This is a genomic window from Aliinostoc maniaoense, assembly GCF_058172895.1.
In genome coordinates, this window is the sequence record NZ_CP187952.1 from 6,226,491 (window position 1) to 6,341,833 (window position 115,343).

At 40.1% G+C, this 115,343-nt stretch carries 116 protein-coding genes (1 of these 116 only partly in view); 53 read left to right on the forward strand and 63 right to left on the reverse strand.

Annotated features, from left to right (window positions below; all coding sequences use genetic code 11):
* Positions 1-221: 221 nt before the first annotated feature.
* Positions 222-425: a ChaB family protein gene (locus tag ACPZ3T_RS27335; protein ID WP_490272567.1), complete on the forward strand. Its 204-nt coding sequence runs from the start codon at positions 222-224 to the stop codon at positions 423-425.
* A gap of 615 nt (positions 426-1,040) precedes the next feature.
* On the forward strand, positions 1,041-1,547 hold the full coding sequence (locus ACPZ3T_RS27340; RefSeq protein ID WP_490272568.1) for a hypothetical protein: 507 nt from the start codon (positions 1,041-1,043) through the stop codon (positions 1,545-1,547).
* A 214-nt stretch (positions 1,548-1,761) separates the two neighbouring features.
* On the opposite strand, the gene ACPZ3T_RS27345 is transcribed toward ACPZ3T_RS27340, so the two are convergent.
* The 3 genes from ACPZ3T_RS27345 to ACPZ3T_RS27355 form a co-directional block, all read right to left on the reverse strand.
* Entirely contained in the window at positions 1,762-1,971 is a 210-nt protein-coding gene (locus ACPZ3T_RS27345; RefSeq protein WP_490272569.1) for a hypothetical protein, read from the reverse strand.
* 40 nt (positions 1,972-2,011) lie between these two features.
* A complete protein-coding gene (locus ACPZ3T_RS27350; RefSeq protein WP_490272570.1) occupies positions 2,012-2,641 on the reverse strand; it encodes an HPF/RaiA family ribosome-associated protein in 630 nt (209 codons plus the stop codon).
* A gap of 136 nt (positions 2,642-2,777) precedes the next feature.
* The gene (locus tag ACPZ3T_RS27355) at positions 2,778-3,431 is read right to left on the reverse strand and encodes a phosphoribosyltransferase (protein WP_490272571.1); all 654 of its coding nucleotides are present in this window, start codon (positions 3,429-3,431) and stop codon (positions 2,778-2,780) included.
* A gap of 314 nt (positions 3,432-3,745) precedes the next feature.
* Here ACPZ3T_RS27355 and ACPZ3T_RS27360 point away from each other — a divergent pair, with 314 nt between their 5' ends.
* The 8 genes from ACPZ3T_RS27360 (at position 3,746) to ACPZ3T_RS27395 (ending at position 16,350) form a co-directional block, all read left to right on the forward strand.
* Entirely contained in the window at positions 3,746-4,621 is an 876-nt protein-coding gene (locus tag ACPZ3T_RS27360; protein WP_490272572.1) for an RnfABCDGE type electron transport complex subunit D, read from the forward strand.
* A 153-nt stretch (positions 4,622-4,774) separates the two neighbouring features.
* A complete protein-coding gene (locus ACPZ3T_RS27365) occupies positions 4,775-6,151 on the forward strand; it encodes a DUF2330 domain-containing protein (protein WP_490272573.1) in 1,377 nt (458 codons plus the stop codon).
* Positions 6,152-6,684: 533 nt separating this feature from the next.
* Positions 6,685-7,338 (forward strand): sigma-70 family RNA polymerase sigma factor, encoded by a 654-nt coding sequence (locus ACPZ3T_RS27370; protein WP_490272574.1) that lies wholly within the window; start codon positions 6,685-6,687, stop codon positions 7,336-7,338.
* Between the two features lie 269 nt (positions 7,339-7,607).
* Positions 7,608-8,909, forward strand: coding sequence for an RNA-guided endonuclease IscB (gene iscB / locus ACPZ3T_RS27375; protein ID WP_490272575.1), 1,302 nt, complete (start codon positions 7,608-7,610; stop codon positions 8,907-8,909).
* 196 nt (positions 8,910-9,105) lie between these two features.
* The gene (locus tag ACPZ3T_RS27380) at positions 9,106-11,790 is read left to right on the forward strand and encodes a CHAT domain-containing protein (protein ID WP_490272576.1); all 2,685 of its coding nucleotides are present in this window, start codon (positions 9,106-9,108) and stop codon (positions 11,788-11,790) included.
* 356 nt (positions 11,791-12,146) lie between these two features.
* Positions 12,147-13,115 (forward strand): DUF1822 family protein, encoded by a 969-nt coding sequence (locus tag ACPZ3T_RS27385; RefSeq protein WP_490272577.1) that lies wholly within the window; start codon positions 12,147-12,149, stop codon positions 13,113-13,115.
* Between the two features lie 106 nt (positions 13,116-13,221).
* Positions 13,222-15,549, forward strand: coding sequence for a CHASE2 domain-containing protein (locus ACPZ3T_RS27390; protein WP_490272578.1), 2,328 nt, complete (start codon positions 13,222-13,224; stop codon positions 15,547-15,549).
* A gap of 33 nt (positions 15,550-15,582) precedes the next feature.
* Positions 15,583-16,350 (forward strand): DUF928 domain-containing protein, encoded by a 768-nt coding sequence (locus ACPZ3T_RS27395; RefSeq protein WP_490272579.1) that lies wholly within the window; start codon positions 15,583-15,585, stop codon positions 16,348-16,350.
* A gap of 321 nt (positions 16,351-16,671) precedes the next feature.
* Here ACPZ3T_RS27395 and ACPZ3T_RS27400 read toward each other — a convergent pair whose 3' ends face one another.
* Positions 16,672-17,493 (reverse strand): type 1 glutamine amidotransferase, encoded by an 822-nt coding sequence (locus ACPZ3T_RS27400; protein WP_490272580.1) that lies wholly within the window; start codon positions 17,491-17,493, stop codon positions 16,672-16,674.
* A gap of 173 nt (positions 17,494-17,666) precedes the next feature.
* Positions 17,667-19,004 carry a MurT ligase domain-containing protein gene (locus ACPZ3T_RS27405; RefSeq protein ID WP_490272581.1) on the reverse strand — a complete coding sequence of 446 codons (1,338 nt, stop codon included), beginning with the start codon at positions 19,002-19,004 and terminating at the stop codon, positions 17,667-17,669.
* Between the two features lie 280 nt (positions 19,005-19,284).
* On the opposite strand from ACPZ3T_RS27405, the gene ACPZ3T_RS27410 reads away from it, so the two are divergent.
* Positions 19,285-19,872 carry a thylakoid membrane photosystem I accumulation factor gene (locus ACPZ3T_RS27410; protein ID WP_490277389.1) on the forward strand — a complete coding sequence of 196 codons (588 nt, stop codon included), beginning with the start codon at positions 19,285-19,287 and terminating at the stop codon, positions 19,870-19,872.
* 169 nt (positions 19,873-20,041) lie between these two features.
* Positions 20,042-20,650: a hypothetical protein gene (locus tag ACPZ3T_RS27415; protein ID WP_490272582.1), complete on the forward strand. Its 609-nt coding sequence runs from the start codon at positions 20,042-20,044 to the stop codon at positions 20,648-20,650.
* A gap of 182 nt (positions 20,651-20,832) precedes the next feature.
* Here the strand turns inward: ACPZ3T_RS27415 and ACPZ3T_RS27420 are convergent, their stop codons facing one another.
* Complete coding sequence (locus ACPZ3T_RS27420; protein ID WP_490272583.1) at positions 20,833-21,519, reverse strand: hypothetical protein; 687 nt, start codon at positions 21,517-21,519, stop codon at positions 20,833-20,835.
* 307 nt (positions 21,520-21,826) lie between these two features.
* A complete protein-coding gene (locus ACPZ3T_RS27425) occupies positions 21,827-22,177 on the reverse strand; it encodes a hypothetical protein (protein ID WP_490272584.1) in 351 nt (116 codons plus the stop codon).
* A gap of 916 nt (positions 22,178-23,093) precedes the next feature.
* Between ACPZ3T_RS27425 and ACPZ3T_RS27430 the strand changes: the two genes are divergently transcribed.
* Both ACPZ3T_RS27430 and ACPZ3T_RS27435 read left to right on the forward strand, forming a co-directional pair.
* The gene (locus ACPZ3T_RS27430) at positions 23,094-23,666 is read left to right on the forward strand and encodes a Uma2 family endonuclease (protein WP_490272585.1); all 573 of its coding nucleotides are present in this window, start codon (positions 23,094-23,096) and stop codon (positions 23,664-23,666) included.
* A gap of 125 nt (positions 23,667-23,791) precedes the next feature.
* Complete coding sequence (locus ACPZ3T_RS27435; protein WP_490272586.1) at positions 23,792-25,603, forward strand: aspartate kinase; 1,812 nt, start codon at positions 23,792-23,794, stop codon at positions 25,601-25,603.
* 170 nt (positions 25,604-25,773) lie between these two features.
* On the opposite strand, the gene ACPZ3T_RS27440 is transcribed toward ACPZ3T_RS27435, so the two are convergent.
* The 3 genes from ACPZ3T_RS27440 to ACPZ3T_RS27450 all read right to left on the reverse strand — a co-directional run bounded on the left by ACPZ3T_RS27440 (position 25,774) and on the right by ACPZ3T_RS27450 (position 28,041).
* Positions 25,774-26,547 (reverse strand): MlaE family lipid ABC transporter permease subunit, encoded by a 774-nt coding sequence (locus tag ACPZ3T_RS27440; RefSeq protein ID WP_490272587.1) that lies wholly within the window; start codon positions 26,545-26,547, stop codon positions 25,774-25,776.
* 229 nt (positions 26,548-26,776) lie between these two features.
* Positions 26,777-27,622 (reverse strand): M56 family metallopeptidase, encoded by an 846-nt coding sequence (locus ACPZ3T_RS27445; RefSeq protein ID WP_490272588.1) that lies wholly within the window; start codon positions 27,620-27,622, stop codon positions 26,777-26,779.
* A complete protein-coding gene (locus ACPZ3T_RS27450; RefSeq protein WP_490272589.1) occupies positions 27,622-28,041 on the reverse strand; it encodes a BlaI/MecI/CopY family transcriptional regulator in 420 nt (139 codons plus the stop codon). The genes ACPZ3T_RS27445 and ACPZ3T_RS27450 overlap by 1 nt, the downstream gene beginning before the upstream one ends.
* A gap of 434 nt (positions 28,042-28,475) precedes the next feature.
* Between ACPZ3T_RS27450 and ACPZ3T_RS27455 the strand changes: the two genes are divergently transcribed.
* Positions 28,476-29,213: a 2-phosphosulfolactate phosphatase family protein gene (locus tag ACPZ3T_RS27455; protein ID WP_490272590.1), complete on the forward strand. Its 738-nt coding sequence runs from the start codon at positions 28,476-28,478 to the stop codon at positions 29,211-29,213.
* A 433-nt stretch (positions 29,214-29,646) separates the two neighbouring features.
* Here the strand turns inward: ACPZ3T_RS27455 and ACPZ3T_RS27460 are convergent, their stop codons facing one another.
* On the reverse strand, positions 29,647-31,104 hold the full coding sequence (locus ACPZ3T_RS27460) for an MFS transporter (RefSeq protein ID WP_490272591.1): 1,458 nt from the start codon (positions 31,102-31,104) through the stop codon (positions 29,647-29,649).
* 53 nt (positions 31,105-31,157) lie between these two features.
* Between ACPZ3T_RS27460 and ACPZ3T_RS27465 the strand changes: the two genes are divergently transcribed.
* Positions 31,158-31,667, forward strand: a complete 510-nt coding sequence (locus ACPZ3T_RS27465; RefSeq protein ID WP_490272592.1) for a phosphoribosyltransferase — start codon at positions 31,158-31,160, stop codon at positions 31,665-31,667.
* Positions 31,664-31,882, forward strand: coding sequence for a hypothetical protein (locus ACPZ3T_RS27470; protein ID WP_490272593.1), 219 nt, complete (start codon positions 31,664-31,666; stop codon positions 31,880-31,882). The genes ACPZ3T_RS27465 and ACPZ3T_RS27470 overlap by 4 nt, the downstream gene beginning before the upstream one ends.
* 30 nt (positions 31,883-31,912) lie before the next feature.
* Here the strand turns inward: ACPZ3T_RS27470 and ACPZ3T_RS27475 are convergent, their stop codons facing one another.
* The gene (locus ACPZ3T_RS27475; protein WP_490272594.1) at positions 31,913-32,839 is read right to left on the reverse strand and encodes an AEC family transporter; all 927 of its coding nucleotides are present in this window, start codon (positions 32,837-32,839) and stop codon (positions 31,913-31,915) included.
* A gap of 101 nt (positions 32,840-32,940) precedes the next feature.
* On the opposite strand from ACPZ3T_RS27475, the gene ACPZ3T_RS27480 reads away from it, so the two are divergent.
* Entirely contained in the window at positions 32,941-33,750 is an 810-nt protein-coding gene (locus ACPZ3T_RS27480; protein ID WP_490272595.1) for a M15 family metallopeptidase, read from the forward strand.
* Between the two features lie 170 nt (positions 33,751-33,920).
* Here the strand turns inward: ACPZ3T_RS27480 and ACPZ3T_RS27485 are convergent, their stop codons facing one another.
* Positions 33,921-35,375: an energy transducer TonB gene (locus ACPZ3T_RS27485; protein WP_490272596.1), complete on the reverse strand. Its 1,455-nt coding sequence runs from the start codon at positions 35,373-35,375 to the stop codon at positions 33,921-33,923.
* 262 nt (positions 35,376-35,637) lie between these two features.
* Between ACPZ3T_RS27485 and ACPZ3T_RS27490 the strand changes: the two genes are divergently transcribed.
* Together ACPZ3T_RS27490 and ACPZ3T_RS27495 are read left to right on the forward strand one after the other, a co-directional pair.
* Positions 35,638-36,291: a MotA/TolQ/ExbB proton channel family protein gene (locus ACPZ3T_RS27490; protein WP_490272597.1), complete on the forward strand. Its 654-nt coding sequence runs from the start codon at positions 35,638-35,640 to the stop codon at positions 36,289-36,291.
* A complete protein-coding gene (locus ACPZ3T_RS27495; RefSeq protein WP_490272598.1) occupies positions 36,275-36,676 on the forward strand; it encodes an ExbD/TolR family protein in 402 nt (133 codons plus the stop codon). The genes ACPZ3T_RS27490 and ACPZ3T_RS27495 overlap by 17 nt, the downstream gene beginning before the upstream one ends.
* Here ACPZ3T_RS27495 and ACPZ3T_RS27500 read toward each other — a convergent pair.
* Positions 36,666-36,794: a hypothetical protein gene (locus ACPZ3T_RS27500; protein WP_490272599.1), complete on the reverse strand. Its 129-nt coding sequence runs from the start codon at positions 36,792-36,794 to the stop codon at positions 36,666-36,668. The two genes, ACPZ3T_RS27495 and ACPZ3T_RS27500, sit on opposite strands and share 11 nt — an antisense overlap.
* 123 nt (positions 36,795-36,917) lie before the next feature.
* On the opposite strand from ACPZ3T_RS27500, the gene ACPZ3T_RS27505 reads away from it, so the two are divergent.
* The gene (locus ACPZ3T_RS27505; RefSeq protein ID WP_490272600.1) at positions 36,918-37,139 is read left to right on the forward strand and encodes a hypothetical protein; all 222 of its coding nucleotides are present in this window, start codon (positions 36,918-36,920) and stop codon (positions 37,137-37,139) included.
* A 105-nt stretch (positions 37,140-37,244) separates the two neighbouring features.
* Here the strand turns inward: ACPZ3T_RS27505 and mrdA are convergent, their stop codons facing one another.
* From mrdA to ACPZ3T_RS27545, 8 genes are all read right to left on the reverse strand, one after another.
* Positions 37,245-39,062, reverse strand: coding sequence for a penicillin-binding protein 2 (gene mrdA, locus ACPZ3T_RS27510; RefSeq protein WP_490272601.1), 1,818 nt, complete (start codon positions 39,060-39,062; stop codon positions 37,245-37,247).
* Positions 39,063-39,119: 57 nt separating this feature from the next.
* The gene (locus tag ACPZ3T_RS27515; RefSeq protein ID WP_490272602.1) at positions 39,120-39,308 is read right to left on the reverse strand and encodes a hypothetical protein; all 189 of its coding nucleotides are present in this window, start codon (positions 39,306-39,308) and stop codon (positions 39,120-39,122) included.
* 187 nt (positions 39,309-39,495) lie between these two features.
* Entirely contained in the window at positions 39,496-39,828 is a 333-nt protein-coding gene (locus ACPZ3T_RS27520; RefSeq protein ID WP_490272603.1) for a hypothetical protein, read from the reverse strand.
* Between the two features lie 68 nt (positions 39,829-39,896).
* The gene (locus ACPZ3T_RS27525) at positions 39,897-40,094 is read right to left on the reverse strand and encodes a type II toxin-antitoxin system Phd/YefM family antitoxin (RefSeq protein ID WP_490272604.1); all 198 of its coding nucleotides are present in this window, start codon (positions 40,092-40,094) and stop codon (positions 39,897-39,899) included.
* 14 nt (positions 40,095-40,108) lie between these two features.
* Complete coding sequence (locus ACPZ3T_RS27530) at positions 40,109-40,357, reverse strand: type II toxin-antitoxin system RelE family toxin (RefSeq protein WP_490272605.1); 249 nt, start codon at positions 40,355-40,357, stop codon at positions 40,109-40,111.
* 40 nt (positions 40,358-40,397) lie between these two features.
* The gene (locus ACPZ3T_RS27535) at positions 40,398-40,739 is read right to left on the reverse strand and encodes a XisI protein (protein ID WP_490272606.1); all 342 of its coding nucleotides are present in this window, start codon (positions 40,737-40,739) and stop codon (positions 40,398-40,400) included.
* Entirely contained in the window at positions 40,727-41,146 is a 420-nt protein-coding gene (locus ACPZ3T_RS27540; protein WP_490272607.1) for a XisH family protein, read from the reverse strand. The genes ACPZ3T_RS27535 and ACPZ3T_RS27540 overlap by 13 nt, the downstream gene beginning before the upstream one ends.
* A gap of 125 nt (positions 41,147-41,271) precedes the next feature.
* Positions 41,272-41,490: a helix-turn-helix domain-containing protein gene (locus ACPZ3T_RS27545; protein WP_490272608.1), complete on the reverse strand. Its 219-nt coding sequence runs from the start codon at positions 41,488-41,490 to the stop codon at positions 41,272-41,274.
* A gap of 164 nt (positions 41,491-41,654) precedes the next feature.
* Here ACPZ3T_RS27545 and ACPZ3T_RS27550 point away from each other — a divergent pair, with 164 nt between their 5' ends.
* Positions 41,655-41,891 carry a hypothetical protein gene (locus ACPZ3T_RS27550; RefSeq protein ID WP_490272609.1) on the forward strand — a complete coding sequence of 79 codons (237 nt, stop codon included), beginning with the start codon at positions 41,655-41,657 and terminating at the stop codon, positions 41,889-41,891.
* 70 nt (positions 41,892-41,961) lie between these two features.
* On the opposite strand, the gene ACPZ3T_RS27555 is transcribed toward ACPZ3T_RS27550, so the two are convergent.
* The 5 genes from ACPZ3T_RS27555 to ACPZ3T_RS27575 form a co-directional block, all read right to left on the reverse strand.
* Positions 41,962-42,363 (reverse strand): endonuclease domain-containing protein, encoded by a 402-nt coding sequence (locus ACPZ3T_RS27555; RefSeq protein ID WP_490272610.1) that lies wholly within the window; start codon positions 42,361-42,363, stop codon positions 41,962-41,964.
* Between the two features lie 248 nt (positions 42,364-42,611).
* Positions 42,612-42,953 (reverse strand): XisI protein, encoded by a 342-nt coding sequence (locus ACPZ3T_RS27560; protein ID WP_490272611.1) that lies wholly within the window; start codon positions 42,951-42,953, stop codon positions 42,612-42,614.
* On the reverse strand, positions 42,941-43,357 hold the full coding sequence (locus ACPZ3T_RS27565) for a XisH family protein (RefSeq protein WP_490272612.1): 417 nt from the start codon (positions 43,355-43,357) through the stop codon (positions 42,941-42,943). Before ACPZ3T_RS27565 ends, ACPZ3T_RS27560 begins: the two co-directional genes overlap by 13 nt.
* A 52-nt stretch (positions 43,358-43,409) precedes the next feature.
* Entirely contained in the window at positions 43,410-46,034 is a 2,625-nt protein-coding gene (gene acnB, locus ACPZ3T_RS27570; protein ID WP_490272613.1) for a bifunctional aconitate hydratase 2/2-methylisocitrate dehydratase, read from the reverse strand.
* 255 nt (positions 46,035-46,289) lie between these two features.
* Positions 46,290-46,685, reverse strand: coding sequence for a hypothetical protein (locus ACPZ3T_RS27575; protein ID WP_490272614.1), 396 nt, complete (start codon positions 46,683-46,685; stop codon positions 46,290-46,292).
* 550 nt (positions 46,686-47,235) lie between these two features.
* On the opposite strand from ACPZ3T_RS27575, the gene ACPZ3T_RS27580 reads away from it, so the two are divergent.
* The 4 genes from ACPZ3T_RS27580 to ACPZ3T_RS27595 all read left to right on the forward strand — a co-directional run bounded on the left by ACPZ3T_RS27580 (position 47,236) and on the right by ACPZ3T_RS27595 (position 49,935).
* A complete protein-coding gene (locus ACPZ3T_RS27580) occupies positions 47,236-47,598 on the forward strand; it encodes a DUF433 domain-containing protein (RefSeq protein WP_490272615.1) in 363 nt (120 codons plus the stop codon).
* A 152-nt stretch (positions 47,599-47,750) separates the two neighbouring features.
* On the forward strand, positions 47,751-47,963 hold the full coding sequence (locus ACPZ3T_RS27585; RefSeq protein WP_490272616.1) for a helix-turn-helix domain-containing transcriptional regulator: 213 nt from the start codon (positions 47,751-47,753) through the stop codon (positions 47,961-47,963).
* A gap of 43 nt (positions 47,964-48,006) precedes the next feature.
* Positions 48,007-49,044, forward strand: a complete 1,038-nt coding sequence (locus ACPZ3T_RS27590) for a DGQHR domain-containing protein (RefSeq protein WP_490272617.1) — start codon at positions 48,007-48,009, stop codon at positions 49,042-49,044.
* Positions 49,045-49,047: 3 nt separating this feature from the next.
* A complete protein-coding gene (locus ACPZ3T_RS27595; RefSeq protein ID WP_490272618.1) occupies positions 49,048-49,935 on the forward strand; it encodes a hypothetical protein in 888 nt (295 codons plus the stop codon).
* An 18-nt stretch (positions 49,936-49,953) separates the two neighbouring features.
* Here ACPZ3T_RS27595 and ACPZ3T_RS27600 read toward each other — a convergent pair whose 3' ends face one another.
* Positions 49,954-50,118 (reverse strand): hypothetical protein, encoded by a 165-nt coding sequence (locus ACPZ3T_RS27600; protein ID WP_490277425.1) that lies wholly within the window; start codon positions 50,116-50,118, stop codon positions 49,954-49,956.
* 340 nt (positions 50,119-50,458) lie between these two features.
* Between ACPZ3T_RS27600 and ACPZ3T_RS27605 the strand changes: the two genes are divergently transcribed.
* The 3 genes from ACPZ3T_RS27605 (at position 50,459) to ACPZ3T_RS27615 (ending at position 53,544) form a co-directional block, all read left to right on the forward strand.
* Complete coding sequence (locus ACPZ3T_RS27605; protein ID WP_490272619.1) at positions 50,459-51,358, forward strand: S66 peptidase family protein; 900 nt, start codon at positions 50,459-50,461, stop codon at positions 51,356-51,358.
* A gap of 78 nt (positions 51,359-51,436) precedes the next feature.
* Positions 51,437-52,237, forward strand: a complete 801-nt coding sequence (locus tag ACPZ3T_RS27610; RefSeq protein WP_490272620.1) for an FkbM family methyltransferase — start codon at positions 51,437-51,439, stop codon at positions 52,235-52,237.
* A gap of 197 nt (positions 52,238-52,434) precedes the next feature.
* Positions 52,435-53,544, forward strand: coding sequence for a class I SAM-dependent methyltransferase (locus ACPZ3T_RS27615; protein ID WP_490272621.1), 1,110 nt, complete (start codon positions 52,435-52,437; stop codon positions 53,542-53,544).
* A gap of 295 nt (positions 53,545-53,839) precedes the next feature.
* Here the strand turns inward: ACPZ3T_RS27615 and ACPZ3T_RS27620 are convergent, their stop codons facing one another.
* A complete protein-coding gene (locus tag ACPZ3T_RS27620) occupies positions 53,840-55,102 on the reverse strand; it encodes a glycosyltransferase (protein WP_490272622.1) in 1,263 nt (420 codons plus the stop codon).
* Between the two features lie 275 nt (positions 55,103-55,377).
* Between ACPZ3T_RS27620 and ACPZ3T_RS27625 the strand changes: the two genes are divergently transcribed.
* Entirely contained in the window at positions 55,378-56,040 is a 663-nt protein-coding gene (locus ACPZ3T_RS27625; protein WP_490272623.1) for a glycosyltransferase family 2 protein, read from the forward strand.
* 269 nt (positions 56,041-56,309) lie between these two features.
* Here ACPZ3T_RS27625 and ACPZ3T_RS27630 read toward each other — a convergent pair whose 3' ends face one another.
* Both ACPZ3T_RS27630 and ACPZ3T_RS27635 read right to left on the reverse strand, forming a co-directional pair.
* Positions 56,310-56,786 (reverse strand): DUF3237 domain-containing protein, encoded by a 477-nt coding sequence (locus ACPZ3T_RS27630; RefSeq protein ID WP_490272624.1) that lies wholly within the window; start codon positions 56,784-56,786, stop codon positions 56,310-56,312.
* 536 nt (positions 56,787-57,322) lie between these two features.
* Positions 57,323-58,087, reverse strand: coding sequence for a Coq4 family protein (locus ACPZ3T_RS27635; RefSeq protein WP_490272625.1), 765 nt, complete (start codon positions 58,085-58,087; stop codon positions 57,323-57,325).
* A gap of 847 nt (positions 58,088-58,934) precedes the next feature.
* On the opposite strand from ACPZ3T_RS27635, the gene ACPZ3T_RS27640 reads away from it, so the two are divergent.
* Positions 58,935-60,203, forward strand: coding sequence for an ABC transporter substrate-binding protein (locus tag ACPZ3T_RS27640; protein WP_490272626.1), 1,269 nt, complete (start codon positions 58,935-58,937; stop codon positions 60,201-60,203).
* Positions 60,204-60,228: 25 nt separating this feature from the next.
* On the opposite strand, the gene ACPZ3T_RS27645 is transcribed toward ACPZ3T_RS27640, so the two are convergent.
* The 8 genes from ACPZ3T_RS27645 to ACPZ3T_RS27680 all read right to left on the reverse strand — a co-directional run bounded on the left by ACPZ3T_RS27645 (position 60,229) and on the right by ACPZ3T_RS27680 (position 70,199).
* Positions 60,229-61,146, reverse strand: coding sequence for an alpha/beta hydrolase fold domain-containing protein (locus ACPZ3T_RS27645; protein WP_490272627.1), 918 nt, complete (start codon positions 61,144-61,146; stop codon positions 60,229-60,231).
* Between the two features lie 33 nt (positions 61,147-61,179).
* Positions 61,180-62,175 carry a DUF459 domain-containing protein gene (locus ACPZ3T_RS27650; RefSeq protein ID WP_490272628.1) on the reverse strand — a complete coding sequence of 332 codons (996 nt, stop codon included), beginning with the start codon at positions 62,173-62,175 and terminating at the stop codon, positions 61,180-61,182.
* A gap of 42 nt (positions 62,176-62,217) precedes the next feature.
* Positions 62,218-63,735 (reverse strand): MBOAT family O-acyltransferase, encoded by a 1,518-nt coding sequence (locus tag ACPZ3T_RS27655; protein WP_490272629.1) that lies wholly within the window; start codon positions 63,733-63,735, stop codon positions 62,218-62,220.
* Between the two features lie 650 nt (positions 63,736-64,385).
* Positions 64,386-64,943 carry a 1,2-dihydroxy-3-keto-5-methylthiopentene dioxygenase gene (locus ACPZ3T_RS27660; RefSeq protein ID WP_490272630.1) on the reverse strand — a complete coding sequence of 186 codons (558 nt, stop codon included), beginning with the start codon at positions 64,941-64,943 and terminating at the stop codon, positions 64,386-64,388.
* A 127-nt stretch (positions 64,944-65,070) separates the two neighbouring features.
* The gene (locus ACPZ3T_RS27665; RefSeq protein ID WP_490272631.1) at positions 65,071-65,271 is read right to left on the reverse strand and encodes a hypothetical protein; all 201 of its coding nucleotides are present in this window, start codon (positions 65,269-65,271) and stop codon (positions 65,071-65,073) included.
* 163 nt (positions 65,272-65,434) lie between these two features.
* Positions 65,435-66,910, reverse strand: a complete 1,476-nt coding sequence (locus ACPZ3T_RS27670) for a glycosyl hydrolase family 57 (protein WP_490272632.1) — start codon at positions 66,908-66,910, stop codon at positions 65,435-65,437.
* A gap of 205 nt (positions 66,911-67,115) precedes the next feature.
* Positions 67,116-67,988, reverse strand: coding sequence for an SDR family NAD(P)-dependent oxidoreductase (locus ACPZ3T_RS27675; RefSeq protein ID WP_490272633.1), 873 nt, complete (start codon positions 67,986-67,988; stop codon positions 67,116-67,118).
* A 579-nt stretch (positions 67,989-68,567) separates the two neighbouring features.
* On the reverse strand, positions 68,568-70,199 hold the full coding sequence (locus ACPZ3T_RS27680; RefSeq protein WP_490272634.1) for an alpha/beta hydrolase: 1,632 nt from the start codon (positions 70,197-70,199) through the stop codon (positions 68,568-68,570).
* 307 nt (positions 70,200-70,506) lie between these two features.
* On the opposite strand from ACPZ3T_RS27680, the gene ACPZ3T_RS27685 reads away from it, so the two are divergent.
* The gene (locus ACPZ3T_RS27685) at positions 70,507-70,713 is read left to right on the forward strand and encodes a hypothetical protein (protein WP_490272635.1); all 207 of its coding nucleotides are present in this window, start codon (positions 70,507-70,509) and stop codon (positions 70,711-70,713) included.
* Between the two features lie 83 nt (positions 70,714-70,796).
* Positions 70,797-71,201: a helix-turn-helix domain-containing protein gene (locus tag ACPZ3T_RS27690; RefSeq protein ID WP_490272636.1), complete on the forward strand. Its 405-nt coding sequence runs from the start codon at positions 70,797-70,799 to the stop codon at positions 71,199-71,201.
* Positions 71,202-71,322: 121 nt separating this feature from the next.
* On the opposite strand, the gene uvrA is transcribed toward ACPZ3T_RS27690, so the two are convergent.
* Positions 71,323-74,217 (reverse strand): excinuclease ABC subunit UvrA, encoded by a 2,895-nt coding sequence (gene uvrA, locus ACPZ3T_RS27695; RefSeq protein ID WP_490272637.1) that lies wholly within the window; start codon positions 74,215-74,217, stop codon positions 71,323-71,325.
* A gap of 207 nt (positions 74,218-74,424) precedes the next feature.
* Positions 74,425-75,774, reverse strand: a complete 1,350-nt coding sequence (aroA, locus tag ACPZ3T_RS27700; RefSeq protein WP_490277390.1) for a 3-phosphoshikimate 1-carboxyvinyltransferase — start codon at positions 75,772-75,774, stop codon at positions 74,425-74,427.
* Between the two features lie 992 nt (positions 75,775-76,766).
* Here aroA and ACPZ3T_RS27705 point away from each other — a divergent pair.
* Positions 76,767-77,279: a hypothetical protein gene (locus ACPZ3T_RS27705; RefSeq protein WP_490272638.1), complete on the forward strand. Its 513-nt coding sequence runs from the start codon at positions 76,767-76,769 to the stop codon at positions 77,277-77,279.
* A 62-nt stretch (positions 77,280-77,341) separates the two neighbouring features.
* On the opposite strand, the gene ACPZ3T_RS27710 is transcribed toward ACPZ3T_RS27705, so the two are convergent.
* Positions 77,342-77,923: a thioredoxin family protein gene (locus ACPZ3T_RS27710; RefSeq protein WP_490272639.1), complete on the reverse strand. Its 582-nt coding sequence runs from the start codon at positions 77,921-77,923 to the stop codon at positions 77,342-77,344.
* A gap of 133 nt (positions 77,924-78,056) precedes the next feature.
* A complete protein-coding gene (locus ACPZ3T_RS27715) occupies positions 78,057-78,272 on the reverse strand; it encodes a high light inducible protein (RefSeq protein WP_490272640.1) in 216 nt (71 codons plus the stop codon).
* A 134-nt stretch (positions 78,273-78,406) separates the two neighbouring features.
* Between ACPZ3T_RS27715 and thyX the strand changes: the two genes are divergently transcribed.
* From thyX to gap, 3 genes are all read left to right on the forward strand, one after another.
* Positions 78,407-79,129, forward strand: coding sequence for an FAD-dependent thymidylate synthase (gene thyX / locus ACPZ3T_RS27720; RefSeq protein ID WP_490272641.1), 723 nt, complete (start codon positions 78,407-78,409; stop codon positions 79,127-79,129).
* Between the two features lie 440 nt (positions 79,130-79,569).
* Entirely contained in the window at positions 79,570-81,951 is a 2,382-nt protein-coding gene (locus tag ACPZ3T_RS27725) for a phosphoketolase family protein (protein ID WP_490272642.1), read from the forward strand.
* A gap of 331 nt (positions 81,952-82,282) precedes the next feature.
* Positions 82,283-83,314: a type I glyceraldehyde-3-phosphate dehydrogenase gene (gene gap, locus ACPZ3T_RS27730; protein ID WP_490272643.1), complete on the forward strand. Its 1,032-nt coding sequence runs from the start codon at positions 82,283-82,285 to the stop codon at positions 83,312-83,314.
* On the opposite strand, the gene ACPZ3T_RS27735 is transcribed toward gap, so the two are convergent.
* The gene (locus tag ACPZ3T_RS27735; RefSeq protein WP_490272644.1) at positions 83,279-83,500 is read right to left on the reverse strand and encodes a hypothetical protein; all 222 of its coding nucleotides are present in this window, start codon (positions 83,498-83,500) and stop codon (positions 83,279-83,281) included. The genes gap and ACPZ3T_RS27735 overlap by 36 nt on opposite strands.
* Before the next feature lie 2 nt (positions 83,501-83,502).
* On the opposite strand from ACPZ3T_RS27735, the gene pyk reads away from it, so the two are divergent.
* Positions 83,503-84,933 carry a pyruvate kinase gene (pyk, locus tag ACPZ3T_RS27740; protein ID WP_490272645.1) on the forward strand — a complete coding sequence of 477 codons (1,431 nt, stop codon included), beginning with the start codon at positions 83,503-83,505 and terminating at the stop codon, positions 84,931-84,933.
* 239 nt (positions 84,934-85,172) lie between these two features.
* The gene (locus tag ACPZ3T_RS27745) at positions 85,173-86,177 is read left to right on the forward strand and encodes a transaldolase (RefSeq protein WP_490272646.1); all 1,005 of its coding nucleotides are present in this window, start codon (positions 85,173-85,175) and stop codon (positions 86,175-86,177) included.
* Here the strand turns inward: ACPZ3T_RS27745 and ACPZ3T_RS27750 are convergent.
* Together ACPZ3T_RS27750 and ACPZ3T_RS27755 are read right to left on the reverse strand one after the other, a co-directional pair.
* On the reverse strand, positions 86,174-86,506 hold the full coding sequence (locus tag ACPZ3T_RS27750) for a hypothetical protein (protein ID WP_490272647.1): 333 nt from the start codon (positions 86,504-86,506) through the stop codon (positions 86,174-86,176). The two genes, ACPZ3T_RS27745 and ACPZ3T_RS27750, sit on opposite strands and share 4 nt — an antisense overlap.
* A 452-nt stretch (positions 86,507-86,958) precedes the next feature.
* Positions 86,959-87,330: a hypothetical protein gene (locus ACPZ3T_RS27755; protein ID WP_490272648.1), complete on the reverse strand. Its 372-nt coding sequence runs from the start codon at positions 87,328-87,330 to the stop codon at positions 86,959-86,961.
* Between the two features lie 100 nt (positions 87,331-87,430).
* Here ACPZ3T_RS27755 and ACPZ3T_RS27760 point away from each other — a divergent pair, with 100 nt between their 5' ends.
* Complete coding sequence (locus tag ACPZ3T_RS27760; protein ID WP_490272649.1) at positions 87,431-88,648, forward strand: acetate kinase; 1,218 nt, start codon at positions 87,431-87,433, stop codon at positions 88,646-88,648.
* Here the strand turns inward: ACPZ3T_RS27760 and ACPZ3T_RS27765 are convergent.
* The 4 genes from ACPZ3T_RS27765 to ACPZ3T_RS27780 form a co-directional block, all read right to left on the reverse strand.
* Positions 88,634-88,756, reverse strand: coding sequence for a hypothetical protein (locus ACPZ3T_RS27765; protein WP_490272650.1), 123 nt, complete (start codon positions 88,754-88,756; stop codon positions 88,634-88,636). The two genes, ACPZ3T_RS27760 and ACPZ3T_RS27765, sit on opposite strands and share 15 nt — an antisense overlap.
* Before the next feature lie 93 nt (positions 88,757-88,849).
* A complete protein-coding gene (locus tag ACPZ3T_RS27770) occupies positions 88,850-89,815 on the reverse strand; it encodes a hypothetical protein (RefSeq protein ID WP_490272651.1) in 966 nt (321 codons plus the stop codon).
* Positions 89,802-90,710 carry a DUF8581 family protein gene (locus tag ACPZ3T_RS27775; RefSeq protein WP_490272652.1) on the reverse strand — a complete coding sequence of 303 codons (909 nt, stop codon included), beginning with the start codon at positions 90,708-90,710 and terminating at the stop codon, positions 89,802-89,804. Before ACPZ3T_RS27775 ends, ACPZ3T_RS27770 begins: the two co-directional genes overlap by 14 nt.
* 243 nt (positions 90,711-90,953) lie before the next feature.
* Positions 90,954-91,409, reverse strand: a complete 456-nt coding sequence (locus tag ACPZ3T_RS27780; protein ID WP_490272653.1) for a hypothetical protein — start codon at positions 91,407-91,409, stop codon at positions 90,954-90,956.
* Positions 91,410-91,725: 316 nt separating this feature from the next.
* On the opposite strand from ACPZ3T_RS27780, the gene ACPZ3T_RS27785 reads away from it, so the two are divergent.
* Positions 91,726-92,511: a hypothetical protein gene (locus tag ACPZ3T_RS27785; RefSeq protein WP_490272654.1), complete on the forward strand. Its 786-nt coding sequence runs from the start codon at positions 91,726-91,728 to the stop codon at positions 92,509-92,511.
* 102 nt (positions 92,512-92,613) lie between these two features.
* Here ACPZ3T_RS27785 and rlmN read toward each other — a convergent pair whose 3' ends face one another.
* Complete coding sequence (rlmN, locus tag ACPZ3T_RS27790) at positions 92,614-93,684, reverse strand: dual-specificity RNA methyltransferase RlmN (protein WP_490272655.1); 1,071 nt, start codon at positions 93,682-93,684, stop codon at positions 92,614-92,616.
* 217 nt (positions 93,685-93,901) lie between these two features.
* Positions 93,902-94,300 carry a helix-turn-helix domain-containing protein gene (locus ACPZ3T_RS27795; RefSeq protein WP_490272656.1) on the reverse strand — a complete coding sequence of 133 codons (399 nt, stop codon included), beginning with the start codon at positions 94,298-94,300 and terminating at the stop codon, positions 93,902-93,904.
* Between the two features lie 1,945 nt (positions 94,301-96,245).
* Here ACPZ3T_RS27795 and ACPZ3T_RS27800 point away from each other — a divergent pair.
* From ACPZ3T_RS27800 to ACPZ3T_RS27815, 4 genes are all read left to right on the forward strand, one after another.
* Positions 96,246-96,863, forward strand: a complete 618-nt coding sequence (locus ACPZ3T_RS27800) for a hypothetical protein (RefSeq protein ID WP_490272657.1) — start codon at positions 96,246-96,248, stop codon at positions 96,861-96,863.
* A gap of 24 nt (positions 96,864-96,887) precedes the next feature.
* Positions 96,888-97,277 (forward strand): hypothetical protein, encoded by a 390-nt coding sequence (locus ACPZ3T_RS27805; RefSeq protein WP_490272658.1) that lies wholly within the window; start codon positions 96,888-96,890, stop codon positions 97,275-97,277.
* Between the two features lie 275 nt (positions 97,278-97,552).
* Entirely contained in the window at positions 97,553-97,906 is a 354-nt protein-coding gene (locus tag ACPZ3T_RS27810; protein ID WP_490272659.1) for a hypothetical protein, read from the forward strand.
* Between the two features lie 64 nt (positions 97,907-97,970).
* A complete protein-coding gene (locus ACPZ3T_RS27815; protein WP_490272660.1) occupies positions 97,971-98,435 on the forward strand; it encodes a hypothetical protein in 465 nt (154 codons plus the stop codon).
* Between the two features lie 72 nt (positions 98,436-98,507).
* On the opposite strand, the gene ACPZ3T_RS27820 is transcribed toward ACPZ3T_RS27815, so the two are convergent.
* The 3 genes from ACPZ3T_RS27820 to lgt form a co-directional block, all read right to left on the reverse strand.
* A complete protein-coding gene (locus tag ACPZ3T_RS27820; protein ID WP_490272661.1) occupies positions 98,508-98,861 on the reverse strand; it encodes a phenylpyruvate tautomerase MIF-related protein in 354 nt (117 codons plus the stop codon).
* Between the two features lie 134 nt (positions 98,862-98,995).
* Positions 98,996-99,772: a precorrin-4 C(11)-methyltransferase gene (cobM, locus tag ACPZ3T_RS27825; RefSeq protein ID WP_490272662.1), complete on the reverse strand. Its 777-nt coding sequence runs from the start codon at positions 99,770-99,772 to the stop codon at positions 98,996-98,998.
* Between the two features lie 206 nt (positions 99,773-99,978).
* Positions 99,979-100,869: a prolipoprotein diacylglyceryl transferase gene (gene lgt / locus ACPZ3T_RS27830; protein WP_490272663.1), complete on the reverse strand. Its 891-nt coding sequence runs from the start codon at positions 100,867-100,869 to the stop codon at positions 99,979-99,981.
* A gap of 297 nt (positions 100,870-101,166) precedes the next feature.
* Between lgt and coaD the strand changes: the two genes are divergently transcribed.
* The 3 genes from coaD (at position 101,167) to mtnC (ending at position 103,144) form a co-directional block, all read left to right on the forward strand.
* Positions 101,167-101,736, forward strand: a complete 570-nt coding sequence (coaD, locus tag ACPZ3T_RS27835; protein ID WP_490272664.1) for a pantetheine-phosphate adenylyltransferase — start codon at positions 101,167-101,169, stop codon at positions 101,734-101,736.
* A complete protein-coding gene (locus ACPZ3T_RS27840; RefSeq protein ID WP_490272665.1) occupies positions 101,628-102,314 on the forward strand; it encodes a DivIVA domain-containing protein in 687 nt (228 codons plus the stop codon). Before coaD ends, ACPZ3T_RS27840 begins: the two co-directional genes overlap by 109 nt.
* Before the next feature lie 101 nt (positions 102,315-102,415).
* Positions 102,416-103,144 carry an acireductone synthase gene (gene mtnC / locus ACPZ3T_RS27845; protein WP_490272666.1) on the forward strand — a complete coding sequence of 243 codons (729 nt, stop codon included), beginning with the start codon at positions 102,416-102,418 and terminating at the stop codon, positions 103,142-103,144.
* Here the strand turns inward: mtnC and ACPZ3T_RS27850 are convergent, their stop codons facing one another.
* Genes ACPZ3T_RS27850 through cysS form a run of 5 tightly spaced genes read right to left on the reverse strand, consistent with a single transcriptional unit; the run spans position 103,145 to position 107,759 of the window.
* Positions 103,145-104,488 carry a TldD/PmbA family protein gene (locus tag ACPZ3T_RS27850; RefSeq protein ID WP_490277391.1) on the reverse strand — a complete coding sequence of 448 codons (1,344 nt, stop codon included), beginning with the start codon at positions 104,486-104,488 and terminating at the stop codon, positions 103,145-103,147.
* Positions 104,485-104,661, reverse strand: a complete 177-nt coding sequence (locus ACPZ3T_RS27855; protein ID WP_490272667.1) for a histidine kinase — start codon at positions 104,659-104,661, stop codon at positions 104,485-104,487. The genes ACPZ3T_RS27850 and ACPZ3T_RS27855 overlap by 4 nt, the downstream gene beginning before the upstream one ends.
* Positions 104,658-106,097: a TldD/PmbA family protein gene (locus ACPZ3T_RS27860; RefSeq protein ID WP_490277392.1), complete on the reverse strand. Its 1,440-nt coding sequence runs from the start codon at positions 106,095-106,097 to the stop codon at positions 104,658-104,660. Before ACPZ3T_RS27860 ends, ACPZ3T_RS27855 begins: the two co-directional genes overlap by 4 nt.
* Before the next feature lie 7 nt (positions 106,098-106,104).
* Positions 106,105-106,281: a histidine kinase gene (locus ACPZ3T_RS27865; protein ID WP_490272668.1), complete on the reverse strand. Its 177-nt coding sequence runs from the start codon at positions 106,279-106,281 to the stop codon at positions 106,105-106,107.
* Positions 106,266-107,759 carry a cysteine--tRNA ligase gene (cysS, locus tag ACPZ3T_RS27870; RefSeq protein ID WP_490272669.1) on the reverse strand — a complete coding sequence of 498 codons (1,494 nt, stop codon included), beginning with the start codon at positions 107,757-107,759 and terminating at the stop codon, positions 106,266-106,268. Before cysS ends, ACPZ3T_RS27865 begins: the two co-directional genes overlap by 16 nt.
* Before the next feature lie 207 nt (positions 107,760-107,966).
* Here cysS and ACPZ3T_RS27875 point away from each other — a divergent pair, with 207 nt between their 5' ends.
* Complete coding sequence (locus ACPZ3T_RS27875; RefSeq protein WP_490272670.1) at positions 107,967-109,076, forward strand: CobW family GTP-binding protein; 1,110 nt, start codon at positions 107,967-107,969, stop codon at positions 109,074-109,076.
* A 211-nt stretch (positions 109,077-109,287) separates the two neighbouring features.
* Here the strand turns inward: ACPZ3T_RS27875 and ACPZ3T_RS27880 are convergent, their stop codons facing one another.
* The 3 genes from ACPZ3T_RS27880 to grxC form a co-directional block, all read right to left on the reverse strand.
* Positions 109,288-110,043, reverse strand: a complete 756-nt coding sequence (locus tag ACPZ3T_RS27880) for a lysophospholipid acyltransferase family protein (RefSeq protein WP_490272671.1) — start codon at positions 110,041-110,043, stop codon at positions 109,288-109,290.
* Positions 110,044-110,155: 112 nt separating this feature from the next.
* Entirely contained in the window at positions 110,156-110,599 is a 444-nt protein-coding gene (gene tadA, locus ACPZ3T_RS27885; protein WP_490277393.1) for a tRNA adenosine(34) deaminase TadA, read from the reverse strand.
* A 122-nt stretch (positions 110,600-110,721) separates the two neighbouring features.
* Positions 110,722-111,063, reverse strand: a complete 342-nt coding sequence (grxC, locus tag ACPZ3T_RS27890) for a glutaredoxin 3 (RefSeq protein WP_490272672.1) — start codon at positions 111,061-111,063, stop codon at positions 110,722-110,724.
* 73 nt (positions 111,064-111,136) lie between these two features.
* Between grxC and ACPZ3T_RS27895 the strand changes: the two genes are divergently transcribed.
* The 4 genes from ACPZ3T_RS27895 to ACPZ3T_RS27910 all read left to right on the forward strand — a co-directional run.
* Positions 111,137-111,778 carry a type I restriction endonuclease gene (locus ACPZ3T_RS27895; RefSeq protein ID WP_490272673.1) on the forward strand — a complete coding sequence of 214 codons (642 nt, stop codon included), beginning with the start codon at positions 111,137-111,139 and terminating at the stop codon, positions 111,776-111,778.
* Positions 111,779-111,961: 183 nt separating this feature from the next.
* Positions 111,962-112,999 carry a class II fructose-bisphosphatase gene (gene glpX, locus ACPZ3T_RS27900; protein WP_490272674.1) on the forward strand — a complete coding sequence of 346 codons (1,038 nt, stop codon included), beginning with the start codon at positions 111,962-111,964 and terminating at the stop codon, positions 112,997-112,999.
* 193 nt (positions 113,000-113,192) lie between these two features.
* The gene (locus ACPZ3T_RS27905; protein ID WP_490272675.1) at positions 113,193-114,479 is read left to right on the forward strand and encodes a glutamyl-tRNA reductase; all 1,287 of its coding nucleotides are present in this window, start codon (positions 113,193-113,195) and stop codon (positions 114,477-114,479) included.
* Positions 114,480-114,748: 269 nt separating this feature from the next.
* Positions 114,749-115,343, forward strand: the 5' portion of a protein-coding gene (locus tag ACPZ3T_RS27910) for a Uma2 family endonuclease (protein WP_490277394.1). The gene runs 92 nt beyond the window's last position; only the first 595 of its 687 coding nucleotides appear in the window; it begins with the start codon at positions 114,749-114,751; its stop codon lies beyond the right edge, outside the window.

Sequence of the window (115,343 nt, forward strand, 5' to 3'; positions counted from 1 at the left end):
TAACATTTTTCACACTGACGCATACCAAATTTTTCATATTTTTGCTCTGAAACTTACTGAGTGAATCATTAAACACGATGAACGCAGAAGGATGCAAATAAATTTGTACCTTAGCAGACTAGAAAACACTATCAAGGCGCGATAAAATCTTTAATTAGTTGATCACTAACCACGAAAAGTAGCATGACTCTCTTTACTAGTACAGTAAAGGGGTTTAATTGATGCCTTATCAGAAAATTGAAGATTTACCAAACTCTGTCAAACAACACTTACCTCAACACGCCCAAGAAATTTTTCGAGCAGCTTTTAATAGTGCTGAAGAAGAATACAATGAAGAAGAACGCGCTTTTCGAGTTGCTTGGAGTGCAGTCAAACGTGACTACGAAAAGGGTGATAATGGAGAATGGCACAAAAAGTCAGAATAGTTGTGTTTAATTTCTCTCTTTAGTTAGAAGTAAACGCAAAATATAATCGTTATCTTGCTTAGTAGCAGTGGTATTAGGAATTAGTATAACAACCACTGTGGGATATTATGGCAATTATCTGCAAGCTTGAGAGATTGCCAATTTATTTCATAACAATAGATATGTGAAAGTTACGTAGCGGTGTATCAACAATAATTTCCTGTTTGATATTCTCACTTTTGATGGTATCTGGAAAACCCCTCTCCCAAGACGCGGAGCGGCTACTCTACGAGAACGCTAAGAGCGAACTCGCTAGAGTACCTCTCCCCTACTAATGTAGAGACTTTTCATGAAACGTCTCTACAAATTCCCCCTTACCTTGTAGAGAAGGGGGTTAGGTTTGACGTTAGCTTTTCCACATAACATAAAAAGTCAGGTTTGATATTAGAGTAAATGAAGTATATAAAAACCTATTCATAATTGTTTTACACCAATTTTGCAAAATTCATTCAGCAACAAATGCAAAATTTCAAACTGATGTGTTTGGGTTTTAAAATTTTATTTGATTTTGAAATCATTGATATTACACAGTTGCTAACTGCATAACGAATTTGATCATCACAAATTAAAAATAGTATGAATTATCTTGTTGCAGTCTTACCTGAAAAAACAACAGCAGAAGCTGCCTACTCTGCTCTCGAACAACAAGGATTATCCAAATCACAAGTTAATATTTTAGGTGAGGGTTATGAAAGTGCTGATGAATTTGGTCTGATTAATCCTGAAACACCGGCACGTCAACAGGTAAAACGGCTTTTTTATTGGCTTATACCCTTTGGTTTTATTGCTGGCTATGCTTTTAATTTGTTAACAAACATCGATATCTTACCGCAAGTTACACCATTTGGTAATCATTTTATTGCAGGTTTGTTAGGGGCTGTATCTGGTGGATTGGGTGCTTGGGTGGTAGGTAGATTAGTTGGTTTAACAGTTGGTAGTGGTGATGCGTTGTCTTACCGCAACCGATTAAACGCTGGTAAATATTTAATTATTATTAATGGTAATGAGGGGATAATCCGCGAAGCTACTCGTGTACTGCGTCAATTTGAGCCGGAAAATATTCAAGGTTATGCACAGAGGTAGGTATTAGGGGCGGATTCAAAAATATCATTTACGCCTAATGTGAATTAGCAAAAACTTCTATCTAGTAAATAGCCTATGCGGTGTGCGTATCAAACTCGGTAGGGGCGGGTTCACGAAGATCAAGAGTTAATCATTAATAATGTTTGTTAACCCGCCCCTACAAATATCTAGGTATTTACTTTTGCAAAAATCAAATATGAATCCTATTTTCCTATCAATTTTTTTGCTCTAGTTCTTTTTGAGTTGATGGATGAGCATTTTCAATGTGCTGAATGAGAATTTCTGCCATCTCTACAGCTGTTAAAATTAATTGCTGTTCCATTTTACCGTAACCTCCCTCATCACTGACTTGGGGATAAATGTGAGGATTAGAGAGCATCGCGGCTAAAAGTTGAGATGAAGTTTGTTTAAATTCGTTATTCATAATTAATTTATTCAATCATGATTGATAACTGATAACTGATTTAAGTTCTCCAGTCTAAAGGGGGTTCAATGAGGGTTTGATTGGATTTACCAGCACGAACACCTGGTTTATCTACAATTTTGACTGTGCTGGCTTGTAGTCCTTCTTCGCCTTCTTCTATGGCACAATGGACACCTGTACCAATTTCTAGGCGTTCAAAGTCGTGATGGAGAACGCTGTTACGGTGGAAGTAAATTTCTTGGCCATCTAGATTTTTGATAAAGCCGTATCCTTGATCTCGGAATAGTTTGGTGACTAGTCCTGTGATTTCGGCGGCAGCTTCTTGGTTTTGGGCGCGATCGCTTTGTTGTTGAATTTGAGTCAGTTTGACTAATTGCTGACGGGCTGCATCAAAGGCATCTCTAATCACGGCATCTAAAGGATCATACTGGATACTTTGACCAGGATTGCTATGTGCTACGAGTTCATGCCCTGGTGGTACGGTAATATCAATTCTGACACGATAGGGCGAACCACTACGGGGGCGATCGTGTATTTTTTCTACAGCGATATGGCAGCTATTGATATAACTGCAAATATGCTCTAATTTTGCAACTTTTTCTTTAATGAGGTTATCGATCGCAGCTGTTTTTTCTAAGTTACGATAGGTAATTTCTAGTGGTACTTGCATATTAATTAGGGGTGTGGGGGTATAGGGGTGTGGGGGTGTAGGGGTGTAGGGGTATAGAGGGGTATAGGGGTATAGGGGTATAGGGGTATAGGGGTATAGGGGTGTGGGGGAGAGATTTTACGCCAATACTTATTGACTATTGACTGTTGACTAAATGACGGGATTTTTTGAGCAATTCGTGGACTTGAGCATCGGAAGTTTGCGGAAAGTCTTCATACCACATACCAACGCTGTAAAATTGGCTGGGTGTGGCGATACAGACCATTTTGTCTACTTTGGGCTGTAATTGTTGGTATGTCTCCGGTGCAGCAACGGGGACGGCTATAACAATTTCTTGGGGATTCTTGTGTCTGACAGCAATTACAGCCGCCGACATGGTTGCACCAGTGGCTAAACCGTCGTCAACTAAGATAACTTTACGTCCTGTTAATTCGGGAAAAGGCTCATCGTCCCGATACATATTTTCCCGTCTTTCTAGTTCCCGTTGTTCTTGGGCTGCAACTCTAGCAATGACTTCATCGGGAATGTTGATTTCATTGACAATTTGTTGGTTGATGATGCGGACACCACCGGAGGCTAATGCTCCCATAGCTAGTTCTGGATTATCGGGTAAACCAAGTTTGCGTACTACTACCACATCCAAGGGAGCATTTAAAGCTTGAGCAATTTCAAAGGCGACGGGAACGCCACCTCTAGGTAGGGCTAAAACCAGCACATCTGGGCAGTTAACATAATCTGTTAACTTACTGGCTAAAACTTGGCCTGCGGCTGTGCGGTCTTTGAATAGCATGGCTGGGGTAATTCGTAGTTCGTAATTCGTAATTCGTAATTTGATTTTTCTATTGTGGTTCGATTTTAAGAAGTTGAAGATGAAATGTCCTCTGACTAACGAGGCGATATCTTGGCTCTATTAGTCTGTCTAATGGATTAGTTAAGGTTGGGGAAGGTTTGATTTTGAAACGCAGAGGAGCGCGGAGGTTAACGCGGAGGGGCGCGGAGGTTTGAGGGTTTTTTTGTTACAAAATCTGTAACGGTAACATATTTTGCGGTTGAACTCGTTTAAATTGAGAAAAATTATACGGGGAATCCCTGAATAAAGAGTTAATGTTGCTCAAAGATATACGGGATTATCAAATTCTATTTCTCGGCTTGTTCCTAGTTTTGGGTATTGGAACAAGGGATTGGACTCTGCGACCACAATTCATTGCAGTAGCGATCGCCACTTGTCTTTTAACACAGTGCTTTTTGTCATCGGTAATGAGGCAGGGGGCAGGGGGCAGGGAGCAGGGGGAGGAAGATTCTTTGTATCCCAATCCCCAGTCTCCAGTCTCGAATCATCTAAATATCCGCAGTGCTTTGATTACTGCTTTGGGACTTAGCCTCTTGTTACGGGCTGATCATTGGACAACGATGGCTTTGGCGGCAGCTAGTGCGATCGCTAGTAAGTTTTGTTTGCAAGTTAACCACAAACATTTCTTTAATCCAGCTAATTTTGGCATCATTGTTGCCTTGGTTTTCACTGCTGATGCTTGGGTTTCTCCAGGGCAGTGGGGTGAAGATTGGTGGTATGCGCTGTTATTTGCTGGGGCTGGAGGGATGATTTTGCAACGAATTGGTCGTTGGGACACTACAGCCGCTTTTTTGGCTGCTTACTCCCTATTAGAAGCCATGCGTAATCTTTGGTTGGGCTGGACTTGGGATGTTTACTGGCATCGGTTAATGAGTGGATCTTTGTTACTGTTTGCTTTGTTTATGGTGACAGATCCTCGGTCAATTCCTAACGCCAGGTTTGGGCGTGTGATTTGGGCAGTGTGCATTGCCATTGTTACTTTTGTACTGCGAAATTATTTCTTTATTCCCACAGCCGTTTTTTGGGCATTGTTTATGTTTGCACCGTTAACCATCTTATTTGATGTGATCTGTGCAGCCCCGCGTTTTGATTGGTTAGAGGCAGTGAGGAGTAAGGGTGTAGGGGTGTAGGGGTGTGGGGGTGTGGGGGTGTAGGGGTTTAGGGGTGTAGGGGCAGGGGAAGACAAGGGAGACAAGGTAGACAAGGTAGACAATGTGTCCACTCCATACTCATTACTCACTACTCATTACTCATTACTCATTACTTTACATATGAGGTATAAAATGCAGCAATTCCGATTGATTATTCCGTTGTTATCAATAATCATGTCTGTATTGTGCTTTGCACCTACAGCTTGGGCTTTTTGCGGGTTTTATGTAGCGAAAGCTGATACTAAACTATATAACAAAGCTTCTCAGGTGGTGATTGCTAGAGATGGCGATCGCACTGTTTTGACGATGGCTAATGATTACCAAGGACAAGTCAAAGATTTTGCAATGGTTGTCCCTGTACCTACGGTCATCCAAAAAGAGCAGGTGCGTGTTGCTAACCCCAAGATTATTGAACGATTGGACGCTTTTAGCGCACCGCGTCTAGTAGAATATTTTGATGAAGATCCCTGCACTCCCTATGCACGCAGAGGGAATGTATTTTTAGCAGCACCTTCAGCTGTAGTGAATGAAGCACAAAGTGCAAGAGGCGATCGCAGTTTGGGTGTAACTGTGGAAGCGCGTTTTAATGTGGGTGAATACGATATTGTGGTTTTGAGTGCTAAGGAGTCTGGTGGTTTAGAAACTTGGCTCAACCGTAATGGTTATAAAATCCCTAGAGGTGCAAGACGTTTACTTAAACCCTATATCCGCTCCTTAATGAAGTTTTTTGTTGCCAAAATCAACCTTGATAAATTTGAAAAATCTGGTTACGAGTTTCTGCGTCCTCTACAAATCTCTTACCAATCACCCAAGTTTATGTTACCGATTCGCTTGGGGATGATTAACGCTACAACTGAGCAAGATTTAATTGTCTATGTCCTCTCACCCAAGGGACAAGCTGAAATTACCAACTACCGGACTGTGAAAGTTCCCTCTAATGTCAACATTCCCATATTTATCAAAGAGGAGTTTGGCGATTTTTACAAATCTACATTTCAAACTGCTTACACCAAGGAAGGTAAAAGAGTCGCCTTTTTAGAATATGCCTGGGATATGAGTAATTGCGATCCCTGTGCGGCTGAACCGTTAACACAGGATGAACTCAAGCAAGCTGGTGTGTTTTGGTTAGATAGTGACTCCCCCAGCACCGCACCTAGACCCCCGCAATTTCGCGGTCGCTTTCCTACTAGTAACGTTTTTATCTCTCGTTTGCACGTCCGCTATACCCGTGACAAGTTCCCCGAAGACTTGATATTTCAAGACACTTCTAACCGGGAATCTTTCCAAGGGCGATATGTTTTACAACATCCTTTCACTGGGGAAGTAAAATGTCAAGCTGGTAAACAATACAGACGCTCTTTACCCAAACGTTTTGAACAAGAAGCCCAAACCCTCGCCAAACTCACTAACTGGAACATCCAAGATATTCGGCGCAAAATGCAGTTGAGTGTGGGTAATCTCAGCAGTTCTTGGTGGGAGAGTTTGTTTTCTTGGTTTCCCTGGCGGTAGATTTTTCATGTAGGGGAGGCAAAAAGCGGTGTGGATTTTCCTCCCGCTTTATTGCTATTGTGTGAGGCTCTGAAAGTATTTGAACGTAGTCATTAGACTGATAGTGTCGCGCACCAACCATCGATTGTGAGACTTGCATAAGTCATGTTTGTAATTCACGTCTAATGTCATTTTAAATCTTGCGAATACCTAGATATTTGTAGGGGCGGGTTCACCGAGATCAAAAGTTAATCATGAATGATGTTTGTTAACCCGCCCCTACTATTGATTGGATAGATGGTTTTCCTAATTCACATCAGGCGTAATTCGTAATTAGGTTTTTTGAAATTCCCAATGTTTGTAGAGAGTTGATATGTTCCAATACACTTTAATAAGTCTAAACAAGTCATGTAAAGACGCGATAAATCCTGCTCCGCAAGAGCAATTATCCATAGAAATCTTAGGCAACAGAAATTATTTGAGGATGACGACTCGTAGTAATAATATATTCTTGCTCATCCTTATAACCTCTTGCCTTTTTCTTCTTTGTGATCATGGTTGAATTTGATGAACAGCTACGTAACTTAGTTTCCCAAGTCTGTGGACATCCTCCTGGTAGTCCGCAACGTCAGAAGCTGCTCACCCAAATTATTCGCCTCAGTTCCAAGAAACTTTGGCGAGAAAATACCCCTTACTATCAAGATGCACTACAGCAAACTTGGTTATATTTCTGTCGTAACATTTGCGAAGGACTCACAGGGCAAAAATATGATCCTACCTACGGGACTGTTGTGACTTGGTTAAATGCTTACTTAAAACGCAGATTACAAGATTTTTATATCAACCAAAATAAACAACAAGCCACAACTATTCCCTTGTGGGTGCGTCAGTCTAAATCAGGTGAGAGTGGTGACGTTATTGACCCTGTAGACAATTTGGCTGCTACTCCTGAACCACGACCAATTTTAGATGAGTTAGAAACTTGGGTAAATACTGATGCTACTGGAGAATTAAGGAATACTCACGTTAAAGGTCGTCCAGAGGTTAACTGTCAGGTGTTAATTCTCAAACGTTTACCGCCTGAAGTGAGTTGGAAAGAATTATCTGCGGAATTTGGGCTAGCAATTCCTACCTTAAGCAGTTTTTATCAACGTCAATGTCTGCCACGTTTACGTAAATTTGCTGAAAGTGAAGGTTTAATTGAATAAGATATGACTGAGGTTGAGCGATCGCTGTTGATTCTGGTCAGAAACCCCACGCCTAAAGGCGGGGGCTTGAAAAAGCCCATCTGACCAGCCTAAGTCTTAACTGACTACGTTAGTGGCAAGAGTTTAAGACCTACCAGGGAATGCGTAGCTAGTTCCCTGCTCTAGAACCAAATTGTTAAACATCTGTACAACGGTTAAGGAAGTGCAATTTGGATAGTTACCGACCACTAACATTGGCGAAGCTAACATTACCCGCAAGGAGGCACTTTATGTGCAAAGTTTTTGTAATTGATACAAACCGCATACCGCTAAACCCAATACATTCAGCACAAGCAAGACAATTATTAAGGAGCAAAAAAGCAGTTATTTATCGCCGCTTTCCGTTCACTATTATTCTTAAAGAATCACAGTCATCGCCAGTACAACCACTGCGATTAAAACTAGACCCTGGTGCTAAAACCACAGGGATTGCATTAGTTAACGATTCAACAGGAGAAGTAGTTTTTGCTGCTGAATTAAAACATAGAGGCTTTGCTATTAGAGATGCTCTTACCTCAAGAAGACAATTAAGACGTGGCAGAAGAAATCGCAAAACCCGTTACAGAAAGTCAAGATTTCTCAACAGAACTAGACCCCAAGGATGGTTAGCACCTAGCCTGATGAGTCGGGTTCACAATGTTGAAACATGGGTAAACAGATTACGTAAATTTGCACCAATCACAGCTATTAGCACCGAATTAGTCAAGTTTGATATGCAGTTAATGCGTAATCCTGAAATTGAAGGCAAGGAATATCAGCAAGGGACGTTAGCAGGTTACGAAACCAGAGAGTATTTACTTGAAAAGTGGAATCGGCAATGTGTTTACTGCGGAGTGCAAAACGTACCTTTGCAGATTGAACACATTCACCCACGTTCTAAAGGTGGCTCTAATTCAATTGCAAACCTTACCTTAAGTTGCGAAAAATGCAACATCAAAAAAGGGATTAAGGATATTAAGGATTTCCTCTCTACGAGACGCTGCGCGAACAAAAAAGACCCTATTAAGTTACAGAAAATCTTGGCACAAGCTAAGAAACCGTTGGCTGATGCAGCAGCAGTTAATGCTACTAGATACAAGCTTTTGGAGGTTTTAAAATCAACAGGGTTGTCAGTTGAATGTGGCTCTGGGGGTTTAACAAAGTTCAACAGAACTAGGCAGCAATTAATCAAGAATCATTGGATTGATGCTGCTTGTGTTGGCAAATCAACACCAACATTAAATATCAAAGGTATCAAACCATTGTTGATTACAGCGAATGGACACGGTAATCGCCAAATGTGTGGGACTGATAAATTCGGTTTTCCGACTCGTCATCGCACAAATAAACAAATCCATTTTGGTTTTCAAACTGGAGATATCATTAAAGCGGTTGTTACAAGTGGGAAAAAAGTTGGCGAATATTTAGGACGTGTTTTGTGTCGTGCCACGGGTAGTTTTGATATTGCTACCAAAACTGGAAGAGTTTCAGGTATCAGTCACAAATACTGTTCAGCAATTCACAGAAAGGATGGATATAGTTATGCCTTTTGAAGCAATTTTGACGGCGATTGAAATCGCCTGCGCCTTACCCCCATGTCTAAAGCCAGGGGCTTCCACGGCGCGAGGACTTTGGTGAATAAAATTCTTGAAGCCGAGTCATAGGTGATCAAAACTCATGGCAACATGATTTTAGTGACTCAACAAACAATTATCTATCTCCTGGGTTTGATCTGCTGGTTGTCATACTATGAATAACTTAGTTAAAATCTTTCGTCGTGATTTCGCAGGTAAAAAGCTAAAAATCAAACTGAGTTTATTTATATACTTTTTGGTAACTTTAGTCTTGACAATCAATGCACCTGTACTGGCAATCAACTCAACTGCCAACACACAAGCAGCAAAGACGGGAATATCTCAGTCTCTAGATGGGGCAAAGTTAGTAAATTCTGAGCGTGACTTATTAATAGCACAAGGTAAATCTTTATATGATGCGGAACGTTTTGCGGAAGCCGCGCAAGTATTACAACAGGCTGCTCAAGTATATCGACAACAGGGAGATGATCTCAAACTAGCCGGGACTTTGAGTAACTTGTCTTTAGCCTATCAACAACTTGGCGACTGGGAAGCCGCAGAAAAAGCAATTAACAGCAGTCTAGAATTACTTAAAGCTCAAAAAAATCAGCAAAACCTGCAAATATTAGCCCAAACCTTAGATATTCAAGGGCGTTTGCAATTATCAATGGGGAAACCAGAAGCAGCCTTAGCCACTTGGGAGCAAACCGCAGAGATTTACCAACAAAACAAAAATCAAGCCGGGGAAGTGCGATCGCAAATCAATCAAGCCCAAGCTTGGCGCAACAAAGGTTTTTATCGGCGAGCAGTGCAGATTTTATTAGCAGTCAAAGAGAAATTACAAGCACAACCAGACACCTTAGAAAAAGCTGTAGGATTGCGATCGCTCGGTGATGCCTTAATGGTGATCGGTGATTTAACTCAATCTCAGAAGATTCTAGAGCAAAGTCTGTTGGTTGCCCAACGTCTGGAATTACCTGCACAAATGGCAGCTAGTTTATTAAGTTTAGGCAACAATGCCAGAGCGAAACAACAACTACCACAAGCACTTGACTACTATCAACAAACAATCACAAAATCAGTTTCACCCCTCACCAAAGTTCAAGCCCAACTTAATCAACTCAGTCTGCTCATTGACACCCAGCAATTATCACAGATCCCAAATCTTATCCCCTCAATTGCTGCCCAACTCCAGCAACTCCCCCCCAGTCGGGCTAGTATTTATGCCCAAATTAACTATGCTCAGAGTTTGATGAAAGCTCTCAATCCTGAGTCAAGATTACAAAACAAAAATTTAGACTCCATCACCAATACTGAAGACTTAGCCAGATTACTCGCTAATACCATCAAACAAGCCCGCAGTTTGGGAGATAAGCAAGCCGAAGCCTATGGATTGTTAAGTTTGGGAAATTTGTACGAAAACAACCAACAATGGCAAGAAGCACAAAGTATTACTCAGCAGGGATTAATGCAGGCACAGAGTAGCAATGCTCCCGATATTATCTACCGCTTAGAGTGGCAATTAGGAAGATTATTTTCCGCCCAGAAAAATATACCCAGTGCGATCGCCGCCTATGATGCAGCCGTCAGCACACTCAAATCCCTCAGAGGTGACTTAGTAGCCGTTCATCAAGACGTACAATTTAACTTTCGTGACAGTGTAGAACCTATCTATCGTCAATCGGTAGAGTTATTGTTAGAGTCCCAAGGGGAAAACATAGACCAAAAAACTTTAGATAAAGCCCGCCAAAGAATTGAAACTTTACAGTTAGCAGAATTAGATAACTTTTTTCGGGAAGCTTGTTTACAAGGTGAAAGTGTACTGATTGATCAAGTAGTAGATCAAGATAATCCCACCACTGCTATTCTTTACCCGATTATTTTGCCCAAACGCTTACAAGTAATTGTCAAAATTCCCCACCAAGACTTAAAGCATTACAGTGCCAACATTACTCAAGTAGAAGTAGACACCCTCGTTACCCAACTGCGAAAAGATTTAGTTAATCCCACAGCTACCAACGAGATTAAAGCTAAATCAAAACAAGTCTATGACTGGTTGCTCAAACCCATTGAATCAGAATTAGCAGCGAGAGGGGTAAAAACCATAGTATTTGTACTAGATGGAACGTTACGTAATTTACCGATGGCGGCTCTTTACGACGGACAGCAATATTTAATCGAAAAATATGCGATCGCCCTCAGTGTCGGACTACAATTACTTGACCCTAAACCCCTACAACGCCAGGAACTCAGAGCCTTAACTGCTGGACTAACTCAACCACCAGCAGGGTTTCCTGATTATTCACCCCTACCAGCCGTCAAATCAGAAGTAAGCCTAATTGCTAGTGCGGGAGTTTCCACCAAAAGCCTGTTAGATCAGCAATTCACTAGCCAAGCCCTAGAAAAAGAAGTGAATAATGCTACATTTAACGTTGTACATTTAGCTACGCATGGTCAATTTAGTTCAGTTGCCGACCAAACGTTTATTTTAGCTAACGATCGCCGAATTTACGTCAAAGAATTTGACGAGCTACTACGCAACCGAGAACAAACCCAGCCCAGGGCAGTAGAACTATTAGTTCTGAGTGCCTGTCAAACAGCAGTAGGAGACAATCGCGCCGCCCTCGGTTTAGCAGGAGCAGCCGTCCGAGCCGGCGCACGCAGCACCGTCGCCTCCCTGTGGCAAATTGATGATGAATCAACAGCCTTGTTTGTAGGTGAATTTTATCAACAACTCAAAAACAACAAAATTACCAAAGCCGAAGCTTTGCGACTAGCCCAACTAAAATTACTACAGCACCCCAACTATCAAGCCCCGAGTTTTTGGTCAGCTTATGTATTAATTGGTAACTGGTTATAATTTCACGCGATGTGGAACTTATTATTAAAACCCCTCTCCATAGAGCGAAGCTCTTCTCGTACAGTACCTCCGAACAGCAACTGTAGAGACGTTGCATGCAACATCTCTACTTTAATTCTTGCTCCCCTTCCCTTGTAGGGAAGGGGCTGGGGGTTAGGTTTGAGAGAAAGTTGCACACGGCGTAATTTCCGCATTGGAAATCATCAGTTAAACAGTTATTAAGTGGCTGATAACTCCTGCCTTACGAGTTTCCACTTAATTCCAAAAATCATCTAAGATTCATTGATTTTATGGCATAAATTCAGCGAATCTGGGTGATATGTACATAGCAGCACTGATCACTGGGGATGAAACCTATGAATAAAAACACATTCAAGCTCAAGGATTCCGCAATTACACTACCAATTTCTCAAGCAGCTCTGGCAACTGCTCAAGGATTTGCTAACCAACAGCCGACTTTAGCAAAAGCTGAACAAGTTAGGTTGAATACTTTAGCAGTCTGGGTAGTAAATGATTATTTACAAATGATGGAGATTCCTACCAATTTAACAGGTGGTGATAGTTGGAATCCCATTATGCAACTGTGCGCGAATGTGGCTGATTTAGAGGTTTCCTCCCTTGGTCGTTTGGAATGCCGTCCTGTACTTGCATCCGAGCAAGTATGCTCCATGCCGGCAGAAACTTGGGAAGACAGAGTGGGTTATGTGGTTGTGCAAGTAGATGAATCTTGCCAAGAAGCACATATACTAGGTTTTGTCAATAAAGTTAGCACAGAAACATTAGCTTTAACTCAACTAGAACCTATAGAAGCACTCCTAGACCACCTAGCACAATTGAGAACTTCCCCAGTAGATGTGCTAGCCAATCTCAGCCAATGGTTTGTCGGACAAGTAGAAGCTGGTTGGCAAACAGTAGAATCTTTATGGAACACACCCGAAATCAGACCAGCTTACGCTTTTCGTAGTCCTGTTAGCACTCCAGAAGTAACACAAGGGGAGTCAGAAACAGTTACTAGAAGAGCAAAACTGATTGATTTGGGTATTCAAATTGACAACCACCCAGTCATGTTAATTGTGGAAATTGCCCCGGAAGTTAACCAAAAAACTAGTATTAGATTGCAACTCCACTCTACAGGTAATCAAATGTATTTACCAACTGGAGTGCAATTGAAAGTATTAGATAATTCTGGCGCAGTCTTTTTAGAAGCTCAAGCTAGAGGTGCAGATAACTACATTCAGTTACAGTTTCGTGGTGAAGTCCAAGAGCAGTTTAGCGTTCAGGTATCATTAAATGATATGAGTATTAAAGAAAACTTTGTGATCTAATTAACTAGGTCAATGTCAAGTATTATTTTGGAAGTAGGAAGCACTCACAAAGGAAATTTCCTCACTCCCTAATTTCGACTGGGCAAATCAGAGCAAAGCGATAGTCATGGCTAAGTTAGTGGTGTTGAAATTTGGCGACGGTGGTTTTGAGCAAGGGTTTACCGTCACTTTACAGATTGGAGAAGAACGCGATCGCCCGGCGACAGAAATTACAGGTAAACTACCCCCATGTCCTGAAATTAGCATTTACTACAGTCGTTGGCAGGCTAGCTATTTACAGTTAGGTAGCAACTATCGTTTAGATGCGGACAAAATTCAAATCACTAATGTCTCTGTCACTCAAGATTGCCATGAACTTGCCCATCTCTTACGCGCTCACTTTAATGCCTGGCTCAAAGCCGAAGATTTTCGCCCGTTACGGGAAAAATGGTTAGAAAAATTACTTCCCTCAGACGAAATCAGAGTCATTCTGCAATCAGAAAATAGTCAATTGCAAAGACTGCCTTGGCACGTCTGGGATTTACTAGAACGTTATCCCAAAGCAGAAATCGCCCTTTCCTCACCTAGTTACGATCGCATTCATAAACCCCCTACTCCTAACTCAACTGTCAATATTTTGGCAATTGTCGGCAATAGTCAAGGAATTGATACCCAGGCAGATCAAGCTGTTTTACAAATGTGCCATCATGCCGATGTGAGTTTTGTGGTAGAACCACAGCGTAAGGAATTGACTGATCATCTCTGGCGGAAAAACTGGGATATCCTATTTTTCGCAGGACACAGTTCTAGTCAGAGGAATGATACCACCGGGAGAATTTATCTTAATAAAACCGATAGTCTCTCCATTGGGGAACTCAAATATGCCCTCAAACAAGCTATAGAACGAGGTTTACAATTAGCAATTTTCAACTCCTGTGATGGGTTGGGTTTAGCGAGGGAATTAGCTGATTTACACATTCCCCAAATTATCGTCATGCGTGAACCTGTTCCTGATCAGGTAGCGCAAGAGTTTCTCAAATATTTTTTGCAAAGCTTTGCTAATGGTGAGCCTTTATACCAAGCAGTCCGACACGCACGGGAACGCTTACAAGGACTAGAAGATCGATTTCCCTGTGCTACTTGGCTACCAGTAATTTGCCAAAATCCCTCTCAGATACCCCTAACTTGGGATGAACTCACCCAACCAGCAACCCAAGAAATATTTTATCCTCCACCAGTGGCCAAAAAATGTGGCTGGAAAAGGCTAGGGTTATCTAGTTTGGCGGTGACGGCTGTAGTTTGTGGCTTGCGGGTGTTAGGAGGATTACAAGGCTTAGAACTGCAAGCCTTTGATCAGATGATGCGATCGCGTCCTGATGAGGGACAAGATCAACGTTTATTGGTAGTTACCATTGATGATGAGGATTTAGCCAATCAAAGACGTAACGGAGAAACTTTAAAAGGAACATCAATTTCCGATAAATCTTTGAATCAATTACTAGTTAAACTGAATCAATACCAACCTAAAGCCATAGGTTTAGACATCTACCGCGACTTTCCAGCCGAACAAACAGATTTAAAATCACAACTACAAAAAACTAATAATTTAATTGGCATCTGTAAAGGTAGTGACACTACAGTCAATACTAAAGGTATTGCACCACCACCAGAAATTGCTAAGGAAAGATTAGGCTTTAGTGACTTCATTCATGATAGGGATGGTGTGGTACGTCGCCATCTTCTATTTATGAACCAGGAAACCGCTTCTTTGTGTTCTACCTCCTACGCCTTCAGTACCCAACTAGCATTTTTATATCTCTCCTCTTTAGGAATCCAACCAAAATTTACTGCTGGTACATCTCCCAATTTACAGTTAGGTAAAACAGTATTACACCGCCTATCAACTCACGGTGGGGGTTATCAAGGAATTAATGCTAATGGTGGTCAAATTCTGCTCAACTATCGCGCCTCTCAACAAATTGCAGAACAGGTAAAACTCACCCAGCTATTATCTAACCCCATTAATCCCAACGCCATCAAAGATCGAATTGTTCTGATTGGTGTGGTAGCTAAGGGAGATTTTCCTGACTATTGGGCTACACCCTACGGTAATTTGTTAGATGAACAAATGCCTGGGGTAATGGTACAAGCTCATATGGTCAGCCAACTTATTAGTGCTGTTTTAGATGGTCGTCCATTGTTACGAGTTGTGTCACCTTGGTTGGAAATAATTTGGATTTTGGTTTGGGCAGGTTGTGGTAGTTTATTAGCTTGGCAATGGCGTTTATCTCCCAGGTTAGCATTAGCAGTTGGTATTAGTTCTATTGTTTTATATTTACTGTGCTGGAGTTTATTAATTTTAGGTCTTTGGCTTCCGTTTGTACCATCAGCACTATCATTAGTAGGAACTGTCATCGTAGTTTCAATTCAAAAATCAAAACTCAACAGCCAATAGTCAGCAATTTTAGTTAATAAATAACAACTAATTATGAAAATATTATTCTCACTAGCCATTGGCTACAGCTGTTTTTTAATCGGTCAAACCTTAGTAATAGCTACACCCGTACCACGTAGCTCCAATGTCACCCCAATTCAAAAACTCAGCTTTAACCCACCATCCCTACCAACTTCTGAGCCTCCCCCTGGAGGTCGTAATCGTGGCGGTGCTAAACGAGGTTTGTGTCCCGCAGTACAACCTCAATTGACAGCTTTAGTACCCTATACCGAAGATGTTCCCACTGTCACTAACGTCTGGGGATTGACCACAGAAGCACATCCGACCTTAATGTTTTTTATCCCATACTCTCGTAATTCTGAGTATCCTACAGAATTTGTCTTGCAAGATGATAAATCAAATGTAATTTATCAAAAAGCGATCGCTCTGCCAAAAACACCAGGAATCATGAGTATTTCTGTACCGGAAAATATTACATTGGCAGTAAATAAACGATATCGTTGGTTTCTCACTGTTAACTGTGAACCACACAAAGATTCACCCCCGACTTATGTTGAAGGAGTAATAAAACGAGTCACCCTGGAGAAAAAAGTTACTGAACAACTAAAAACAGCCACACCCCTGCAACGTTTTGAGATATATTCCCAAAACGGAATTTGGCACGAAGCATTAACCACCATATCCCAATTACATCAACAAAACCCCAAAGATAAAACAATTCAACAAAAGTGGCAGAATTTGCTCACCAGTATTCGCCTAGAGGATATTGCATCTCAACCATTAGTAATGAGCGATAAGTGATAAGTGGGGACTTTTTGATTCAGCTAAAATAAATTTATCAGGGGTAGCCTATTGTTACTTGGGGTTGACTAGACTCTGTAGGGGTGGGTTAACAAAGATGATGAATGATTAACGATGATCTGGGTGAACCCACCACTACAAATGTTTATTAAAATATAGGATTCCTACTTGATTTTTGAACAGATACGTAGATACGTAGGGTGTGTTAAGCGTAAGCCGTAACGCACCCTAGTCCTTGGTTCTAGGTGCGTTACGCTGTCGCTAACACACCCTACATATACTTGAATTTTTTCAGAAATCAAATCTCATTCCTATAGATTGTTAAACTTTAGCTACTGCGTTAGATTTTGGTAAGTTAACCTGCAATTTTTTAAACATTGCTTCTCTAGCTTGCATTGCTAAAGTATCTTCTAAAGGCTGTAAAGTAATTGTTTGCTGATACTTTAATCGCAGTGCTGTTTGAATTAACCAGTCAGCGACAAAGGGATTTTTTGGTAATAATGGCCCGTGGGAATAAGTGGCGATCGCATTTTGATAAAACGCCCCTTCTGTGCCATCTTCGCCATTATTACCTAAGCCATAAACGACTTTTCCTAAAGCTTCCACTTTACCTAATTTAGTGCGTCCGCCGTGATTTTCAAAACCTACTAAATAGGGTTTAGTTCCTGTCATCTGTTCTAAATCTTTGGCGAGTCGGCTGGCTGTTACTTCTATAACTAAATTACCGATACAACGCTTGGTATTTTCGCCAGGATGAACAGAAACTAAATCGAGGATTCCTAAACCTTGTATACGTTGCCCAATTCCGGGTTCGTAATAGTGTCCTAAAAGTTGGGGTGAACCGCAAGTAAAAACCCCTGGTGTACCGTTTTCGATTTTCTCGCGGATAGCTTCGGCTTTCGCACCTTGCAAGTCACGCATCACAATTTCTTGTTGTCTATCTTGTGCGCCACCACCTACTATCACATCTACAGATTTAATATCATCTGCTGTGGCGTTTTGGTCGAGGGGTAATATTTTCACGTCATATCCCCGCCATTGGGCGCGACGTTCGATAGTAATCACATTACCGCGATCGCCATAGGTACTCATTAATGTAGGATATAACCAACCGATTGTTAATTCTAATTTTTGGGTGTTCATTGTTTTAGGTAATAAGGAATAGGGGAAACTATAGGCTGTGTGACAATTTTCTTTTAAACCTAACCCCCAACCCCTTCCCTACAAGGGAAGGGGAGCAGGAATCAAAGTAGAGACGTTGCATGCAACGTCTCTACAGTTGCAGGAGAGGGGTTATCGCGTGACTATTGCCTAATTTACAGAATTTTCCTACCTGTGAGAACTTCTCGCACTTCTAGCATGGCTGAGTAGGTGGGGAGAATGTGCAGGGTTTCATTAGGGGGTGTGTGTTCTAAGGCTGTGGCGATCGCTTGCTTTAAGTCTTCTTCAACAATTAAATTTATATTACTCTGGGGCATTTTTTCGCTGTAACGCAGACGTAAGGCCATATCATAGACGCGATCGCCACTCACTATTAATGTACCGCCACGTTCTACTAATTTTTCTGTGTCTACGTCCCAAATCCAGGATACATCTGTACCGTCGGGGGTGCGATCGTTTAGTACCATTAATGTAGTCTTATCGCTGCTTTGGGTGACGACGCGAATAGTTTCATTTGTGCCGACGGGATTTTTTGATAATAAAATTCTGACACGTTTACCATCAATTACTAAATCTTCCGCACGTCCAAATGCAGCTTGAAAGTTATTAATACTATTCCTAATTGTATTTTCATCTACCCCTAATTCTTTAGCAGCAGTGGCGGCGGCTAAGGTGTTGTATTTGTTATATAAACCGACTAAAATTTGTTGCCATTCGCTACTAACTAAGGCTGGTTGACTCTTAGTAAATCCGCAACTAGGACAAGTGAAATCGCCTAAGTGAGATAAATACACACCTTGATAATTTAGAGAATGTCCGCATTTGGGACAATATATAGAATCAACGGCGTGGGGAATGGCTTCTAAATAATGTTCTGGTTCATTTAAGCCAAAAAATAAGACCTTTTGGGGTAACTGTTGACCGAGATGGGATAAAGTGGGGTCATCAGCATTAGGAATAACAACTGTTTCCGGTGGCAGAGTCGAGATTACTTTTGTCCAGCGTTTACTAATAGTATCAACTTCGCCATATCTATCAAGTTGATCTCGGAATAAATTTAAACATAAAATCGCTTTTGGTTGGAGTGGTGTCAATACCTTGGGGACAATATTCTCATCTACTTCTAGAATTGCATAATCAACATCCAGCGTTCCTACCAAATTAGTACTTTCAAGAAAAGCCGTCATCAAACCATTTTCGAGGTTTGCCCCCGTGGAGTTATGACAAACGCGGAAACCTTTATTTTCTAATATCGTGCGTAAAAGCAGAGCCGTAGTAGTTTTGCCATTAGTCCCAGCAATGATAATCACACCATTTTTAACTTGCTGGCTCAACAATTGTAACAGTCGCGGTTCAATACGCCGAGCGATCGCCCCTGGTAATACACTAGCAGCACCCAGCCGCAGCGATCGCACCCCAAAGGTGACACTTTTAGCCACCAACACCGCAACCCCTAAACGCACTCTATCTATAACTTTTATCTTATTACCCACATCTATAACCCTAAATCTTTAGTCAATAGTAAATAGTAAATGGGAATTGGGCATTGGGAATTGGGAATTGAAATAAAATCTCCCTTGTCTCCCTTGTCTCCCTTGTCTCCCCCTACACCCCTACACCCCTACACCCCTACACCCCTTCAATACCCATTCCCCACAGATCCCCCTAAGCGTTATCTTAAAAAGTAGTAGACGGGCGTAATTATATAATCCAGCCCTGGTTGCCTAATTCAGCACACCTAACGATAAATAGTAGCTTGCAAGGTGCTTTTTGATGATTAGTATCGAGTTTCCTGTTTTACATAAAAAAATTGCTGACTGGCGGCGGTTGGTTTCCAAATGTCTGTCATTGCTAATTTGTTTATTCATTGTCGGTATACAGCCAGCTTGGGCAGGTATCAATGATGATAATTATGATGGCAATATGTTTGTAGTGTATGCCGGTAATGGTTCGTTAGTACCTCCCAGACAAACCCTCGCCCAGTCTTTAGCCGAACATAAACCCACAGTGTTAGCTTTTTATTTGGATGATAGCCGTGACTGTAAGGAATATGCGATCGTTATTTCACGCATACAAGAATTTTATGGTCAAGCGGCTGAAATCATGCCAATTAGCTTAGACACCATCCCCAGCAAAAACAGCTATGAACCCACCGAACCAGGATATTACTACAGTGGAGGTGTGCCGCAAGTTGTAGTTTTTAATCAGTCAGGTGAGGTAGTTTTAAATAAACAAGGTCAAGTACCCTTTGAAGAAATAGATGATAGACTACGGGAAGTGTTTGATTTATTGCCACGTACCGAATCAGTACAATTAAAACGGCGATCGTTCAATGAGTTCAGTAGTGAGTTAGCTAAATAACAGTGAGGGTAGACCAAAATGGTCTGCCCTGAATTTTAGTACGATTTGTTACTGTATTTTTCATCCTATAAAAGCTAATGTTGAATTTAGTCCATAGTCAATCAATTTTAGATTTTAGATTTTAGATTGACTGATAACTAATGACCAATGACTAGTAGAGTGGTTGCTGATGTCAAAGGTTTATACTACTGATGAGCTAATTGAAATTTTGGCAGCTGAACGCCAAGCTTGCCTGAAAGGAGAACGCCTAAAATTAGAAGTTAATGTCTCTGGTAATCCTGTAATTGACCAATTTATCAGAACAGAAGGACTGCAAAAATTCACAGCCTATCAAGATTTTAAAGCAGCCATTCACAATTATCAACAAGAATATCAAGTTTCTGGGATTGTTTGGCGTGAGATGACAGTCAAAGGTAAAACCTTACGTTACCCAGAAGTAGATACACAATTAATTGCCCTAGCTAGTGATTTAGAAGTCATCAAAGCAGCGAAAAATTCTATATTGAATTTTTGGTATGAAGTCACTGCACAGATGGATTTGTATTTAAGTTTTAACAACAGTAAACAATATCAAAAAATCACTATAGCTGATGTAGAAAGAATTGCCAAAATTACTGAATGGGCTAGTTTATGGAAATGGGAAAACCCGAATTTTTTAGAAATGATTTTACAGATGGGATGGGGTAAACCAGAAGAAGCCAGTTATAAACGTGGTAGGCCAAAATCAGGTAGTGAATTTATTCATGCTGTCAACCCTGGTAATCAGCCAATTGGGTAAATATTTTAGATGTAGATGTAGTGGACTGATAAGCCTAAAATGTTGCAAAGAAATTGTAGGTTGGGTTGACGCGAGGAAACCCAACACCAGCATCTATGTTAAGTTTTCGATATTTATGTTGGGTTTCGTTCCTCAACCCAACCTACATCTACTAACATATGCTAAAAATACTGCCAAAATGCCTAAGTTTCTTTATTAAATAGATATTTAGGCATTAGTTGCCGCATTTTGTAAAGTTGTCTCAGATATTCTTCAATGTCAGAGGGGTCTAATCGATCTTCAGTTTTGTATAAAATAGCAAGATTGTCGTTGATTTCAAAATTAGTATCCACATGATTTAATAAGTATTCTATCATTTGCGGGTTGCAAAAACTGGATGCAAATTTTTGATCATCGGAGCTAACAGTAAATAATCTAGTAAATTCTAATGAACCAAATTCGATATCCTTAAAGCCAAGTTCAAAAGCAATTCTGCAAAAAAAGCCTTTGGGATATATTAATAATTTAGGAAAATGACGCTCAAGTTTAATAATAACTACTCCAATATAATGGTCAGTATATGTTGTACTTTGACTATATTTCCCTGTTGTATGTGTACTTTGAGTCCAGTAATGAAAATTGAAAGCTTCTAATGGGTAATTATTCCATGTACCTCTAACAACATCTATTACATATGGACTTGCTACGAATGGTACTTGGCTAAGAAAATAATAATTGTTGTAGGTTTGATAGTCCTTCTCAAAATTGCAACTCCATCCACGTAATCGCGCCCATTCACTGTAATGTTGCCTTCGCTCGTTTTCACTTAAAATGTTTAGGCATATTAAAATAATAAAAATAATAATTCCAAGTATAATAGTTACTTCCATCTTGACCTCCGTTCATTCTACTTTGTCCAGACAGATTGCGGTTATACTTGGAAATTATACTAAATATGTGAAATAACACCTAATTCTGTAGAATAGCGATCGCTTATAGGATTCATACTTGATTTTTGAACAGATAGGTAGATACGTAGGGTGTGTTAGCGACAGCGTAACGCACCTATTACTAAAGCTTGCGGTGTGTTAGGCGTAAGCTGTAACGCATCACAAGCTTTGGTTTAAAGTTAGGAAAATTCACACCAATTTCTACAATAATATCTCCCCTGCTTAAAAGCTTTTCACTCCGCAGAGATTATTGACTTGATTGTGAGCGTGTTTTCTTTCGGTATGATTTGCGTGTTCCCCCAGCCATGCTATACTCATCGCTACTCTTTCCATAGCGAGATGCAACACTCAGCAGCATATGCTCAGAATAATCATTTAAAGCCCGTTCTGCTTCGACTAAGGAATTTTGTGTTTTCTCTACTATTGTGCGTGCTTGATTGTAGGCGGCTAATTTTTGGCGTAAATCATTCACCATATTTGTGTAAGTAGTCATTGACAAACCATTACCAAAATCTAAATCAGAGCTAATTGTTTGTAATCCTTCAATTCTTCGTTCAGCTTTAGTCAGCGCAAGTGAGTTACGTCTCCGTTGCGTCATAAATTTTTCCTTTTTTTACTAACTAAAAAGATGTAGGTTTATAGGATTCATATTTGATTTTTGAATACAGGTAGAATGTATTAGCAGAAAGAGTGCAACATCTACTAAAACTTTCGGTGCGTTACGGCTTACGCCTAACACACCCTACTAACGTGTCAAGGCTAAAATAGTGCAATAAATGTAGGTTGGGTTGAAAGCAGTGAAACCCAACATGAACTCGGAAACTGAACATAAATATTGGTGTTGGGTTTCCTTACGTCAACCCAACCTACAATTTTTTTGCAACATTTAAGGCTTGCCACGCCACTACATATACTGTGATTTTTTCTCGCAATCAAACCGGATTCCTATAGATACTAAAAGCATACGCAATCAGTATCTATCGCAGGTTGAGTAAAGCTACATATTTTTTTAATTATTGTAATTAATAACTATGAGTGATTTTGCTGAAATTTTGTCCTGAAAATTAGTTTACGAGTCATACCAATTCTCTATGAAGTTGCGCTAAATAAATGATGTAGAGACGTTGCATGCAACGTCTCTACAGTACAGAATAAAGTGCATCTATGGCTACGCCAGGCAAGCTACATCAAGAAACGGTATCAGAAACTTAATTTACAACTCAGAAACTTAATTTACGACTCAGAAACTTAGTTTACAACTCAGAAACTTAGTTTACGACTCAGAAACTTAGTTTACAACTCAGAAACTTAGTTTACGACTCAGAAACTTAGTTTACGACTCAGAAACTTAGTTTACGAATTATATATTAGCTTCACAACTCAAAAAAGAGATGTTTGAGCTAAAAATCAGTGTTGCGATACCTTAAACAACCGCTCAAAAGGCGATCGCTCTTTTCACTTAAAAATGCTAGGATATCGCCAAGTTGTATTACTCAACCTTGGAAGTTAGCATCATGGTTGCTTCTCCTCAAGAAAAATACCTCAGTCCAACAGAATACCTGCAACTAGAGGAACACAGCCCAGAAAAACACGAATATATTGATGGCTACATTTACGCAATGGCTGGCGCAAGTGATCCTCATGTTACTATTGCCCTTAACTTAGCAGTGTTGTTGCGTAATCATGTACGGGGTTCGGGTTGTCGTGTTTATATAGCTGATATGAAAGCCCGAATTGAGTCTTTAAACCGTTTTTACTATCCTGATGTCATGGTAACTTGTGATGAACGCGACCAAGAAACACCAACGTATAAAAGATTTCCCTGTTTAATTGTGGAAGTGTTATCTAATTCGACTGAGGCTTTTGACAGGGGCGATAAATTTGCTGATTATCAAGGCTTAGAAAGTTTACAAGAGTATGTTTTAATTAATACCAAGCGTCAACGGGTGGAGTGTTTCCGACGAGATAAACAAGGTTTGTGGATTTTGCAATCTTATACACCAGCACAAGAATCATTTTGTCTCAACAGTGTTAATTTTGAGGCGACAATGGCAGCATTATATGAAGATGTCACCTTTGAAAGTTAACCTGTTCTTAAAAAAGTCAGATATGCTTGCTCATTATTTAGTAAACTAATTAACTATTAATGACTGCACAGCTTCCTGACTTGGGAAGCATAGAAAGCAGCAGGAATATTGATTAAACAAAAGTTATGCCGCTTATAGTTCAGAAATTCGGTGGTACATCTGTCGGTTCAGTTGAACGCATCCAAGCCGTTGCCCAGCGTGTTCATAAAACTGTCAAAGCTGGAAATTCCTTGGTAGTGGTGGTTTCGGCAATGGGAAAAACCACCGATGGACTCGTTAAGCTAGCCAATGAAATTTCTACCAACCCCAGCCGCCGGGAAATGGATATGCTTCTATCTACAGGGGAGCAAGTGACGATTGCTTTGTTAAGTATGGCGTTGCAGGAAATTGGACAACCAGCAATTTCTATGACTGGCGCACAGGTAGGAATTGTTACCGAAGCAGAACACACCCGCGCTCGGATTTTGCAGATTGAAACCGAACGGGTGATGCGTCATCTCAATGATGGTAAAGTCGTTGTTGTGGCTGGATTTCAAGGGATTTCTAGCAACGGTGAGTTAGAAATTACGACTTTAGGGCGTGGTGGTTCTGATACATCGGCCGTAGCTTTAGCCGCCGCCTTACAAGCTAACTTTTGTGAAATTTATACCGACGTACCAGGGATATTAACTACAGACCCCCGCCTAGTTCCCCAAGCGCAGTTAATGGATGAAATCACCTGCAATGAAATGCTAGAATTGGCGAGTTTAGGGGCAAAAGTATTACATCCCCGTGCGGTGGAAATTGCCCGTAACTATTGTGTACCATTGGTAGTCAGGTCAAGTTGGACTGATGATCCGGGAACATGGGTAACAACTCCCCAACACCAAGAGCGATCGCTAATTAATTTAGAAATTGCCCGTCCTGTAGATGCGGTAGAATTTGACACCAATCAAGCCAGGGTAGCACTGTTACGTGTACCAGATAAACCAGGGGTGGCAGCTAAATTATTTGGGGAAATTTCCCGGCAAAAAGTAGACGTAGATTTAATTATTCAATCAATTCATGAAGGTAATACTAATGACATTGCCTTTACAGTAACTACACCCATACTCAAACGCGCCGAAGCTGTCGCCTCCGCCATCGCTCCAGCTTTAAGAAATCCATCTCACCCCAACACTGATGAAGCCGAGGTGATGGTAGAACAAGATATAGCTAAAGTTAGTATTGCTGGTGCAGGGATGATTGGCCGCCCTGGAGTAGCTGCTAAAATGTTTGCCACCTTAGCCGAAGCTGGGGTAAACATCCAAATGATTTCCACTAGCGAAGTCAAAGTTAGCTGTGTAATTGATGCCAGCGATGGCGATCGCGCCGTAGCCGCATTATGTCAAGCTTTTGAAATAGTAGCCTCCCCCACTCCCCCAGTTGCCCTTGCTGCTGCCACAACCCATCCCCCCGTGCGCGGTGTCGCCCTAGACTTAAACCAAACCCGTCTAGCCATTCGCCAAGTCCCCGATCGCCCGGGAATGTCTGCTAAAATCTTTGGAATCTTAGCACAGCACAACATCAGCGTAGACATGATTATTCAATCTCAACGCTGTCGCATCATTGATGGTGTAGCCACACGAGACATAGCTTTTACAGTTCCCCGCATCGATGGAGAAATTGCCCAAAAATTGCTCACAGAAGCCGCCACAGCATCAGGATGGGGTGATGTAATTTTAGATAATGCGATCGCTAAAGTTAGTATCGTCGGTGCAGGCATGGTAGGACAACCAGGTGTAGCCGCCAAAATGTTTGATGCCTTAGCCCAACACCAAATTAATATTCAAATGATTGCCACCTCAGAAATTAAAATTAGCTGTGTTGTAGCCCAAGAACAAGGCGTACAAGCTTTGCAAGTCATACACTCTGCTTTTAATTTAGCTGGCAGTGAAAAATTTGTTGTCCCGGCTTAGAAGGGGGCAGGGGGCGGGGGGCAGGGGGCAGGGGAGCAGGGAGTAGGGGAGCAGGGGAGACAAGGGGGACAAGGGAGACAAGGAAGACAAGGGAGATGTTATCCCAATACCCAATTCCCAATTCCCAATGCCCAATGCCCCATGCCCAATGCCCCATGCCCAATGCCCCATCACACTACAGGACTTTCAAATAACAATAAAGATAGGAAAAAATCTGTGATAAATATTGCTACCCAGGTAGTGACAACTGCTGTAGTAGCAGATTCTCCTACTTCTTTTGCGCCGCCTTTAGTAGTTAGTCCCCAACTACAGCCATTAATAGAAACTATCGCTCCAAAAATTAAGCCTTTGAGTAAAATAGTGAATACGTCTGATGTATCTAAAAAATTTCTTACTGATTCTAAAAATATTTCAGGAGGAACTTTATAAAATTTCGCAGCCGCAAAAATTCCGCCACAGATGCCTATGATTAAAGCAAAAATCATCATAATTGGCATCATTAAACAACAAGCAATTACTCTCGGTAAAACTAGATAATCAATAGGGTTAGTTTTGAGCATATATAGCGCGTCAATTTGCTCAGTCACACGCATTGCACCTATTTCCGCAGCAAAGGCAGAACCTACTTGCCCGGCAATAATACTTGCTGTCAAAATAGGTGCTAATTCTCGACAAAACGCTACAGCAAACGCTCCTCCTACAGTACTGACAGCACCAAATTTTACTAATTCTCTAGCAGTTTGAATCGTAAATATCATCCCGGAAAAAACACTTACTAGCAATACTGGAGATATTGAACCAGGCCCTGCACTCACCATATGTTCTAAAATTTTCCGGTAGTAAGTTTTTCCTTGAATTAAATGTAAACAAACTTGTCCAAAAAGTAATACTGCCGCTAAACAACGCACAATCCACAATTGATCTAAATTCTTTTTTGGTTGCAATTTTAACGCCCAAATCAGTTTGTAATTCGTAATTTGTAATTCGTAATTCGTAATTCGTCAACAAGCCCTAAATAAAAAACCGGGTTTCTGAACGAAAGATTAACTTTTTAAGCTGAGGGATTTGCAAGAAACCCGGTTTTTAAATCTCGAAAAAACCCTTGTATAGTTGCCAAACAAGGGTTTTTCAATTTAATGAATGATTGAGTTATTGTACAAAAATGCCTCATATTTAGGTGTGAAATATCACCGTTAATAAGGGCAATAATGCTAATAAAAACGTGTGCCAAGATTGTAAATTAACTTCTGGGTTTGGGTTGGGTGGTGTTAGTAAAGCGTCAATTCTTTGTTCTAAGCGATTGCCTACACCATCACCTAAAGCTGCACAGCAAATTTCTGATTGATCAAATACAGAAGCATTGCTAATTACTAATAATAGAGATTCTGCCAACACTAAAGGGTCTACTTGCAATGCAGCGTAATGATCAGCGCGTAATTCTCGTAGGACTAAAAGTTCTTGCCACAGGGGTTCTGTGTTGGGTAGCCAAGCGGTGCAGGTGCGTATCCAACTCAGCCAGAAAAACCAAAATGTGTCTCTATAGTAATGGTGTCCTTGTTCGTGGGCTAATACGCTCTCTAAATGTTCTGGAGACAGGGTTTGTAGTAATCCTTGACTAACTACTAATTCTGGTTGCCAAAAACCAATTTGACCGGCAAATAATGCTTCTGTATTCAGTAACCTGATCAATCTACCGTCAAAATTCACTAGAGGACAATCACGGGCAGATTGTAGCGATCGCCAACCTTGATAAGCTAGTTTTAGGCATAACCCAGAGAAAATGCTCAACACAACTAAAGCCAGGCAATAGCTAAACCAACCTGTATACATACCACCCATTTGCCCTTGCGGCCCCATACACAGCACCGCTATCCCCGTCATGAAAATCAGCAACGGTGGGAACAGAAACAGAAACAGCGATCGCCGCCAACGTACATCCCAACTACTATGAGAATGAATCTCAGAACGGCGCAACATTACTGCTACTACCACAGTGATTAAAATCATGATTAGGTGCATTATTGTTCCTCCCTGGCTTGCCGTGCAGCTTGAATACGTTTAGCGATCGCTGCAATTTGGTCACTAGCCGCCTCATCCAGACTATCAGCAAACGCCGCTACCACATCAGGATTACCCACAGCCAAAAACTGCTGTAATTGTTCATGGGCTTTAATTACCTGTGCCTGCTGTTTTGTCAACAAAGGCCGCCAATAAAAAGCTTTACCTTTTTTATCACAGATTAGCCAACCTTTATCAGTGAGACGACGTAAAACTGTAGTTACAGAAGTATAAGCTAACTCTCGGTTAGGATCAGCCAAAATGCGATCGTGAACATCCTTGACCGTAGCTGACCCTAATTCCCAGATAATATTTAATATCTCAGCTTCTAAAGGGCCTAAAGACAGTTGTTTAGGACGATAATCAGGTAAAGGGGCCATAGGTATTAAAGATTAGGGACTGGGGAGAAATCAATTCAACAAGAAGGCAACGGGGAGCAGGGGGCAGGGAGCAGGGGGCAGGGAGCAGGGAGCAGGGGAGAGACTAAGCCTTGTTTCCTGCGCTTTTTTGCTCTGCCTCTTTGCTGAATTGCTTTCCCTGTATTCTTTCAGATTATCTGATGAGACACAAACTCTAGCAACCTTAATCATTGATTAATATCCAACCACAGATAAAAATCCCTCGTTCCCCATGCCCCATGCCCCATGCCCCATGCCCCATGCCCCATGCCCCATGCCCCATGCCCCATACCCCACAATAATCAATTCTCTTGCCTAACCATAAGAAATACTCGGACATTAAGTGTCATTATGGTGATGACGAGCCATTAGAATGTAATCTCGGCAATAGTATTGAGAGCAGGTGTATCCCCAGCGTGAAGCTATTCATATACCATACCCCGGAACAAACTCCAACTGACAAAGCCCCAGACTGTGCGATCGCAGTCGATGTTTTGCGCGCTACTAGCACTATAGCAACTGTCCTCTCATCTGGGGGCGAAGCGGTGCAAGTCTTTAGTGATTTAGATCAACTTATTGCAGTCAGTGAACAATGGCCAGTAGAAAAACGGCTGCGAGCTGGAGAAAGAGGCGGTGGTAAAGTCGCTGGTTTTGAATTAGGTAATTCACCCCTCGACTGCACACCGGACTTAGTGCAAGGAAGGCGTTTGTTTATTAGTACCACTAATGGAACTCGCGCTTTAAAACGGGTACAGCACTCAGCTACTGTCCTGACAGCCGCCTTTATTAACCGTGCCGCAGTTGTCCAATACCTGATAGACAAGCAACCGGAAACAGTTTGGATTGTCGGTTCTGGTTGGGAAGGCAGTTTTTCCTTAGAGGATACAGCCTGTGCAGGTGCGATCGCCCATAGTGTGATTGAAAAATCTCAATTACCACCAGAAGAATTAGCTGGTAACGATGAAGTGATTAGTGCGATCGCTCTCTATTCCCAGTGGGAAAATAATCTCTTAGAACTATTCCACCATGCTAGTCACGGTAAACGGTTGTTACGCCTACAATGCCATGAAGACCTAAAATATTGTTCCCAAACCGATATTTTACCTGTCTTGCCTACACAGCAAGAACCAGGAGTATTTAAACATAAAGCTTAAATATGCAAACTCGATAAACGCCAAAATTTCTTGATGATTAGCCTTTTTCTAAAATTTACCTAGAAAAGGGCTAGTTTTTTACAGCTATCAGTTATTGAAGTTAGTAGTGAGGGCTTCAGCCCTGCTTTGAGGGCTAATACCAATTTTGGATTCTTGAAACAATACTACCTATCCCAATTCGGTATATATAGCGATTCCCAGTTAAGTGAGGTACGGGTAGTATTTTGAAACGCAAAGGGGAGGCAGCGCGTTGCGGGGGTTTCCCCCGTTGTAGCGACTGCCGTCGCGCAAAGTAAAGCGCAAAGGTACGCAGAGATTTGTACCTCAGCAGGCTAGGAAACGCTATAGGACTAGTATTTGATTTTTCCCCCTGCTCCCTGCCCCCTGCCCCCCTGCTTACCAGAGCGATTGTATATTTTTTAGTTGGAAGTCCCTAAATATTCTCTCGCTGCTGACGGCGTGCTTCGAGTTGTAGCATAATCTCTGCGTGCATCTGGCGGGTGATGGGGTAGAAATAGGTTAAAACTAAGCCCACAATTAAACAGATGGTGGGTAAAGGGCCAACGGCGATGCGAATGGCGGTTAATGCTGATTCTGGTTGGATGGGTGGTGGACTTTGACCGGCTACAGCTTCTTGAAAACCAGATGCTTCTAAGGCGTTACCTACCAAAAATAGCCCAAAGGCTAAACCAAATTTTTGCAGTAACACCATAAAACCGTAAAAAATCCCTTCCCGCCGTTGTCCGGTTTGCAGTTCGTCTAATTCAATCACATCGGGTATCATCGACCAGGGAACTAGGTAAGCTGTGGAAACACCAACCCCCGCCATCACAGCCATTGTATACATTAAACCTATTTGACCGGGTTGTAAGAAAAACAGTCCGGCTGCGGCTATTATCCATAAACTCATCCCCAGGAAATAAACTAGTTTCTTACCAACTCTTTTACTCACAGCCGTCCAGACAAATAACATTAACAGGGCTGTTCCTTGCACTGCAATCATCACTGTCGGTACATCTGCATTTTTCAAAGACATACAATAAATGACAAAAAAGGGAATAATGCTGGCGGTGATTTGCACCCCTAGCCAAGAACATAGATAGATGCCGATAACAAATAGAAACGGACGGTTGGTAAAAACAATTTTCAGTTGTTCTAAAAATGGGATAGATGCAGATTCTTCGACTTGAATACGTTGAGCTTCAAAAGCCAAAACACGATCGCGCACCCCAAAAACACACCAATATAAAGATACAATCGAAATTACAGTACAAATTGCTGCTAAAACTATATATTGTTGTTGCTCATTGGCTATGCGGGAAAAAACCACTTGCGCTAATAACAATGACAAAATACTACCCCCAATAGAAAAAGCAAAACGAAAGCTATTGAGGCTAGTACGCTCGTCATAATCTTGGGTAAGTTCTGGGGTGAGTGCAGTGTAAGGTAAATTCACCACCGTGTAGAATACTTGGGAAATCAAACCAATCGCTACGTAATACCAAAATAAACCCCAAACATTACTACTCTGGTTGCTACTAAATCGCGGTACAATCCACTGTAAGAAAAAGAAAATCCCAAAAGGAATTGCACCATAAAACATCCAAGGTAAACGACGACCCCAACGGCGTGATTGGGTTTTATCTGTTAACACCCCCACAAAAGGATCATTGACGGCATCCCAGATTTTACCAATTAACAATACACTGCCAGCTAAACCCGCCGGAATCCCCGCTACATTAGTAAAGAAGATTAACAGAAAAAATATCGCTATGTTAGCAGTAATTGCCGGGCCTAAATCCCCTGCACCATAAGCTAACTTCGTTTTCAAATCTAATTTTTGACTAAATTGATGCTTGGGGGGATAGCCATCAGCAGCAGAATCCTTCATAATGTTTTGCACCCGTAATAAAATATAAAGTTTAGCTATAAAATACTTACTTTATGCCAGAACTTTACGTTTCTTGGTCAGACTATCACTATAAAATCGAGCAACTGGCTGCTCAAATTTATCACTCCGGTTGGGAATTTAATCAAATTGTCTGTCTAGCCAGAGGCGGACTCAGAGTTGGTGATATTCTCTCCCGTATATACCAAAAGCCTTTGGCAATTTTAGCAACGTCATCTTACAGTGGCCCCGGTAAACAAGAAAGAGGTAATTTAAGTTTTTCTCGTCATCTAACCATGACGACTGAAACTTTAGGTTCGCGCATTCTGCTTGTGGATGACTTAGTAGACTCTGGAATTACACTCAAAGAAACTATTCCTTGGCTTGACGAAAACATCGACTCTCCCATTGAAGATATTCGCACCGCCGTAATTTGGTATAAAGCCTGTTCTATCGTCGCGCCTAACTATTACATTGATTATTTACCTGATAATCCTTGGATTCGTCAACCTTTTGAACATTATGAACACATAACCCCGGCGGAATTGGCGGCGAAGGTGGGGTGAGGGGATGTAGCAGGCAGGGGGGCAGGGGGCGGGGGGCAGGGGGCAGGGGGCAGGGGAGACAAGGGAGACAAGGGAGACAAGGGAGACAGGGGAGTGTGGGGGGAAAGATTTGTTCTCCACCATCCCACACCAAGCACACCAAGCACACCCTGCGCCATGCCCAATGCCCAATGCCCTATGCCCAATGCCCAAAATTCTTTCATTTTGAATTTTGAATTTTGAATTGATATGCCCAATGCCCTATATTAAAACAACCATAACCACATGGGTAGGGTGATGAGTAAAAGCATAGCTCCGCCTGCTAAAGTGGTGACTGCAAGATTGCGATCTAAATTAAAGTTTTCGGCAATTACTAGGGAAGCAAAGGCTGGAGGCATGGCCATTTGTAATACAATTACTTTGGCGGCTGGGCCTGTTAATCCTAAAAGGGGCAAGGTACAGCCTAAAATGAAGGGAACGATGAGCATTTTAATTACTAAGCTCATTCCTACCTGGGGTAAGTTAACCCAGGTGTTTAGCTTTGCCAAGCGCATCCCAATTAATATTAAAGATAAACCTACTGTAGTCCAAGCTAATTTATCTAGGCTGAAGGCAACTACATGGGGAATTGCTATTTGACGCAATAATAAGCCTATACCAAAACACCAGATGGCAGGGTTAATCACAATAGCTTGAGCGACTTGAGTAATTTGTGCTTGATTTTGGTGATTATCGCCAAAACGCGCACCTAAAGCTACACCCAAAGCATAAGCACCGGGAAAAGACCCCAATAAGTCGTAAAATAATGCCCAAGCAAAGTATTCTTGACCGATAGTTGCTAAGGTGATGGGAAAGCCTAAATATCCTGTGTTACCAATCATGGCGGCTAACAACAGACTGCCTTGAGTCGGCTTTTGGGGGATGGTTTTGCTAAAGTAACCTTGGAGTTTAATTCCTAGCCATGCTAGAAATGCTCCTAGTAGAATAGCAAGGTATGCGATCGCTGGAGCAATCCAAATTCGTCCTGATAAGTCCGCTTGGCGCACAAAAGCAATAATACTGATAGGTACTCCCACCCAAAACAAAAATTGCGCTAAACGAGTCGGAACTGTACTAGGTAATTTCCGTCCCAGGATAAATCCTATCAGGACTAATCCTACAAGTTTGACGTATAGTTCTAGCAGATTTATCAATGTTGTGTCTGGAGATATAAATGTAAAATGCTACCCAATCAGTTTATTTCTATTTAGTCTAGAATCTGTTATGAATTGTGAACAAAAGCAGGAGTTGACCTGTGAATAAAGCTGGATATTCTGGAAAACCAAAAAAATCATTAGGTGAGCCTCATGACGATATTCCAGCCGCTTTACGCGATACTCCTGATGTTAGGCGGAAAACAAAGGTAAAACCCATAGTTTTATTACTTGGGGGTGTATCAATATTTGTGCTGCTGGCTATAATTAGCGGTTTTTTGTTTTCTCTCATCACACCCAAAAAAACCGCCGAGTCTCAACCTTCCCCAGTTAGTTCTATTCCTACACCAATTCCGACTAACTCCCCCAATAATAATATTGATTCTGTATTGGGACATTTGGCATATCCAGAAGCACCAGCATCCGAATTAGTCCCCATCACTGCTGATGGGCGCATTAGAATGCGAAAAAACGCCGCCGCCAGATATCAGGCGATGGCGCAAGCGGCGCGGAGTGCGGGTGTAATTTTAGTACCTATTTCTGGTTTTCGTTCTGTACAAGAACAGGAACGGTTATTTTTTACTATTGGCGCGCAACGCAATCAAACCCCAGCAGAACGAGCAGCCTTGAGTGCGCCCCCTGGTCATAGTGAACACCATACTGGTTATGCTATAGATATTGGGGATGGAGTAGCACCAGCGACAAATCTGCAAGTTATCTTTGAAAATACCAGAGCTTTTCAATGGTTACAAGCCAATGCAGCCCGGTTTGGCTTTGAGATGTCCTTTGAGAAAAACAATGAACAAGGGGTAAGTTATGAACCTTGGCACTGGCGTTTTGTTGGCGATCGGGATAGTTTAGAGACATTCTATAAAGCTAAAAATATCAAACCAGTGAGAATATCTCCGTAAGTGGTGGGGGTGTGGGGGTGTAGGGGGCAGGGGGCAGGGAGCAGGGAGCAGGGGGAGACAAGGTAGACAAGGTAGACAAGGTAGAAAGATTTACTCCAATGCCCAATGCCCCATGCCCAATTCCCAATTCCCAATGCCCCATGCCCCATGCCCAATTCCCAATTCCCAAATCACTCAGATGTAGAAGCTTCTGGTGTTGATTGGGATTGAGATGGCTGCCGGGAACGACGTAAAGCATTCCGTAAACGACTAGCACTAGAAGATGAAGTTGATTGTGTTTGTTGTGTTTGATTCCTGCGCCGCCGACGAGTTGGGGTTGGTTGTGATTGAGTTGATGATTGAGTAGCTGTACGCTCACGTCGTACTCTGCGTAGAGAATTTCTAACGCTTCTTTGATTGTCAGATGTTCTGGTATTGGTGGTTGACGCTGTTGATGGTTGTGATGTCGGAACTAACCGCCTGCGTCTGGTTCTATTTTCTGTATTTGTGCTAGAGGTAGACGTTGTGTTATTAGATGCTCTGGAACTTGGGGTACTACTAGCCGCTTGTTGTCTTGCTTGTCTTTCTCTTTCTCTTTGTCTTTGTCTTTTACGCTCTTGTAGTTCCCGATAACGCCGAGAACCTTGAATTGCATATTCAGTATCGATAGCTACTCCTGTTCTACCATTAGCAGAAGGTTTTAATTTCCAGTTACGTGCTTGTCTGAGGGTTTCTTCATCTAAGTCACGATTACCACTAGAGTTGACAATTCTGACATTAGTAACATTACCTTTGTCATCAGTATCAACAGCTACTCTGACGTTGCCTTCTATGCCTCGTCTTCTGGCAGCTTCTGGATACTTAGTACCGCACTCACGACAAGCTGCACGACCATTCCCTGCTCTGGGGGGATCATTTCTAGTATTATTACTGCTTGGTGGAGAGTCTATTTTGACAGGACTGGGGGCTGTACTTACTGCTTCACTACCTCTGCTGCGTCTAATACTAGGTAAGCTATTGTTATTATTACCAGAACCTACAGTAATGCTAGAGCCTGTATTGCTAGAGTTATCTGCACTTGTATTTCCCTGAGTTGCTCTAGCATCTCGGATATCACCTAGCAACCCTCTTAATTTGTTACTGCTTGCTTCTACAACTTGGGTTGTCGTTGGTTGTGTATTAGTGGGTTGAGTTGTTAGGACTCTTGGGGGTGGTGCGCTAGTCTTAGCAGTCGCCTGTTGAATTTGAGGTGTTTTGAGGTTTTGAGAAACCTTTGGTGCTGGCTCAGTTTTTAATTTTACAGGGGTGACAGCTACAGGTGCGATCGCTTCTTGTCTTGGTTGGGGTGCTAAATTCACCCTCGTATTATTTACCTCTGGTATCACCCGGCGCGGAGGAGGTGCAATTTTTGGTTCTGGTTCAACCTCCTCTGGTGTTGGTTTAGTTTCTACAGGCGGAGTTTCAATTAATGTCACTTCTAGGGGTTCATTGTCAACTTCAGAATTTCTCCGTAGCAGATTATTTATACCTATGGTCAATATACCAATATGCAACGCCACCGAGCCAATCAGGCTGTAAACCAGAAAAGACCTGAGAGCCTCAGTTTCCTTGGAACGCTGCTCAACAGCTATGCCCGAAAAGGTCATAATTTATTGCGACCTACTATTACTAACCAGAACATATTAGAATGCTTAGATACAAATATCAAGTAATTACTTTATCAAGTTAATACCTGTCTTTAATCATAGGAAAATGCTGTAATAGTTGATGGGAGAGTTTTTTAGCGGAATATTGATAATAATTAATTGCAAAAAAATTGCATTTTTATTAAAAGGATCTTGACAATTACTCTCAACTTATCTGAAGATTCCATATAGTCTCTGTGTGTTTAGTTTAACGAGGCTCTGCATGGGAATTACAAAACTGTTTACAGCTGGCGGCATAGTTATGTGGCCGCTACTAGGATTTTCTGTATTAGCGGTGGCATTAATTATTGAGCGCGTCAGGTTTTGGTTAAGAGTCAATAGCCGTCAAAGTCGAGTCATTGCAGAGGTATTGAAACTCTATCGGTTAGATAATGTGGTGGGTGCAATAGATAAACTTCGGCAAAATGCAGATTTACCACTATCAAGGGTGTTTTTAGCAGCGTTGGAATTAGAAGAACCAACTCCTGAAGAATTTCGTTTGGCTTTAGAAAGTGAAGCACAAGCGGAGATACCTATACTCAAACGGTTTCAAAATCTTTTTGACACCATCATTGGTTTAGCACCCTTATTAGGTCTGTTGGGGACAGTATTAGGGTTGATTACCTCCTTTGCTTCCTTAGATATTGGGGATGTGGGCGGTACACAAGCTACAAAAGTTACCGATGGTATCAGTGAAGCATTGGTATCAACAGCAGCCGGCTTAATAGTGGCGATATTTACACTATTTTTTGCTAACTCCTTTCGCGGACTTTATAGCCGACAGATGGCGTTGTTTCAGGAATATGGTGGGCAGTTAGAATTACTTTATCGTCGTCGCTATGAGCGAGGGGAAAAATCCTATGCGGCTACAAGATGAACCCGATATACCAGCACAAATTAATGTTGTGCCAATGATCGATGTGATTTTTGCGATTTTGACATTTTTTATCATGTCAACGCTGTTTTTAACTAGATCAGAAGGCTTACCAGTAAATTTACCAAAAGCAAGCACAGCCAATCAACAACAAGTACCTACAAAAATTACTATCACCGTTGACGAACAAGGACAAATTAGCCTCAACCGTCAACCAATACTAGTAGATGCTTTAGCAGAACAAATACGTAATGTAGCTGGTTCTAACTCAGAACCTTTAGTAATTATTAATGCTGATGAAAAAGTAGGACACGGTAAAGTAGTAGCAGTGATGGATCAGGTACGGCAAGTTAAAGGAGCAAAATTAGCGATCGCTACTAAAAAGTAATTTGGGGCATGGGGCATGGGGAATTGGGCATTGGGAATTGGGCATTGGGAATTGGGCATTGGGGAGGCAGTGCGATGGGCGGGTTTCCCGACTTGTAGCAACTGCCGTCATTGGGCATAAGTTATTCTCTCCCTTGTCTCCCTGCTCCCCTGCCCCCTGCCTACCTTGTCTCCCTTGTCTCCCCTACACTAGGCTGTTGACTTTGTTGAAATTTGGGCGGTTTTTAGTAATTTTGTACGCGATGTTTAATTTGTGCCTCAAAGCCTTCTCAAAACACAGTTTCAGCCATCGTAACTACGCACATTTTTTGCATGGACAAAATCCCAAAAAAGGTACAGAGTCAACAGCCTACCCCTACACCCCTACACCCCTACACCCCTACAGGGCTGACTATCCCTGTTCTGTCATTTTAGGAGAACCCAATCGCTGGAAGCCTTTCAGAGCTTTAATTTTCGGATTTTAGCTATAAATTTTAGTTTCTGTTAGAAAATAAAGGCTGAAAGCTTGATTAAATCAAAGGTTTAGAATTTTGCTTCAATTATTGTTTTCCGAGAGTGACATAACAGGGCTATTGACCATTGACTGGCTGTTTATACTTATTAGGATATTTGCGTTGGAAATGGTCTTCCATGATTTGTAAAATCATTGGGGCTGCAACACTACCGCCACCGCCGCCGGAATGTTCAGCAAAGGCAACAATCAAAACTTCTGGCTTATCAGCTGGGGCATAAGCACCAAACCAAGCATGATTTTGCTTGATACCACGCTTCCAAGCTTCGGCTGTACCACTTTTACCGGAGACTGGGGGAATAGTAGGTTTATTTAAAACTTTGCCTGTCCCATCAGTGATAACTTTACGCAATCCTTCCTGTAGGAGTTTAATCGTTGAAGGCTTCATATGGACATCTTTTCGCCAACTTCTGGCTTCTTCATTGTCCTTAAGCAAATGTGGCTGGACGCGATAACCACCATTAGCTGGAACAGCAAACATTACCGCCACTTGTAGAGGTGTACCCAATAAAGCACCTTGACCAATAGACATATTAATTGTGTCGCCTATAGTCCAAGGCATATTACGAACTTTCCGCTTCCATGCGTCATCGGGGACTAAACCTTTTGATTCTTCGGAAGTGAACTCAAAACCTGTTTTTTCCCCAAAGCCATATTTACGAGTCCACTTAATCAGAGTCGGCCCACCAACTCCCTTAGCAATTTGATAAAAGAAAGTATCACTACTCCACTGCATTGCGCCGACAAAACCTAACGGGCCAAAACCGGCATGATTCCACTCACCAAATCTAGTGCCACCAATAGTTAATGAACCGTAGGTTTGGAGAACTGTGTTAGGAGAAAACTTACCTGATTCTAGTCCGGCGGTTTTGGTGACAATTTTAAAGGTACTAGCGGGGGGAAAAGCACTCAGGGCGCGATTTACTAGGGGATGATCTTCACCTTGTACAGATTCCCAGTCTTTTTGTGTCAGTTTTTGCTTCGAGAAAATGTTGGGATCAAAGCTGGGATGAGATACCATTGCTAAGACAGCACCATTTTTGGGATCAAGGGCAACAATTGCACCATTGCGTTTTCCCAAGGCTTTTTCTGCTGCTAATTGCATATCTAAATCTACAGTCAGGCGGATATCATTACCAGGTTTGGCTTGTTTTTCTCCTAATACCCGCAATGGTCGCCCAGCACCATCAACTTCTACCTGTTGACCTCCCCATTCACCCCGGAGTAAGCTTTCATAGGCTTTTTCTACACCCATCTGGCCAATTACATCACCCAGACGATAACCGTCTTTTTTCTTTTCTTGGAGTTGTTCGGCGGTTAATTCGCGTGTGTAGCCGAGTATATGTGCTAACTCCCGACCGTGGGGATAGTAACGAACTGCTTCGGTATGTATTTCGACATTTTGCAATTCGTTTTCATATTCTTTGATAGCTGTAATTTGAGCTTCGTTTAAATTACGAGCAATACGAATCAGTGAAGACGAGTTAGCACCAGCTTTTTCTAGTTTCTTTTCGATTTCCTCTTGAGGAATTTCCAAAATTTTAGACAGACGCGCCCCAACTACTGCCCAGGAAGGTTTAGTATGTGCCATTGGCCACAAATACACAGACCGGGGATAGCGTGTACTAGCTAATAACTTGCCGTTGCGGTCAAAAATATTACCTCGCTCTGGTTGTTTAGGAATCATCCGAATCCGATTTGATTCAGCGCGTTTGCGGTAGTATGCTCCTTCCACAATTTGCAAATATGCCAACCGCGCACCGATCCCAGTCGTCATTAATAAGGTAAATATGATCAAAAATATAGACTGGTAATTCCGTCCAACTGTACGTGTATTTTTTTTGCCTCCCAGGGGAGTTGGTTGGAATGTAGCCATAGGAAATATAAAAACTATATATTAGGTGAAGCTATGCTTTATTGATGGGTCTGATGATCAAACTAATGGTATTTTAAGCTTTTCTTTACAAATTAGCTCTAGGGATTTAGAGGTGCGATCGCCATACCGTTGTTTGTACTCTTGAGGAATTATATTCAGTATACCTCTTGTCTTGCTGCCTATGTAGAGCGATCGCACTTTGATCATGATTCTAGGCGATCGCAATAATGACCGCAGGTATAGCACCTTAATCTTCAAAAATACTATCAAAAATTTCTCAAGCTACTGCTAACGCCTATAAAGAAAGCTTGAATCCGTGGGCAGAGTTACTCGTCTAGGTTGAATAAATTTATGTATTGAAAATTTATTAGCACTTGAAATCAAGTCATAGTAAAACTTAATATCTAGTGACATTTAGTTAATATTCTGCCATTCACGAGCATCTATAAATAAGATTTAAATATTCCCAAGTTTCTGTTTGCTCTTGTTCATCTCCTGCTTGTAACCATTCTTTAGTTAATTCTTTCAGTGCTTGATGTTGTTGATGTAAGAGTTTTTTTGTTTGAATATCCAAATCTTCTTGTTCAAAGTTGGTTAATAACTCCGGTTTAATAGTGACAGTTTTCCGAAAAACTCGCATTATTTCCAGCAAATTTGACCAATATTCCTGGGGTGTTTCTTGAATTTCTTGCAAGATTTCTGTCAAACAGCTTGCTTCACTAATGTGACTAGCTTCAGCTTGATTAATTAAATTGGGTTGAGTCATTAGTAATTATTCCTCATGAGAACTATTACAGTGAAGTGAGCCATAACGACTCACCCTAATTAGTAAATTTAGGATAATAACATTTTCTTCGCCTCAGCTAAAGATACCGAAGTACTATCTTTTTCTTCTGTTTTCGCATTCCTTAAATCTCGTAAATCTTCCAAATCTTCTAACAATTCCTGAACTTTTAAAAACTCCTCATAAGGTAAAACAGCAAATTGCTTTTGACCATTTTTTGTTAAAAATTCAGGATGTAATTCAATCATTTTGATAACTCCTTTTACTCATAAGCTTTACTGCGATGCTTCACCCTATATATCATGATAGTCTGTTCTTCTAATTCAAACAAAACTCGATAATCACCTACTCTCAGACGATATTCTGGTGTAAAGTTGGTTAAGTGTTTGACATCTCCCTGCAAGTCATCTTGCATTGCTTCCATTTTACTGATAATGCGTTCTCTAATATCTACAGGAAGTTTCTCTAAATCTTTAATTGCTTTGGGCTTAAATTCTATTTGGTACTGCACATACTTGACTCTCTTGAAATATATTATACTATGGCATATTTTAAGTGATCGCAAAATCCGTATATTGTCTCACCTCTGGTGGCTGAAACGCCAAGACAATATCACTAGCCGGAACACCTAAGCGCATTAACTCCGTTGCTATTCCTTCCTCTGTCCAATCTTCTTCAATGTAAATCTTTTCATTTTTAATGCGAATATGGACATGAGTATATTTATATCTTTTACTTCCTTGCCAATCAACTGTTAACCACAGATAATGATCATGGTTTTCATCAAATACTAAACAAGTTTCGTGCTTTTTATTAGCTGATTGATTGGCAAAGTTATCATATTCTGTCAAAACTTGTTTAATTAATTCCCGATAACGGATTAATTTATCCATGAGACAATTTCCTCTTTTTCCATATTCACAACTAGTAAATCAATTTGATTGATTTTGACTACAGCTTGAATAGATTTTCTCTGAAAGAATGTTTCATAAATCTCATCTTTGATAGCTAAACATATTTCTTCATATTCATCTTGTCTTAACTGAATAAGATTGCGATATAAGATATATTGACCTAAAGCTAGTTCAAAATCCTTAATGAGAGAAGGACTAATAAAACTTTTTATTTCTACAATTATTTTACGTGTGCTTTTTGAATCTGATACATATTTCTCAACTGCTAAATCTGCATATAGCTCTACATCTTCATATTCAATTGAATAAGGATCAGCCGTAATTGTCCAGCCATCTTTAATTAAGGCATTTTTAACAGCATCATGATAAATATCTTTGGCTGGCATTGTCGCTTTAGTAATTACATTCAGGTAGTTATCCTAATTATCCTAATTAAACTATATCAGCGAAGAATGGAGGCGGGCGATGTCTATCGACCAGCCGCTCCGCGTCTACGCTCTCCACTCAAAAGTTATGTATCTTGAGTCAGCATTGATTCCTTAACCGCTTGCACTAACTCCTCTTCTGTACATTGATACAAATCTCGCAGGCGGAATACTTGCCATACTTCCATTTTCGGCGTTGTTCTCCCCTTTTCCCAGTTGCGAATTGAAGATTCTGCACAGCCTAGTTCCCCAGCTACATCAAAGGTTCTCAGCCCTGCACGTTCTCTCAAGGCTCTCAAATCCATAGCTGACTAGACCTTTTATATATTGTTTTACCGTTAAGTTTTAGCGTTAAGAATTGACAAAATGTAGTCGTTTGCACTTTAATCATCATTGAAGAGGCGTTAGTGCATCCCCGGCAAGAGACTCGCTAACGCCCTTTACTAAACTGTTTATGGATAAATTAATCATGCCACAAAAAAACGAAGACAACGATTTCTCGTTAGATACGAAACAAATCGCCTATAAAGAACGCTTGAATCCGTGGGCGATTACTCGTTTACTTCCAGATATGCAACGGGTGACTGTGGCGAGATTTCGCAGTCGGTCTGATGCAGACGGACATCTGCAACTTTTACGTCAACTTATACCTGATGCTAGCTTTACAGTAGTTTTCGATTCTCAGCGTGAGGAAGCTGTAATTTAGATTCTCTGTATTTTGACAAAAAGATAGTAAAATTGTTCCCCCTTCCCTCGTAGGGAAGGGGGTTAGGGGGTTAGGTCTCTTCACAACAAACCTGATAAATCAGCACCAAAACCCGATCAATTTCCTGTAGCACTTCCTCATTTTTAATCCTTAACAAACGCAGCCCTCTACCTAACAAAACTTTGTCACGTTCTGCATCATATTCAGCTTGTTGTTCGTGTATTTTTCCATCTACCTCTATCACCAATCTAGCGGCGTGACAGTAAAAATCTGTGATAAAACCATCAATAATTTGCTGACGACGAAAGTGTAACCCATGCAAACGATTACCGCGAAGATGTTCCCAAAGGATTTTTTCTGCTGGTGTCATTTGGCGACGGAGTTCTTTCACACGGTGCATTTTATCTGGGTTGATTTTTTGTCCTATAACTATATTGTTAGTTTGGTCTTTTTTTGGTGTTGGATTATTCATGTATGAATTATGGAAGCTGGTGTTGATTCATACATTATGGCTGACCTCTCCCCCAACCCCTCTCCGACGCGGAGAGGGGAGCTAGATTTCTGAACAATTTTGTCAAATAAAAGGTCTTATTTATGGGAGTAGTTTAGCAGGGAAATGGAAAGAAGTTTTTCTGTAAAATCACGTAATTTTCAGTAAACTATTTGCAGTTTTATTTACTATGTCAAATTTTAAGCGATCGCAAATATTTTTTGCATTGATTACGCAACAGCAAACTCAGTCAATTTACGAGTTTCTGGATCATGAAATGCTAAAACAATATCCTCTTTCGGTACACCTTCTCTTAATAAATCAGTAGCAATTCCTGCTTCTGTCCAATCTTCCTCAATATAAATCTTCTGATTCTTAATGCGAACATAAACTGAAATTGCTTCGACTCTTTTATCATTTTTCCAGCCAATATTAAACCAAAGATATTGACTTCTTTGATCATCAAACATTAATACTTCATCTATATCTGGATCTGGTACTTGTGATGAAATTCTGTCATACTCGGTGAGGATTTGTTTAATTAAATTTTGATAATGGGTTATTTTGTCCATTGAACAATCTCCTGTTTATTGATATCAACAACTAAGAGTAAAACCTGATATTTTTGGATGATTAATTGAATGGCAATTTGTTGAAAGAACTTTTCATAAATCTTTTTACTAATTGCTAAGTAAATTTTATAACTAGGGTTGGTAATATTGAGAAATGTTTGGTAAATTAAATACTGTCCTAACGCTGTTTCAAATTCACGCATATTAGAACGACCAAGAAAACTTTTAATTTCAATAACTATTAGTTCTCCTTCTCTTGTGGCAGAAATCGTTTTTTCTCCAGCTAAATCAGCAAGTAATTTAACTTCTTCATATCTAATGGGATAAGGATCAAAGGTAATCGTCCAACCATCCTTAATTAAAGCATTTTTTACAGCTTCATGGTAAGTATCTTTTACAGCCATTTGACCCTGTGAGTAACATTTAGGTGAGCCATCAAGACTCACCCTAGTTAAACTATACCAACAAAGCTTCCTCCTCTTTAGAAATCACTCGCCCTTCATCCTCAAAACCGGCGATTTGATCAAAGTTCAAATACCGATATAAATTCTCAGCAAAAGGATGAATTTTATTCGCCACAATATCAAGATATTCCTGTACTGTGGGAATGCGTCCTAATAAGGCACAAACTGCGGCTAATTCAGCAGAACCTAAATACACTCTTGCGCCTTTACCCATGCGATTATTAAAGTTGCGGGTAGAGGTGGAAAATACAGTTGTGCCATCTTCAACTCGCGCCTGATTTCCCATACATAAACTGCATCCTGGCATTTCTGTTCTCGCGCCGGCTGCACCAAACACACCATACACACCTTCTTCTTTTAATTGGTGTTCATCCATGCGGGTGGGTGGTGCTATCCACAGGCGAGTTTTGACTGCACCTGCACCTTCTAAAACTTTCGCAGTGGCTCGATAATGACCGATGTTTGTCATACAAGAACCAACAAATACTTCTTGTACTGGATCATTAGCAACTTCCGATAATAATTTAACATTATCGGGGTCATTTGGAGCGGCAACAATTGGTTCTGTGATTTCGTTCAAATCAATTTCAATTATTTCTGCATATTCTGCATCTGCGTCGGCTTCTAGTAATACAGGATTTGCTAGCCATTCTTCCATTTGGGCGACGCGGCGCATAATTGTACGCGCGTCTTGATAACCTCTGGCTACCATGTTCTTTAACAAGGCAATGTTAGAACGCAGATATTCAGCAATTGTGGCTTCACTTAATTTAATGGTGCAGCCTGCACAGGAACGTTCGGCGGAAGCGTCTGTTAATTCAAAGGCTTGTTCGACTTTTAAATCTGGTAAGCCTTCCATTTCTAAAATTTTGCCGGAGAAGATGTTTTTCTTGTTCTCTTTGGCGACGGTGAGCAAACCTTTTTGAATGGCAACGTAAGGAATGGCGTTAACAATATCTCTTAAGGTAATTCCTGGTTGCAATTCTCCTTTGAATCTTACCAAAACTGATTCTGGCATATCCAAAGGCATGACACCTAACGCACCTGCAAAGGCGACTAACCCAGAACCGGCGGGGAAGGATATTCCCAAGGGGAAGCGGGTGTGCGAGTCGCCACCTGTACCGACGGTATCAGGTAACAGCATCCGGTTGAGCCATGAGTGGATGATACCATCGCCGGGACGTAGGGCAACACCGCCACGTTGAGAGAAGAAATCGGGGAGTTCGTGGTGGGTTTTGATGTCTACGGGTTTGGGATAGGCGGCGGTGTGACAGAAACTTTGCATGACTAAGTCTGCACTGAAACCTAAACAAGCGAGTTCTTTGAGTTCGTCACGGGTCATCGGCCCTGTGGTATCTTGAGAACCAACGGTAGTCATGATGGGTTCGCAAGATGTACCGGGACGCACACCGGGTAAACCGCAGGCTTTACCGACCATTTTTTGGGCGAGGGTGTAGCCTTTGCCTGTGTCTTCTGGTTGTTGGGGACGGATGAACAGGGTGCTGGGTTCTAAGCCTAATGCTTGGCGGGTTTTGTCGGTGAGGGTACGTCCAATTAATAGGGGGATGCGTCCACCGGCGCGGACTTCATCAAGGATAGTGTCGGGTTTGAGGGTGAAGGTAGAAATAACTTCGCCGTCTTCGTTGGTAATTTCACCTTTGTAGGGATAGATGGTAATTACCATGCCGGTTTCAAGTTTGGTGACATCGCATTGAATGGGCAAAGCACCGGCATCTTCTGCTGTGTTGAAAAAGATAGGAGCGATCGCACCACCTAAAATATAACCCCCGGCGCGTTTATTGGGAACATAGGGGATATCCTGCCCCATGTGCCATAACACGGAGTTAATTGCCGACTTCCGGGAAGAACCAGTCCCGACAACATCCCCAACATAAGCTACGGGATGTCCTTTTTTCTTCAACTCAGCAATGGTTTCTAAGCTTCCGGGTTGCCGTGACTCTAACATCGCCAAGGCGTGGAGGGGAATATCTGGACGGGTGGTGGCGTGGGTGGCTGGGGATAAGTCATCGGTATTGGTTTCCCCAGGAACTTTAAACACGGTGACGTTGATATATTCTGGTAGCTGGGGACGAACTGTAAACCACTCGGCTTCTGCCCAGGAATTAACTACCTGTTTGGCGTAGGGGTTGATTTTGGCTAATTCCAAGACATCATGGAAGGCATCATACACCAATAAGGTTTTACTGAGGGCGGCAGCTGCGGCGGCGGCAATGGGTTCTTTGCCTTCTCCTCCCATTACCAAGGGGGTATCATCTTCTGATGGTTTGGTAGAGAGTTTGAGCAACTCAATTAAAGACTGCACATTATAACCGCCTACCATTGTCCCGAGTAATTCCACTGCGTCAATTGAAGAAATTAAGGGACTGGTGATTTCGCCTTTAGCAATACCTGTAAGGAAACCGGCTTTGACATAGGCGGCTGCATCTACACCAGGGGGGACGCGATCGCGCAATAAATGTAATAATGTATCTTCTTCCCCTGTTGGTGGATTTTTCAGTAATTCACACAACTCTGATGTTTGCTGTGCATCTAACGGTAAGGGCGGAATACCGAGGGCTGCCCTTTCGGCAACGTGTTGACGATATTTTTCTAACATTTTTGTGTTCTCTCTTTGTATCTTCTTACCTTAATTATGAAGTATTTTTAGACAAAACTTAGCAAGCAAAGTTTACCCGATTTTCTGTTTATAAGCCTTACTGGTAATCGCTTATGAGAATTTTTGTTTTATACTTAAAGTATAATTTTGGTGTCAAATTCCCACTGAAGATATTTTAATTACCTACACAGTTAAGGGCAGAATATATCCTGCCCCTACAATCATATGTATTCCACTCGATTGGTAACTATTATACTAAGCGGTCATAGCAGTTTCATCTGATGTTTTATCTGTATTAGATTTCAGGCGTGTCAATCTGCTTTTACGGACGCGTTCACTATCTCGAACTCCCCCAGCCAGTTCATATTCATTACTGTTTTTACCATACTTGAAACCAACACCCACCAGCATTTTGTCTGAAACCTGATTTAAGGTTTTTTCCATTTCATCTAGCTTTTTTTTAGAGGAGTCTATCATTGCTATAGCGGCATTATAATCATCAAGCATATTGTGAAACTGCTCAATTAATTGCGTCAGGTTTTGCAAGTTGCAAGTATCATCAAACTTGAGTTTTGGATCAATTGCTTTCAGTCCCGCAACTCTAAACTCAGCTTTTTCTAAAATCCGAGAACTACGCTTTTTTCTAGCCATAATTTTACACTTTAAAAAGCTTTACAAAGCTATTTTGACTCAATTAAGTTGTTTTGTAGTTCAGCAAAATTCACATTTTTCTTAATAAAATGTTTTATTTATACCCGTGATTTCTCGGAATTGCAGCAATACATTGCCTGTTTAGTGCAGAGTTAAGGCTTAATGTTGTGACTTTAAGGGTTAATGTTGTGACCTTAAGGCTTAATGTTGTGACCTTAAGGCTTAATGTTGTGACCTTAAGGCTTAATGTTGTAATCTCAAGGCTTAATAGCGTAATCTTAAGGGTTAATAGCGTAATCTTAAGGCTTAATGTTGTGACTTTAAGGCTTAATGTTGTGACTTTAAGGCTTAATGTTGTAATCTCAAGGCTTAATGTTCTGAGTTTTCACGTTATGTGGAAAAGCTAAGGTGAAACCTAACCCCCTAACCCCCTTCCCTACAAGGGAAGGGGGAATATGTAGAGACGTTTCATGAAACGTCTCTACAGTTGTAGGGGAGAGGTACTCTATGAGAAGAGCTTGGCTCTATGGAGAGGGGTTTTCTAGATGCCGTGAAAAGTCAGATTGCGAATTGGTTTAACATCTGTGGTACATTAGCACCAAATACTGCCAAAAATTTCATCAGTATGACAGCTACAACAAACTCTCGTTATGTCACTCGACAACCTGAAATTTTATCAGGTGAACCAATTATTCAAGGAACTAGAACACCTGTGAGAGCGATTGTTGAAAATTGGCGTTTAGGTATTAGGCCAGAGGAAATACCGCTACATTTACCTCATTTAACTTTAGCCCAAGTCTTTGATGCTTTGAGTTTTTATTTAGATAATCAATCAGAAATCAATGAATATATAGAACGAAATCATGTCCCTGATGAATTAGTTCATCCTGCTATTAAAATAATTCCCAATTAAATAAATAGAAAAAATTGTAGGTTGAGTTTCCTCACGTCAACTCATACCAATATCTATCTTGAGTTGACGAGATGTAGGTTGGGTTGCGCTGCGCTTAACCCGACCTACATCTACTAAAGCTAAAGAATATTGGCGAGACTACAGGAGTCGAGATGATGCCTAGAAGTACAAACTATCACGAAAAATTGATACAAGACTTAAAAAATCCTCTAGAAGCAGCAGCTTATATTGAAGTTGTTTTAGAAGAAGGCGACCCAAAAATGTTAAGTAAAGCACTCCAAAATGTCATAGAATCGCATGGTGGAGTTGATCAGCTTTTTACACCAGTCAAGAAACTCTACAATAAACTTGACCAAATGCTATAATTGTAAAAATAGCTTTTATTGAAAATTTGGAATAGTGATAGTTATGACTAACTTAAAAATTCCAGCATTTAAGATATTTCAAAATGATATACCAATGCTTTTGTTCATTACAAAAGCCGAAGTTATTTATCAGCGTTTTGATGTTTCTCGAAGAATTAATGACAAGGTTTTAGGCTATCAAAGGTCATTTTCAAATCCTAGAATTAAAAAAATAAAAAATTATATTAATCAAGAAAATGGTATTATACCAAACTCCATTTTAGTCAATCTTGACCAGGATAAATATTCCTATTTAGAAAATGAAAATCTATTAATCTTAAATGATTCAGATTCACTAGGACTCATTATAGATGGTCAACATAGAGTCAAAGGTTCTTATGAAGCTGATCCTAACTTTAACTTAATGGTAGTTGCAACTTTGGAATTATCAATTAAAGAGCAAGCAAAACTTTTTGTAATAATTAATCAAACCCAAAAAGGTGTACCAGCATCCCTTTATTTAGACTTAATGAATTTAATAGAAGGAGATATTGAAAATTATGATGATGAAGGAGTTTCAGCAGAAAGGCGAGCAACAGAAATTGCCCTTAGATTAAATGAAACAGAGGAAAGTCCTTTATATGAACTAATTAGAAGAACTGGAGATGCTGGTTTTGGTATATCTTTGAGTGAGTTCGTTAATCAAATTAGGGATTATGTAGAACCGAGAACTGGAAAACTTGCTAATTATGGCTTTGAACAACAGTATAAAATATTTGAAATTTATTTTCGTTCTATTAAAGCTGTTTTTTTAGAACAATGGGAAGATAAAGAATCTTACATTTTAAAAACAGTAGGGTTTGGAGGAATTATGAAAGCATTTTATGAAATTTTTAATCTAGTTACACAAAAATATCAAAAGTTTAACACTGAAAATACAATTAAAATCCTTGAATTAATTCAAGATTTTAATTTTAACAAAGAAAATTTACCAAGTGGTGGAGGTTATAAAGCGCAGGAAAAGGCTGGTGAAGTAATAGTTAGCCGTCTAAAAAATGCTATTAGAGATTCCCAGGAATTTATGGTGATGATTGGAGATTAGAAAGTGTCTTTAACTTTGGAAGAAATTTCTATTGCCTTTAAAAAATGTAATGGGGATGCAAAATTTTCTTTTAAAGAACATTTACATAGTTTATATAAATCTAAAGAAGATTATGAAAAAGGTTTTGTTGTTTACAATGTCAACAATTACATATTAGCTGATATTGAAAAACTTCTATCTAAAGCTATTTTAAATATTTGTTCTACTGATTATTTGATGAAGAAAGGATATTTTAGTTGGGGCTTTGTTACTTCATATTATGGTAATTTTTTCCTGATACAAGCTTTAAATAGAACACAACTTAACTTTACGACTTGGGTGAATACCTCTGTAGAGTGCCAAGTTAGAAACTATCAAGCGCAAGAGATTAATATCAAAAGTATTACGAAATCAACTGACGAACATCAGAGACAGTTTCAGGTTTTTTTTAACAATTTTAAAGATTTTAGAAATCGTCAAGGGATTGATAGATATTGGAATATTGGCATTCAACCTTTCAAATTGGGAAGTGAATCAGAAATAAGAAATAAAATTAATTACGAAATTTCTTCAGAAGCTTTTTATGAATTAGATGTAGATGAGCAAGAATTTAAGAGAATTATTGAAGATAATATATATTCTCCATTTATCCAAGACAAAGAAAGGTCAACAATAATAAATTATGCTCGCCAAAATTTAAAATTGGCTATAGCAAGATTAAGAATGTTAACTTATATCTTAAATATGATTGCTATTAGAAATATAGAATACCGGAGTTATTATCAAAGAAATATGAGAAACAGATTAAAAGCTATTACAAATAAATATCCCGATGTGAGTGACTGGATTACAGAACACTTTCAAAGTTGGTTAATTTTTGATGCTGAACTTGTAGAAACAGGCGAAATTTAACATGAATTATATCTGAAGTCAAAATTCATGAACTTTATATAGTTGCACAGCAATGCGCGTCACCAACTCTACATACAGCGACCAAGCCGCCTTGCGTTCTGTGGGGTCAACTTCCCAAGCCATCGAACCAATACCAAACGGGAGACTGACGGATACATTCTTTAAGGAAACGCGATCGCGCATAACTATAACTAAGCAAATTTAACTATAATTAGTGAATATTATAGTAATTGATGAAACTCTTCTACCAAAGCTTTTTCAGGATATGCTAGCAAAATGCGATAACCGGCTGTAGGTTGTAGACCATCGCATCTTATATATCTTAAGACTTAATATCGTAACCTGAAGCTTAAGAGCAAACAGGCAACAGGATTAAAGCACTCTATTCTTGAGATCCCGTCAAAAGTCAGGTAGGCTAACACAATTAATTCAAGGCGATCGCACTTCACCTGTTAAGTGTAGAATATTACAATTTGCAACTTATACCAATGCTGCAAAATTAAGCAACAGATGCAAACCTTGAATGAAATCGAAAATATTACCTGAACCCCTCAAACCCGGAGACTTAATACGAGTTATCGCGCCAAGTGGTGCTTTGCGAGAATTTGCAGCCTTTGAACGTGGTCTAGAAATTTGGCGATCGCGCGGTTATGATATCCAAGTTACCCCTGATATTGATCAGCGTTGGGGATACTTAGCCAACACCGATGAAAACCGCCGTCATCAATTAGCAGCAGCTTGGCAAGATCCCCATTGTCGCGCTATTCTCTGCGCTAGGGGTGGTTTTGGTAGCACTCGCATTTTAGAAAATTGGACTTGGGAAACTAATTCCTCAGCACCCAAATGGCTCATAGGTTTTTCTGATATCACAGCTTTATTATGGAGTCTCTACAACGCAGGTATATCAGGAATACATGGTGCTGTACTAACAACTTTAGCTGATGAGCCACACTGGTCAATAGAACGTTTATTCAATTGTGTCGAAGGCAAACCCCTGCCACCGCTTAAAGGTTGCGGTTGGGGAGGAGGCGTTGCTAGTGGTATCCTACTTCCAGGGAATTTAACAGTAGCTACCCATCTGTTAAACACACCCATACAACCACATTTTGATGGCGTAATTTTAGCCTTAGAAGATGTCACCGAAGCCCCTTACCGCATTGACCGGATGTTAACACAGTGGCGTTTAAGTGGTATCTTAGCCAAAGTAAGGGGTATTGCCCTAGGTGGCTTTACCAAATGCGAAGCACCCGCCAACCTACCTAGTTTTACCATAGAGGAAGTTGTGCGCGATCGCTTATCTGATTTGGGTATTCCCATAGTTTCAGATTTACCTTTTGGCCATGATAGCCCTAATGCTGCCTTACCCGTTGGAGTACCAGCCATATTAGATGCACAAGCCGGAATCTTAGAGATCAAAAACTAACTTGATATGGCAAAATTACCATGATTGCTAAAAATCAAACATATCTGGTTTCTTGTAGCGTGTCACAACACATTATCTATGGATAAAAATTTAATAATCGACGTTGGTGTTCATCAAGGTGAAGATACTGAATACTATTTAAAAAAAGGCTTTCGAGTCGTCGGGATAGAAGCAGATCCCCAATTGTATAACACTATCAAACATAAACTGCAACCATACATAGATAATGGTCAATTGCAACTTCTAAATTTAGCGATCGCTCCCCAAGATCGCGAAATCACATTTTATGCTAACCTTAACCATAGTGTTTGGGGTACAATTTCTCCAGACTGGGTGCAAAGAAACAAAATATTCGGCACAAATTCCCAAGAAATCACCGTCCAAGGTTGTAAATTTGAAAACATCTTGCAACAATTTGGCATTCCCTACTACCTAAAAGTAGATATTGAAGGCGCAGATATGTTGTGCGTCAAAGCATTACAGCACTTCGACACTAAACCACAATTCATCTCCATAGAATCAGATAAAAACTCTTGGAATAACCTACTTGCAGAATTTAACATTTTAGAAAAACTAGGTTATCAAAAATTTAAAGTTATTAGCCAACAAAATATCACCCAACAAACTTGCCCATTTCCCCCACGAGAAGGCAAATACACCGAACATAAATTTCAATTTGGTTCTAGCGGACTATTTGGCGAAGAAACACCAGGAAAATGGCTTTCAGAAACTCAAGCCATCAATCTCTACAAACGCATTTTTTTGTATTATAAAATATTTAGATTAAATGGATTTCTTTATGATATTCCCCTAGGAAAAAAACTATTAGAAAAATTCAATATAATGGAACCGTGGTATGATACCCACGCCAGCCTCTAAACATAATCTAAAAAACCTTTATAGCGTTTCTTACTCTGCTGAGTTACTAACTACACCATTAATAAAATTGCCTAATCTCCGCGCCCCTCTGCGTTTTCCTCCGCGCCCCTCTGCGTTTAAAAAATTAGCCCACACTTTACATATTTAAAACAGATTCCAACCCTATCCCAACAAATCTATACACAGTAATTTAACTCATGAGTCAACAATATACTCCCAACGCCTTTTTAAAACTAGAAAATGGTCAACTTTATGCAGTTTTTAGCTGGAGTCGCCGTCAACCACAACTCATTACAGCCAAATCTTGGTTAGCAATTCTAGAAATATTTATTCATCAACACGATATTGAATCAGCCTATAAAACCTTTGCAAAATTAAAATTAGATCCTATTAGCGAAGAAACTACCCACACACTCAAGCAATATCACCCCCTCATTACTCAACAAGCCTTAACCTTGTTAAAAGATAGAGATTTAATCATCTTAGAAAAAGACTTTAACAGTTTTTTTGAACCAACACAACAACATCATCTCACTAACCTAAGTGAAATCAATCCTCAAATTCTCACCTCTTTATTCTCTCCCTTCTTACTCCAAGATGATTTAGCAGAAATTAACAACATAGCCGACTTTCTGAGAGTAGTTTTACACCTAGAAAAAATTGGTTTATTATCTCCTACCAAAGAGTCCCTAGACTGGGGTAACTTAAGAAGAACAAACCCCATTTGTCAAGCCTTTGGTTTTTTAAGAGGAGAACCAATAGACAGATATTATCTCAATCAATTTATTGCCAAAATTCGCCCAGAAATTGTTGGTAATATTATGGAAATTGGTGCTATACCAAACGCCAAAGCAGCTTATCAATTAAGTGATAATGATTCATATTGTGTACTGAATATAGAAAAGTGGTCAGAACAAGACATCGTTGGTGATGCTCATGATATTAGTATTATTCAACCCGCCACTTTTGATACAATTCTCCTCTTTAATGTTTTAGAGCATTGTTATGCACCTTGGATAGTCATAGAAAACATTCACACATGGTTAAAACCAGGAGGAAAATGTTTTGCTAGCGTTCCCAGTGCCGTAAAAATTCATGATACGCCTCAAGATTACTGGCGACCTCTCCCTGACGCTTTCAATTGGATGTTCAGAAACTTCTCCCAAAAACAAATACGTACTTATGGCAATCCCCTAACAGTAATAGCAACATATCATGGCATTGCAAAAGAAGAATTAACCCCTGAAGAATTAGACACATTTCATCCAGACTACCCAGTAATTACCTGTATTTCCGCCACCAAATAAAAACCTACCCTCATCACATTCTGACTCACAACATTTCCCACTCTACCGAGTCGTATATTTCCATGTAGGGTGTGTGACGCTACCAAAATATTGCAACGTAGTCATAAAACTCATAGCGTCACGCACCAATCATCAATTGTGACACTTATACCGTTTCTTGATGTAGCTTGCCTGGCGTAGCCATAGACGCACTTTATTCTTTACTGTAGAGACGTTACATGCAACGTCTCTACATCATTTATTCGGCGCAACTTCATAGAGAATTTGTATTACATAAATGCTATCAATTAACTGACTAATTTTTTAAAATTACATCCTCAATAATATCAATAGCCCGACGCACTCCACCAGCTTGATTCATAGCCATTTTTAGTCTCAAAGCATTCTCTTTATATGATGGTTGCATCAATACTTCTTCAATAGCCTGACGTAATCTAAAACTAGTCAACCGTGAAGTAGAAATAAACTTGCCTACACCAGACCATACAATACGTGTAGCTACCCCTGGTTGGTCATTAGTAATAGGAATAGTTACCAAAGGTACACCATAAAACAATGACTCCAACACAGTATTAGTTCCCGCATGACAAACAGTTAAACTTGCTTTTTGTAGCAGTTCTAACTGCGGTGCATATTTCACAACTATCGGATTTCCCGGTAACTTTGGTAAATCTTTAGATTCTAGTCCACCTCCCAAAGCCAGAACTAATTGAGCATCTAAACCCATACAACTTTCAGCAATATGATAAAAAATCTTATGTAGCCGATTTTGTAATGTTCCCATTGACGCATAAATAAGAGGCTGCCCATTCAATTTTTCAAAGGGAAAATCAATAAATGGTCTAGATGTAGAATCAATGTGAGGCCCTGTAAAGTGCAGCAACCCTGTTAAATTAGGTCTGGGATATTCAAACTCAGCAACTTGTTGACTAATAATTGCTAATTTAGAAACAGAGTAAAAATCATTAATATTAGTACAAGGCGGTAAATTACGCTCACGACGAAATTGTGCAATTACTTGTCGGATAGGTTTACCGAAACTCAGCATTAACTCATAACCTAAACCATTTCTTAATCTTGCCCACCATGCCAGACTATATCGCCAAGTAGTAAAAAATGGCGGAATAGAATAATCAAAACCGTTAACCAAAGCAGAAGCAGCAGTTACAAAAGGTATATTTACAACTTCTGCAACCGTACTACCCCCAAATAAACATTCATCAATTATCAATGCTTCTATCCCAGCATCTTCAATAACTTGTGGCGCATCCCGCAAAAATAAACCTGTTGTTTTTTCAGATAAAGAAGTTGTGTAACGTACAGCAGCTAACCCATTGAGTCTGCCCAACTGCTCATAAAATTTAGCTATTGTACCAAGCGGTAACTCATCCTTAGAAATAGCGCGAAACTCTAAACCAGCAGCATTAGCATTAGGCTCTGCATCAGCCATTCCCAGCATCGTCACGCGATGACCTCGTTTTTTAAGTTCGCGCCCCAAAGCAGTCATAGTATTTAAATGACCCGTAGCCGTAGGGCAAATCAACCCAAAATGCGTCATAGGGGTAAAAAAATTTAGGCTTAATTAATGTATTAAAATCACTAAAATTAAGTAAAACTACTAAAGTTTGCAATATTCTCAGCTAATTTATACCATATAACTGATATTTGCTTGATTAAAAAAATCAGTATGAAATAAAACTACAACTTTCTTCTACCCCTGCTTCCCCTACTCACCAAAGAAATTGATGATTTTTTTCTTTGAAAGCCCCCAACCCTGCTGTATGATAATATCCGAGTGCTAATCACCTACCTTTTATCTGCAAATAACTCATCATGAGTCCTATTGCTTTTGACATCACCCCAGAAATCAGCATTATCATCTGTACATATAACCGCGCTCATCACTTAAAAAAAGGAATTGATAGTGTCCTGAATCAAACTTTTCTCAATTGGGAACTTTTGATAGTGGATGATGGCAGCAATGATCATACCTTTGAAATTGTCAATTCATATCTTGACAAATACAACAATATCCGTTACCTAAAGCATCGCAATAAAAAACAATGTTATGCTAAAAATGCTGGTATTCAGGCATCTTTTGGCAAATATCTCACATTTCTTGATAGTGATGATTCATATAAACCCAATCATTTAGAATCAAGATTAGAGTATATGAAAAATCATCCAGAAATTGACTTAATTCAAGGAGGATTTTTCACTGAAGAAGAAATCTTAGTAGCTGATTATTATCAACCAGGAAAACTAATTAACTTAAAAGAATGTGTTTTAGGCCCTACATTTTTTGGCAAAAGAAAGGTATTTTTTGAGTTACAAGGGTTTAATCACATGACTTATGGAGAAGATACCGATTTGTGGGAAAGAGCCGAAAAAATCTGCAAAATCCAGAAAATAACCGAACCAGAAACTTATATCTATACCAGAGCCGAAACTAGTGTCAGCAGGAACTTTACTAATAGCGTTTCTTCCACAAGTTAAATTAGAGCCTATTGATAAATTCAATATTAAGTAGTGGACTGACACAGCTAAATTTGTGCATTAGATGTAGGTTGGGTTAAGCGCAGCACAACCCAACATGGATCTTGAAAACTCAACATAGATGTTGGTGTTGTGTTTTCTTACGTCGGTGGTAGCTTCCCAACCTACAATTTTTTTTGCAACATTTTAGTCGTATCAGTCCACTACATATACTGAGACTTTTTTAGAAATCAAACGAGATTCCTATCTCAACCTGTCGAAGCTGATAACTAATTCACTGCAAAGACTTCGTAAATTACCCCACCTTCACCGGTGCGTCCCTTACCGATCGCAATGATATTATTTAGCCATGCGTACCGCTCATCACCTGTTTCAAATAGAGGATTTGTCCTGAAATAGTATCGCTCCTCCGCGCCCTTGGGATCATCTGGCTTGAAGTAATCCACCGCATACGCAAAGTTTTCTGGGCTAGCTACCATCCGTCCCCCATAAGTCATGAGAATCACAGCCCCATCATGGGTTTTGAGACATAGACGAACATCAATTGCACCAGAGCCATCAGCCCGTACTTTAGACCAATCTCCGCCAGACATCGGGATGACCTCACCTTTGAGTTTCGGCCCCTCAAAATATCCAGACTTGGCCATAAAGATCATACGATGCCCATCAGGTGCTTGTCCCACATCCATCGGTGGTTCAACTTGTATTCTAATATCAAACAAGAATTGGGTTTTCAGCTCGGACATCCGTATCTCCATTTGTGTGCATTGCTGGCGGTTGCCGACTAAACCCAGAGTTTACCCTAACTTTTACAGGGATATGGAAAAAGCGATTTTCCTAATCAGACATGAGTCTCCAACGGAGGCGCACCTGCGGGAATGGCGAAAGAAACCAGTAAAATCCTCTTTCCCCCTGCTCCCTGCCTTATTTCTTAGGAGCAGCCGCACTAGCGGCACACCACCCGCTATGAATGAAAGAAACACTTTTTTCTTCCCCTATACCCCTATACCCCTACACCCTTACACCCCTGTTTCTTGAAAGTATGAATTGAAAAGTTAGAATATTTACCCTGGGTATTAAGCCGCCATCAACCGCGCCATTATACAAGTGTTGAATACTGTTGACGAATTATTCCTTAACGTTGGTATATCCAATTGACACTATTAAGTCATATTTCATCAACAGCATCTGTTTTGGTTATAAAAATGAGACTAGAAAGCAGGATTATTATGCAGTTGTGGAAGCGGCAAACATAGTAATTTCCCACATCTTTGGGGATCAGTTACACTGCTGCCAAGTCCAAATAAGGTTCTCGATAGGTTACAGGAGCGACATTTAACTCTTCTCTCCATTGTGCTAAGGGCTTTTCCCAAGCCTCTTCCCACTTCTGCGCCAAGAAGGGTTTTGCTTGACGAGCTAAATTATATGCCTCGTGAACAATCAGCATATAGGTGTCTAAATCTCTCTGGGTTTTGATGATATTGAGGATGTCTCCAGCTAACAACATTGCTCCCAGGGGATCGCGGTTTTGTGCAAACTGAAATACTGTAATCCCAATTCCACCAAACAGAGTCAGGCCATATCCTGAAACTGTATGCCAAATATCATGGGTTTGTCGCATACGCAGACTGTAATAGCTTACGTCGTCTAGAACATCGACAGGGGGATAAAAACCTGCCGGATAGCTTACTTCCCGTAAGTTATACGCATAAGCATAGCCTAAAGAATCTTTAGGCATCTTGCTCAACTCTTCTAGGTTGTAAGCAGGCCCAATATATCGTTCTTCAAAGATTTGAGCGATTTCAGGAATAGACTTGAGATAAGCAATCTGGGAAGCACGAACTTCATTTTGGGCGAAGGCATCCTCAAGATCAAAAATTCCCTGGATATCTACTCCCTTACCAATAAAGGACATGAACGCTTCTAGACCTTTGAGAAGTTCTGGAGATGTAAAAACTTTGAGAGCTTCTGGAGTCAGATTGGTGAGAAATTCTGGAGTAATCAATCGAGTCATATCCGCGTCGATAGTCGAGGTAAGCTTTGACATCGGTGAAACCTCAGATAATTAAATTACACAATGAATCTTATAGCACGGGCGCAGAAATACTGAATGCCCATACAAAACTTTACAGATTCTATTATACTCACTCTCAAAAACTCAAGAGGTTGTTTACAAAGTATAAAATATACTCAAAACCCGCCTCTCATCCTCTGCCCCATTTGGCTAAGGTGTAGAAAAAAGTTCAGATTTTCTTTATAAATCAAGATTTTAAGGCTTTTTCAAGATTTAAATAATTGCAGAAATAATATTTTTGTGTACACCGTAGACAGGAAATACACAGGCGGGAAAAGCCTGATTCCTCGTAGGTAAGGAGCAGTATTAAGGTTTTTAATGTTAATAACAATACTTTTAAAACACCTTGTCAAGAATATTTGACAAGTATTAAAAACATCAACTAAGTAATTCTTGTCACCACTAACAGCATGATGATGACCGATATAAATGTTTCATATGTTTAAAGTAAAATCTCGTAGTCATAACCCAATAGAGAATACTAACTACAGCAGTGAACAATCCAGCAGAGATCAGTACTATAGCGGTACGGAAACCCTTTGCGAACTCTCTTTTGCCCTCTGCCAATCATCAAATATTCATGTCAAGCTACTTGCTGTAATTTAAACTAGTTACGGGAGCTTTTTGCATTTGTAAATATGCTCTGATATATTCAAATCTTGCAGTGTTCTCTGAAGAATGATAGGGGTGTAGGGGTATAGGGAAAAATTGTTTCTTCAATATTAGGTTTCAATTTCATTGTTATTTTGATGCAATTAATTAACTGTTGAGCATGAACTTGATATTTTTCACATCCAAAAATCAGAGTCTTTTTCGGCAGATGATCAATTTAGGTAGGCGATTATCACTGCTAGCAATTGTTATGAGTTTATGTCTGATATTTTTATCGGGTTGTCAGGGAATAAATCAGCAGGATAACAAAGTAATTCATCTGAAATTATGGCAATCTATTAATCCCCCTGCGAATCGAGATGTATTTACAAGATTAGTAGATAAATTTAATGAAAATCATCCTGATATTCAAGTAGATTCTATCTTTATAGGTGAACCACAATTACCAAAAATCTTAACATCTGTCGTCGGTAATGCACCTCCAGATATTCTGGCATATGACCCACAAACTACAGGACAATTTGCAGAATTAGGCGCAATTGAACCTTTAGATGAATGGTTGGAAAAGTTACCGTTAAAATCAGAAATCATCCCCAACTTATGGGAACAATTGCAGTTAAATGACCATATTTGGTCAATCCCTATATATACTGCTAATCTCGGTATTTTTTACAGACCAAAACTTTTTGAAGCGGCGGGAATTAGTGAAACTCCTAAGACTTGGGAAGAATTAAGGGAAGTTGCTAAAAAGCTAACTATTGACCGTAATGGAGATAAAAGACCAGAACAATATGGAATGTTATTACCTTTAGGAAAGGGAGGATGGACTGTTTTTAGTTGGTTTCCTTTTTTATTGAGTGCTGGAGGTGAGGTAGTTACAGAGAATAAACCGAACTTAACGAACCAGGGGGCTATTAATGCTTTGCAATTCTGGAATGACTTGATGAAAGATGGTTCAGCAACCTTATCTCCACCAGAACGGGGTTATGAAGAGGACGCTTTTATTTCTGGTCGAGTTGCTATGCAAATTACAGGGCCTTGGACTTATATCATGAAATCTAACATTGATTATGATGTGTTTCCCATACCTGCCAATGTAGAACCAGCAACTGTGACAGCTACGGGAGTTATGTATTTGATGAAAACTACTCCCACTAGAGAGCAAGCTGCACTGAAGTTTTTGGAATATGTTTTAAGTGAAGAATTTCAAACGGAATGGAGTATAGGTACGGGTTTTTTGCCAGTGAACATCAAAACTACTGAAAGTAAAGCTTATCAGCAATTCATGAGCAAACAACCAGTATTAAAAGTATTTGCGGATCAGATGTCTGTAGCAGGCTCTCGACCGATAATTGCTGGATATAGTCGCTTATCTGATAGTCTAGGTCGAGCTATTGAAGCGACACTGTTGGGTGAGTCGCCCGAAAAATCTCTGAAAACAGCGCAAGAGCGTTTAGAACTAATTTGGGATCAGTAATTTTGCAAACGCCCTGCAAAAATTCTCAATTATTCTTAATTACACCTTGCTTGCTCAAGAATGCTTTAATAGTTGCATAAATTTGTTTTTTTTGGGCTTTACTGAAACCTCCATGTTTTGCACCTTTGACTGTAAATAATTGATTTACAGTCCCAAATTGACGTAATGCTTGATGTAGTCTGACTGCATGGCTATAAGGAACAAAAGTATCTTTCTCACCATGTATCGTCAAAATTGGTGGGAGATTTTCACGTACAAAATTAATGGGGGAGACATTTTTGGCAATTTCTATTTCTCGTGGGGAATTTCGATTGCCAAACCATTGCACAGCAAAATATTTGCGATTCTGACCAACTAACAAGTCCTTAACATCAGTAATTCCAGACCAATTAACTATTGCAGCAACTTTAGTTTGTTTACTTTCTGGACAGTTTTGATTAAATTTGCTCACATCAGGCATCATCCCCGTAGTTAATGCTAAATGTCCGCCGGCTGAAAATCCTGTTAAAACAATTTTGGTTGGATCGAAATTATATTTTGCTGCGTTATTCATTACCCAGTTTAAAGCACATACAGCATCTTCCACTGCTGCCGGAGCTAATGCAACATTTGCCAATCTATAGTTAATATTAACTACAGAAAATCCCCAATCAAAATACGGTTTAAAAAATAATTCATCTTCTTTTTGTCCTTTAATCCAACCTCCACCATGAATGACCATTAATGTAGGACGTAAACCGGATTTTTTGTTTTTATAAACATCAACACTTAAGTTATAATCGTTTACTGTTGTGTAAACAATATTGCGTTCTAGATTATAACTTTGGTGTTGCTTAAATTGGGCAATGGGATTTGCTAATACTTGTCCGCAAATAAATATTGTAATAACTAGGGTGACAATAGCGGCAGTTACATAAAAATTGCGATATGATTTTTTTTTCATGATTATGAAACTAATTAATTGGTAAAATTTCAACTATTTTTGAGACTGACTAGCAGATTTTGATTTCGGTTGTAAGACACCTTCTTCTATCATTCTTTTTTTGAGAATTTCTATCATAATTTTAGCTCCATGTTCAGTAGGGTGTACCCCATCGTTATACCTGACTCTGGCTTTTCTACCTGTACTATCAGCAGCTATAGGCGAAAATTTACCATTGACAGCAAAGGTGTTCCAATAATCAACAAATTCAATTTTAGGATGAGCTTCTGAGACTTTTTTATAAATACGATTAAAAATAGGAAAAAATTTATTATATCTAGCAACATTAGAAATAGGATGACCTATCCAGTAAATTTTTTTAATTGGATATTCATCCAGTAATTTAGCATATCTTTCTACACGTTCTTCATAAGCTTTTTCCCGCTCTGGAGTTAATTCACCTTGCAATTTTTTATTAATATCTAAAATGTGTTGGTCATCATTGCCCCCAAAAACTACTACCATCACATCAGGGTTATTCTGTTGAATCAGTTCTCGTGTGCGTGCATACCAATCATAAAAGTCGATGCGATTTAATCCTGTAGAAATTTTATAAGCAACTTTAATCTGTTCTAAGTTGTAATCTGATTTTTTGATATTATTTTCAAATGCAACTCCTAGAAAACCCATAATAGAATCACCCAGTAGCAAAAAATTTTTTGCAGGTTTTACCTGCTTTAATTGTGGACTAGTAAATAGTGAGTGTTTAAGGGTAGTTGCTGGTTTATATTTAATATTAATTTTATCCAGTATTTGTAACTCTTTAGCTTGTAAAGCTACTGAAGATTTGCTATCAATTTCTTTGATATTATCCCAAAAATCAGATTCAATTTTACTGAATCCTTCTAATTTAATTTGTTGAGATGCCTGTTTAATTTCCTTAGTGGCTATATGACTAGAACCTAAACTTTTGATAAATAGAGATTTATTAGCCATAATAAGTATGAAAGTAACTAAACTACAAATAGCTAAAAATTTTAAGTCCTGCATAAGATGAATAAATTGTAGAAATAGACAAAATTATCACAACAGTTAGAAACCAAAATAGACAAATGGCGGTACAGTATTAGGTCCTAATCTAAAAACCGTATAGAGGAAAGTAGATATCAATATTGTTTGAAGTATTAAATTACATTTTGCGAGGGAACTTTGCAAATAATCACTAATTTTATCACCATAAAAATTCATGATAAATATAATGATGAAAGTTGTATATAGCTGCCAAAGATGAAATTGCGATCGCATTTCTAAATTTGATGAGAAATTAACCATCTGTTGCAAAAATTTCAGGGAGGTTTCCCAGTTAGAAGTATTGAAAAATATCCAACATAAAGTTACATAGCTGAAAGTCAATGTCCAAGCAAATATAGGTGTAAATATACAGACAGTTTGTTGAAAATAAAATCTCAGCCATTTAGTAAAAACTTGCTTTTGCTGAATTTCTTGAAAAACAACAATATGATTATTTCCTAAAGCTTGGTGAGATTGGTTTTTACTTTGAATAATTTGAATGAAATCTTTTGTAATATGGTTAACAACTAAACCAATTCCATGCAAAAATCCCCAAACTACGAAGTTTAACCCTGCACCATGCCAAAAACCACCAATTACCATCGTAATTAGCAAATTAAAATGTTTTCTCAACTTACCTTTGCGACTTCCTCCCAAGGAAATATATAAGTAATCTCGCAACCATTCTGAGAGACTAATGTGCCATCTGTGCCAAAATTCTTGCAAGCTTTGAGCGCGATAAGGCATATTAAAATTTTGGATTGGTGGAAATCCCAAAAGGCTCGAAATAGCATTTGCTAAATCGGAATAACCACTAAAATCAACATAAATATAGCAAGAATAAGCTAGTGCCGCTAGAATTAAATCAAAACTAGAATATTGTTCTGGTAGTTGAAAAGGTACTTTTATGAAATTAAATAAAAAGCTTGATAATGTATATTTTTTAAACAGTCCAGAAATTACTAATATAACAACTCTTTCTATTTTGTAATTATATTTATTGTAACTGTTTAACTGTTGATAAAATTCTTTGGCTTTGGCTATTGGCCCAGAAGTAATTTGAGGAAAATAAGTAATGTAAACTGCATAATCTAAAAACTTGGGACATCCAAGTTGATTTTTGTAGCAGTCTATTAAATGGGCAATAATTCGGAATGTATAAAAAGAAATACCAACTGGAATTAAAACTGATAAAATTTGAATATCATTGGAAATCTTGAATAAATTTAATGTTTCCTGAATAGAATCAATAAAAAAATTATAATACTTAAAAAATCCTAGATAACTTAAATTAGCGAATATACCAACTAGAAGAAATAAACGTTTATTTTTACTTGTAGTTATACCTTCAACAATTAGATAATTAATGACTACATTGAAACTTAATAATTCTAAAAAATGTAATCCAAAAAATGAATAAAAAATTAGATTAGCAAATAGGATAAAATATTTATAACCAATAATATGAGTTTTTAGAAAGCTAGCACAAACAAAGATAACTATAAAAAAAAGTAAAAACTCGTATGTAGGGAATAACATTTCTTCAGGAGAATATAGATAATTGGAAACTCTAGATAACTCATAGTAATAAAGTTGTTTTATTTACTCTGAGTTTTCAAGAGAATAAAATAATTGAATGACTTTTTTTGATAATCAACTAATCAGGATTTTCCTATTAATAATGTGCTGAATTTTGCAGATTAGCTATGAGCAATCCTGAAATACACCAAAATTTTTTACTCCTCAAACCTCTATTTTCTGAAAAGCAAATCAAGCTCTCCAAAATTCGGAATTATTATTAGGAATTAAAATCACTTATAAGTTGATGATAAAGCTATGAGTGAATTGGCAAGTATATTATGATTCGGACTAGTAACTTTTTCATCCGTGTATTCACTCAATCGAGAATTAGTGCTTATTTTAAATAAACTTTATTTCTTAGTGAGTATACTGAAATCAATGGTGAGAAAAGGTAATATATAGAGATGTTGCATAGAGTGTCTAGTCTATATAGATGTGGTGGACTGACACGGCTAAAACATTGCATTAAATCTAGGTTGGGTTTAGCGCAGCGCAACCCAAAATAAATCTTATTAAAAATAAGTAATTTTTATAAAACGCTTCCTGAAAGTAAATTATTTAGCCTATATTTTGCGCCCTTAACTGTCATAATTAGACAAAAAAATTATTTAAGAATGTGGTTTGTTCATAGAATCACTCAACTGAGTGCCTGTATAGTTGGGAAGCCAACCATCAGCCACGCTAAAGTAGCGTACAGCTTTGAAGTTTAATAATGCAGTGGGAGTAGAGCAATGTTCTACCCCGGCTGGGATATGTAGATAATCTTGAGATTCAACTAGAAGCTGTATTTGGCTACCATCAGCTTTAACAAAACCAAAAATCATTTCCCCGGCGAGAACGTATAAAGGTTCAGGTGCAGTATGAGTATGATATTGGCTATAGGTAGCAATTAAATTTTGCAGATTTGGCAACCCTGGATGCACATTTAACAAGTCACACCAAAGATAACCATTCTGTTGTTTGAGAAACTCAAACACGCTGTTGTGCAAATCGACAATATGACGTTTCTCCGCATCTGTCAAAATCTGCTGAGTTAAAAGTTGGGGAAATAGCAACGATGTTCCTGGGTTGTAGTGTTTGAAATAAATCCCAAGAGGTTCAAGTTCACGAACTATCTCTGATAAATCGCTTTCTATTGTGCCGTCTTCCAGTAACAATGCTGCCATGATTACAAATTTAATTCAGTATTGATAATCAAGTATAGTGGACTTTGAGTTAATAAGCCACTATTACCGATAGATTTACTGGAGTTGCACAGAAAGAGGTGTAGGGGCAGGGGGCAGGTGAGGTTTTTTACGCTGTGTACCAAGAACCTTGGTTTTGGGGTGTAGGGGTGTAGGGGTGTAGGGGTGTAGGGGGTGTAGGGGTGTAGGGGGGTGTAGGGTAGGCTGTTGACTCTGTACCTTTTTTGGGATTTTGTCCATGCAAAAAATGTGCGTAGTTACGATGGCTGAAACTGTGTTTTGAGAAGGCTTTGAGGCACAAATTAAACATCGCGTACAAAATTACTAAAAACCGCCCAAATTTCAACAAAGTCAACAGCCTAGGTGTAGGGGTGTAGGGGTGTAGGGGTGTAGGGGTGTAGGGGTGTAGGGGTGTAGGGGTGTCAGTGTGAATAATTTCTGAGTATAATTCGGTTCTATCTCACTGACGCACCCTACTGGCTATTGGTGGTTACTAAATTTTCACCTCTTTGATAAATTTCACGGGCATAGTCTGTCCAAGTGCCTTGTCCCCAATAGCGAAAGCAGCTTGTTTGTAGCAAGAAATTATGTAATAGTGCTTGACGATATTCAGGTTTTTTTGTATCAGATAATGGAGGGAATTTTTGATGAAATAAACTGCTTAATTCATACATGGGTGATAAAACATTGTCATATCCTTTTACCCAACTAATATGATTCGTCCAAGATGCTCCATCCATGTGAAAATGTGGGTTGATTTGTTTTAATTCTTGAATCGCATTTTCTACTGCTTCAGGATGACAATTTTCGGGTTCTATTCTTTGCCAGATTTGATATTGTCCGACTGGTTGACACTCAGGAAAGTCGGTTGATTGGCAACCAGTAGCTGCGATTAATTCTAAATATTCTGTGCCACAAACCCCAACAGTTGCAGATGTACCGCCGTTGTTATTTACTATATCCCACCAAGCTTGTTTGAAAGCACTGGGAAATTCATTCATCATCACACCGCCATTTTCACCATCACCAATTTGACTGACTATGGGTGGTATAAAGACATTCCCTAATTTTTGTTTTGATAGGGTTTTGGCTTCATAATATGGCTGCATTTGCCCAACTAATTTTGTATCTGAGCCTTGGGTTTTAATTAAGGCTGTAATACTAATAGTTTCGCCCTGGGAATTACGAGCAATTAAACGATGTGGTAAATGTTTATGGGTTAAAGATTGACCATCAATAGTTTCTACGGAATGTTCTTGTACAAGTAGCCAACGATAGCCACATTCTTTGAGGGCTTTAACAAATGCAAATAAAGTGTCTGGGTGATTTGGTAAGTGCATTTCTGGCGGAGAAAATCCTTTGACTCGTGCCAATGCTTCCCAACCGAAAATGCTAGCAAAATGTTGTTGCCAGGCTAAGATATGTAATTTAATATCTGGTATAGGAGTAGATGGTATAACAGCGTGACTCCACATTGTGCCTAACCATTCTACATAGGGTTGATAGGTGCTTTCACAAGTTATCCGTTTGAGGTTATCGATAATATCGTTGCGTCCCATTTGTCTGAGTCCCCATAACAGATTACCTGAGTAATCAAGCATAATACGGGGATGGCAACCTTGATTTACCAGTTCGGGAATAAAATCTCCCATGCGGCTATAGCAATAAGCAAAGGGTGCAGCGTTGTGGTTGTCGCCTTCGTGGGGATGTGCAAACATATATTGCAGATTGCTGATCAGTTTACCATCATCACCAGCCGGGATCGTTGGTTGGTGCATATGTAAAGCGATCGCAAATACTGCATTGATATTTTCTAATTTGAGGTTGGTTGTTGGTAAAAATATAGGCGCATCATGGTTAACCACACTCATCACCTCTGTTTCCCAACCGCAAATGTTCGGTAAGTCATCAATAATTTCTGGTGGCAGGGTGGTAGGATAATCCAGCATTGTTGATGACTCCGAAACAAAGGATACTTAATTATCTAACCGCAAGGCGATTTTGGATATAGTTTCTCACCTCCAGGCAGTGAAAAGTATTGAGTAAAATCACGCTTGCGAAACACCAAAACATACACCTGATAACTGTTTTAAGTAACTTCCTCATAGGACAAAGTCTTCCCCCTACACCCTTACACCCTTACACCCCTACACCCTATTTTCTAGGATTTGCAGATACAAAAGTCAGCATATTTCTAGATAGGGCTAAATCAGCAAGACGTTGAATTTTGGCGAATAAACTGGGTTTTTCTTGTTTTGGTGCTGTTGGTGCGGCTATTTTTAAAATTAACTCCAGTAACCAGGGGGCTAAACGTTGACACCATACCGCTAGATGACTTTGCCATCCTACTAAAATTTCTGGGGAGTCTTTTTGTAATCCTGTGACGAGTGCTTTAGCTACTTGCTGGGGAGTCATGGGGATCACCCAACGAAATAGTTTTAAGTCGCGCACCATATCTGTGTCGGTGAGAGTAGGTAATAAGGCTTTGACTTGAATGTTGTATTCTGCTAGTTCTTGACGCAAAGCTTGGGTAAAGCCTAAGATGGCGAACTTCGTAGCGGAATAGGTGGCCATTGTGGGGGCGGCGACTTTCCCCATTAAGCTGGAAACGTTGATAATTGTCCCCTGTCTTTGGCTAGCCATGCGCTTGGCGATGAGACTGGTGAGGGTGTACATTCCCAATAAATTGACAGAGAGTTCTTCTTGAACTTGGGGGAGTTTGGAACGCAAAAAGGAGTTTTGGTATGCTACCCCGGCACAGTTAACTAACAGGTGAATTGGCCCGTAACTCCGCCAGAGTTGGGCTATGGCGATATTTACCTCTGTGGCTTGGGTTAAATCAATGGCTAATACGGTAGCTTTGACACCCATCGCCTCGATTTCTTCGGCTAACTCTCTTAACTTTTGGCGATCGCGTGCGACTAAAATTAATCTGTCGATTCTTTGCTCTGCTAATTCTATAGCGATCGCTCGCCCAATACCACGGGAAGCTCCTGTAACTAGAGCCACTTTACCTTGAATATTCATCGGTTTTCACCTCCAAATTCTGAGTCTTACCCCAGTTGTGCATTCATCAATCAGCACAAATCTCAATACCAGGACAGACAAATCATTAGTTCAATTTCCAGTCAGAACAGCAATTAGCCACTAGCAACGATATTTTTGACTTAACCTGCATTGTTCCTACGATTGCAGATTACAGATTGCACATCAATTGTTCCCGCAATTAGCTGAATAGATATAGCTCATAGGTTTTACCTCTCCTTAATTCAGAGCGTTTATCATCATCGTTGCCACTACACACGTTAGCAATTAAATCAAGGAGTTGCAATCTTTTTTAATAAGTATTTCTTAATATTTATTTACAACACTATATATAAACTACTGAATCTGCAATAAGTTTTTATAAATACTAACCCGTGAATATTGTGATCCCCTGACAATTAATTGAGAAATTATTAAATATAAAAAATTGTCATATAAAACACATACAAAAGACATATTTGTGAGGAACAGTATTCCTCAAATTGTCGTCAGCAATTGTACTGAAAATACTCAATAGTGATTAGTTTTTCTGCCCATGCCCCATGCCCCATGCCCTATCCCCTATTTCATAGCTTCATTTAACTGTTCTGTAGTTAATGACTGTAAAAGACTCATATTTAGAGGAGATTTACTAATATATTGAGCATAGGAAGGCTGCAAATAAACACGAGATTCACGACGATTGAGGAGATTAGCTTCTAAAAAAGCCACACTTAAAGCATTGAGATAGGAAAAAGCAACAGTACGATCAGGGCCTAACAAGCCCTGTGGCACAGGTAAGACATTACTTTGATTAGGAGATTCCCCTATAAAAGTGAAATGGGTAGCATTTTCCACTAAAACCAAGTATTTATTAGGATTTGGCAACCAAGTAAAAGGACGAATTTGTTCTGGTAAAGGAGGAGCAAAAATATCTTGACTACCTGTAATCAGCATGACAGGCAATTTTATCTGACTTATGCCATTTTCACCAAAAATAGCACTATTAATCGGATTAATTGCAATAATGACTTTAATGCGATCATCCTTTAACTGATAATTTTCTAAGGATAATCGAGTGGCTTGACACTGCAAAACCAGTGATAAATTTAAATTTGAATTATCAGGTAAACAATTTTGCTGGAGTTCTTCAAAGTTCATCTCAGCCCCAGCTAAGGCTAAAACTGTATAACCGCCAAAAGATTGACCAATTGCCCCTATTTTTTCAAAGTTTAGCTTGCCCTTGAGGTTGGGATCAGACTGTTCCATCAGCTGAAGTTCATCTAACAAAAATTTTATATCTAGAGGGCGATCGATAAACTCCCTTGGTGCTGGTGGTTCTGCTAAACCTGCAAAGTATTGTTCAAAACGTCTAGCATTACTACCAGGATGCTCTAAAACAGCAACAGCAAAACCGTAGGATGCTAAATGTTGCGCTAGATAAGCAAAAGTGTAGCGATCTGAAGCCACACCATGAGAAATTACAATCAGAGGAAAAGGCGAGTCAGTTTCATTGTCTTTGCTAGTTGTAGGTAAATATAAATCCAGAGGGAGTAGGCGGTTTCGTGTGACATCATTTAAATTAAACCTGGTTAATTGCCAACGAAAATTGCCCCGTTGTCTTAAATCTGGTAATGTTGAAAAATCGACCTGGGAATTTAGAGACTCACTTAAAGCTTGTTTTTGTAAATAGGATACAACTTTATCCCTGGTTCTGAGCAATTGTGACAATTCATCAACTATCTGCATCCCCTCTGTAAAATTCAGCCGCACATCGTTGCTAGGAAACTTGCGTAGTACATTTACAAGTGTTAAACCCTCTTTAGAAGCAGCCGACAAAATTAAAGCAGCACGCAAAGCATAGAAGCCATTTTTACGAGAATCAGTTAAAAGCAATTCTCCTAGCCTTTGCAATACTTCCTCTCCTACGGGTGAGTAAGTAACTTGAGATACAAGAGTTGGAGTCACATTAAAACGGATTTGAAGTAATTCCCGCAGTTGCGCCAATTGTTCAGGTGTGGCGCGTTCGGCATAGAATTGGAAATTTCTATCTATTCTGCCTTCCTTTGCGAAAGTTTCTAAAGAATCAACTGGTAAAGAAAATTGTCCAAAGGGAGGGTAAAAAAAACTAATCCGTTCTGCCGTGAGTCCGGGAGTTGCGGTTAAAAATGTAGATAGTAATCCTAAACTGAGGTATTTCAGTATCCTTTTCATTTAAAATTTTAGATATTAGGGACTTCCAGCGCAAAAAACCTTCAAGATGTAGGATGCGTCAGTACAAATAAGTTCTTGTTATAGTTAGTTTTTCTTGAACTGACTCACCCCACCACCCTTAAGATTAGATATGAAAAATAGACTATAAGCATCATAAAGCAAGTGCTTACATTCAAAATCTGCTATTTGTAGCATAAATCAAACATTGTGATCAGAGGATTCACCCATGCCTTGGGATGTACTCAACTAAAAGCATTTAAACTAAATCAGCAGTGCGATTATAGATATAGATAGCAAAGTACAGAATATGTCTTTTTATACTTGCGCCAGTTGTGCTGTTGTCCTGAATCAACAGCAGGAACAAAATATTGCTCATCAATACGAACATCAGGACGAGTCAATTCACCAAACTCAGAATATCAGTAAAGGTAAGACTGTAGTAGAAAATGGCAAGGTTGTTGTCAAACCAGCACAACAGCCAAGCGATGAAAATTCTAATAGTGTATCAACCTAAGATTGATGTATTGATTAGTTCGTAGTGAGGACTTTAGTCCTAATTATTCTCAGCACTAAAGTGCTGACTACAAACACTCAAAAATGACCCTTATTTTTGACTCCAGAATTTACAGTCAGTTATTGTCTGAGTATCAACCTCGGATTATTAAGACAGAAGCAGAAAACGAACATTTTTTAGCAATTGTAGAAGAATTGCTTTCTCGTTCTGAGCTTACACCTGAAGAAGATACCTTGTTAGAGCTATTAGTGAGACTAATTGAAGATTTTGAAGATCAGCATTATCAAATAAATTTATCTACGCCTCATTCAAGACTATTGCATTTGATGGAGGCTAGAACTTTAACAGCAGAAAATCTAGTAGAAGTTTTAGGCTCTGACGAGATTGTAAATCAAGTGATTAATGGTCAAATAGAAATAACTCAAAAACAAGCTGAGGCTTTAGGAAAGTTTTTTCATGTAGATGCCAGTTTGTTTATTCTAGATTAAGCGATCGCTTGTTTTATCAGGTTGGTGGAAATTACTTTAGTTGCTAGGATGCGTGAGTATAAATGATTTCTTGAATGGTTAGATTTTATTCGACTCACACACCCTACCCTTGAAATATTTTTTATCTTTGATTTACTGTATTTTTGGCCGGATACTGTTGCAAAACCTGCTGTAAATATTGTCCAGTATAAGACCTCTGATTTTTTGCTACTTCCTCCGGTGTTCCCACTGCAATAATTTCCCCACCTTTATCGCCACCTTCCGGCCCTAAATCTATCAACCAATCAGCACAACGAATCACATCTAAATTGTGTTCAATTAATAAAACAGAATTACCTTTATCTACTAATCTTTGCAACACATCTAATAACTTATGCACATCATAAAACGATAAACCTGTTGTCGGTTCATCGATTAAATAAATTGTCTTACCTGTGGCGCGACGAGCTAATTCTGTCGCTAATTTCACCCTTTGCGCTTCCCCACCAGATAAAGTAGTGGCGGGTTGTCCTAACTGTACATAACCCAAACCGACATCAACTAATGTTTGTAATCTATTGACTGCTTTGGGGATGTTTTGAAAGAACTCTAAACTTTCCTCAACTGTCATATTCAAAACATCAGAAATAGATTTATTTTTATATTTCACCTGCAAAGTTTCGCGGTTATATCTCGCACCTTTACACACTTCACACTGTACATAAACATCAGGGAGAAAATTCATTTCAATAATATTTACACCCTGTCCACCACAAGCTTCACAACGTCCACCTTTGACATTGAAAGAAAATTGTCCAGGTTTATAACCCCTGGTTTTAGCTTCTACAGTTTGGGAAAATACTTCCCGAATCACATCAAAAACCCCTGTGTAAGTCGCAGGGTTAGAACGAGGTGTACGTCCGATGGGAGATTGATCAATGACAATGGCTTTATCAATTCCATTTAAGCCTTGAATTTTCTCAACTTCTTTTGGTAAAGGTACTTTTTTAGTTAAATGATGTTGTAATGATGGGTAAAGTAATTCATTAATTAATGTCGATTTACCTGACCCAGAAACACCAGTGACAACTACGAGTTTACCTAAAGGAATTTCGACATCAATATTTCTTAAATTGTTGCGATGGGCATTTTTAATAATTAAGCTGCGTCCATTACCTTCGCGGCGTTCTGCTGGGGTGTGAATGATTTTCCTTCCTGATAAATATGCACCTGTTAATGATTGTTCGGCTGTGAGTAATGCTTGTAAATCACCTTGGGCGATAATATTACCACCATGAACACCTGCACCGGGGCCGATATCAACTATATAGTCGGCGGCGCGGATGGTTTCTTCGTCGTGTTCGACAACAATTAAGGTATTACCTAAATCACGTAATTTGGTTAAAGTTTTCAGCAATCTGCTGTTATCTCTTTGATGCAAACCAATACTTGGTTCGTCTAAAACATAGAGAACTCCTGTTAAGCCAGAACCAATTTGTGTGGCTAGACGAATACGTTGTGATTCACCACCAGAAAGAGTCATGGCGGCTCTATCTAAACTGAGATAATCTAAGCCGACATCTAATAAAAATTGCAATCTTGCTCTAATTTCTCTGAGGACTAAATCAGCAATTTTCATTTGGCGATCGCTCAATTCCAAATGATCAATTCTCTCCCGACAATCCCGAATGGAAACACCAGTTAAATCTAAAATCGTGTATTGTCCCAATCTCACTGCTAATGCTTCCGGTTTTAATCTTTTACCACCGCAAACTTCACAGGGTTGATCAATTAAATACTGCTCTAATTTTTGTTTAATTAACTCAGAACCGCCTTCATATTGTCGCTGCAAAATCGGAATTGCACCTTTATATTGTGGTGTTTTTTGATTTTCCTTAACTTCTGATTCCCCATACAAAATAATATGCTTTTGTTCTGGTGTTAATTTACTCCAATTTGTTTGTAATTCAAAGCCATGATTGCTACCCAAACTATAGAGTAATTCTAAATAATAAGAATTTTCTTTATCTGACCAAGGCGCGATCGCAGCGTATACTGGTGCTTCAGGATCAGGTACAACTAATTCTGGCGAAAATCTCCGCAACGTCCCCAACCCGTGACAGTTCGGACAAGCACCATAGGGCGAATTAAACGAGAATAAGCGCGGTGACAATTCATCCATTACCGCACCATGTTCAGGACAAGCAAAGTTTTCCGAGAAGACTAATTCTTGTTCTTCCCCTGGGTTATCCTCAGTAGGGAGATTTACTAAGATTCTAGCGATACCATTAGACTGCTTTAAACACGTAGTCAACGAATCAACCAAACGTTCCTGAATATCTGGTTTTTTAATTAAACGGTCAATGACTAATTCAATATTGTGAGTATAATTTTTATCTAATTCAATCGAGTCTGACAATTCCCGAATTTCGCCATTGATACGCACACGGACAAACCCTTGGGAAGCCAAACTAGATAATAACTTGCGATGCGTCCCTTTTTTACCCCGCACCACAGGCGCGAGAATTTGGAACTTAGTTCTGTCTGGTAGTTCCATGATGCGATCGCACATTTCGTCTATAGTTTGAGGTGCAATACAGCGATCGCATATGGGACAATGGGGTTGACCAGCCCGACCAAACAACAACCGTAAATAATCGTAAATTTCCGTTACTGTCCCCACCGTGGAACGGGGGTTATGAGACGTAGATTTTTGGTCAATGGAAATCGCCGGACTTAAACCTTCGATTGCTTCCACATCTGGCTTATCTAATTGTCCCAAAAACTGGCGGGCGTAAGCACTGAGAGATTCTACATAACGCCGTTGACCTTCCGCGAAAATCGTATCAAACGCTAAAGACGACTTACCCGAACCTGAGACACCAGTAAACACGATCAGGCGATCGCGTGGTAATTCTAAGTCAATATTCTTCAGATTATGCTGTCTCGCACCGCGAATCCGAATTGTATTCTGGGGGTTAGCGTTGGGATAGGGAAGGTGTCCATTCAAGGATGCGGCTAGCTTGTGATCTGACATATTGACAGGCCAATAATGAGAGGCAGCGTGAAACAGTTCTTAATAATACTATCTTTATTAAGCTTTGTTATCACTATGCCCATAGCAGTACAATAATACTACTTTGCTTTACATTTGAGCTATTTACACCTGAATCTGTTTGTACTCAAGACTTCATATGTGTAGGGTAGCGAAGGAAATTTTGCTCTCATGCCCCCTACGTTCATTTCACCCTAAAATCTGTTGCAGTGTATTAGTGAAATTGGGATAAGAAATAGCGGCTGCCTCGGCGCGGTGAATGGTGGTAATCCCACGAGCATTTAAAGCAGCGATCGCTAAACTCATGGCGATCCGATGATCTGTATGACTATCCACATCCGTTCCCACTAAGGAAGTCCCGCCAGTAATTTCCATCCCGTCGGGTAATTCAGTCACTTTTGCACCGAGTTGATTGAGTTGCTGTGCCATCACCGTAATGCGATCGCTTTCTTTCACTCTCAACTCTTCTGCATCCCGAATCACCGTAGTACCTTCGGCAAATACCGCCGCCACCGCCAAAATCGGGATTTCATCAATCATTCTCGGTACGATATCCCCAGCAATGGTGCAGCTTTGTAAACGACTGTAACGCACCCGCACATCTGCCACCGGTTCGCCTGCAACTTCGCGCTGATTTTCTAGTTGGATATCAGCCCCCATCATGGACAAGGCTTCTAAAATCCCTGTACGGGTGGGATTCACACCGACATTTTCCACTACTAATTCTGAACCGGGAACAATTGCCCCAGCCACTAGCCAAAAGGCCGCAGAACTAATATCCCCCGGTACAACGACTTTCTGCCCATACAATTGCGCCAGGCCAGTTACAGTCACACTTTTAGTTTCAGGATCAACACTCACATCCGCACCAAACGCCCTCAGCATTCGTTCACTGTGATCACGGGATAAGGCTGGTTCTGTGACAGTGGTTTTACCCTCAGTGAATAAACCCGCCAACATAATACAAGATTTCACCTGGGCAGAAGCAATGGGAGAATGATAGTGAATCGGTTTGAGTACCTGTCCTTGAACTGCCAAGGGTGCTAAAGAATTATCTTTACGTCCCCAAATTTGCGCCCCCATTTGTTGCAGGGGTTTGACGACACGGGACATAGGACGCGATCGCAATGAACTATCACCCGTGACTGTAAAAAAGCGTCCGGGATGAGACGCTAATAACCCCAACATCAGCCGTAATGTTGTCCCGGAGTTACCAGCATTCAACACATCTAAGGGTTCTTGCAAATTGCCTAAACCAATGCCCTTCACCTTGACTAATTCTGTATTCAAGGGTGAAATCTCTGCACCCATAGCTTGAAAACAACTAGCGGTGCTGCGGGGATCTTCACCCAAAAGTAGCCCTTGGATTTCCGTTTCTCCTTGGGCGATCGCACCCAACATCAACGCCCGATGGGAAATTGATTTATCCCCCGGTATTTGGATACGACCCTGTAAAGATACACCAGCAGCAGGTGTTTGAATAATTAACTTATGGGAAAGGTCTTCTTGTTTTTCTACGGTTATGGCAGAAGCTAACATCACAATATACTGACTTTATACATACAATAAAAGTTGACTAGCGACTATATTTGTCACTAGTCATTACTTCCTGCCTTGTATCGTATCGCTTTTTGCCATCTAAAATTTACCTAACTTGTGGGAGTTTAACGCTAAACTGTGATCATTTAAATCTAAAAGCCAAACACCACATCAATTAGTCAAAGGCTGTGGTACTCGGTCACTTATCCTCCTGCATCACCCTTGCTTGATTGATAACTGATCACTGAATTATAGGTAATAACTCCCAGTCAATTACTAATTACGTCGCTTCGCTCCAATTCAAAATTCAAAATTCAAAATTCAAAATTAAAGATAGCCACCCACAAGGGGTGGGGCTTGAACCTTCCTCCAAAAAATGTTAATCGCCCACAAGGGGCGGGGCTTGAACCCAACAAGCATTTTTTTCCTTCTGCCTTCTGCCTTCTGCCCTCTGCCTTTCTTGTCAACAAATCACGCCTGATGTGAATTAGGAAAATTGCCTATCCAATAAATAGTAGGGGCGGGTTAACAAACATCTTTCATGATTAACTTTTGATCTCGGTGAACCCGCCCCTACAAATATCTAGGTATTTGCAAGATTTTAATTTACATTAGACGTAAATCTATAGATTATATATTCTTAACTAGACAATTAGGTTAATATAGATTTATTTTTTAGTTATTGCTAATTAACTCCTCTGTGGGATACTTAACTAATATTATGATTGAAACTATTAGTTTCAATTATTCACAAAAGTATAAGTTTTCACATAGGTTACTTATAGATTCGGTTATTTTAGGGTGAGTTTCTGAGACTTATATCAAACTGGTTTTGATGTTCGTTGATATAGCCTACTAAACAAGCATCTTTAGCTAATCTTCAGTTAATATTAAGCAGGTTTTACTATGTTTTGCGCTTGACCTGCTGAACCCCATTAACTCAAATTTCTGCTCTTAATTTCATTCAATAGCTTTTAGCCTTCAACGCTCCCATGCTCACACATCACCGCAAGCCCGTGTGCTTATCACTGATTTCCACTGACCTGCCATTCTGGTCTGTGGTGGAAACTGCTGGAACACTATATCAAAAAGATACCGATAGATTTCACTTGCTGCTGACTGCCCCACCCCTAATTACCTGTGAAGTAGCAATTGATGATGCTACACAAGATACACTTACCCCACCTAACAGGAAAGCCTACACTCCCACTAGTCCGAGAGTGTTGTGGCTAGAAATTTCTCCATATCGCATTATTATGACTATGCAAGGTAACGAACAAGTCAGTTACCGTCACTTTTGGGAACAGGGTGTTTATGGTGTCAGTCGCTATTGGTTGCCAACGGAATCGATACAACCAAATCATCCTATTCGCCTACGCAACTTTACTAAACACTTATCTTTGAGTGGACACCCACTACCAGAACATCTCCGCCTAGAATACGAATTATGGGGCGAAAACGTCCAACTAGGACACTACATTCTCAATCTGGAAATTAAGCATTAATTTGTAATATTAGTCAACAGTGATCACTGATCACTGTTGACTGTTAACTGATTTCACTCCATCTAACCGAAATAACTCGGTTCATTCCCAGGCTTCCATTTAATATTGCAACCAATACTGGGTTTTTGTTCAGTGCTTATGGGTTTACCTGCCAAAGCTGTATCAATAGCAGCGCGTAAATCTGCGCCGGTGACTGGTTTGCCATTGCTAGGACGGCTATCATCTAATTGTCCTCGATAGACAAGTTGGCGATCGCTATCAAAAAGGAAAAAATCAGGCGTACAGGCTGCTGTATAAGCCTTTGCTGTTTCCTGGGTTTCGTCATAACATACCGGAAACTGCCATCCCTGTTCTATAGCTAGTGCTTTGAGTGATTCAGGTGCATCATCTGGATATTTTTCGGCATCGTTGGCACTAATGGCTGCGATCGCTAAATCACTAGTACGATAATCTTGTGCTAACTTGGTGAGTTCATTTTGAATATGCTTTACAAATGGACAATGCCGACAAATAAACATCACCAATAATACTTTTTTATCGGCAAAGTTAGCTAAAGAAATAGTTTCGCCAGACACTACATTTGGTAGATGAAAATCTGGTGCTTTTGTGCCTAATGGCAACATGGTAGAAGCAGTTAAAACCATGAATCAATTCAAAATTCAAAATTCAATGTCAAACTAACATAAAATCACTCAATACGTTTAGAGACGGGAAATTTCCCGTCTCTGAAAATTTTGTTAAAGTTATTTTTACAAAACTTTAAATATTATTTTGTTGTTACAGATTAGCGAAAAGACCGAAAATACCATGTCCTGTGAATACTTCTAAGGCAATTAGAGAGATAAAGCCAATCATAGCTAAACGACCGTTAAGTAACTCTGCGTAGGGAGTAAAGCCAGTGCGATCGCCTTGCTCATCTACATAAACCTTGGGTTCAATCGCAAAGTTGTTCATCAGGCCTTGGTCGTCAACAATAGCATTATTTGTACGCATTTTATTTTCCCAGTTGTTTTTCATGTAACGAACTGTAACAAATATATGAAATTTTGTAAAGTATCTGAATCTGCCGAAAGAGATATGATCGTCTAGCCGTGCAGAAAAGATACAAATCAATCTCCTAAAAGCCAATGGATCGATTCCGAGTAGAAGTTATTGCCAAAACACCAAATCCCCAACAGGTGATTTACGCCGCCATGCACCAAGACTATACGGATGGGTTCGTATTTGACGAGCGCGACTCCTGGCCTTCGGAATCAGAATGTGGTGAAATCATTGTCAAGCGGTTGTTAGCAGGTGAGAGAGGACACTATGGGCCGCTAGAGCATCCGCAGATTGTGTTCAATTGTGGTTATTTTCCCCACAGTGTCATGCAGCAGGCTCGTACACACAGAGTAGCTGTATCATTTGATGTTCAATCTTTTAGGTATACGGGTAAACAGTTTATTGATGTAGTCGAAGGTAGAAAAGACATTGAAGACGTTTTTTACCTACGTCCAGTTGGTTATTATACAGATAGGCAGGGTAAGAAATATTACTATTCTCCTGAACAGCGATCTGCTGATTTAGAGTGGTGCTGGGAAGCTGCTAAACGATACAAAGCTGATTTTGAAGGCGGAATGTCTGAAGAACACGCCAGAGGTAAAGTACCCTTTGATTATCGCCAGCATTTTGTAGTTAGCTTTAATCTGCGCTCTTTCTTACATTTTTGCGACTTGAGAAATAAGAAAGATGCTCAACTAGAAATTCAAAAACTTTGCGAACTAATGTGGCCGCATTTTCAACAATGGTGTCCGGCGATCGCACAATGGTATGAAAAGGCTCGTTTAGGCAAGGGCAGGTTAGCACCATAACCTAAACCTTAAACTAGGGTGTGTGACGCTACAAAAGTACGTGAATGTAGCACTGAGACTGATAGCGTCACGCACCAACGATCAATTGTGACACTTGCCTATGTTATGTATATAAATTGATAATTGTTAATTTATATCTCAAGCAAGATTTATTGCAGTCAGTATATTAAATACATTGGTTATTTTCTTAATACTATATAAAATCAATGTTAAAAATTACTCACTAAAATGTAAATTCTGTTAACCTTTCCTAGAGGTCATGCCTGCAATTTTTTGATTTGTATTGTAGATTGCTGCCAGTGTAGTCAATGGCTCATAATGCTTAATTTTCCAGCTTCATATGGAAAAATTTGTCATGGGTAAGATGACCTTCAGACCGCAAATTACTACACTGGCCTAGAACAGAAATTTGGCAAAATTATTGTGTAATGGAGTTGAAGATGACTTTAGCAAGTCCTCCACAGACAAAGCCTTTAACCGATGCAGAATTGCATAAAATGAATGCTTACTGGCGAGCAGCTAACTATTTGTCAGTTGGGCAAATATATTTACTTGACAATCCCCTACTCAAAGAACCTCTGACACTAGAACACGTCAAACCTAGACTTTTAGGACATTGGGGAACAACCCCAGGATTGAACTTTATCTATGTTCATCTGAATAGGATCATCAAAAAGTATGACCTAGATATGATCTACATTGCTGGCCCTGGTCATGGGGGGCCGGGACTGGTAGCGAATACTTATCTAGAGGGAACTTACAGCAAGTATTACCCCAATATTTCCCAAGATGCAGAGGGGATGAAAAGACTGTTTAAACAGTTTTCTTTCCCTGGTGGTATTCCTAGCCACGTTGCACCAGAAACCCCTGGTTCGATTCATGAAGGTGGGGAATTGGGTTATGCGCTAGTTCATGCCTTTGGTGCTGCTTTTGATAATCCAGATTTAATTGTGGCTGCGGTGGTTGGTGATGGAGAAGCAGAAACAGGCCCTCTAGCTACTAGTTGGCATTCCAACAAGTTTCTCAACCCCGCTACTGATGGGGCTGTATTACCGATTCTGCACTTGAATGGATATAAAATCGCTAACCCCACCATCTTGGCGCGGTTGAGTTACGAGGAACTGGAAAGCCTATTTGTTGGGTATGGATATAAACCTTACTTTGTGGAAGGTTCTGATCCTGCGGATGTGCATCAGCAGATGGCAGCAACATTAGACACCATCACTAATGAAATTCGCAATATTCAAAGAGAAGCCCGTGTACATGGGTTTACTAAAAGACCCCAATGGCCGATGATTATAATGAGAACCCCGAAAGGTTGGACAGGGCCAAAAGAAGTAGACGGGAAAAAGACAGAAGATTATTGGCGATCGCATCAAGTCCCCTTTGGTGATTTAGCAAAAAAACCACAGCACATCCAACTTCTACAAGAGTGGATGAAGAGTTACAAACCAGAAGAACTCTTTGATGCTAACGGTACATTGATCCCCGAATTGGCAGAACTTGCTCCCACTGGACATCGCCGCATGGGTGACAATCCCCACGCTAACGGCGGTATCTTGTTGCGTGACTTGAAAATGCCCAACTTCCAAGATTATGCAGTGGATGTTCCCCAGCCAGGTAGGGTAGTTGCAGAAGCCACAAAAGTTACAGGTACATTCCTGCGGGATGTGATGCAACTCAACCTAGACAGTCGTAATTTCCGCATTTTTGGCCCCGATGAAACAGCATCCAATCGGATTAATGCTGTACTAGATGTTACAGACCGAACTTGGGTAGCCCAAACCCTCCCCGAAGATGACCATCTCTCCCCTGATGGTCGAGTGATGGAAATCCTCAGCGAGACTTGCTGTCAAGGATGGTTAGAAGGATATCTCCTCACCGGTCGTCACGGTTTCTTCTCTTGCTACGAAGCATTTATCCACATTGTGGATTCGATGTTCAACCAACACGCCAAATGGTTGAAAACTACTCGTCATATACCCTGGCGTAGACCCATCGCATCCCTGAACTATCTCCTCACATCCCACGTTTGGCGACAAGACCACAACGGCTTTTCTCACCAAGACCCTGGTTTTATTGACCATGTGATGAACAAAAAAGCCGAAATTATTCGCGTCTATCTCCCACCCGATGCTAATACCCTCTTGTCGGTGACAGACCACTGCTTAAGAAGCCGTCAATATGTCAACGTCATCGTCGCCGGTAAACAACCAGCACTGCAATACCTAGATATGGATGCAGCCATTAAACACTGCACCAAAGGTATCAGTATTTGGGAATGGGCAAGTAATGACCAAGGTGGTGAACCTGATGTAGTTATGGGTTGTGCGGGTGATGTTCCCACCTTAGAAACCCTAGCGGCTGTCGATATTTTGCGGCAGAACTTCCCTGACTTAAAAGTGCGGGTAGTCAACGTTGTAGACTTAATGACCTTACAACCCAACACAGAACATCCCCACGGTTTAAGTCCCAAGGAATTTGACACCCTATTTACCACCGACAAACCGATTATCTTCGCCTTTCATGGCTATCCGTGGTTAATTCATCGTCTCACCTATCGCCAAACCAACCATAAAAACCTCCATGTGCGGGGTTACAAAGAAGAGGGAACTACCACCACCCCCTTTGATATGGTTGTTCGTAACGATTTAGATCGCTTCCATTTAGTTATGGACGTAATTGAGCGCGTCCCCAAACTAGGTTATAAAGCCGCCTATGTGAAGCAACATCTTCAAGACAAACTCATCGAACACAAACACTATATTTCTAAACACGGCGAAGATATGCCAGAAATTCAGGACTGGCAGTGGCCGTATTAAGAGGCAGGGGGGCAGGGTGTAGGGGAGCAGGGGGAGGGACGGAAAGGAAATAGGGGAGATAAGGGAGACAAGGTAGACAAGGGAGAATTTCTACCCCATGCCCCCTGCCCCCTGCCCCATGCCCTATGCCCTATGCCCCATTCCCAAAACCTTAAAATATGCCAAGTAAATGGGCTTTTCGTGGCCAGGACTGTCACGATCAGCTCAGTCATACTAAGATTCACCCGGCTAAATCCAATTTTGCGGCTAGGGTAAAAGTTCGTGCGCCTATAATTTGAGGCGTTTACCTACAGGGGTTAAAAACCATCACGTTGTTCAGAGGAGGTTTATTTTGACAAAGTTAAAAGTAGGCATTAATGGATTTGGCCGTATCGGGCGGCTGGTGTTCCGTGCTGGTATTAATAACCCTAACATCGAGTTTGTGGGTATTAACGACCTCGTACCACCTGATAACTTGGCTTACCTATTAAAGTACGACTCGACTCACGGTAGATATCACGGTCAAGTTGAAGCTAAAGAAGATGGTATTGTGGTAGATGGACGCTTCATTCCCTGCGTGTCAGTGAGAAATCCTGCCGAATTACCTTGGGGTAAATTAGGTGCAGATTATGTTGTGGAATCAACTGGATTGTTTACTGACTATGAAGGCGCATCCAAACACCTGCAAGCGGGTGCAAAGCGGGTAGTTATTTCTGCACCTACCAAAGACCCAGAAAGGGTAAAGACCCTGTTAGTAGGCGTTAACCATGAAACTTTTGATCCCAGTAAGGATGTAATTGTTTCTAACGCTAGCTGCACCACAAACTGTCTAGCTCCCGTTGCCAAAGTAATTAATGATAACTTTGGTTTAGCAGAGGGCTTAATGACCACAGTTCACGCCATGACTGCTACCCAACCCACAGTAGACGGCCCCAGTAAAAAAGACTGGCGCGGTGGTCGTGGTGCAGCCCAAAATATTATCCCTTCTTCCACAGGTGCAGCAAAAGCTGTGGCTTTGGTATTACCTGAACTGAAGGGTAAGTTAACTGGGATGGCGTTCCGAGTGCCTACCCCTGATGTATCTGTAGTAGATTTAACCTTCAAAACTGAGAAATCTACTAGTTACAAAGAAATTTGTGCTGCTATGAAAGCTGCGGCTGAAGGTTCACTTGCCGGAGTTTTGGGTTATACCGACGAAGCTGTTGTCTCTACCGATTTTCAAGGCGATCGCCATTCTAGTATTTTTGACGCGGGTGCAGGTATTGAATTGAACTCAAACTTCTTCAAAGTTGTCGCTTGGTATGACAACGAGTGGGGCTACTCCCATCGTGTAGTTGACTTGATGTTATCAATGGCGCAGAAAGAACAATTGGCCGCAGTTTAAGAAGGGTGTAGGGGTGTAGGGGTGTAAGGGTGTAGGGGTATAGGGGTGTAGGGGTGTAGGGGTGTAAGGGAGAATTTCTACCCCTGCCCCCTGCCCCCTGCCCCCTGCCTCATTCCCCCTGCCCCCTGCCTCATTCCCCCTGCCCCCTGCCCCCTGCCCCATTCCCTTAACCCCATTCCCTAACATCTATGCGTCGAACAAAAATTATCTGTACTGTAGGGCCTGCTACCTCTGCACCAGACAGACTGCAAGCATTGGTAGAGGCCGGGATGAATGTGGCGCGGTTGAATTTTTCCCACGGAGCTTATGACTTTCACGCTCAAACTGCTCAGTATATTAGGCAAATTAGTGCTGATGAGCAAAGACCTGTAGCTCTGTTGCAGGATTTATGTGGGCCGAAAATTCGGTTGGGAACTTTACCGCCGGAAGGTTTGACGGTGGAAGCTGGTGATGAAGTTACCTTTGTTTTGAAAGAGAAGGGTGACAATATCCAGGAATTACCTTTACCTTTGCCGACTTTGTTCGCAATGGTACGACCAGGAGAGCCGATTTTAATTAATGATGGTCGGGTAAAGATGATTGTGTGCGATCGGGATGCCGATCGCATTCATGCTTTAGTCAAAACTGGTGGGGTAATTTCCACCCGCAAGGGGGTAAACCTTCCTGTAACTCGTTTACCTGTGAGTTCCATCACCGAAAAGGACTTGCAGGATTTGCGCTTTGGCATGGAATTGGGTGTTGATTGGGTGGCGGTTTCTTTTGTGCAGTCACCCTACGATTTAGAACCAGCTAAACGCATGATTGAATCGGCAGGTTTATCAATTCGGGTAATTGCCAAAATCGAGCGTCCCGAAGCGGTAGACCAAATTGATGCCATTATTGCAGCGGCCGATGGTGTGATGATTGCCCGTGGCGACTTGGGGGTAGAAATGCCCATCCATGAAGTTCCCCTGATTCAAAAAGATATCATTCGTCGTTGTAATCAGGCGGGTAAGCCGGTGATTACTGCCACCCAAATGCTAGAGTCGATGATTAGCGCACCTGATCCCACCCGTGCCGAAGCTACAGACGTGGCTAATTCGATTTTGGATGGTACAGATGCCGTCATGCTCTCCGGGGAAACGGCTGTAGGAGAATATGCGATCGCCGCAGTCCAGGTAATGCACAATATTGCGATCGCTACAGAAAAGTCTTTGCAAGAGGGTAGTAGACACTGCTGGACACATGATGCAGGTAGTCTGAGCGTCACAGAATCCGTAGCCGAAGCCGTCTGTCGCATCGCCTACGAAACCGGCGCAAAGGCGATTTTGTGTAACACCTCATCGGGAGGAACAGCCAAACTCGTCTCTAAATATCGCCCCACAACCCCCATTTTTGCTTTAACTCCCGATGAAACTGCCTATCATCAAATGGCATTATCTTGGGGTATTGAACCCTTGTTAATTCCACCTGTTTACAATGCTGAAGAAATGTTTACGAATTTAGTCAGCACTATTCTCAGAACAGGTCTAGTACATGAAGGAGATAAGGTAGTTATTACCTCTGGAGTTCCAATTGGTAAATCAGGAACAACTAGCTTAATTAAAGTGCATTCTATCGGACAACCAATTACTGCTTAACACCCTTAAAATTAGGCTGAGGCTTCAGCCAATCGGCAATCATTAAGAAAAATTGCCAAAATCAGAATTGTCAGGAAGATAAACGGGTGTCAAGAACAGGGGAAGTGTAAATCCTTATTTTAGAAGGCAGGGGCAAACTAATTCAAAATTCAAAATTCAAAATTAAAGAAGTTTTGATTTTTGAGTTTTCTGCCCAATGCCCAACAAATACCAGATAAACAACAATCATGGAGTATTTTATGTCTAAAAATTTACTAGAACAATTGCGAGCAATGACTGTTGTGGTGGCAGATACAGGTGATATTCAAGCGATCGCTAAGTTTACACCACGAGATGCTACTACTAATCCTTCTTTAATTACTGCGGCGGCTAAAATGCCGGAATATCAAGAAATTGTTGACCAAACTTTACTGCAAGCTAAAAAAGATGCCGGCGCAGGTGCTAGCCAAGGTCAAATCGTAACTCTGGCTTTTGACCGTTTGGCGGTTGCTTTTGGTCTGAAGATTCTGCAAATTATCCCCGGTCGTGTGTCTACAGAAGTTGATGCTCGTTTATCCTACGATACTGAAGCTACTGTGACTAAAGCACGGGAGTTGATTGCTCAATATAAAGCGGCTGGTATTACCCCAGAGCGCGTTTTAATTAAAATTGCGGCTACTTGGGAAGGTATCAAAGCAGCAGAAATTCTAGAAAAAGAAGGGATTCACTGTAACTTAACTTTACTGTTTGGTTTGCATCAGGCGATCGCTTGTGCGGAAGCTGGTGTGACTTTGATTTCTCCCTTCGTCGGACGCATTCTCGACTGGTACAAAAAAGAAACCGGTAGAGACAGCTACCCCTCTGCGGAAGACCCCGGTGTATTGTCAGTTACTACAATCTACAACTACTACAAAAAATTTGGTTATAAAACCGAAGTTATGGGCGCAAGCTTCCGTAACATTGGCGAAATCACTGAATTGGCAGGTTGCGACTTATTGACCATTTCCCCGGCTTTATTGGGTGAATTACAAGCTACTATCGGCGACTTACCCCGTAAACTCGACCCTGCTAAAGCGGCTACCTCTGGCGTAGCAAAAATGACTATGGACAAAGCCACCTTCGACAAGATGCACGTTGCTGATCGCATGGCTAACGACAAACTTGACGAAGGAATCAAAGGCTTTACTAAAGCACTTGAAGATTTAGAAAAACTTTTGGCAGAAAGACTTTCTTCTTTGGAAGGTGAAGTTGTAGCTAGCCATTAGTAACGCCGCCAGTTTCGACGTTCGACGTTTCGTAATCGTCGGATGTATTGCCGGCGGCGTAAGTTTTGTAATCGTCGGATGTGTTGCCGGCGGCGTAAGTTTTGCAGTCGTGGTACTTGCCGCCGCCGGATAACTCGCCGCCGGATAATCCGCCGCCGCCGTTGATTGCGGCGAGCTATGAGTAACTCTCCGTTGTTAGCGGTAACTATACTGCTCTCTACATCCAAATTCGCTATATCAGAAGTATTTTTAGCTTCAGCCATTGAGGATGGATAAACAAAAGCACATAGCAATACTGCGATCGCAGATAGCTGTTTGAAACTTTTCATTTTATTTTCCTCTGTAAAAAAACAATTCAGTAATACACCCCATCAAAAAGAGACTAGATAAAATGTGTATCGCTAAACTTCTATCATCAGACAGATGTTTAGATAAAATAAAAATAATTTTTTTTGAAATTTAACTATGTTTTATTAATAATCAAAAATATGCTTTAATCTTTATAAAAAATTTCATTATCTGTAGTAACGTATCAAGCTAAAATGTTGCAATATAAAATTCGTTTTATCCGCGTTTATCTGCGTTTATCTGCGTTTTTTATCTAAATCTAATGCACTATTTTAGCCTAGACAGTCCAATAGGCTTTTAATCAGCAAAAAAAGAGGTACTAGCCAACAACTATTACCCCTAAAAGCAAACAAGCTATGTGTTATTTTCTAGCCACAAGCATCAAAAATTAACTACTTGTTAATTAATTAATTGTGCTGGCTTTTTGTGTTTTTTAATACCGCGACCAATCATAAATTAATCTACCATGACGATCGCGGACTAGTTCCCATTGTCCATGTCGATAGTATTGACCGTGATAACGTCGATTACGATAGCGTCGGTGACGGCGATAATAATGATTTCTATGCCGTCTTCTACGATAATAATGCTGTCTATACCGTCTGCGATAATGATGCCGTCTATACCGTCGGTGAGCTAGCAAAAGTTCTTCTGTGTTACCTTCAAGCAAGTTTGTCTCTGCATCAATACTCTGCTCAGTGACAAGATGATTTTGAATATTTTCTTTAGCTTCAGCTATCGCAGGTGGATAAACAAAAGCTAATACTAGTAATGCAATTGAGGATAGCTTCTGGAAACGATTCACGTCTTTGCTTCTCCCTGACTATCGGTAATAAGTTTAATAAATACTTCAAATCAAGAAACGATATAGTTCAAACTTCACTAACCTAAAATCTGGAAAAGTAATGAAAGTACTAGTTTTGAATGCCGGTTCTAGCAGCCAAAAAAGCTGTCTGTATGAAATCCCTCATCATGCCATCCTCAATGAAGCACCCCAACCACTTTGGGAAGGCAAAGTTAATTGGACTCAAGACAGGGGTGTAGCGGAAATTGAGGTGCAAACCGCCACGGGTGAAAAACTACATGAATCTATCTATGGTGACTCCCGACAGGCACACGTTGCTTATATGCTCTATACCCTCAGTCGTGGTACTACCAAGGTAATTGGTGAATTATCAGAAATTGATGTTGTAGGACATCGGGTAGTACATGGTGGACAAAATTACCGCCATAGTGTAATTATTACTGAGAAAGTTAAAGAGGCGATCGCTCGTCTCTCTAACCTAGCTCCAGCCCATAACCCAGCCGCATTAGAAGGAATTGCAGCCATTGAAAAAAGCTTAGGCAATGTTCCCCAAGTAGCAGTATTTGATACCGGATTTCATGCTACCCTCCCAGATGCAGCCGCTATTTATCCCGGCCCCTATGAGTGGGTAGAACAAGGTATCCGCCGCTATGGATTTCATGGTATTAGTCATCAATACTGCTCTCAACGTGCAGCGCAAATCCTCGGTCAAGATTTAGCATCTTTAAGAATTATTAGCTGTCACCTTGGCAATGGTGCTTCTTTAGCAGCCATAGAAAACGGTCGCAGTATCGACACTACAATGGGTTTTACACCTCTAGATGGCTTGATGATGGGTAGCCGTTGCGGTTCATTAGATCCAGGTATTCTAGTTTACCTGATGCGCCAACATGATTACTCTGCCGAAAGACTAGATTATGTGTTAAACAAAGCTTCAGGACTCAGGGGAATTTCCGGCGTATCTAGCGATGTACCCCAAGTCATAGAAGCCATTAATCAAGGCAACTATCGCGCTCAATTAGCCTGGGATATTTACATACATCGCCTCAAGTCCGAAATAGGTTCTATGCTAGCTAGTTTAGCAGGATTAGATGTTTTAATCTTCACCGCCGGTATTGGTGAAAAATCCGCAGGTATCCGTCAAGCCGCTTGTGAAGCTTTTGGCTTTTTAGGCTTAAAAATCGACCCCCAGAAAAATCAAAATAAACCTGTAGATGAAGATATAGCCACTCCTGATTCTACAGTCAGAGTGTTAGTAATACACACTCAAGAAGATTGGGCGATCGCTCAACAATGTTGGCAGTTAATTAATTCGTAATTGGGCATTGGGCATTGGGCATTGGGCATTGGGCATTGGGCATTGGGCATTGGGCATTGGGCAATTCAATTTTGGATTTTGGATTTTAAATTTTGGATTGGATTTCAATCTAAAATCCGAAATCTAAAATCTAAAATTCTTTCTCTTGTCTCCCTTGTCTCCCTGCTCCCTGCTCCCTGCCCCCTAAACCCCTACAGCCTTTCATAAAAAACGACGTAAAATTAACTTCATAGTTGGCGGAAAAAGTAATCTGAAAATTTGCCCAACAATTAGGGGTGCAACTGCTGATATAATTGGAAACAATATCATATCAATTGCCTGAATTTGTTGCGTTAAAATTATAGCGATCGCTGGAATTATACAACTTATTCCCCATGCTAACCAATTGAGATAGTGGTAATTAATTCCCACCCGTTTTTGTAGTTGACTAAATAATATATATCTGCTCACAATAACTACTAAAGCTATTCCTAACCAAGTCAAAATTAACAAAAATATACTACTACCTACATTGAATATATTAAGCTGATATATTTTAGTAATCAAAAACCCAGCCGGAAATAGGGAAGCTAATTCCCATAACAACATATTTAGCTTATTTCTTAATGAGCTTAATAATTGTTCTATTAACCAATAATGAGCAGAAACTACCACCATTAAATTATCATTATTGTGCAGAAAATCTTCCTGAATTTTCTGCATCACATCACCATAGAACAAGACAATAGTTTGTAAAATACAGTCTTTTACTTGCGTATTTTCAGCAGCTAACGCTTCTAAGCTATAATAAGAATTAAAAGTACATTCTATCTGAATAATTGTTTTATTTTGTAAAGGCTTACTTCTCAGTATTCTCAAAACATTCATGAGAAAAACACGATAAGACCTACTACTTTCATGACTATGGTTTTTCGCTTCTATATCTGGGATAAAATTATATTGAAAGCAAGTACAAAACCAAAGATAAAGGAGTAACCGAGGCGGAATATTTAAAGAAAGTCCTGTTTTTTGAGCTTGCTGAATTTGTTCTACAATGTTTTCATTTAGATAGAAACTACATTGCGATTGTTCCACCTTAATTTCAATATTATCACCTTGAGGAATCGGCAATGCAAACATCAGGCTAACATCAGCAAGACTCTTGGTGTGTGTTTTATTTTTGACCATTGGTAGATAGATTTGCCAGACTTTTAACCAAATTAATCATAAAATCCAAAATTCCCCGCCACTGTTTTTCGCCAGCTACTACCCCTTCATTGTGAATTTGCAGAATTAAATTTTTAGCATCTTCAGATAAACTAAATAAGTCTTTGTGATATCTAGTAATAATATCGCCATCTAACTGCATGACAGTTTGAGCATAAATCGTATCAATGTGAGAATCGGTAACATCACCACCATCTAAAGCCGCTTTTAGTTCAATAAGTTTACGCAGATTACGCACAAATTTATCATTATTTAAAAGGGTTTTAATTTCATTACAATTGTTTTGCCATTCTTGCTGCCAATTTTTCTGATTTGTTTGATTAATATCATCTATAACTGGAGCAGGAGCAGGTAATATTGGTCTGGCTAGCTCTATATATCTGGGGTCAGATTCAACTAGTCTACCTCCTTTAATTTCTTTTAACCAATGTAGACGTTGATGATACCTTCTCACCTTTTCATTTTGTGAACTATTTAAGGTATAAATAGGATTTTCAATGAGAATATAAAAATACTCTCTTTCTAATTGTGCGAATAAACTTCTATAGCGATCGTGTAATTCTTCAGGGATTTGTGTAACAGCAAAATAATCTTTATCATTTATAGAATATATTTGCTGATATGCCTCCCAAGCACTGAATTTAGTCCCACTAATTCTAGTTACAACCATTGTATTAACTTCTAAGGCTGTAATATCTTCAACTAAGGTTTGTACAGAAGATACAAATTTATCTAATAAGCCTCTAGCATGAGATTGAATTCCCTCATTATCTGGAGAAGTTTTGGATGAATTAATATTAGTTTTCTCTTGATTAGCAAGAGCATCTTTTGATTGATTTTGAGTCCTGTTAACCATAATTACAACTTTTTAAATTCTGACTGTAGGAATTTGACATATAATTGACTAACTCAAAAATCCATTAGCCAAATATAATCTTTAGTTGCGTTTCTCAGTATGAGTTAGAACTTACGCAACGGGCATATTTTTATTTAGTGTGTGTGACGCTGTCAGAAGGGTGTAGGGGGTAGGGTGTGGGGGTAAATATTTCACTTTACGCACCCTACATCTTGAATATTTCTTATCTGGAAGATTTAGTCTTTAAATTGTCCTGCGGGAATTTGCCATTTCCATTAGAACCTTATATATCTTATGCACACTGTCTATATTCTTTTGCATGATTTCTCGGCTCTCTTTTACCTGCTCCAAATGAAAACCGAGCAATTCTGAATAAGGGCTACCACAAAGAAATTGACTACCTACCTCATTTTCAATATCGCCATCAATTAAATTAATCTTGGTATAAATTCTATTACCTGGTTGAGCCGATACTGTACCAAGTTGTGATTCTTCACTTAACTGAGTAGAAGATTCTACAACCCAGGTAGTAATTTCTAGCTCTACCATGTCAACTATTGCTGTCTTGATCGCATCAATAATGTTGTTACTATCCAGGTCACTAGATTTTAGCTGCTTGATGATTGATTGAAAATTGCCACTTTCAGCCTTGATCAGTTGACCATTTTTAGCTGATTCTTCCTTTACAGTAATTTCCATGAGCTAATTAAAGATAAAAGGTTTTAAAGTAGACTTGGTATAATTTTAATAGTTGTGGAAAATTTGACAAGCTTTACTTAATAAAAGTAAGTAAAGCTGACAAGGAATATTCGTGTATAATCTAGATTTTAACAAGGTAGATTGTATTAAATAATACTAAGGTACGGAAGATTACTTTAAGTTCGTAGTGAAGACTTTAGTACTCAAAACAAGGGCTTAAGCCCTTACTACAAACGAAAAACTTGATTTTTTTCCTATTGGTTGTTAACTGTCAACCGTCAACAAGACTCATCAAGTTGAACAAGAGAGTAAAACTATGTTGATATCCCGCCAGAATTTCATCACACCTGTTGTATTAGTTTTATGTATCTTAGGAATTGGCTTTATACAATTTCCTAGATTGCAAAAATTACTAAATAGCCGGGAATATATAGCTTTAGAAACACTCGAAAAAGAACTAAAACAAGAGAAATTAAGATTAAATATCCTCAAGCAAACACCGAGTTTTGGCTATGATAATTTAGTTGCAAACTGGGCTTATTTAAATTTTTTACAATACTTTGGTGATGATGAAATCAGGGAGAGAACTGGATATAGTTTAAGTCCAGAATATTTTGAAGTAGTGTTAAACCGTGATCCTAGATTTTTAGCTGCTTATATGAGCCTGTCTAGTAGCACATCTATATATGCGGCTATGCCAGAACGCTCAATAGCAATCATGGAAGAAGGTTTAAAATCATTATCTCCCAAAGTTCCAGAAAAGTCATATTATATTTGGCGTTATAAAGGTATTGATGAATTATTATTTCTAGGTAATGCTCAAGCTGCTGAAAAATCTTTTGCAACAGCAGCTAATTGGGCTAGTCAATATCAAGATGAAGAAAGTCAACTTGTAGCTTTTACATCTCAGAAAACTGCTGAATTTCTCAGCCGTAATCCTGATAGTAAATATGCTCAAATTGCGACTTGGGCAATGGTATTAAGCAATCCTGTGGATGACAAGACTCGCAAAAGAGCAATTAGTGAAATTGAGAAATTAGGCGGACAACTAATTATTAATCAAGATGGTACTAGCAGTATCAAATTGCCACCCAAAGATTAAGAATGTTAGAGGATGTTTGAAAAGTTCTGTGGTTGGTAGCAAAACGTTTTTGATCCCCCTAAATACCGCTTTTTAAGGGGGACTTTGATTCTTGCTCTTTCATCACGTCAGATTACTGGTTCTCAATTGTCCACAAGCCGCATCAGCTTCTAACCCACGGGAATAACGGACACTCACAGCAATTTTTTGCTGTTGGAGAACTTTGACAAAAGCTTGAATGCGATCGCTCTTTGGTCGTTTATAATCAACTTCCTGAATGGGATTATAGGGAATTAAGTTCACATGGCTTTGAAATCCCCGCAGACGCTTGGCTAGTTCTAAGGCGTGTTCTGGTAAATCGTTGACACCAGCTAGCAAAATGTATTCAAAACTTACACGTCTACCTGTAATTTCCACATATTCCCGACATTCAGCCAACAAATCCTCAATCGGATAGGAACGCGCACTAGGTATAATTTTTTCTCTTAGGGCTTGGTTAGGGGCGTGGAGACTTACAGCCAGGGTAATTTGTAGATGATGTTCGGCTAATTGACGAATGCGATCGCGGATGCCTACTGTAGATACAGTCAGCGATCTTTGTCCAATTCCCACATCTTGATTTAAAGATTTAAGTGCCGCTAAAACATTCTCAGTGTTTAACAACGGTTCACCCATGCCCATAAATACCACATGACTCACCCGTTGCTGAAAATCTTCCTGCACTGTTAAGACTTGATCAACGATTTCATGTCTGCCTAAATTACGTTTATAGCCACCTTTCCCCGTCGCGCAAAAATCACACGCCATCGGACAACCCACCTGAGTAGAAACACAGACAGTCAAGCGTTTATCTGTAGGAATACCCACAGTTTCCACAATCTGCCCATCGGATAGTTGCAAAAGGTACTTAACTGTGCCATCTGATGCAACAGAACGGTAATGAATCTGAGAACGGCCGATGGGGATATCTGCGACAACGGCGCGCCATTGTTTAGAGAATACAGAAATATCAGCTAGCGATCGCGCTCCTTTATGATATATCCAATCATGAAGTTGCTTCCCTCTATAAGCCGGTTGTCCCTGCTCTTGTACCCATGCAGTTAACTCCGTCACCGAAGCACCGAGTAGAGGGGGTAAAGTTGTTGTTTCTGGGATGGTTGAGTTAACTGGGGAAACAAAAGGGGTAGCAGACATAAAAAATCACAAGTTTAAGCACTGAATCTCTATACTACAACTTTCATAATTCGTAATTCATAATTCGTAATTACAATCATTGGGGGTTTCTAGCTTGCTTACTCTCCCGCCAAGGATCTTTCTTTGGGAAAAGAACTGTAAAACACAAAAAGCGACGGTTTTCACCTCGCTTTTTGTAACAGTTTAGCTTCCCAGTTACTTGAGCATCGGGGAGTAGTCAATCAGCATCTATCGTCTGATATTGATTATCAAAAATACTCGCCGTTTTATTTGCCTCCCAAGAAAGCCAAAACATCAGGTACATAGCAAAATCTGGTTTGTTGCCTTTTTCGTGATAGAGCATCAACTTCTCAGCCTGTTGATATCGCTCTAAAGCTTGTCGAAAGTTTTTCTTTGTCACTTTCTCCCCTAATGCTTCAGATAGTAAATGCCACAAAACACACCCGATATCTTTCTTTATGTAATCCAAGCAGTAGCCATAAACGTTCGCAAACTCTTCATATGTCTGATTTTCACAAGCTGCTTTTAATAATTGAGTTTGTAAATCTGTTAAGTGCTTACCAAATGATTTATAAACTACTTTGTCTGCAACAATTAGTAATTCTTGATTGTTCATTTTTCACTCCAGCTAATTAATTTTATCCAGAAGAATTAGTAAATTTATGACAAAGGAATACTAATTCTTATTGAAGTTAATACACCAATTTGCAAATCTCATTTCCCATCTCAAGCTTGCAACTAAAAATCACAAACCATCTGCCTGATTGCTTGATCAAGTTGCTATACTAGTTATTCTTTAATCATGTACATGAGATGACCAAAAGATTTGGTTATTAATTATTGAATTGGTACTCTAGCCAAGAGTAAACTTTACAATCTAACCGAGCTTTAAAAAAGGAAAAATAGATTCTGGGACTGACTAAATTTTCATGGGAAAAATTTATTGCAGGTATAGATTCTAATCAAGGATGATCTGCTTAATCAAGCATGATACCTTTTTGGGAGATCAACAGCTTTAACATAATTAACGCGATGTGCAACTTATTTTTGAAACCCCTCTCAAACCTCTCCCCTGTAAGGAGAAGCCACTGCGTTGGGCGGGTTTCCCGACTTGTTCGCGGAGCGTTCCCGTAGGGTAGCAAGTGGCGTAGAGGCTTTAAATCTTGCTCCCCTTCCCTTGTAGGGAAGGGGTTGGGGGTTAGGTTTGAGACAAAGTTGCATACGGCGTTAATTACTAATTTGTAATGAAATAACGCCCTGCTACACTCTAAGCGCAGCTATGCCGCAGGCTTTACGTAATTTGTAATTGAGGGCGGAGTGTCAATTCCCAACTAATTCAATTACAAACGACGTTAACGGAGCAACACAAAGTCCATTTTCAGTTACGAATTATTGCAAAGTTTTGCCTACGGAAAACACGCCAAGTTGACAAAAAGGATAAAACTCATCAATATCAATACATTTGAGTAAAGAATATCTATATATATAGATGATATGTTTGAGTTTTGATACTAGTTGACTTGTGTGTAAATCCTTTTAAGCACTTCTCCCAACACTCAGCGACTTTATACCTTACTTAAGTAACTATACTAGAAATCAAGTAACTTATGTGGATATTTTTATTATTTTTATAATTTCATTATCTTTTTTTTAAAATATGAACTTCTATAACTAAGGAATATTGCAAATCATTTACAATACTTTATATTAAATCACTAATTATCCCTAAATTTTATTCTCATAAATAAAAATAAGCCATCAAAATTGCCGCAATTAACTCACCTTAACAATAGTTTTTATAGCTTGCAAATTGCTTGACAGTAGCTAAAAACTTTAATTTTATTTTGTTTGCAATCTTTTCAGGAAAGTATTTAGCTAACCATCAATTGCTGATAATTTACTTTCTAGAGTTAGCCAATTCAAGACTTCAGCATAAGTAGAACGGTGTAAATCATTAAAGGTTTGTAGTAAGGACTTTAGTCCTTATGAGAGGACTAAAGTCCTTACTACGAACTAAATGCAATTTTTTTACATTACTTTACATAGTTTGGTTTTTTCAAGTCGTTCTACTTAGTTGCATCTATTTGTGTATTCATTTAAAAAAAATTAACTTTTTGAATATCCCACTTAATCCCACAAAAACCCCCTCGTGTTTTTTGGCGATGTTCGGCAAGATGAAACTATGATGATTAACTAACTCAAAGGGTTAGGCAAGAAATCATCATCATGACTCAATTTCACATAATCAAAAAATGAAACTTATGATTATTGAAATTATGCCAAGTATTAGATTACTCAACTAATTAGCACAGGAGAGAAATTTTTTTTTGGGATGATGCAGGAGATGGAAAAGAGGAGGTGATGTAGTGCATTCTAACAAAAAATTGAGCAAAGAAAAGTTAGCGTTTGTTCTAATAATACTGGCGTTATTATCAGCACAATTCACCCAAAAAGCAGAAAAGTTTCGGGCTAAACCCTAATTTCTCTTTCTCAAGCTAGTTTAGTTTGATTATGTCAACCTACTCATTTCACAACTCTTAAAATCCTTCTTTTGCATTCAAATGTTTAAAAAACACCTACTACTATTCACTAATTATTCCTTAATATGCCTCCTAGGAATAGTTAACATTAATCTCAAAGCAGAGGCACAAACTGTTAATAACTCTGTTAATTCCCAATCTCAACCAAATCAAGAACAGAGTCTTGATAACCAACAGCGTAACTCTGCTGCCATTAATCAAACAGGAGTCTATAACCTGGGTGAGTCAGCTACTTATAAAATTCAAGGATTAGGTGGCAGAAATGTTGTGTGTCCCAGGCCTTCTTTAATATTAGGGACTTCTTTTAGCTCTTATGACGGGATTAGTTTCTCCAGTAATGCTTCTTATGCTGTCAATGCTGCCATCATTTTTCCCCTAGGCGGCAGCTTAGAAAACACTTGTAAGCAAATGGCTGCAACTATTGCTCGTAAAACTCAATATGACACAGAGATTATCAATGCTCGTGCCTGTGCTGAATTAATCAGTGCTGGTATCCAACTCAACCCTGACAGCTTTCCTACTATTTCTGCTGTCTGTCAAGGGGTTTCTATAAACAGAACTAATACAAATGAACCTAACAAATCTATCAGGTTCCAGCCTCAAGAATTACCTAAAAATGAGGCTGAAAACAACAACTAACTAATTTACAACGAGGATAAACTCATGAAAAAAGCTCTTGGTTTAGCAATTCTTGCTACCTTTTTGGCTACCCCTGTTTTAGCTGGTGAAACTTTTGTTCGTAACGAAGATTCATGGAGTAAAAGCCACACAGACACTCATTTATGGCTTAATTCTGATACTTATTCTGTGCGGGCTGAAGCATATATTTCTGTAGCTGATAAAACTTACATTGATGGTGACATGACTACTAAGTATTGTGGTAGTTGGTGTGGTTCTACAACAGTTTCTTACGAAGATTATACCCAACATAATGCTGCTTCTGGATTAGTGGGTGCATATTTTGAAACAAATCACACTAACGTTAACGGTAGTATCAAGACTAACACATATTCAGGTAGTAATGCTCACGAAACTACTGCTGGTGTTCGTTAATTTTTAATACTGCTGAATGTCAATACAAAGTATTCTAGGGTGGTTATTCCACCCTGTTACTTGTTTTGTGAAAATTCAAATATGAATTACGCAAGTGTCACAATTGATGGTTGGTGCGTGACGCTATCAGTCTTATTACGTTGCTCCAAATAAATAATGTAGAGGCGTTGCATGCAACGTCTCTACATTACAGAATAAAGTGCATCTTCATTAAGAAACGGTATCAGTTGTGTAAGTTTTATCAAAAAAATAATGCAATAGATGGGTAGGTTAATATGAAAAAAACTATTGGTTTAGTTATTCTTGCTACTTTAATTAGTAGCCCTGCTTTTGCTGGTGAAACTTTTGTTTTTAACCAATGGACACTCCGGCGGAATAGAACTGAGGAGCATGACAACATTGATATTACAATCTATTCAAACCGCCATGAAAATTACAATTTTTCTACTAACAAGATTGAGGTTGAGCGTCAAGGTGAAGAAAGTTTAAATGGTTTTACAGTTCATAATTCTGGTTCTTATGTGAAAGGTAGTTTTTACGAAGATACAAGAACTAGAATATGGGGTACGATTAATACCGTGAGAAACTCATACATTCGTTCTCAAGAAAGCAGTGCAGGTATTCGTTAATTATCAGCCATCTTAATATTTATTGTAAAAAAAAATGAAGGTGCAATATCTGCCCTGTTTTACTATGAAATATCCTATATTATTATCCGGTGTGTTATTTATCGTTTTGAGTTTTCTTTATTTCAATGATCTACCAAATGGACAAATGCCAAATTTATTTATCAACTCTGTCTCTAAGCAGTTGAATCAAAATATTCCTGGAAATATACAGATTCAGCCGAGAAAGTTACCAAATGAAACCAGTCCTAATGAAATCAGGGAAGAGTTATATGACTCTATATCTGTGGGTATGACTTATAAGCAAGTGATTGCCATTATCGGCTGGGATGGTGTTTTAATTTATGAAAATGATATTGATACTGCTGATGGAAAAATTCATGAGCAGGTTTATCAGTGGAATAATCAAGGTATTTATACAAATGAAAACAATGATCATAAATTAGGCGATCGCAGTATATACACTAGCATCAAACTGCGGTTTCAAAACGATATTCTCGTCAATAAATCGTTTGTGACTCTCAAACCCTAGGGGAGCGATCGCTCTTTTGCTATGCTGGAAATTGAATCAACCCAGCATCTTCAAGAAACTGGGTTAATAAATCTAACCAAAAGTTGAGCCATTCCAGCCCCACATTGTACCCTTAGCATCCGCAAATTCAATGTAAATGCGATTTTGGGGAACTCCGAGAGTTTGATTAATCTGCTCACAAAAATCCTGGCTCATAGCCTCAGTTTGATTCGGCTTCATTGTGCCAATGCTTTTAATTTCTATATAACAAACTGGTTCTGTTGTACCAGCAAAAGTCATAGGAATTTCTGATTCAAAAGCAGTCATTACATAAGATTCCGGCTTGCTCAAATGTTTAGCTAATTTAGCTGACAGATTTTTGAGCATTGTCTCAATTTCAGCTTTTTCGGGCGCAGATGCAGAAGTTTGGACTTTAATTAAAGGCATAGTGTCAATTCAAAATTCAAAATTCAAAATTCAGAATTTAATATTAACCCAAGACGCGATTAATCGCGTCTCTACAACAAGGATGAATATTAATTATTTTCCCATGCCCCATTCCCCATGCCCCATGCCCAATTCTATTGACGAAATAGACGAGTATATTCAGGATCATATAACCGCGATCGCCCTTTTGCTTCAGATAATGCTGGGCTAATTACATATAACGTTGTCCGCACTAAATTTTCTTGCTGGGTACACTCTGCCATTTGCTGGAGAGGTACAACCCTAATTTTCTCATCAGGCCAGCCGATGCGGAAGCAAATCGCCACAGGGGTATCTGCTGCATAGTGTTCTAATAATTTGGCTTGGGCTGTTTCTACGTGACGCGCACTTAGATATAAACACAAACTCGCTTGATGGGCTGCTAAGGAGGCTAACTCTTCTGTGGGTGGAACTTCTGTGCGTCCGCTAATGCGCGTTAAAATTATGGTTTGCACCACACCAGGGACAGTTAACTCAACATTGAGTTTAGCGGCTGCGGCTTGAAAAGCACTAATACCGGGGATGACTTCAAAGGAAATCTCAGCCTCAGCCAGAAGCTGCATTTGTTCGTGGGTTGCACTGTAAAGACTCGGATCACCTGATTGCAGACGTACTACAGATTTTTGTTGCGATCGCACCCGTTCTATAATTAGCGGTAAAATCTCTTCCAGAGTTTTATCAGCTGTAGGAATAATTTCCGCATCTTCCCGACAAAACTGCAAAAGCTCTTGAGGAATTAGAGAATCAGCAAATAAAATCACATCTGCCACAGCCAGCAATTTTTGAGCCTTAACGGTGAGTAAATCTGGATCTCCGGGGCCTGCTCCCACAATATAAACCTTCGGTTCTAAAAAATTTTGATCAGCTTTCATACCAAAATTTCAACAAAGCATCAGTAATTACCACGATATATTCCCATCTTCAAAAAATTTTTTGGGAATTTGCTCAGTATCTTTCCGGATTACCTCTATAGGAGTAGTAGAGAGAAATGGTAGATGCACCCTGGTTAAGCCCTGGAGATTACTCTGGGGCATTTTTTATTTTTGGGCATAGGGCAGAAAAATTCAAAATTAAAGAATTATTCTCCCCCTGCTCCCTGCTCCCTGCCCCCTGCCTCTTTCACGGGAGAAACGACATCAGGTAATTGACGTTTAAACAGATAAAGCCATACTAAACCGGCTAATCCTAGAGTTACGCCAGTGAGGCTGACAACTTGTGCAATTCTCAAGGGGCCGAGCATTAAGCTATCAGTGCGAAGTCCCTCAATCCAAAAACGTCCCACACTGTAAGCTACCAGGTAAACCATAAATAACGTACCGACCCGTAGGCGTGACTTACCCGATACCCCGCGAAAGAATAAAGTCAATAGCAAACCAAAAACCATGAAATCCCAAACAGATTCATACAGGAAAGTGGGATGAAAATATTCAGAACTAGCTAACTCTGGAGGGCGGCGTTCTGGTGGAATGTAAAGTTTCCAAGGTAAATTAGTAGGACGACCAAAAGCTTCCGAGTTAAAGAAATTACCCCAACGCCCGATCGCTTGTCCTAAAATCAGCGAAGGCGCAACTAAATCAGCTAATTGCCAAAAGGAAACCCGTTTGAGCTTGGCAAATATCAACGCTGCCAAAGTACCGCCAATAATTGCCCCATGAATTGCTATACCTCCTTGCCAAATAGCGATAATCCTACCTGGATTTTGGGCATATTCCGACCATTCAAATAAAACATAATAAATTCGGGCGGCTGGAATTGCGGCAATTACCAGCCAAATTGATAAATCGCTCAGTAAATCTGGGTTAACATGACGGCGTTTCGCCAAATACTGAGATAGACTAACACCAATTAAAACAGCAGCAGCAATTAATAAACCATACCAGCGAATAGTAATTGGGCCGATTTCCACCAAAATAGGCCCAGGGGAAGTAAATAAAAAAGCCAAAGGCAAAGCACAAAAATCCAGTACCATGTAAAATTCCCTAACTAAATAGCCAAAGTTGGATACTCATTAATCCATAGTCTTAACAATTCAAAATTCAAAATTCAAAATTCAAAATTAAAGACAGTTGGAGCCGGAGATTTAAACCCTAACTCAAGTGATACTACGTGTAGACGTAGGAGTCGTTATTAATTTCTCTCCCTTGTCCCCCTTGTTCCCCTTGTCTCCCTTGTCTCCCTGCCCCCTACCCCCTATCCCCCTGCCCCCTGCCCCTCTACACCCCTGTTTCGATATAATCTCCTCAATAACTTTGATACATTAAATACTGTGATTGCTATTTATCCCGGTAGTTTTGATCCCATCACCCTAGGACACCTCGATATTATTCAACGTGGTAGTCGCCTGTTTAGGCAAGTGATTGTTGCTGTATTGCGAAATCCCAATAAAACACCACTGTTTAGCGTACCTCAACGCCTAGAACAAATTCGTCTGGCTACAAAACATCTATCGAATGTAGAAGTAGACAGTTTTGATGGTCTAACGGTGAATTATGCCCAGGAACGCAAAGCAGAAGTTTTGTTACGAGGTCTACGAGCTATTTCTGACTTTGAAGTAGAACTACAGATGGCACATACTAATAAGACACTTTCTACCCAAATCGAGACAGTTTTTTTAGCAACATCAAATGAATATAGTTTTTTAAGTAGTAGTGTGGTAAAAGAGATTGCAAGATTTGGTGGTTCAGTCGATCATCTTGTCCCCCCTCAAATTGCCCTAGATATATACAAATGCTACAACCACAAGTATCCAATAGCGAACCCAATCGCAACGGAAGCTATCCCCCAGAGTATACCAACGGAATCTCCCCCGGAGAAATTCCCCAAACAGGAAGTGTAGACATTCAGGAGGAACTCGATAGGTTAGAAGAAATCATGTTATCTAGTTTCCGTATTCCTCTAACGGGACGGACATTAGTAGATGAAGAAAAATTATTAGAACAGTTGGACTATATTCGGGTTTCCTTACCGTCAGTGTTTGAGGAAGCAGCCGCAATTTTGGCACAAAAAAATGAAATTCTCTTAGAAGCAGAGGAGTATGGACAGCAACTTGTTGATGCTGCCCAAGCCAAAAGAGCGCAAATTTTGGCGGAGAGCGATATCATCAGACAGGCACAACAAGAAGCGGAAGAACTCCGCCGACAGGTGCAACAAGAGTGCGAAGCAATGATGAAAGAAACTCTCAATGAAATTGAGTTAAAGCGGCGTGCTTGTCAAGAAGAATTAGAGGAAATGCGACAAATTGCGATCGCACAAGCTCAAGAAATTGAAGGCGGTGCTGATGAATATGCCGATCATGTCTTAGAAAATATAGAACAAGACCTCAAAGATATGTTGCGAATTATCACGAATGGCAGACAACAACTGCGAGTTGATAGCCAATCACAACGCAATTCACACTCTCCGAGAAAAAAGTAAATTTTCTCATCCCCGACAAATTACCGTATATCATCCGCCCCTAAACTTATTTATGGGAATTGTAGTTTTGAATTTTGAATTAGTATTACGCCATTTTGATTATGAGCGAGCAATCTTCTGACCAGGTAAAAGTTATTTTACTGGATATTGAAGGGACTACAACCCCTGTAGATTACGTTTTTGAGGTTTTGTTTCCTTTTGCAAAAGCCCAAGTAGAATCATTTTTACAAGCTCACCTTGAGGATGAGGGAGTCAAAGCTGATCTCGAACGCTTGCGACAAGAATATGAGTCTGATATTGCCCTTGGTGTATCTGTTCCAGAGTGGCAGGAAAACTCAATGATGGCGGCAGTTGCTTACATTCATCATCTAATTGCCATTGATCGCAAATCTACAGGATTAAAATCTTTGCAGGGCAAGATTTGGGAACATGGCTATCAGGATGGTAGACTGCGATCGCAAATTTTTGATGATGTTAACAAGGCATTTGTACGCTGGCGCAATGCAGGTAAAGAAATATTTATCTTTTCATCAGGAAGTGTGCAAGCACAAAAGTTATTATTTAAGTATACAGATGTAGGAGATTTAACAGAATTTTTAAGTGGTTACTTTGATACAGAAATAGGCTCAAAAAAAGAGACTGATAGCTACCGCAAAATTGCTGAAGCTATTGGAGTTGCATCCAACCACATTCTATTTATTTCTGATGTCACGGCTGAGTTACGAGCCGCCCAAAATGCCGGGATGAAAACCCTCTTTTCCCTCAGACCAAGAAATCGTTCCTCAGATTCAGAAGGTTTTCCCATTTGTCAAGATTTTGACAACGTTTAATTACAATGTATAAGTAAAATCATTAACTAACATTCCTGGTACTAAACTACCACCTAGTTGACGATTTTCATATGTACCAACTTCCGGGATGAACTCTTGAAAATTGGTGAAATCTATTAAATTTTCTCCCCAAAAACGATAGAGACTTTCATCAAAGCGGAGGTTTTCTATAGGTGCGATAATTTCACCGTTTTCTACCCAAAAACAGGCGTAACGGGTCATACCTGTAATTCTACCAGTGGGGCGATCGCTCCAATTCAAGTAATGCAAATTTGATACATACAACCCTGTATCTAAATTCGGCAAAATTTGCTCATAATCTAAATTACCCTGACTGATTTCTGGCGCACGTAAAGTTTCGGAAATATTCGCCCCATTCGCAGTTTTTTGATATTCCTTCGCAGTGCGGGAATTAATTAAAGTATTGACTAATTTACCCTTGCTAATAATAGTTAATTCTGGGGCTGTAATTTCTCCCCATTCATTAAATCGTGGTACTAATCCCCGTTGAAAATTTTCTTTGAGATTAAATGCAGGCGATAACTGTTTTTCTTGACGTGATAAAACAGCTAAAGCACTGTTACCTTGTTGGATATCTGCTTCACCCACAGCCCCCCAAGATAACATACCCAATAAATCAGCTACAGCCGCAGGTGCAAAGTAAGTTTTGTATTGTCCCCGTGGTAATTCTTTAGGTGTAGTTGATAGTAATTTCAGTTGTTTTTTACCTTCGTTGATTTTATTTATATATGCTGCTGTATCCCAATTACTACCAGCAAATGTCCCTTTAACAGCTTGTCCAGATGGAATAAATAAAGAATAGTCTAAGTTAAAAGAATCAGTTGCAAACCAATGTTTTTGACCACTAGAATCACCATAAGCTCTAATGACAATTCCCCCTGCATATATACCAGTGAAATCTAATTCCTTAACTTGTTCTAAGATGCTTTGTACTAAAACATCTGCTGATAACAAGTTACCGATATTTATTTCTCGACTGGTATTATTTCCTGACGGTAAAACGAGGTAAGGGTCAACAGGTAATACAGTTAATTCATCTCGTAGTTCTTGCAAAGCATGATATGCTGCTTGCCAATCTGTTTCCCAATTACCAGTAAAAGGAAATTGACGGAAACTGCTACGCTGATCTGTCATCAAAGTTAATTCTACCCAGCCATCAGCCACATAACCAGTCTGGCGGACTTTGGCATGATTCAAGCGAGTAAATTGACTGCGTTCACAGTTCAATTTGATAGCAAATTCCTCATGTTCGGCTTTCTTAGCCAACAGCGTTTCTAATATTTGATTAAAACTAGCTTCTAAAGTAGATATTTCTTGTTTCATATTCGGAATTGGGAATTGGGAATTGGGCATTGGGCATGGGGCATTGGGCATGGGGCATTGGGAATTGGGCATGGGGCATGGGGCATTGGGGTAAAAACTTCTCCCTTGTCTACCTTGTCTACCTTGTCTACCTTGTCTCCCTGCCCCCTGCGCCCTGCCCTCCTGCCCCTCAATTACCTCCGCCAAAAACTTCGACGTTAGCAAATACACAAACTGGTGAGCCGTGTCCTACCCAAATAGCTTGGTTTGGTTCACCTTTCCCACAGTAAGGTGTACCGTACATTTCCCAGTTAGAATCATTACCAACTTCAATTAAACTATGCCAAAATTCTGGGGTGGTAGCTCGGTAGTTAGGGTTACGGAGGGTTTTGGTAAGTTTACCATTTTCAATTAATTTGGCATACTCACAGCCAAATTGAAATTTATAACGGCGATCATCAATTGACCAAGAACGGTTAGATTCCATATAAACGCCATATTCGATGTTACTAATCATCTCCTTAAAATTGGCGTTTCCTGGTTCTAAATTTAAGTTAGCCATACGGTCAATTGGGGCGCGATTCCAAGAGGATGCACGGGCGCAGGCTACCCCAGGCACTCCGGCTCTAGCTTGACTTTCTAAGCTCCCTAAACCCCTTTGTAATACGCCTTCTTTGATTACATATTCCCGTGTGGCAACTGCGCCTGTATCATCAAAACCATAGCTAGCATATTCACCCTCAACGGTGGGATCAAAGGTGATATTCATCAAGGGTGAACCGTAGACTAAGTTACCAAAATCACTAGTCTTGACAAAGCTACCCCCGGCGTAGTTGCGCTCATCTCCTAAAATGCGATCGATTTCTAAGGGATGTCCGACACTTTCATGAATTTGTAACATCATTTGGTCAGGGGCTAAAACTAAATTGGTGCGGGTGCTAGGACATTCTTCGGCGGTTAACAATTCTATGGCTTGTTCGCCAATTTTTTGCACCTGTCGCCATAAATTCTCTCGGTGCAACAGTTCCATCCCACCTTGATAACAATGGGCTTGCCAACCGTTATTGCTACGTTGTTGGACTATTGCCCCATCTTGAGCGATCGCGCCATAATGAGTTCCTAGAGATAAAAACTTTTGATATACTTCAGAACCATTACTGCTGACAAACCAACTCTCTTTTTGATTGCTGTTAACGTTGGCTGTAGTTTGCACAATTCTATCGTCAACTTTCAGGGTGTCACAAATCCGCACCAACAAATCATTAATTTCCCCCGGACATAAAGCATCCAATGGTTCTAAAAATGGTGAGTTATATTCACCCACGACTTTCGGACGCTCAGTCACTCGAAAAGGATAAATCCACCATTCACTAGCTGCCAGTGCTTGTTTATACGCCATTTCCGCCGCCGCTTGCAAGGATGGCAATTCCAGAGAATTAGTAGCGGCGTAACCCAGACAACCGTTAACTAAAACTTCTAGCATTGCGCCCATTGTCATAGATTTGCCATTAGCTTGAGGCAAACCATCGCGGACATAATGGTTAGCAGCCGTTTCCTTAACAACTCGAATACCGATCCAATCAGCAGGTATTTTAAAACTAGCGATCGCTTTTGTCAGTTCAGACCACATAACAAAATTAGGATATTGGGTATTGGGTATTGGGTATTGGGCATGGGGCATGGGGCATGGGGCATGGGGCATTGGGCATTGGGCATCGGGCATTGGGCATTGGGCATGGGGCATTGTGTCTACCTTGTCTTCCTTGTCTCCCTGCCCCCTGCTCCCCTGCCCCCTGCCCTAACTCCTGTGCCAACGCGTACCTTGAGGACTATCAATTAAAGTTATACCTTGTGCTTGCAGTTCGTTGCGGATGCGATCGCTTTCAGCAAAGTTCTTGGCTTTTCTCGCTGCTTGTCTTTGCTCAATTAGAGCCTCAATTTCGCCATCGCTTAAACCCTCTTTTGTCATGGTTTCATCATCTGGTGTTGCTTCTAAACCCAAAACTTTAGCCAAGGTAACTAAGGTATACCATTGGCGGTGGAGTTCATCGGATGGGGTTTTAGTTGTGCCTTCATGCACCAAAATATTACCCTCCCGGCGGAGTTCTTTGGCTAGTTCAAACAACACCGCTAAACCACCGGAGAAATTAAAGTCATCATCGCCTAATTCTTGAAAGCGGCTAACCAGTTCAGGAATCATCAAATTCCCCCCTGCTCCCCTGCTCCCCTGCTCCCCTGCTTCCTCACCCCATCCCAATTTCTCGGCGTATTGATAACCAAAGAGTAGCCCTTCCTTGAGGGTTTTCCAGCTATTTTCGGCAGTGGCGATCGCTTCTTCGGTAAAATCTAAAGGTTTGCGGTAATGCGCTTGTAAAACAAACAATCTCACCGCCATCGAGTTAACCGGCTCACCATGCCAATTTCCTGAGCCATCCAATAATTCCCGAATGGTGATGAAGTTACCCAGAGATTTAGACATTTTCTGACCATTCACCATTACCATCCCGTTATGTGTCCAATAACGCGCCAATGGTTTATTGATGGCTGCTTCCGACTGAGCAATTTCATTTTCATGGTGAGGAAAAATCAAATCTCCACCACCGCCATGAATATCAATAGTCTCACCTAACCGAGAGCGAATCATTGCTGAACATTCAATATGCCATCCCGGACGACCTTCACCCCAAGGCGAACTCCACGCTGGTTCGCCTGGTTTTGCTCCCTTCCACAAAGCAAAATCAAAGGGGTGTTGTTTTTTAGCTTCTGATTCCTCTGCATCCAGGCGACCGCTAGCACCAGCTTGCATTTGCTCTAGTTCTCTACCTGAGAGTTTGCCATACTCAGGGAATCTTTCCACACGGTAATAAACATCACCACCCACAGCGTAGGCTAGCCCTTTTTCTTCCAGAATTTGAATCAGTTGATGAATTTCGGGTATATGCTCAGTTACACGGGGATATTCATCCGCGTCCATCACATTTAAACGGCGGATATCTTCAAAATAAGCATCAATAAAGCGGTTAGATACCGCTTCCATTGTTGAACCTTGTTCTTTAGCACGGTTAAGAATTTTATCGTCAATATCCGTAAAATTCTGGATATAAGTAACGTCAAAACCGCGCCAAATCAAATAACGGCGAATCGTATCCCAAACGATGTAGGAACGTGCATGACCCAAATGGCAGTAGTCATAAACTGTCACACCGCAGCAATACATCTTAACTTTGCCTGGTTCTACGGTTGCAAACGGTTCTTGACGACGTGTGAGGGTATTGTAAATAGTTAGGGTCATAACACAGTAACTTTGAAATAGAGATACGCGATAATAGGGTAAAGGAGGAGGAATAATTCTCCAGCATCCTTATGCTAGTACATCACGGCAGAAATACGACTACCATTTAAAACAGTGCAGAAGTCCAAAATTCAACTCTTGAGACTTTTGACTTCTCCGCATCTTTTTAACTTCTCTCAGATTTTTTCATCTTTTGCTTACAGTATTATGCAATCAGCAGTTACTCCTAATTCTCCATCTATGGATGCCCCGAAACAAGGAATGCCAGTCACAATTATTACTGGATTTCTAGGTAGTGGGAAAACAACTTTACTTAATCATATCCTCAGCAATCAACAAGGTTTAAAAACTGCCGTTTTGGTCAATGAATTTGGGGAAATCGGCATTGATAACGAATTAATTGTTTCCACTGATGAAAATATGGTGGAACTTAATAATGGTTGTATTTGCTGCACTATTAATAATGATTTAGTTGATGCCGTATACAAGGTTTTAGAACGGGAAGAAAAGCTAGATTATTTAGTCGTAGAAACCACAGGATTAGCTGATCCCCTACCAGTAGCCCTAACATTTTTGGGTACAGAATTGCGGGATTTAACCCGGTTGGATTCGATTATTACTGTAGTAGATGCAGCGAATTACAGCTTAGATTTATTCAACTCCCAAGCAGCTTATAGTCAAATTGCCTACGGTGATGTGATTGTTTTAAATAAGGCCGATTTGGTAGATGAAGCTCAATTAGATGAGTTGGAAAGAAAAATTAACGAAGTTAAAGAAGGTGCAAGGATTTTAAGAACGACGCGATCGCAAGTTTCTTTACCTTTAATTCTCAGTGTCGGACTCTTTGAATCTGATAAATATTTTGACACAATTGATCAGCATGATCACAAACATCATGATCATGACCATCATGACCATGACCACGACCATTCAACCTGCGGTCATGACCATCACGACCATGATCATCATCACCACCATCATCACTCTGACCACTTAGAAAATGATGGTTTCACCTCCATATCATTCCAAAGTGATCAACCTTTATCTATACGCAAGTTTCAATACTTTTTAGATAACCAGCTACCCACAAACATCTTCCGCGCCAAGGGGATCATGTGGTTTGATGAAAGTCCCAAACGCCACATTTTTCACCTGTGCGGTAAGCGTTTCACCTTAGATGATGACGAGTGGAAAGGCGAACCCAAAAATCAGTTAGTGCTAATTGGTCAAAATTTAGACCGTGAAACTTTAATGACTCAATTAGAAAACTGTCTCTGTCTACCTTCCACTAGCCGAGGTAAAGGTTTTGGAAAATAGTCATCAGTAAAAAATCATACTGCTCCATATAGGGCTACGCAACTCCCATATTTTGGAGTAGGGTGTGTGACGCTGCGAAAATATTTGAACGTAGTCATGAGACTGATAGCGTCACGCACCAACCATTAATTTTGACACTTGCCTAAGTTCTGCCATATTGAGTTGCCAAAGATCCCTGTTGGGTTGCACTGCACTTAAATGAAGTTTATTCTCAGCTATGACTAGATACAGTTGCCTTTTGTGTAATTGTAGTTAAATCTTCTAACCTACTGGTTAAATCCTGTGTTAATCGCTTGGCGTTTTGTTTTGCTTGACCATTAGTATAATCTTTAACATTAATTGGCGAGCCAATCTTAATACTGACATCTGCACCCCAACTTGGGTAAGGTTCGCTATAGCTAATACCCACCGGGATAATTTTTACCCCCAGTTGCGGGTGATGAGATTCTGCACTCAAAGCTAAACGAGCAATTCCCGGTTTTAATTGGTGAACTTTGCCATCTCGAAATATATTACCTTCGGGATAAATAACTAACATTTGTTCTTGTTCTAATACTTCCACCGCATGACGCAGAGTCGCAATAGTAGGATGTTTAGGATTGACAGGAAAACCCCCCATGCGCCGCACAAACCAACCTTGTAAACCTTGACATTCATCAATTGTCACCATAAATTGCAAATCTCTACCCGTGACGTAACGACCCACAGCATAAGGTAGAAGTAATGAGTCCCAACGAGCGCGATGAGTGGGAGCTAAAATTACAGGGCCACTTTTGGGGATATTTTCTTGACCAGTGATTTTAATATCTCCGAAAAAGCATGGTAAAACAAAGTGATGTCCTAAAAAATACGCCAGAGGAGTTAACCAAGGAGAAATCCTCGCAGAACTAACAGCTACTTTGGGATTTATAGGCTTGTCCGTTGTTTTTATAGGGCAGGTATCAGACACAAAGTAAAATTCCATCATGAGGGTAGCTGCAAATTAACCGGTAGAAGTCGGCACGAAATTGCTTTAGTTACACCGTAAATTTTCTTTTCTAAGTTGTGTCATGACAGCTGGACAGTTTTATGTCTGTCCGTTATTTTTTCTGATGTCGCTTAGTAGCAAACCAATGTTGTAATTGCTGGCGACAGGCTGATTCTAGAACACCTCCAATAACTTGCAAACGGTGATTAGAGGCAGCACTATCAGGGATGTTAAGAACAGTCCGAATTGCGCCAGTTTTAGTATCGTCCACTCCATATACTATCTTATTTAGACGCGCTTGTATAATCCCGCCCGCACACATAGGACAAGGTTCTAAAGTGACATACAAAGTACAACCATGCAGCCGCCAAGTTTGTAAACTTTTGGTAGCTCCACGCAAAGCAATGATTTCTGCATGAGCTGTAGGGTCTTGATCACGTTCTTTTCTATTTTCGCCTTCAGCAATTAAATTACCATCAGCATCAGTAATTACAGCCCCCACAGGAACTTCCCCCGCATCACCAGCATTTTGCGCTAACTCTAAGGCTCGCTGCATCCAGTGGCGGTAAGTTAGATATTCAGGGGATTGGGCATTGGGCATTGGGAAACAAGGAGGCAGGGGAGCAGGGAGCAGGGGGCAGGGGGAGAAAGAAGAAATTAATTTCTATCTGGAAGTCTCTAAATAGTAGCTGTTGAGTGTTGACTGTTAACTGTTGACTGCTCTAACAGGGGATCGAGTTGACCTTTGGTATCTAAAGCATAAATATCATCACAGCCGCCAATGTGTTGGTTATTAATGAAGATTTGCGGTACTGTGCGGCGACCATTGGCGCGTTCTGCCATTTTTGCTCTAGCGGCTTCATCACCGTCAATTTTGTACTCAGTGAAATTTACACCTTTCCACCACAGTAATAGCTTGGCTCTAATGCAGTAAGGGCAAATTTGCCAAGTGTATATCTCGACATTGGCTTTGATGCGTTCAGGATGGCGACCAAGTAGAGGGTTGAGAAAGTCGAACATAAATTATTCTTATACTATTTGGTGTTTCTGAATTACTTTTAGTGTAAATGATCAAGTTAAATAGGAGTGGTGTATGGCTGCAACAATTGGGATTACGAAAGCAATTACTAACCTGAATGAAGCCCACGCCAAGTTCAGTATCAGCCAAAGTCTCGACACTGATTTTTTCCCGGAATGGTTTGAGGATTTACCCCAACTCACTAAACAAGAACAAGCATCACTGGATCGATTAAAGAATCGCTATTTGTATTACGCGGCTGATGGTGTAATCACTGAAGGCACAGTCAACGTTATTATACTTTCTCCTCTGTTAGAATTAATGGGTCTTTGTGACCCTCCTTTTAAAATTCGTAGTGAACAACTCGTTAAAGTAGAAATTGAAAATGCAGGGGAAGAAGAAACTTTATTAGAAGGATTTATAGATACTTTGGTCGTCCAAAACCGATTTTGGATAGTATTAATTGAAGCGAAAAGATATGGTTTTAGTGTGATGCAAGCTTTGCCCCAGACTTTAGCCTATATGATTGCTAACCCTAGTTCAGAAATGCCTGTTTTTGGCATGATATCCAATGGGGAAGATTATATTTTTGTGAAACTGATAACACAATTGCATCAGTATGCTGTGTCCAAGAAATTTACCCTTGCCAATCCTCAAAAAAATGAATTGTATGAAGTTATGCAGGTGATGAAGCGAATTGTTAGCTTGCTGATTTAATTTTCAGTATAAAATTTGTGTTACAGAATACTCAAGCCTAACCATACTGCCTAGTTAGCAGTAAAACTTAACAAATATGCGAGTGGATACTATTTTCCACAGGTATCCGCCCTTTGGTAGACTTAAGAACTGAAATGGCCAGATGAAAAGACACAATAGTCAAGCAGTTGAGAGGGCGAGTCTGTGGAAAATACACTTGGATTAGAGATTATTGAGGTAGTCGAACAAGCCGCGATCGCATCCGCGAAGTGGATGGGTAAAGGCGAGAAAAATACTGCTGACCAAGTAGCAGTGGAAGCAATGCGCGAACGGATGAATAAAATTCATATGCGTGGTCGCATTGTGATTGGGGAAGGAGAACGTGATGACGCTCCTATGCTTTACATTGGCGAAGAAGTCGGGATCTGTACCCAACCAGATGCTAAAGACTTCTGCAACCCCGATGAATTAGTCGAAATTGATATTGCGGTTGACCCCTGCGAAGGTACAAACTTGGTAGCTTATGGACAACCAGGCTCAATGGCTGTACTGGCAATTTCTGAAAAAGGTGGACTATTTGCTGCACCTGACTTCTACATGAAAAAATTAGCAGCACCTCCAGCCGCTAAAGGTCACGTAGACATTAACAAATCAGCCACAGAAAACCTCAAGATTCTTTCCGAGTGTCTAGATCGCTCTATTGAAGAACTTGTAGTAGTAGTAATGAAGCGCGATCGCCATGCGGATTTAATCAAAGAAATCCGGGAAGCAGGAGCAAGAGTACAGCTGATTTCTGATGGTGACGTGGGTGCGGCTATATCCTGTGGCTTTGCTGGTACTAATGTTCATGCGCTGATGGGTATTGGTGCTGCACCTGAAGGTGTGATTTCCGCAGCCGCTATGCGCGCTTTGGGCGGACACTTCCAAGGTCAATTGATCTACGATCCAGCAGTAGTAAAAACAGGTTTAATTGGCGAAAGCAAAGAAGCCAATATCGAGCGTTTGCAGTCTATGGGTATCAATGACCCTGATAAGGTCTACAACGCTCATGAACTAGCCTCTGGGGAAACAGTTCTATTCGCTGCTTGCGGTATCACCTCTGGAAACCTCATGCAAGGTGTCCGTTTCTTCCACGGCGGCGCAAGAACTCAAAGTTTGGTTATTTCCAGCCAATCCAAAACTGCTCGGTTTGTGGATACCATTCATATGTTCGAGCAACCCAAGGTTGTCCAACTTTACTAAGAGTTAAAGGCAGGGGGCAGAGGGGCAGAGGGGCAGGGAGACAAGGGAGACAAGGGGGACAAGGGGGACAAGGGAGAAATTTTTACTCCAATGCCCCATGCCCAATGCCCCATGCCCAATTCCCAATTCCCAATGCCCCATGCCCAATGCCCCATGCCCAAATTAATAATCCATTACTAATTACCGATAAGAAATGAATATTGCAGTGGTGGGGTTAAGCCATAAAACAGCCCCAGTTGAAATTCGGGAAAAGCTGAGTATTCCAGAACCACAAACAGAAAGCGCGATCGCTCACTTAACCAGCTATCCCCACATTGATGAAGTTGCTATCCTTAGCACCTGTAACCGCTTAGAAATCTACATTGTGGCGGCGGAAACTGATCATGGTGTCAGAGAAGTGACTCAGTTTCTTTCCGAACACAGCAAATTACCTATAAATTCTCTACGACAACACCTATTTGTGCTACTTCATGAAGATGCAGTGATGCACGTTATGCGCGTAGCGGCTGGCTTAGATAGCTTAGTCTTAGGTGAAGGACAAATTCTGGCTCAGGTGAAAAATACTCACAAACTGGGACAGCAATATAACGGTATAAAAACAATTTTGAATCGATTATTTAAACAAGCAATTACAGCAGGTAAGCGTGTCCGTACAGAAACGAGCATTGGTACTGGTGCAGTTTCTATTAGTTCGGCTGCTGTGGAACTAGCACAAATCAAAGTAGATAATTTAGCAGCTTGTCGAGTGGCAATTCTCGGTGCGGGTAAGATGTCGCGCCTGTTGGTACAACATCTAGTTTCTAAAGGTGCAACACAGATTAGCATTGTCAATCGCTCCCGCGATCGCGCCCAAGAATTAGCCAAGCAGTTTTCTGAGCAGCCGATCCGTATTCACTTGCTTGCTGAAATGATGCAAGTAATTGCCGAAAGTGACATAGTATTTACTAGCACATCCTCAACTGAACCGATTTTAGATAAATCTAAATTAGAGATGGTTTTAGTTCCTAACCAACCTCTAATGTTATTTGATATTTCCGTGCCACGTAACGTCCATACAGACGTAAATGAAATATCTCACGTACAAGCATTTAACGTGGACGATTTAAAGGCTGTTGTCGCCCAAAATTATGAAAGCCGCAGAAAAATGGCTCAAGAAGCCGAACGGCTATTAGAAGAAGAAGTTAATGCTTTTGATATTTGGTGGCGCAGTCTGGAAACTGTCTCAACCATTAGTTCTCTGCGGAATAAAATCGAAACCATCCGCGAACAAGAATTAGAAAAAGCTTTATCAAGACTAGGCTCGGAATTTGGCGACAAGCATCAAGAAGTCATAGAAGCTTTAACGAGAGGTATTGTTAATAAAATTTTACACGATCCAATGGTGCAATTGCGCGCGCAGCAAGACGTAGAAGCCAGAAGACGATGTATGCAAACCCTACAAATGTTATTTAACTTAGATGTAGAAGAGCAGTTTAGTTAAATTAGGGGTGTAGGGGTATGAGGGTATAGGGGGTATAGGGGGTGAAAAATTCATGCACAATCCTTTCCTTCTTTAAGTAATGAGTAGTAAGTAATGAGTAATAAGTAAATACCCATTACTTATTACTTCTTACTTATTACTTATTACTCATTGAATTTGGTTCACCGATGATGACACCAAAACTGTATGAATAAAAAATGGGTAAATCTCATCAAAGTCAACACCCTACCCCTACACCCCTACACCCCTACACCCTTACATCCCCAAGTATGGTCACACAACAGCCACGTAGTAATCAAACTCCTGCTTTAGAAAATGGCGATCGCTTATCTCGCCATGAATTTGAGAGGCGTTATGCAGCCAGTCCTGATGTCAAAAAAGCTGAATTAATTGAAGGAGTAGTTTACGTGGCATCCCCTTTACGTTTCCAACGTCATGCTGAACCACATACTAAGCTGGTGATTTGGTTGGGAAATTATCAAATTGCAACTCCTGGTGTCATGGTAGGAATTGAACCAACTATACTCCTAGATCAAGATAATGAACCACAACCAGATGGTGTGTTATTAATTGAACCAAGCCGGGGGGGACAATGCCGATTTACTGCCGATGACTATATTGCAGGCGCGCCAGAGTTAATTGCTGAAGTTGCCGCTAGCAGTGCAGCCTATGATTTGCATGACAAAAAAAAGGCTTACCGACGCAACGGTGTGAAAGAATATATTGTATGGCAGATTTTAGAAAATCAATTGCATTGGTTTTCGCTACAAGAGGGTGAGTATTTACCTTTGATAGCCGATGCAGAAGGAATTATTCGTTCTCAAGTCATGCCTGGATTATGGTTAGCAGTTCCAGCCTTACTAG

What these genes read in the sequence shown, in the direction of transcription:
- ACPZ3T_RS27810 (WP_490272659.1), top strand. Translation starts at nt 97,553, where the DNA reads ATGAAAAAAACTATTGGTTTAGTTATTCTTGCTACTTTAATTAGTAGC.
- ACPZ3T_RS27560 (WP_490272611.1), bottom strand. Translation starts at nt 42,953, where the DNA reads ATGGACAAAATAACCCATTATCAAAATTTAATTAAACAAATCCTCACC.
- ACPZ3T_RS27875 (WP_490272670.1), top strand. Translation starts at nt 107,967, where the DNA reads ATGCAATCAGCAGTTACTCCTAATTCTCCATCTATGGATGCCCCGAAA.
- pyk (WP_490272645.1), top strand. Translation starts at nt 83,503, where the DNA reads ATGCGTCGAACAAAAATTATCTGTACTGTAGGGCCTGCTACCTCTGCA.
- ACPZ3T_RS27840 (WP_490272665.1), top strand. Translation starts at nt 101,628, where the DNA reads ATGCTACAACCACAAGTATCCAATAGCGAACCCAATCGCAACGGAAGC.
- rlmN (WP_490272655.1), bottom strand. Translation starts at nt 93,684, where the DNA reads ATGTCTGCTACCCCTTTTGTTTCCCCAGTTAACTCAACCATCCCAGAA.
- ACPZ3T_RS27705 (WP_490272638.1), top strand. Translation starts at nt 76,767, where the DNA reads ATGCTCACACATCACCGCAAGCCCGTGTGCTTATCACTGATTTCCACT.
- ACPZ3T_RS27555 (WP_490272610.1), bottom strand. Translation starts at nt 42,363, where the DNA reads ATGAATAATCCAACACCAAAAAAAGACCAAACTAACAATATAGTTATA.
- ACPZ3T_RS27770 (WP_490272651.1), bottom strand. Translation starts at nt 89,815, where the DNA reads ATGGTCAAAAATAAAACACACACCAAGAGTCTTGCTGATGTTAGCCTG.
- ACPZ3T_RS27490 (WP_490272597.1), top strand. Translation starts at nt 35,638, where the DNA reads ATGGGAATTACAAAACTGTTTACAGCTGGCGGCATAGTTATGTGGCCG.
- ACPZ3T_RS27545 (WP_490272608.1), bottom strand. Translation starts at nt 41,490, where the DNA reads ATGGATTTGAGAGCCTTGAGAGAACGTGCAGGGCTGAGAACCTTTGAT.
- ACPZ3T_RS27435 (WP_490272586.1), top strand. Translation starts at nt 23,792, where the DNA reads ATGCCGCTTATAGTTCAGAAATTCGGTGGTACATCTGTCGGTTCAGTT.
- ACPZ3T_RS27390 (WP_490272578.1), top strand. Translation starts at nt 13,222, where the DNA reads ATGGCTAAGTTAGTGGTGTTGAAATTTGGCGACGGTGGTTTTGAGCAA.
- ACPZ3T_RS27540 (WP_490272607.1), bottom strand. Translation starts at nt 41,146, where the DNA reads ATGCCAGCCAAAGATATTTATCATGATGCTGTTAAAAATGCCTTAATT.
- cysS (WP_490272669.1), bottom strand. Translation starts at nt 107,759, where the DNA reads ATGACCCTAACTATTTACAATACCCTCACACGTCGTCAAGAACCGTTT.
- ACPZ3T_RS27535 (WP_490272606.1), bottom strand. Translation starts at nt 40,739, where the DNA reads ATGGATAAATTAATCCGTTATCGGGAATTAATTAAACAAGTTTTGACA.
- ACPZ3T_RS27690 (WP_490272636.1), top strand. Translation starts at nt 70,797, where the DNA reads ATGACCCTTATTTTTGACTCCAGAATTTACAGTCAGTTATTGTCTGAG.
- ACPZ3T_RS27660 (WP_490272630.1), bottom strand. Translation starts at nt 64,943, where the DNA reads ATGGCAGCATTGTTACTGGAAGACGGCACAATAGAAAGCGATTTATCA.
- iscB (WP_490272575.1), top strand. Translation starts at nt 7,608, where the DNA reads ATGTGCAAAGTTTTTGTAATTGATACAAACCGCATACCGCTAAACCCA.
- ACPZ3T_RS27715 (WP_490272640.1), bottom strand. Translation starts at nt 78,272, where the DNA reads ATGCGTACAAATAATGCTATTGTTGACGACCAAGGCCTGATGAACAAC.
- ACPZ3T_RS27610 (WP_490272620.1), top strand. Translation starts at nt 51,437, where the DNA reads ATGGATAAAAATTTAATAATCGACGTTGGTGTTCATCAAGGTGAAGAT.
- ACPZ3T_RS27385 (WP_490272577.1), top strand. Translation starts at nt 12,147, where the DNA reads ATGAATAAAAACACATTCAAGCTCAAGGATTCCGCAATTACACTACCA.
- ACPZ3T_RS27355 (WP_490272571.1), bottom strand. Translation starts at nt 3,431, where the DNA reads ATGCTATTCAAAGACCGCACAGCCGCAGGCCAAGTTTTAGCCAGTAAG.
- ACPZ3T_RS27775 (WP_490272652.1), bottom strand. Translation starts at nt 90,710, where the DNA reads ATGGTTAACAGGACTCAAAATCAATCAAAAGATGCTCTTGCTAATCAA.
- ACPZ3T_RS27880 (WP_490272671.1), bottom strand. Translation starts at nt 110,043, where the DNA reads ATGATGGAATTTTACTTTGTGTCTGATACCTGCCCTATAAAAACAACG.
- ACPZ3T_RS27760 (WP_490272649.1), top strand. Translation starts at nt 87,431, where the DNA reads ATGAAAGTACTAGTTTTGAATGCCGGTTCTAGCAGCCAAAAAAGCTGT.
- ACPZ3T_RS27525 (WP_490272604.1), bottom strand. Translation starts at nt 40,094, where the DNA reads ATGATTGAATTACATCCTGAATTTTTAACAAAAAATGGTCAAAAGCAA.
- ACPZ3T_RS27340 (WP_490272568.1), top strand. Translation starts at nt 1,041, where the DNA reads ATGAATTATCTTGTTGCAGTCTTACCTGAAAAAACAACAGCAGAAGCT.
- ACPZ3T_RS27345 (WP_490272569.1), bottom strand. Translation starts at nt 1,971, where the DNA reads ATGAATAACGAATTTAAACAAACTTCATCTCAACTTTTAGCCGCGATG.
- ACPZ3T_RS27625 (WP_490272623.1), top strand. Translation starts at nt 55,378, where the DNA reads ATGAGTCCTATTGCTTTTGACATCACCCCAGAAATCAGCATTATCATC.
- ACPZ3T_RS27895 (WP_490272673.1), top strand. Translation starts at nt 111,137, where the DNA reads ATGGCTGCAACAATTGGGATTACGAAAGCAATTACTAACCTGAATGAA.
- ACPZ3T_RS27645 (WP_490272627.1), bottom strand. Translation starts at nt 61,146, where the DNA reads ATGAAAAAAAAATCATATCGCAATTTTTATGTAACTGCCGCTATTGTC.
- ACPZ3T_RS27905 (WP_490272675.1), top strand. Translation starts at nt 113,193, where the DNA reads ATGAATATTGCAGTGGTGGGGTTAAGCCATAAAACAGCCCCAGTTGAA.
- ACPZ3T_RS27795 (WP_490272656.1), bottom strand. Translation starts at nt 94,300, where the DNA reads ATGAACAATCAAGAATTACTAATTGTTGCAGACAAAGTAGTTTATAAA.
- ACPZ3T_RS27640 (WP_490272626.1), top strand. Translation starts at nt 58,935, where the DNA reads ATGATCAATTTAGGTAGGCGATTATCACTGCTAGCAATTGTTATGAGT.
- ACPZ3T_RS27745 (WP_490272646.1), top strand. Translation starts at nt 85,173, where the DNA reads ATGTCTAAAAATTTACTAGAACAATTGCGAGCAATGACTGTTGTGGTG.
- ACPZ3T_RS27860 (WP_490277392.1), bottom strand. Translation starts at nt 106,097, where the DNA reads ATGTGGTCTGAACTGACAAAAGCGATCGCTAGTTTTAAAATACCTGCT.
- ACPZ3T_RS27495 (WP_490272598.1), top strand. Translation starts at nt 36,275, where the DNA reads ATGCGGCTACAAGATGAACCCGATATACCAGCACAAATTAATGTTGTG.
- ACPZ3T_RS27710 (WP_490272639.1), bottom strand. Translation starts at nt 77,923, where the DNA reads ATGGTTTTAACTGCTTCTACCATGTTGCCATTAGGCACAAAAGCACCA.
- ACPZ3T_RS27815 (WP_490272660.1), top strand. Translation starts at nt 97,971, where the DNA reads ATGAAATATCCTATATTATTATCCGGTGTGTTATTTATCGTTTTGAGT.
- ACPZ3T_RS27350 (WP_490272570.1), bottom strand. Translation starts at nt 2,641, where the DNA reads ATGCAAGTACCACTAGAAATTACCTATCGTAACTTAGAAAAAACAGCT.
- ACPZ3T_RS27620 (WP_490272622.1), bottom strand. Translation starts at nt 55,102, where the DNA reads ATGACGCATTTTGGGTTGATTTGCCCTACGGCTACGGGTCATTTAAAT.
- ACPZ3T_RS27445 (WP_490272588.1), bottom strand. Translation starts at nt 27,622, where the DNA reads ATGCACCTAATCATGATTTTAATCACTGTGGTAGTAGCAGTAATGTTG.
- lgt (WP_490272663.1), bottom strand. Translation starts at nt 100,869, where the DNA reads ATGGTACTGGATTTTTGTGCTTTGCCTTTGGCTTTTTTATTTACTTCC.
- grxC (WP_490272672.1), bottom strand. Translation starts at nt 111,063, where the DNA reads ATGTTCGACTTTCTCAACCCTCTACTTGGTCGCCATCCTGAACGCATC.
- ACPZ3T_RS27365 (WP_490272573.1), top strand. Translation starts at nt 4,775, where the DNA reads ATGCAGCAATTCCGATTGATTATTCCGTTGTTATCAATAATCATGTCT.
- ACPZ3T_RS27500 (WP_490272599.1), bottom strand. Translation starts at nt 36,794, where the DNA reads ATGCCCAATGACGGCAGTTGCTACAAGTCGGGAAACCCGCCCATCGCA.
- ACPZ3T_RS27465 (WP_490272592.1), top strand. Translation starts at nt 31,158, where the DNA reads ATGCCAGAACTTTACGTTTCTTGGTCAGACTATCACTATAAAATCGAG.
- ACPZ3T_RS27520 (WP_490272603.1), bottom strand. Translation starts at nt 39,828, where the DNA reads ATGACTCAACCCAATTTAATTAATCAAGCTGAAGCTAGTCACATTAGT.
- ACPZ3T_RS27450 (WP_490272589.1), bottom strand. Translation starts at nt 28,041, where the DNA reads ATGGCCCCTTTACCTGATTATCGTCCTAAACAACTGTCTTTAGGCCCT.
- ACPZ3T_RS27785 (WP_490272654.1), top strand. Translation starts at nt 91,726, where the DNA reads ATGTTGATATCCCGCCAGAATTTCATCACACCTGTTGTATTAGTTTTA.
- aroA (WP_490277390.1), bottom strand. Translation starts at nt 75,774, where the DNA reads ATGTTAGCTTCTGCCATAACCGTAGAAAAACAAGAAGACCTTTCCCAT.
- ACPZ3T_RS27590 (WP_490272617.1), top strand. Translation starts at nt 48,007, where the DNA reads ATGACTAACTTAAAAATTCCAGCATTTAAGATATTTCAAAATGATATA.
- ACPZ3T_RS27550 (WP_490272609.1), top strand. Translation starts at nt 41,655, where the DNA reads ATGCCACAAAAAAACGAAGACAACGATTTCTCGTTAGATACGAAACAA.
- ACPZ3T_RS27420 (WP_490272583.1), bottom strand. Translation starts at nt 21,519, where the DNA reads ATGGAAGTAACTATTATACTTGGAATTATTATTTTTATTATTTTAATA.
- ACPZ3T_RS27415 (WP_490272582.1), top strand. Translation starts at nt 20,042, where the DNA reads ATGTCAAAGGTTTATACTACTGATGAGCTAATTGAAATTTTGGCAGCT.
- ACPZ3T_RS27460 (WP_490272591.1), bottom strand. Translation starts at nt 31,104, where the DNA reads ATGAAGGATTCTGCTGCTGATGGCTATCCCCCCAAGCATCAATTTAGT.
- ACPZ3T_RS27630 (WP_490272624.1), bottom strand. Translation starts at nt 56,786, where the DNA reads ATGTCCGAGCTGAAAACCCAATTCTTGTTTGATATTAGAATACAAGTT.
- ACPZ3T_RS27585 (WP_490272616.1), top strand. Translation starts at nt 47,751, where the DNA reads ATGATGCCTAGAAGTACAAACTATCACGAAAAATTGATACAAGACTTA.
- tadA (WP_490277393.1), bottom strand. Translation starts at nt 110,599, where the DNA reads ATGCAGCGAGCCTTAGAGTTAGCGCAAAATGCTGGTGATGCGGGGGAA.
- ACPZ3T_RS27635 (WP_490272625.1), bottom strand. Translation starts at nt 58,087, where the DNA reads ATGTCAAAGCTTACCTCGACTATCGACGCGGATATGACTCGATTGATT.
- ACPZ3T_RS27380 (WP_490272576.1), top strand. Translation starts at nt 9,106, where the DNA reads ATGAATAACTTAGTTAAAATCTTTCGTCGTGATTTCGCAGGTAAAAAG.
- acnB (WP_490272613.1), bottom strand. Translation starts at nt 46,034, where the DNA reads ATGTTAGAAAAATATCGTCAACACGTTGCCGAAAGGGCAGCCCTCGGT.
- ACPZ3T_RS27400 (WP_490272580.1), bottom strand. Translation starts at nt 17,493, where the DNA reads ATGAACACCCAAAAATTAGAATTAACAATCGGTTGGTTATATCCTACA.
- ACPZ3T_RS27615 (WP_490272621.1), top strand. Translation starts at nt 52,435, where the DNA reads ATGAGTCAACAATATACTCCCAACGCCTTTTTAAAACTAGAAAATGGT.
- ACPZ3T_RS27395 (WP_490272579.1), top strand. Translation starts at nt 15,583, where the DNA reads ATGAAAATATTATTCTCACTAGCCATTGGCTACAGCTGTTTTTTAATC.
- ACPZ3T_RS27655 (WP_490272629.1), bottom strand. Translation starts at nt 63,735, where the DNA reads ATGTTATTCCCTACATACGAGTTTTTACTTTTTTTTATAGTTATCTTT.
- ACPZ3T_RS27820 (WP_490272661.1), bottom strand. Translation starts at nt 98,861, where the DNA reads ATGCCTTTAATTAAAGTCCAAACTTCTGCATCTGCGCCCGAAAAAGCT.
- ACPZ3T_RS27675 (WP_490272633.1), bottom strand. Translation starts at nt 67,988, where the DNA reads ATGAATATTCAAGGTAAAGTGGCTCTAGTTACAGGAGCTTCCCGTGGT.
- ACPZ3T_RS27410 (WP_490277389.1), top strand. Translation starts at nt 19,285, where the DNA reads ATGATTAGTATCGAGTTTCCTGTTTTACATAAAAAAATTGCTGACTGG.
- ACPZ3T_RS27600 (WP_490277425.1), bottom strand. Translation starts at nt 50,118, where the DNA reads ATGCGCGATCGCGTTTCCTTAAAGAATGTATCCGTCAGTCTCCCGTTT.
- uvrA (WP_490272637.1), bottom strand. Translation starts at nt 74,217, where the DNA reads ATGTCAGATCACAAGCTAGCCGCATCCTTGAATGGACACCTTCCCTAT.
- ACPZ3T_RS27370 (WP_490272574.1), top strand. Translation starts at nt 6,685, where the DNA reads ATGGTTGAATTTGATGAACAGCTACGTAACTTAGTTTCCCAAGTCTGT.
- ACPZ3T_RS27800 (WP_490272657.1), top strand. Translation starts at nt 96,246, where the DNA reads ATGTTTAAAAAACACCTACTACTATTCACTAATTATTCCTTAATATGC.
- ACPZ3T_RS27430 (WP_490272585.1), top strand. Translation starts at nt 23,094, where the DNA reads ATGGTTGCTTCTCCTCAAGAAAAATACCTCAGTCCAACAGAATACCTG.
- ACPZ3T_RS27725 (WP_490272642.1), top strand. Translation starts at nt 79,570, where the DNA reads ATGACTTTAGCAAGTCCTCCACAGACAAAGCCTTTAACCGATGCAGAA.
- ACPZ3T_RS27605 (WP_490272619.1), top strand. Translation starts at nt 50,459, where the DNA reads ATGAAATCGAAAATATTACCTGAACCCCTCAAACCCGGAGACTTAATA.
- ACPZ3T_RS27735 (WP_490272644.1), bottom strand. Translation starts at nt 83,500, where the DNA reads ATGTTAGGGAATGGGGTTAAGGGAATGGGGCAGGGGGCAGGGGGCAGG.
- ACPZ3T_RS27565 (WP_490272612.1), bottom strand. Translation starts at nt 43,357, where the DNA reads ATGGCTGTAAAAGATACTTACCATGAAGCTGTAAAAAATGCTTTAATT.
- ACPZ3T_RS27360 (WP_490272572.1), top strand. Translation starts at nt 3,746, where the DNA reads ATGTTGCTCAAAGATATACGGGATTATCAAATTCTATTTCTCGGCTTG.
- ACPZ3T_RS27805 (WP_490272658.1), top strand. Translation starts at nt 96,888, where the DNA reads ATGAAAAAAGCTCTTGGTTTAGCAATTCTTGCTACCTTTTTGGCTACC.
- ACPZ3T_RS27850 (WP_490277391.1), bottom strand. Translation starts at nt 104,488, where the DNA reads ATGAAACAAGAAATATCTACTTTAGAAGCTAGTTTTAATCAAATATTA.
- ACPZ3T_RS27425 (WP_490272584.1), bottom strand. Translation starts at nt 22,177, where the DNA reads ATGACGCAACGGAGACGTAACTCACTTGCGCTGACTAAAGCTGAACGA.
- ACPZ3T_RS27485 (WP_490272596.1), bottom strand. Translation starts at nt 35,375, where the DNA reads ATGACCTTTTCGGGCATAGCTGTTGAGCAGCGTTCCAAGGAAACTGAG.
- ACPZ3T_RS27335 (WP_490272567.1), top strand. Translation starts at nt 222, where the DNA reads ATGCCTTATCAGAAAATTGAAGATTTACCAAACTCTGTCAAACAACAC.
- ACPZ3T_RS27575 (WP_490272614.1), bottom strand. Translation starts at nt 46,685, where the DNA reads ATGGCTAGAAAAAAGCGTAGTTCTCGGATTTTAGAAAAAGCTGAGTTT.
- ACPZ3T_RS27685 (WP_490272635.1), top strand. Translation starts at nt 70,507, where the DNA reads ATGTCTTTTTATACTTGCGCCAGTTGTGCTGTTGTCCTGAATCAACAG.
- ACPZ3T_RS27665 (WP_490272631.1), bottom strand. Translation starts at nt 65,271, where the DNA reads ATGTTTAATTTGTGCCTCAAAGCCTTCTCAAAACACAGTTTCAGCCAT.
- ACPZ3T_RS27505 (WP_490272600.1), top strand. Translation starts at nt 36,918, where the DNA reads ATGTTTAATTTGTGCCTCAAAGCCTTCTCAAAACACAGTTTCAGCCAT.
- ACPZ3T_RS27670 (WP_490272632.1), bottom strand. Translation starts at nt 66,910, where the DNA reads ATGCTGGATTATCCTACCACCCTGCCACCAGAAATTATTGATGACTTA.
- ACPZ3T_RS27680 (WP_490272634.1), bottom strand. Translation starts at nt 70,199, where the DNA reads ATGAAAAGGATACTGAAATACCTCAGTTTAGGATTACTATCTACATTT.
- cobM (WP_490272662.1), bottom strand. Translation starts at nt 99,772, where the DNA reads ATGAAAGCTGATCAAAATTTTTTAGAACCGAAGGTTTATATTGTGGGA.
- mtnC (WP_490272666.1), top strand. Translation starts at nt 102,416, where the DNA reads ATGAGCGAGCAATCTTCTGACCAGGTAAAAGTTATTTTACTGGATATT.
- thyX (WP_490272641.1), top strand. Translation starts at nt 78,407, where the DNA reads ATGGATCGATTCCGAGTAGAAGTTATTGCCAAAACACCAAATCCCCAA.
- ACPZ3T_RS27650 (WP_490272628.1), bottom strand. Translation starts at nt 62,175, where the DNA reads ATGCAGGACTTAAAATTTTTAGCTATTTGTAGTTTAGTTACTTTCATA.
- ACPZ3T_RS27780 (WP_490272653.1), bottom strand. Translation starts at nt 91,409, where the DNA reads ATGGAAATTACTGTAAAGGAAGAATCAGCTAAAAATGGTCAACTGATC.
- mrdA (WP_490272601.1), bottom strand. Translation starts at nt 39,062, where the DNA reads ATGGCTACATTCCAACCAACTCCCCTGGGAGGCAAAAAAAATACACGT.
- ACPZ3T_RS27750 (WP_490272647.1), bottom strand. Translation starts at nt 86,506, where the DNA reads ATGAAAAGTTTCAAACAGCTATCTGCGATCGCAGTATTGCTATGTGCT.